Here is an 82,778-nt window from a genome sequence, read left to right on the forward strand (position 1 = left end):
ATGAATGGATATAACTATATGAATGAGAATGTTTATATCGGCGAGGTTATAGGTCCAGATTGTGAAAGTGTTAACAATAAACTCACCGTCACAAGTAAGGCCACAGTTCAGCCTGTAGCCCTGATGAGATTAAATGTTTTTGTTCCTTCAAGCAGGCCTGCAAAGGGCACTAGAACATCAATCGATGCGACCTCTGTTCTCAAGGATTTGGAATTCTCAAGGCGGGAGGGTTACGACGATATTCGTATAACCGGTGAACGGTTGAGTATGGCCATCGACTTCAAGGTATGGGTCGGTATCATAGAAGCTTTCAGTAAGTACGGTTTAAAAACCAACAGCATTAAGCTTACTTTTCATGAGTTTGCTGGAATGTGCCGCTTTGAGTCTAAGAGATTCGATTCCCGTCTTAGAAAAAGTATTTCAGAAGCTTTGACCAGGATACGTGGCAAGACTATTACCTTTACCCGTAGCGACTCAGAGGGCCTTCAAAAAGTTTCCGTAACAGGTTTGCTTAAGACAGGTGAACTGGATTTTGCAAACGACCAGGTGGAACTTGAAGCTGATCAGCGACTATGGGAACTCTACCAAACTGATTACACTGTTCTGCTACGACATAAGCCGATAAATGCTTTAACCCGAAAGGAAGCAGCTCAGGCCCTGTATACTTTCATCGAAAGTCTGCCTACGAACCCAGTCCCCATATCTTTCAAACGAATACGAGACAGGCTCTCATTGCTCTCTCCGGTAAAGGAACAGAACCGTATCATTAAACTGGCCCTCAAGCAGTTGCAGGATATTGGGTACCTTGACCACAGCATCACCAAAAAAGGTAAAGAGACTTTCATTCTGATCCACCGTCGCTCAGCAAATCTGAAACCAGGAACAGCTGTATAAGGTGTGTTGAAACGGGAGCTCTCTTCTTAAACATTTTGATAGGTGTGTTGTAAGGGGAAGCCTCGCCTTAAACGTCTTAATAGGTGTGTTGTAGCGGGATGAGAACCTGTTAAATGTGTGTTTTTATCTGTATATACTTACGCACCTTCCCACTTCAACACACCTTTTTGGATAGAAGTGAAAAGCAATCCCGCTTCTCCCCACCTTTTACCAAATTTGTCTCACCAACTCCCCACTTCGACACACCGAAGATTCAAAGGCTTCCCACTACACCCCACTTTTTGCTTCACGCGGTCATAACTGGTTGATACTACCCTCCCTAAAGGTAGCCTGGAGTTGAAAGCCGCATTATGCGGTTCTATGGGGATTTCGGATAAAGGCACCACTTTGCCATCTTGTTATCTTGTTATCTTGTTATCTTGTTATCCTAACATCTTGCCAATTTGTTAAGGTATAAAGGTAATTCAATTATAATTCATGTAGTTATTAACTTAATAAGATGTTAACTTAATAAAGATATTGCAATATTGCCGCCTGTTTGGCAATATTAAGTTGTTAACTTAACAACTTAATATGAGGCTGTGATGATAATAGTATTGGGTAGTCAAAAGGGTGGGGTTGGTAAAAGTACACTGGCGGTATCTATAGCTGCGTATCTGATGTCACTGGGCAATCGAGTGATCATTGTCGACGCAGATGACCAGAAATCTGTATTGACCTGGTACAACAATCGTCCTGAAGATCTTCCCCATATTCCGGTTACTGGCGCAACAGGCAACATCAAAGCCATGCTAAAGGAACACGAGAAATCTTATGACTTTGTCATCGCAGACTGTGCTGGCCGCGACAGTGCAGAAATGCGTAGTGGGTTGATGGCCGCTGACGTATTCATTTCTCCGTTGCGGCCTTCTCAGATGGACCTGGATGTAGTGCCTCATACATGCTCTGTTTTTACAGCAGCAAAAGATTTTAATGAGGACGTCCGGGGATATCTCGTTTTAAACATGACGCCCACGAACATGTTTGTCAATGAAGCAAATCAGGCAGCTGACGTACTCAAGGATTATCCTGAAATGCGGCTGGCTAACTCCCGAGTTTGTGATCGAAAAGCGCATCGAGATGCTTGGGCAGAATCAATGACAATATTTGAAACGCAAAATGACAAAGCACAACAAGAAATCGAATCGTTAGTTAAAGAGGTTATTCTGTGAGAAATAGAGCAAATACTCCATCTCGTGATGAGGCAGCGTTTATTAACGGTGGTACTGCTGGTATTGATAATACCAAAGTGACTTCAGAGAGACCATTGGCTGTAAGTAAAGCAAAACCAGTGAGCATTTCCTTTTTTGAAGAAAACTTAAAAGACATTGATGATCTTATAACGGGTGAAATGATTTCAGGTAAAAGCAGAGTGAATCGTTCTGACGTAGTCAGGGCAGCGGTAGAGGCACTAAAAAGTTTATCAAAAACAGAGATATCCAGATTAATCGCAGAAGCAAAACAACGATAATATCTTGTTATCTTGTTATCTTGTTATCTTGTTATCTTGTTATCTTGTTATCTTGTTCAGGATGGTAACACCTTTTATATCGAGGCAATAACTGCGCGATAGTGAAAATTTGGGGGTGGCCTCAGTCCTATACATAAGGGGATATACATGAATTCAAATACTACAATTGCCTTATATTTTTCGCTTGCATTACTATTTACGTTGCTATCAGTGGCTGGTAGCAACCATGATTTAGCAGGAGTTGTATCTCAATTATTCTTTATTTTCATGGCTGCATTTTATTTCTTTAGGGCAATGAGGGCCTTTCTGAACATCATTAATGTGATTGATAGCTGTAGAAGGTGAGGCAGGATAAGCCCCCCATTAAGCTTGGACTGTTTCCCACACAAGAACTACTTTAGGTCGAAACCTGGGGTATACCCATAGTTGACCTATGTAGATTGGTCTGGGGTTAACTTTTTTATCAACGCAACAGCTTCAGCTTCCGGCATGGCGAACTGCACACGATGGCGCGCTGCGACATCGAGCGCAAACACCTTCGTATAGACCTCCGTCGAGCTAATCGATTTGTGGCCCATCAGGCTCTGCAGCACTTTCAGCGGAATACCGGCGTACAGCATGTGCATCGCGTAGGAGTGACGGAACGTATGGGGGGTCACCGGTACTGAGAACGTCACCCCGTCGGCCGCTGCGGCCTCCACCGCTTCGCTAAGCCAGGTGCGGACGGTACGGTCTGTGATCTCCCAGATACGCGCCTTCTCAATTCTGCCGGTGTGCTTGTTTCGTCTTTCCAGCGGAATTTTCAGGGTGGCCACCATCATCTGTAGCTGGCTGACGTAGTGGTGATCGGAAAGCGGAACAAGACGATGGACCTGACTGCCTGCGGGAGCACGACCTGCCGTCCTGGCCGCTTTCTCGGCGCGCTGCTTGAGCGTGGCCAGCTGCACGAACGGATACGGCGGCGTCAGTGAAAAATCCCCCCGGGTCAGCGCGAGCGCTTCATTAATGCGCGCGCCGGTGTTCCACAGCGTCGCCAGCAGCATCTTGCGGTGAAGATCCGGCACGTAATGGAGCAGGGCGCTGACTTCCGGCGCCAGCAGGTATTTCGGCAGTTCATCCTGCACGAGCGCCATCTGGCGCAGGGCGAGGGCGGCAGGGTAATCGATGGCCACCGGAAGCAATGTTCCGGGAGATGACGGAGATCCAACTGGAACCAGGTTATTCATAATTTCTGTTAACTTTTTTCTTTGCCGAGAATTTTCTTCGTAATATTACCGGAGTCAGGATGACTAACCAGCCAGCGACGGCCAGCCAGAAAACAGACGAAGTCGCAAACAAAACTACCCCGTCAGTGATTACAGACCCGATATTTTCGGGCACTGGTTTCAGTCCTCTTCAGTGTGTGGCTATGGAACGGGAACATTCATGCCCCCAACATCCACTTGATAAAGTCCAGAAAAGTCACCACGCCCCCCCAGAACAGGATCAGGTCGCGGTATTTATCCCACAGGTTAAAAAAGGGATGTGCCTGCAGGTCAACGAGCTCCTCACTTTGTGAGGCAAGATCCCTTTCCAGCTCCAGGATTCTTTTCTGCGACTGAGCACACAGGGTAGCCAGCCGGATGACCCCGGTTGCCCGTTGCGCCACCTCCAGGTCTGAATCCCCGATCTGCGGCAGAGACAGTGTTTCTGCCCGCAGTGGCAGGGCATCACATTTCTCGTCCGGGAGCTGGCCCCCTTTTCTGTGCCACAGATGATAAAAAGGACGATTCTTATGTGAAGCAATCAACTGTTTTTGCGACCGTTTTTTGCCTTCGAGCTGCACGATTTTTTCCTGCAGCCCGCGATAACAGTCTTCCAGACGGCGTACCCCGGATGCCAGTGGCTCCACCCGGAGCGTTGAATACCTGCCCCGCGGCAACTGCAGTTCGTCTGCCCGCAGCGGCATTGAGCGGGTTTCCCCGGCCGGGAACCGGAACCCCATTGCGTGCCACAGCCTGTCCCTCCGGATCTTGTTTTCTTCTTTTTCTTCATCAACCTGGGAAATTTCAATCGGCAAAACCCGGGTTTCTGGCGGAAGGCATCTGGCCCAGAGCACAAACTGCTGCGTGATCCAGGTACCCAGGCCGTGTCCCCGCAGGCGCTCTTCCAGTCTGAATTCCTCTGTAAACAGGTGCAGGGAACTCAGTAGAGGCCAGTAGTTTGCAGTGAAAGTCTGAGTCTTCGTCTGTTCAGTATCGGCCAGATACAGTGTCATTATGCAGGAGGCCCGATACAACGCGTCGGAATTACGTTCAGAAGCCGGGTCCCACGATTCCTCCCTGCTCAGAATGACGACCAGATTTTCCTCCTGGCGGGTACTGTTATTTGTAATGATATCCGCCAGTGTCACGAGCCACATTGTTTTGTCGACATCAGCCCGGGTCACGCCGTCGGTCATCTTTTTTTCCCTCAGGGTTATACCCTGCAACTGTCAGCAGTTATCAGATAGGGCAGTGTCCCCTGTCGTCGCGAAAGACGGCAGGCCATCCGCTCCGGAGGAGCAGTTCAGTACAGTCACCGTGTGAGGGTTAATCTCTGCGTCAATGGCTTCGTTTTGACATCCTCCCCGTCCTTCAATGTCAAATTCCCCAGAACATCAGGTTTATCGCATTTTTGATGTCATTTTCCCGGTGGCGGAGATCGGCCACTTCCTCCCCGGTGACGGAGGCCGGGACGCTGGCCATGTCCGTGGTCATCAGGCGCCAGCTCTCGTCCCCGATGTGCACCACCGGATAGAGCTCACGGGAGACCTTATCCGACAGCAGCCGGGCGCTGGCCAGCGGGATCACCATCCGCCGCCCGGGGGTATCGATGATGTCACTCTGCACATCCACGAACAGACGATAGCGGCTCTCTCTTTTATAGGCATAAACCTTAAACTGCATCTCACCAGTCCCTGTTTTCGTCGGCGAATGAACCGTTCATTTCAATAAACCGGGCAACCTCGGCCATCCCTTCCTGATTTTCAGCCTGCCAGCGTTCGGCACGCAAACGGCGGGCCTCATTCTGCATGGCCGTGTTCACCAGACCGGATATATTGACGTCCGCGGATTTCAGTAGCTGATAACTGTCGCTGTCTATGGTGACGGTGATGCGCTGCTTCATAATGCACTCCTGAATACATACTAATGATATGCATATCAGTATAGCTTAATGATGCAGCTGACACACGCCCGGCTGAAGCATACTGTTATGTCGCTATTCATTTCACACCGTGAAACTCACATAAAAAATAATCAACCAGGATATAACAATCATCCATACAGTCACGACATTAAATTACCGGACAGCCGTTCCGGTCGGATCCGACTTTTCACGTTTAGCGAAGTTTCCGGAAGTGTACCACGGCCAGGGAATAAGCAAAGCGTCCTTTTAGGGTGGTGAGCGGCCGGTCACGGGGCAGGGGAGGGACACAACATATAGCGTCACTGTCAGCCAGGAACACCGCTACATCTTGTGTTTCCTGGCCGCTGCGCGCCGGGGGCAGGAACGAAGATCCGGAACAACATCTTTTCGGATCTCAGGAGAGGAAGAGAGAGATTATTGCAGGATAAGCACAAAAAAGAGTGAATTGTTGTGATGAGTGGATTATTGCTGTAAATATCGCAATTCAAATTAATTATTAACAACAAAGCAATTTAACAGCGACCCCATCCGGGGTCACCTTAATTTTGCTCAGCGATGTTCAAACCGCACCACTGGTGTATCGGTAATTTCCATCTCCATTTCCCAGAGCGTTTTCATCACACCTTCAAGTGGATCACCGTTGCTGCGGTAGAAAGTGTTAAAAAGGGTTCCATCCGGATACCTGAACAACCTGAGTTCACCAAAGGATTCAGCACTGACCATAAGTGAAAATTTCTGTTCGGAATTGAGGACAAGGTAAATAAGACAGTTATTGATCCTGAAGGGCAGAGAGCGGCTACCTCTGGCCGATACATCAACATGTATGCTAAACGCGTCATGCCTTGCCGGCTGGTAGACCAGCTCCCTCAGTTCTTCGCTGAAGCGGGAACCATAGATCATCAGAATGTAGTTATTCTGATCAGCGGACCGTTGCGCGACTTCCATTAAGAGCGTTTCGAGATTATTGACCTCAATTGTTAATTTAGCCTGTGATTTCCACAGTTCATAATGCAGTCTGTGGAGAATATTTCTCTTCACTTCTGATACCGAAGGAAAATCTCCGTAGACATTCTGATTAAGATCTCTGGCAACATAATCTTTGGAAACACCAACAGGAATGTATCTCACCAGCCAGTTGCGATCACATTCTGAATTTTGAGTAAACGTGAAGTATTTAAGCAGAACATCTTCAGACAATGCCCCAGGAAGTTCGTTTGTAAGACGAGTATCAGTATTTCTGAGTCGCTCCTGGTCTACTTCAGCAGCAACGATATCTGCCGTTTTACTACGGTTGAAGACATCTATGTATTTATCCAGAACATCATTAAAGAACACCACATTCGTTGCATAATCCGCTTCTGAAATAATATAACCTTCATAAGGAACTGAAGGGTCTCGTTTCAGTCGTTCAAGAATAGAAATTATTCTGTCTTTACTGAAATAGGAAAACAACCTTCCCGCCAGGGCTTCATTAACGCGCTGCGTAACCTGTTCAGCTGGTCGCGCGAGCTTTATGGCCAGTAAGGAGAACGCTCCGTAGAGGCTGCCAATATCCTCATTTACTCCTGTATACACCCGCCCGGGAATGTAAGGCCTTTCATTATATGAGTTCATAACCTCAATGGTTTCGGATAACCCGCTGTACCAGCTTGTATTCGTATGCAGATTACAGTGCTCAATTCTCAGTATCATGTCAATGATATCGACAGAACATCTGAATGCAGGTGTCAGCGTGTCATGTGTATCTCTATCTTCATATAATTCAGACATAATGAGATGATTTACAAGATCGGCTAAGTCTATATTTTTTTGCGGTTCAAAATGAGCAATAAGATACCCTGCCATTAACAACCGCAAATCAGATAAGGCATTTGCAAACATAATGGACAAAGCCGCATCTTTTTTATACATGCTGCCCCTGAGTAACATATCCCACTGCGGTTCTGTCTCCTTCAGGGACAGATAATCCGGAGTCAGGAAGAAACTGTGCCAGCGGTACTCTTCCTCCCAGTACCGTGTAAACCGGTTCTGATTAAACCAGAGGCAGAGAACGTCGTGAGCATATCGCACGGAAGAGGCATTATCGGCAACCACTGACGGAATAAGAAGCCTGACGGTATTATGCAGATGATACATCAGGCGGCCAGTAGAATCTTCACTCCCGGGTTTGCCAGTGATCGTGGTCATACTCCAGCCTTCCCACAGTCCGATGAACTCGCGGATAAGGGCCTGGTGAGTCAGCTCCTGGCTGGCCGAGAGGGGGCCCCCCAGTCCCGCTTTCCAGTCGTTTAACACATGCCACACCCTGAAAAGCGAAAGTAAAAACTGTCTGAAATCGGTAAAACACGTGCTCTGTGTTTTTCTGTACACATGCAATGGAATGGCCATCGATTCACGGAAATATTCGCCTGAATATTCCGTTGATTTTACGGATTCACGAAAAAACTTTCTCAATTCATAATGGAATGAATCACTGAAAGTATGGCTAAAACCTGATTCTTTTACTTCATCCAGATAATTTTTATCAACCCCGTAATTGTAACTTCTTTTGATAGAGGTATAGGTATCTGTTAATCTTTCAATTCCTGCTCTGAAGACGCTAATATTTTTATCATTAAGTGCATCGTAAGCCTCACCAAAGAAATCAAAAGTAATATCATCCAGATCCCTTTTCTTCTCAGGGCGTCCTGTTATAATACAACGGATAAATAACCACCGCCACAATCCTGAAACAGGCTTGATATTTTTCAATGACATTAAAGTCAGTTCACCGGAACGAACACCAAAGGAGGGCAGAATGATAATTTCCGCATCCTGCCCATCTACCGCCTCTAGCCTTCTCAGCAGAAATAAAAATGGCCTTATATAAATGTCTGTAACAACATCACCTTTACTGACATTAGATTTAACATGAAGCATCTCGTTTTTCTCAGAGATTGAGTAAGGCAGTATTTTAATATTACCGAGGTAATTTTCACCTACGTTAGCCCCCGGGTAGCGCAGCCACGCCAGAATATATGCTTTTTGTATGTAGTCATCCACTATCTGAGACAAAAAAAACTTATTCAATAGTCGATCGCGCTTGCTCTCATCCAGGACATTCAGACTGGAGACGAAGAACCAGATAGACAGAATAATATTGAAAAGCATCCACACAAAAGCAGTAACGGCGAAAGCTGTATTAAGATATCTGTCACCAACAGATAACATCATACCGCCCACCACAATAAATGCGGCAAGTGACAGTCCACTCAGACCAGAAAACAAATATCCGGAATGAAGTTGATATGCTGACTGAATATGCATCCTTGCTGATTTTTTTTGAAACAGAACACTTATAAGGCCCACGACAAGTGGAAAAACGATACCGATAATAGTCAACTGGCTACCCAGTAAATTAGACATCCAACCTGAAAGCGTGGTAATGCCCTTAAAATGCTGCAGAGCGAAAGGTTGTAATACAGGGCGAAAATATTCGACCACGCAAACAGCCCCGAAGGCTGCGGACCAGAGGACCAGCATAGCCCGGATGTAATGGGTGGTGCAGGCAATAAGTATTCTCTCCACCCGGTTCCAGCGAAGTTTTTTGTAATCCTGGTTCGACTTCAGGCTCCGTCGGAGTTCAGCTCTCACCTGCCATGAGACACTTTTAAGAAGTTTTCCAAACATAGATATCCTGCGTGTTCCATAAGAAATTTTATGAATAATAAGCGGTAGGGACCTTTTTTTCTCTGGAAAATGTCACCCGATGCCCTTCGTGCAAAGTTCGTCACCCTGTTATCCGATTTAGACAATTTTCGGATCTGCGCGGCGGGAATCCCTCAAGAGATATGATAATCAAACCAGACGCATAAAATCATACTGAGTGTGATATTTATCATTAACCAAATAATCATATCTGATATGATGTTTGTCACATAGGAACTAAATCATATAGAGTATGATTTTTAACATAACGGGACATCTTCAGACGGAGCGTGCAGGATGGATGAGAAAGAAGTGAATTTTTCACTCAGCTATGAACAGCTGGCCGCGACAACAACAGAGGTCATTGAAGCTATCAAAAAGCGCCAGGATCAGACGACGGCAGCGAAAATTTCCAGTGTGGAAGCTGTCATATTTCTGTGGTCTGAGCTTGCTAAAGCAGGGGCATCCGACTTCAGCCCGGTACAGGCTGACCTCCGTCGTTTTCAGGAACGTGTAGCCGGAATGAAAGAATGAATGGAACGGTAAAAAGCCGACGTCCGTCACCGCTGCAGCGGCGGGTGCTGATTGTGCTGGCCGCCCTCGATGCGAAACGTCCGGGGCCGGTGGCGACGCGGGATATCGAGCGGGTGCTGGAGCAGGGCGGGGACGCCCCGGTGTACGGGCCGAACCTGCGCGCCTCCTGCCGGCGCATGGAAGCTGCGGGCTGGCTGCGCACCCTGCGCGCCCCGAACCTGCAGCTGGCCGTCGAGCTGACGGAGGCCGGTCGCGGCATTGCAGAACCGCTCTTCCAGGCAGAACGCGAGGCTGAAACGGCACGACAACGGCTGACAGACGTCCGGCGTCTGCCGTTACGCCAGACGGCTGCCGGTGATGCGGTGGCGCTGCAGCTGGATGACGACCATTACACCATCAGGGAAGCGGCCTACGTGATCCGTCCGGACGGGTCCACCTGCCTGCAGCTGACGGATGCCGGCGGCATACGCCGGATAAAAGAGGGCGATCCCCTGCAGGTGGCCAGCTGGTATCAGACCTGTTTTGATGCAGGACTGCCGGTCACCATCCAGGTGAATGAGAGCCGGGACTGACCGACACCACATGCAAGGAATGAGAACAGAAGAATGAAATTAACAGAACCCAAACTGAATACGCTGATCGATAATCTGAATGCCCTGATTTGTGAGGACAGCCTGCTGACGCGCCAGGAGCGCGAGGATTTGGTCCGGGCCGTCGCCGCCATCGGTGCCATGAAAGCGCGCGTCAGTATGAAGAAGTCCAGCGTTCCGGCAGCGTCGAAACTAAAGGAAGAGAAACAGGAACGTGTGCCCGACCCACGTTTTCCGCATGCCGGCGAACCCTGGCGGGAAGAAGAGGGGACGATGCTGCTTGATGCCCTCGAATCCGTACCGGACGAAGAGGTGGGCGTTCATCTGTTCTGGCTGGCCGAAAAGCTGGGGCGTACCCCCTACAGTGTGGCCTGTAAAATAGCGGTTCTCCGGGACATGCCAGAAGAGTGGAAAGATCAGTACCGCAAGGTTTCGGATGATATCCGCAAGTCAGGCCTGAGCATCAGCGATTATGTTCAGCATAACGGGCTGAATTAACCGCTTTCCGTCCTGTTCTGTCGGTACACGGGGTTGTCTCATAGACAGATCTGAAGCGTACCACTTAAGATAAGCGACTTCTTCCCGGTGCTATTGCATAAATTACATGACCAGACAGGAATGGCTGTTATGCCTCAGACGCTGTACTTCCAGAGACACGCTTGAAAAAGTGATAGAAAAAAACAAATACGATCTGACCGACGACGAACTGGAACCCTTTAAGGAAGGTGCGAATAAGCAGATCATGTCTTCCCAAGCTGACTCGCTGATTAAAATTTCGCGGATCTGGGCCGATTTTTTTCCCGCAAACACATCGAATCAGCCTATTTAGGCTATTTTTTCCACCATTTCTGGCGTTATTTCCGGTTTTTACTGAGATCTCTCCCACTGACGTATCATTTGGTCCACCCGAAACAGGTTGGCCAGGGTGAATAACATCGCCAGTTGGTTATCGTTTTTCAGCAGCCCCTTGTATCTGGCTTTCACGAAGCCGAACTGCCGCTTGATGATGCGAAACGGGTGCTCCACCCTGGCATGGATGCTGGCTTTCATGTATTCGATGTTGATGGCCGTTTTGTTCTTGCGCGGATGCTGCTTCAAGGTTTTTACCTTGCCGGGACGCTCGGCGATCAGCCAGTCCACATCCACCTCGGCCAGCTCCTCGCGCTGTGGCGCTCCTTGGTAGCCGGCATCGGCTGAGACAAATTGCTCCTCTCCATGAAGCAGATTACCCAGCTGATTGAGGTCATGCTCGTTGGCCGCGGTGGTGACCAGGCTGTGGGTCAGGCCACTCTTGGCATCGACACCAATGTGGGCCTTCATGCCAAAGTGCCACTGATTGCCTTTCTTGGTCTGATGCATCTCCGGATCGCGTTGCTGCTCTTTGTTCTTGGTAGAGCTGGGTGCCTCAATGATGGTGGCATCCACCAAAGTGCCTTGGGTCATCATGACGCCTGCTTCGGCCAGCCAGCGATTGATGGTCTTGAACAATTGACGGGCCAGTTGATGCTGCTCGAGCAGGTGGCGGAAATTCATGATGGTGGTGCGATCCGGCAGGGCGCTATCCAGGGATAATCGGGCAAACAGGCGCATGGAGGCGATTTCGTACAGGGCATCTTCCATGGCACCGTCGCTCAGGTTGTACCAATGCTGCATGCAGTGAATACGCAGCATGGTCTCCAGCGGATAGGGCCGTCGGCCATTGCCCGCCTTGGGATAAAACGGCTCGATGACAGCGGTCATATTCTGCCATGGCAGAATATGCTCCATGCGGGAGAGGAAAATCTCTTTTCGGGTCTGACGGCGCTTAGTGCTGAATTCACTATCGGCGAAGGTGAGTTGATGGCTCATGATGTCCCTCTGGGATGCGCTCCGGATGAATATGATGATCTCATATCAGGAACTTGTTCGCACCTTCCTTAGGATTTTCGCCACTGAATAAATTATAATAAATTGATTTTATAAGATATTCGTCATGGGCTATATGACCAGTACGAGTTGCATGCTCTAATGTTTCAGATGCCAGTATATGTGCGGCTTCAGCAAACATCCCAGGCCAACCCTTACTCAGCATAGACAGTCCTTTAAGGACTCTTATCTGAATCTCCCTCATACTCGCACCATCACGTGCAACAGGTAAGAAAAAGTCTTCCAGTAGGTCTTTGATCTGAAGTGGCGCAACATGTACTGAAGGATATATCACTTCAGTTTCATCTATTTTATTCTGCGCGTAAGCGGAGAGTATTCGAACACCTCTGCCAATGACATCAATCGCAGTACCGGGATCGTTTACTGCGGGCGAAAGGGCCCTGCAGGCTATTTCGGCCATGACGCTGAGACAGAATCGGGGATCCTGAGCAAATGAACGCACATCCGAGACAATGATCGTTTCAAGTAAATCGGTACAGATTGATGACTCCTGACCAGAACTCAGGTACAAAACTGGCATCGATGGATGTATGAAACTGCCTGGCTGCGCCACAAGATATACATGACGAGGATCATTGCTCAGCAGACTGCCGAGCTTGACCATGTCAATATATTCAACATAGCCAATTTTCTCCGGATATACGGCAACAGTTCCTTTTGGTTGTTCATTGTTCTCAAGCCATGGATATCCGCCAAGACATGGACTTTTTGCTCTCGCAATAAATGTCTCGATCGCCGCCTGTTCTACTTTTGCTGTTGTCTCACCTACCCTGCCCAGAGAGGTCAAATGCTGTATCCAGCGAAGCAATGTGATGATTATTAAGGCAATGACAACCAGTGTTACAATGAATAAAATGACTCTACCCCTTTCTCCGTAGGCTCCCATATTGAGGGCAATAATCCCTACCAGGCTGAAGAGAAAAGAACCGATAAAAGTGGCCAGTACATTTTGTGTGGTTACGTCTTCTACAACTAAACGCGTGGCTCTGGGCGTCACATTAGTAGTGGCTGAACCGTAAGCGGTGACCATGATACTCAGTGAAAATGTGGTCACCGCCAGCATACTCGATGCCAGTATGTTCAGAATATTATCAACTGCTTCCGCACCAACCTTCACTGATACTGACTCTGGGATCATTGATCTAAAAAGAATAGATAAAAGGGCCGTTATTATTGCTACCATTGCAAATAACGTTGCCCTGAACCATAGTTTTTTAAGTGTCTGCCTGAGAATCCATTGCCAGCGTAAAATCATTCAGCATATCCTTGTATTAAGTTCGGGAAAATAAATGCCGCCCGGCAGGACGGCATTTTTGTATTAACGAACGAGGTGCAGGAAGTGCAGGTGTTTTTCGTACTGGTCCAGTATGTCATTAATCAGCTGTTCCTGATTCCAGCCCATCACATCATAGTTTTGACCGCCTTCTTTCAGATAGACCTCAGCGCGATAATATCGATGTTGCTCAACCTGCTGCTCGTCATTGTCCATTGCAGCCATGGCGAAAGCCGGTGAGTTATAGCCACGAAGTCTCACTTCATAAATAAAGTTCAGCTCATTGCCCAAATCGACTTCAAGCCGAATTCGTTCGTCATCAGTATCACTTATATGGCTTATCGTTCCCTGTTTATTCAGTTCTTCCTGAACCAGCGTCATGGCGGGCTGGATAACGTCGCCCATAAAGCGTTTCACAAGAGAGCGCTTTGGCAGATAAGCGATATTGCGCAAGCGTCTCTGCCATGGAATCGGGTTACGCGCTGCAGTCGGAGCAATAGTCGCCATGCTCAGGCTTTCACGCTTGGTCAAATCCCGACGCAGGGCTTTTAATAATCCGTATATGGATATCAGTAAAATCACTGAGAAAGGTAATGCGCTCGCTATTGTCACGGTTTGCAGCGCGCTCAGTCCCCCCGCAATCAGCAGTGCGATTGCCACAATCCCTATGAGCGAGGCCCAGAAAATTCGCTGCCATACAGGCGTGTTAGCGACGCCACCCGATGCCAGCGTACCAACAACCATTGCCCCGGAGTCAGCCGAGGTGACAAAGAAGACAATGACCATCGCCATTGCAATAAATGACAGCACGGAAGAAAACGGGAAATGCTCCAGGAAATTAAACAGGGCCAGCGCGACATCCTGCTGAACGGTATTGGCGAGATCAGCCGCCCCCTGGTGCATAATGAGATAGATTGCGCTGTTACCAAACACCGTCATCCACATGAGCGTGAAGCCGGCGGGAACAAACAGCACGCCGGTGACAAACTCGCGAATGGTTCGACCGCGCGAGACTCTTGCGATGAACATCCCCACAAACGGCGACCATGAAAGCCACCATCCCCAGTACAGTAATGTCCAGCCCCCCAGCCAGTTGCTCGACTTAGGTTCATACGCATAAAGGTTAAAAGTTTTACTCACCAGTTCAGAAAGATAACCGCCCGTATTTTCCACAAATGACTTCAGCAGAAGCACGGTTGGTCCCAGACACAGGACCAGCGCCAGCAGCAGCACTGCCAGGCCCAGGTTGAGCTCAGACAGTATACGTATTCCCTTGTCCAGGCCGGACACCACCGAAATCGTCGCTAAACCAGTGATGACAACGATTAGAATCACCTGCACCGTTTCATTAATAGGCACCCCGAAAAGATGATTCAAACCAGCATTCACCTGCAAAACACCGTACCCCAGCGATGTCGCAACGCCAAAGACGGTGCCAATAACGGCGAAAATATCAACCGCATGGCCTACAGGTCCGTATATGCGCTCGCCAATAATGGGATAAAGTGCGGAACGCAGCGTTAAAGGCAGACCGTGACGGTAACTGAAAAAGGCCAGGATCAGTGCCACAATGGCATAGATTGCCCATGCGTGCAGGCCCCAGTGGAAGAACGTCAGGCGCATTGCTTCCTTCGCTGCCGCAACGGTCTCTGGAGTGCCGACAGGAGGTGAAAGATAATGCATCACAGGTTCAGCAACGCCAAAGAACATCAGGCCGATCCCCATCCCTGCCGAGAAAAGCATCGCAAACCAGGAGTGATAGCTAAAATCAGGCTGCGCATGGTCCGGACCCAGTTTGATATCACCGTAGCGTGAGAGTCCCAGGAACGAGACACTCAGTAGAATCAGGGCCACTGCAAGGATGTAGAACCAGCTGGCATTCGTGAAGATTTGTTGCTGAAGTAGTTTAAAATTTTTGTCGGCGACATCCGGGAATACAGCGGCAAAGGCGACAAGAAGGAAAATTAACAAAGCAGATGTAAAGAATACCGCTTTGTTAATCTGGCTTTTAGACTTCTTTTGGATTGTATCATTTTCACTCATAATCATTTATTCCATTAATTAAAATCCGCACTGTATAGAGGGTACTACATCTCAAAGATTAGCAAACTTCAACTTACGATGCGGCGTCAATCGGAATGCAGAGTGCAAGAGTGGCCATACAGATATCCTGTTGATAGTCTGCCAGCCGTCTTCTGGAGCATTTGATTTGCATAAATTGCATCAGATCTGGGGATTCACTTTGATTAGAGCAATATTGAGAATGACTTACTAACGTCTGATGTTGCGTAAAGCGGGCTTTAAGGATGGTCGCAATGTCAGAGGTAAGGACAGACGTTCAGGATGCAAATAATCAGTGCCGGTTCGTCGCTGATTTTCCTTCAGGCTGACTTGTCCAAAACGAGTAACAATCGCCGGTGATGCTGCCAACTTACTGATTTAGTGTATGATGGTGTTTTTGAGGTGCTCCAGTGGCTTCTGTTTCTATCAGCTGTCCCTCCTGTTCAGCTACTGACGGGGTGGTGCGTAACGGCAAAAGCACTGCCGGACATCAGCGCTATCTCTGCTCTCACTGCCGTAAAACATGGCAACTGCAGTTCACTTAGGGGTCCGCTTGGAAAAAGGAAATTATCCTACTATAAGGGCTTCCCCGAACAGTCAACGCCGGTTTTTAATTTCTGTCTGTTCATCAATGAAAGGCAAGGGATAAGACTGCGCTACTATAAACGGTCATGCTGAATCGCTAGTGATTCGGACCCTGATGAAAGACGCTCGTGAGATCCTCCTTCGTTAATCGGATAGTGATATCCAGTAGGATATGCAGATACTTCTCACGGGGGTCTAACCCTTTACCATCAACAATTTACAGTTCAGTTACTACTCAGTTAAATTTTTCATGTTGTTGAATACAGTCTGAAGTCATCGCCGTAATGTAATGATGCCCAGCACAACCTCGCATTCTTGGCGGCGATTGCAACGACAGCACGCCAGTATCCCCGCCTACCAATCAACGAGCAGACCCAACGGCTAAACGGGTCCGTTCTATTCTCTGCCCCTACCATTACAGAACGGGCTCCCTGGACCAGTAGGGTTCGCAGATAGGCATCACCCGCTTTTGTTATCCTGCCAAGCTTTGATTTTCCGCCACTACTGTATTGTGATGGCGTTAGCCCCAACCAGGCTGCCAGTTGGCGCCCGTTCTTAAAATCATGGGCATTGCCAATACTGGCGACCAGCGCACTCGCTGTGGTGGGCCCAACACCTTTCAGTTCCATTAACTGCTGGCTGCGATGATCTGTTTTGGCCACACGAGATAATACCCTGTCATATTCGGCGATTTTCTCTTCAATATTAGTGACATGTGTCAATAGATCATCAATGCACAGCCTAACCTGTACTGGCAGAGTTTCCTTCTGGTCAGAAACAACATGACGCAGAGCATCAGTGCTTTGTGGGGCAATAACCCCGAATTCAGATATCAGGCCCCGAAGACGGTTATACGTTGCTGTTCTTTCCTGGATAAATCCCTGTCTTGTCCGATGTAAGCATTGCATTGCCTGCTGGCTTTCGTCTTTGACTGGTACAAAGCGCATATGCGGCCGCTGCACTGCCTCACAAATAGCTATTGCATCAGCTGCATCATTTTTCCCGGTCTTACCCGCCATGCGATAGGGTGAGACAAATTTCGGAGCCATCAACCGGACATCATGGCCATACTGCCTGAATAATCTTGCCCAATAGTGGGCACCCGAGCAGGCTTCCATTCCAATGACACAGGGAGGTAAACCTGCGATGAGTTCAGAAAGTGCTGCACGCGACACCTTGGGTTTAACCAGAACAGCTTTACCATTTTGGTCAATGCAGTGAACAGCAAACACATTTTTAGCAAGATCGATACCGACAGTGGTGATGGTCATAACGAATCCCTCTGGGTCAATGTTTATCCTATGATTGCACGAAAGTTAATCAGGCGCATATCTAGGGGAAGTCCCTTCCATTCGCTAAGCGCATTTTTTGCACAGATGGCTACCGACTGAACGTAACGTGTGAGTCATGATCAGAAATGTGTTAACTCTAGGAATTGACACGACTTACTGTTTGATGGGGAAATCATGTTTAGCTATCTCAAGGCTATGTATCATCAATCAAAAATTCAGGCTGAACTCAAGGTACAGATACATGAACAAACTACGGTTAATGCTATCTGTCATCACCCTGAATCAATCGAGATCATTGCGGTTTGTTCGACTGATGCGTATTACCGAAAACGTAAGGACGCTGCTTTTCTGACAACCTGTTCTGTGCTCATGCGTACTTTAAAAGATGAATCCGTACCGATGGTACTACGGAAAACAGCATGGCGATTATTGAACGAAAGATACCAACGAATTAAGTTAAATCAGGCTTATAGGATAGAAAATTTCTTGCTTGTTGCCGATTTTGAATATGCTCTCGAAGAACATGATGAACTAGCAGAGTAGTACTAGTGAGGCGATGAATACCGACAGTTAACGTGCATGTGACTTAAACGTCCGAAACCGGTCGGTTTCGTACACCACTTACAGCACATGTCCGAAACTTAGTGAAATTAATTTCGGACACACGTTATAATTCGGACATCCATTTCGTACGGAAAGTTTCCCATGTCACGTGTTTTTGCCTACTGCAGGGTCTCAACTCTGGAACAGACCACAGAAAACCAGCGTCGTGAAATTGAAGCGGCGGGTTTTGCCATCAGATCCCAACGACTTATTGAGGAGCATATCAGTGGCTCGGTTGCTGCCAGCGAACGCCCCGGATTTATCCGGTTGCTAGATCGCATGGAAAATGGGGATGTACTGATTGTCACCAAACTTGACCGTCTGGGTCGTAATGCGATGGATATCCGAAAAACAGTAGAGCAACTGGCGGCTTTAGATATTCGCGTTCATTGTCTCGCACTCGGAGGCGTTGACTTGACCAGTCCGGCCGGAAAAATGACTATGCAGGTAATTTCTGCTGTAGCGGAGTTTGAGCGGGATTTGCTGCTTGAGCGAACGTATTCAGGTATTGCGAGGGCAAAAGCGGCTGGAAAACGCTTCGGTCGCCCCCCCATCCTGAGCGAGGAACAAAAGCAAACAGTGACAGAGCGCCTAAATGCTGGCATCAGTATCAGTGCTATTGCCCGGGAATTTAATACCACCCGCCAGACTATCCTTCGGGTAAAGGCTGGATTGCTGCAAGAGTGAGCGGCTGGGAAGATTATAAAAAAAATCAAATGGTTATTATGAAATAAAACAGCCTGCTGGGTTCTTTTCCCCCTATTTTTTATAAAAGAGTAGACAAAAGAGGTTCGCGATATTAATCTACCAACTAGATGGTTGGTGCTGATTACACCAGCTATACCTTTTATCAAGAAATTACAGGAGCCATTATGTCTACTACCGTTAAACCTTCTGCAGACGCAGCTGCGATCCACAATACCCGTGAAGCAGTTCGCAGCCAGCCTGGCCTGGGTAACCTGACTTTCCAGATGAAAGCCCGTTCCAGCGGCGGATTAACCGTTCGCACAGAGACCGGCGCCACAATCCAGAACGGCGTTATCGATACCAGCCGTGTGGGGAAATTTTCTAATATCGGTGATGAACCCGCAGGTTTACTCGGCACCGATACCGGCATGAGCCCGACTGAATACATCATGCAGGCGCTGGCTGGCTGTTATACCGCCACCCTTACCATGATGGCTGCTGAAAAAGGGATCGACCTGGACGGTATCGAGCTGGATCTTAATTTCGATATCAACCTCAACGGCTTCCTTGGGCTGGACAGCAACGTGCGTAAAGGTGCGAAATCTATTCGCGTCGATGTTCACCTTACGAGCAAGACCGCCAGTCGCGAGGAGTTAGAAGCGCTGGTCAGCGAAATGCAAAAGAATTCGCCAATCCACGATACTCTGGCTAATCCGGTTGAAATGATTACACGCCTGGCGTGATGTCAGAGATGTAATGCTGCCATTCAGAATGCAGGATGGCAGTGACGTTCAGCTCTGCACGATACTGAGTCAGTGATACAACTTGCTACGGAAAAATAGCAACAATATAATCTATCAACTAGTAGATTATATGGAGTAATTATGACAACCATGACACGGGAACGGCTGCTCAGCGAAGCAGAACACCTGATGCGCGAAAAAGGGTATTCAGCATTCAGCTATGCTGATTTATCAAAAATAGTGGGTATCACCAAGGCCAGTATTCATCACCATTTCCCGACCAAAGATATTCTGGGTGAGCAGGTGGTAATACAGGCGTTCTCTGATACACAACGCGTATTTGAGCAGATAGAGGCGACTGAGAAAAGCGCGGAGAGAAGAATTGCGGCTTACATCGATATCTTCGCGCAAAGCCATAAAGCTTCGCTACTGCCACTGTGTTGTGCGTTGTCAGCAGAGACCGCCAATCTGCCTCAGGCAATTACTGTACAGACATCACTTTATTTCGATATGCAAATCGAGTGGCTCACAAAAGTCGTCAGGGCGGGCATGGAGTCAGGTGAGTTTTCATCCCATGCCGAACCATCAGATATTGCTTTGATGATCATTAATGTCTGTGAAGGCTCAAGCGTAGTGGCGCATGCAACGGCCAGACCCGAAGTCTTCGCCAACAGCCTTAAGTATATAAAACTGCTTCTTAATACCCCTCATTCAGGAGAATGACACTATGCTGGACTGGAACAACTATCGCTCAGAGTTAATGCAACGTTTAGGCGAGTTGGGCAAACTGACCCCCGAGACCATGAAAGGCGTGGTTGCCCTGGGCAACGCAGGTAACAAAACTGACCTTTTGGGCGCAAAAGTGCGTGAACTCATTGCCCTGGCGTGCGCAGTCACAACCCGCTGCGACGGCTGTATTGCTTTTCACGCCGACGCCGCTGTGAAAGCCGGTGCAACCGACGCTGAAATTGCTGAAGCGCTGGGCGTGGCGATTAACCTCAACGCTGGCGCGGCGGTCATTTATTCAGCCCGCACTCTGGATGCCGTCGGTCAGGCACGCGGTTAAGCATTAATAAATTCCACGTTAAAAGGGCATTACTGCCCTTTTTTTATGTCCGCAATAGCCTGAGCATATACCGATGCAGGTTTCACACCCGGTATGCGTTTAACTAATTGCCCTTCATGAAATATCAGCACAGACGGCAGCCCCCAGATCTCGTATTTGGTTGTCAGCACCGGCGCCTGATCTACATTGACTTTCCCCACCTGAATATCTCTATCGAGCCGGTCTGCAAACTGACTGAACATTTCTTCGCTGGCCTGACAGGGCGGACACCAGGGTGCAGAGAAACGTACCACCGATATTCCGTTGTACTGCTCTATCTGGCGGAAATTATCTTCGTTATAAGCTGTTAATGTACGCATGGTGATGACCTCGCAAAATGAGTGACAATTCAGAAATGGCTGCGTTATGACAAAAAAATACAACACAGCCATTGACCTACCTACTAGATGGTTGGTATATTGCCACCCATCAGATGTTTATGCAACTCCAGTGCGCGACGTCCAGTCGATGATACTGCCGGGCTGTGCAAATCCCTGCCGGGATACTCCTTTTTGTTTTTTGTGAGGTATACGATGAGTAAGCTTTTCACCCCCTACAATCTGTCTGGCCTGGCGTTAAAAAACCGTGTAGTCATGGCACCGATGACCCGCACCCGCACCATGAATGACGTGCCGGATGAGGTCGTGGCTTTGTACTATGCACAGCGTGCTTCTGCTGGCCTGCTCATCACCGAAGGGATGCCGGTTTCAGAAGAAGGCCGGGGTTACCTTTATACCCCTGGTATCTACAACGACGAACACGTCCAGGGCTGGCGTAAGGTGACACAAGCGGTTCACGCCAAAGGTGGCCGTATTTTCGCGCAGCTCTGGCACGTCGGCCGTATGTCTCACGTCTCTCTTCAGCCAGGCCACATAGCGCCGGTTTCAGCGGGCACCGTTCAGGCGGTCAATACCACCGTTTTTGCGCTGACCGAATCCGGAGAACCGGGCCCGGTTGTACCAAGCCAGCCACGCGCGCTGGAAACGCATGAAGTTAAACGCATCACTGCAGACTTCGTGCACTCCGCACGCCTGGCGATGGAAGCCGGCTTTGACGGCGTGGAAATCATGGCGGCAAACGGATTCATCTTTGACCAGTTCCTCAGTAGCGAACTGAACACCCGCACCGACGAATACGGCGGCTCGGTGGAAAATCGTCAGCGTTTCCTGCTGGAGACCATTGACGCCGTGGCGGAAGCCGTGGGTAACAGCCACGTTGCCGTGCGCCTGTCACCGTTCGGCCGCATTTATGACCTCGCGCCGTATGAAGGTGAAGAGCAAACCTGGTCAGCCATCACCGACGCGCTCGGTCAGCGGGAACTGGCCTACGTACACCTTTACTATCAGCCGGTGTACACCAAAGCGCCACTTCCGGAAGGCTTCCGCCGCCGTTTTCGCAACACGTTTAAAGGCACCATCATCGCTGCCGGCGGTTTTACCCGTGATATCGCAGAGCAGGCTCTGGAAGATGATGAGCTGGATCTGGTGGCATTTGGTGTGCCCTACATCGCTAACCCGGATCTGGTTGAAAGAATGCAAAACGGCTGGCCACTGGCAGAAAGTGACCGCGCCACCTACTACGGCGTCAGTGGTTCCCCGGAAAAAGGCTATACCGATTACCCGGTCTGGCAGGCGCAATAAATCCCATACGGTCGCGGTTCTCTGATAAGTGAGATCCGACCGCCCAACGTCTTTGAGGAATCATTATGCAAACGCTGAAACCCACCCTTACCATCGATATCTGGTCAGATTTGGTCTGCCCGTGGTGCTGGATTGCTAAAAAAAGATTTGAACAGGGTCTGAATCGCTTTGAATTTCGCGACCAGGTGGTGATCCGCCATCACAGCTACCGTCTGGCCGGTGGTACTCCCGCGATGCCTTTTAAGGATGCCATCGTTAAAAAGCTGGGCAGTCAGCATTCAGCGGAGCTGATGATGAATCAGGTGGGCACCGCCGGTAAATCTGAAGGTCTGATCTACAACTTCGACGGCATGATGTTTGGTGATACAGAAGATGCACACACCCTGCTGGTTGCCGCGCGTAAGGCCGGAATTGCGGACGCGGTGGAAGAACGTTTTTATCATGGCAGTATCACCGAAGGTCGCTCTCTCTTTGACCGTCAGCAGCTCGTTGCCATGGCCGTAGAAGCCGGTATGCCGAAAGCTGACGCTGAAGCCGCCCTGGAAAATGACGATTTTCGCGCCACCGTTTCCGACGATGAAGCCCACGCACAGTCTATTGGCCTCAGCGGCGTTCCGGTTTTTGTGATGAACGAAAAATATGCCATCAGCGGGGCTCAGGCAGCAGATAACTTTTTGAATGCCCTGCGTCAGGTCTGGGATGAACAGCAAACCGAATTTTCAGCCACTGCGGGTCAGACCTGCGGAACGGATGGCTGCAGTATTTAATCCGTCAACCGCCGGCAGTTTCACGCTGCCGGCAACGTCTTACCCACCAGTAATGGAGTCAGAAAATGAACACTTTTTTCAAAGGTAAAAAACTGCTCGTCGTCGGCGGTACCAGCGGCATGGGCCTGGCCGTGGCACGCATGGTACTGGAAGCGGGCGGCAGTGTCGTGCTGACCGGGAATAAAAAAGACAAAGCCGAAGCGGTGCAAAAAGAACTGAGCCCTCTGGGACCGGTTGCGGTCATCGCGGCGAACCTGATGACCGAAGAAGGTATGGAAACTATCCGTCAGGAAATTAATGCTCACCATCGCGATATCAGCCTGATGGTGAATGCCGCCGGTATCTTCATGCCCAAAGGATTTACCGAGCACAGCTTTGCCGATTATGACATGTATCTTTCGCTGAACCGAGCCACGTTCTTTATTACACAGGATGTCGTGAAGAACATGCTCGCCGCGAAGCTCGAAGGGTCTATCGTCAACGTCGGTTCGATTGGTGCTCAGGCTGCACTGGGTGACTCGCCGGCCTCGGCCTATTCAATGGCAAAAGCGGGTCTGCATGCCCTGACGCGTAATCTGGCGATTGAGCTGGCCAGCGCGGGTATTCGTGTCAACGCGGTGTCTCCCGGGATTGTTCATACGCCGATATACGAAGGCTTCATGGACAAAGCGGATATCGCAGATGCTATGAAGTCGCTGAACGATTTCCACCCGCTGGGACGCGTCGGAACTGCCGAAGATGTGGCAAACACTATTCTCTTCCTGTTGTCTGACAAAACCTCATGGGTGACGGGCGCTATCTGGGATGTCGATGCGGGCATCATGGCGGTCAGACGATAACCCCGTGACGCTGGCATAAGCCGCCCCTTAAGGGCGGCATTTTTTTGTCGCCAGACATGTCATCAGCAGGCTTCACTAAGAATATTCACGACCTGTTCATCCGTGCCTTTTGTGTTCCCGGCACAGGGTGTTATGCCGGGTTCTGACGACATCCTGACAGGACAAAACGGCCAGAGAGAAAGGAGTTATACACGATGAGGAGCCGGTAACGGAGAGTGATTCCCCTTTAAATAATCCGTGGATCACCATCGCAAACTGTACGGCACCAAAAAGTAACAGCGCACCTGCCCCGGTATCGAGATGGATATAGGCGACAGAGAAGAGCACTGCGTACACCATGAGGTAAAATTCGCTCAGCGGACGCCACAGCGATAATGTAGTTTTTGCGTGATAAAACAAGAAAGGTGACAGGACGAGTGCACCACTGGCCAGCCTGAGGCTGCTGAATGAAAGGGGATCAATGTGGCCTCCCTGCAGGGCCAGACGGCACAGAATAGAGTTTGCAGCAAACGCCAGCATTGCCAGGGATATTTTAAGAATGAGCGCGCAATTGGCCATTCAGTGAGACCTCATAAAATTCTTGTAAACTACCATCTAGTTGGTAGCATAGCGTAAGTGATCACCGAACAGGAAGCAATAATCAGCTTTCAAACTGGAAGGTGAGGACAGGCATTCGGAATGAATTCTGTTTCACATCCCCAGTAGAGGAAGGAAAACGCGTAATGCCAGATGCAGAGCAGAAGATTATTTTTCCCTGCGATCAAACATATGAAATCAGTTTAAGACCTGGAATATCCTATGAAAAAACTAAAATTTACGTTCAAAAATGCGGCTGGTGAAGAACTGGCCGGATTGCTTGAACTTCCTGAAAATCCTAAAGCGTTTGCGCTGTTAGCTCATTGTTTTACGTGTGGCAAAGACCTCAAAGGCGCGGCGCGTATTGCGCGGAAACTGAGGTAATGGTGCCAACTTACTGATTTAGTGTATGATGGTGTTTTTGAGGTGCTCCAGTGGCTTCTGTTTCTATCAGCTGTCCCTCCTGTTCAGCTACTGAAGGCGTGGTGCGTAACGGTAAAAGTACTGCCGGACATCAGCGCTATCTCTGCTCTCACTGCCGTAAAACATGGCAGCTACAGTTCACTTACACCGCTTCTCAACCCGGTACGCATCAGAAAATCATTGATATGGCCATGAATGGCGTCGGATGTCGCGCCAGTGCACGCATTATGGGCGTTGGCCTCAACACGATTTTACGTCACTTAAAAAACTCAGACCGCAGTCGGTAACCTCACGCATACAACCGGGCAGTGACGTCATTGTTTGCGCGGAAATGGACGAACAGTGGGGTTATGTCGGCGCTAAATCACGCCAGCGCTGGTTGTTTTACGCGTATGACAGGATACGGAGGACGGTTGTGGCGCACGTATTCGGTGAACGCACGTTGTCCACGCTGGAGCGTCTTCTGGGCCTGCTGTCGGCCTTTGAGGTCGTGGTATGGATGACGGATGGCTGGCCGCTTTATGAATCACGCCTGAAGGGAGAACTGCACGTTATCAGCAAGCGATATACGCAGCGCATTGAGCGGCATAACCTGAATCTGAGGCAACATCTGGCAAGGCTGGGCAGGAAGTCACTGTCGTTCTCAAAATCGGTGGAGCTGCATGACAAAGTCATCGGGCATTATCTGAACATAAAACACTATCAGTAAGTTGGAGTCATTACCGGCTTACCGTACAATAATTCTCTATATCCAAACTGACCCCTACTCGACCGGCACCGTACTTTACGGGCGGATTTGCCAGAATCAGTCAGGCAGCGCTTCGTGGCAGGTTTACAGCCGTCGCTAAACACCAGGGCGGTTTAACCGCCCTTTTCTTTACCCACAGAAAGCACACTATCACCATGTTCCCCTTCCCCACTACAGAAAACCTTATTCTATGGGCTTGCAGCGCCATCGCACTGTTTGCCGTTGTATTCTTCCGGCGTTCAGTACGCAACCGACGACACAAAAGGAAGCAGCAAAGTGCGCGGCGGGTGCTGGAGCGCATAAAGACGTTGCCGGGCTTCCCACAAAAAATTAACTACCTGAGGAAAATTGATCCTTTTGTGTTTGAAGAACTGTTGCTGGAAGGATTTGAAGCGCATGGCTTCAGAACCATCAGAAACAAACGCTATACCGGCGATGGAGGCATTGACGGCCAGGTAATAATAGGAAAATATCGCTATCTTATTCAGGCTAAACGCTATCGCGGCCATATTGCTTTACAGCACGTACAGGAGTTCGAGAAGTTGCTTAAACGTCATAACTGTCGCGGTCTGTTTTGCCATACCGGGAAAACCGGCGCAGGTTCAAAATCTGTCAGTATTGCCAGTGAACGGATGGAGATTATCAGCGGCCAGCGCCTGATAGATTTGCTCACGCCCGGCAGCTCCTTCACTATCGCAACCGCCCCGCAGACGATGATGAAGCGTACCGCAGCAACACTAGAAACGAGCACCATTGTTAAAGATGCCGGTAAAGAAAATCGATACCATGAGAGTTAATTAAATGAAGTCAGTAACTATAGAAGCAAAAACATTTGCTGAAATGTTAGGAATAACAGAAGGTGAATTAATCTTTGCCATTAAGAAAACTGGCACATTCAAAAACAAGACCATCCCACAACCTCATGAGCCACATAAATCAAATAATAGATTTTTATATTCAGACGTAATGAGGTTTATAGAATCACTAAAAGACAAAGAGAACCGGTAATGACTCCAACTTACTGATAGTGTTTTATGTTCAGATAATGCCCGATGACCTTGTCATGCAGCTCCACCGATTTTGAGAACGACAGTGACTTCCGTCCCAGCCTTGCCAGATGTTGTCTCAGATTCAGGTTATGTCGCTCAATGCGCTGAGTGTAACGCTTGCTGATAACGTGCAGCTTTCCCTTCAGGCGGGATTCATACAGCGGCCAGCCATCCGTCATCCATACCACGACCTCAAAGGCCGACAGCAGGCCCAGAAGACGCTCCAGCGTGGCCAACGTGCGTTACCTAACAATAAACCTGTTTAAATATCCAGATAAAAACATTCAATCTGGGTCAAATGAGTGATACAGTTTCACCCATAAGACCCAATGGAGGCAATATGTCTGAATTTGAATTACTGGCGCAGGATCTGCTTGAGAAAGCAGAAGCGGAAGAACAACTGCGACAGGAAAATGATAAAAAGCTGCTCGGGCAGGTGCTGGAAATCTATGACCAGAAGTACGTGGCTGAACTGCTTAGAAAAGTTGGTAAAAATGAGTGGAGTCGCGAGACTCTTAATCGCTGGATTAATGGTAAGTGCTCACCTAAGACGCTGACGTTAGCCGAAGAGGAACTTCTACGAAAAATGCTTCCGGAAGCGCCTGCACATCACCCTGACTATGCCTTCCGGTTTATTGACCTGTTTGCTGGGATTGGAGGTATACGGAAGGGCTTCGAAACCATCGGTGGCCAGTGCGTTTTTACCAGTGAATGGAATAAAGAGGCTGTGCGCACATATAAAGCTAACTGGTTTAACGATGCTCAGGAACACACTTTCAATCTCGATATTCGGGAAGTCACGCTCAGTGATAAACCTGAAGTACCTGAAAACGATGCCTATGCTTACATTAATGAGCATGTGCCGGATCATGATGTACTTCTAGCAGGTTTCCCCTGTCAACCGTTTAGCCTTGCGGGCGTAAGCAAGAAAAACTCGCTCGGGCGCGCGCATGGTTTCGAATGTGAGGCTCAGGGAACGCTTTTCTTCGATGTGGCGCGTATTATCCGCGCAAAAAAACCTGCCATCTTTGTTCTTGAAAACGTTAAAAACCTGAAGAGCCATGACAAGGGTAAAACCTTTAAAGTCATCATGGATACCCTCGACGAACTGGGCTATGAAGTTGCGGATGCAGCTGAGATGGGCAAAAACGATCCTAAAGTTATCGACGGAAAGCACTTTTTACCTCAGCACCGAGAACGTATCGTTTTGGTCGGTTTCCGCCGTGATCTGAACATTCACCAGGGCTTTACCCTGCGCGATATTAGTCGTTTTTATCCGGAACAGCGTCCGTCATTTGGCGAACTGCTGGAACCCGTGGTTGACAGCAAATATATACTGACGCCGAAACTCTGGGAGTATCTCTATAACTACGCCAAAAAGCACGCAGCTAAGGGTAACGGATTCGGTTTTGGCCTCGTTAATCCTGAAAATAAAGAAAGCATTGCCCGTACGCTTTCTGCTCGCTATCACAAAGACGGGTCTGAAATTCTGATAGACCGTGGCTGGGATATGGCCACAGGTGAAACAGACTTCGCGAACGAAGAAAATCAGGCGCATCGGCCCCGCAGGCTGACTCCGCGAGAGTGCGCGCGCCTTATGGGTTTTGAAAAAGTAGATGGCAGGCCTTTTCGCATTCCTGTGTCAGACACTCAGTCGTACAGGCAGTTCGGTAACTCCGTAGTGGTGCCCGTGTTTGAAGCCGTAGCCAAACTGCTTGAACCTTATATCCTGAAAGCGGTTAATGCCGATTCGTGCAAGGTTGAACGAATCTGATCGCTCCTCCCGGTATTTATGCCGGGAGATAATCTATGGAATATCTGCGTAAAGCCCTGTCAGCTCAGCAATAAACGCACCTAGCGTCATTAGCTCAGCTCTCACCGCCTCCGGGTATTTTTTGTGCAGAGATGATGGCACGACCAATCTGACACCCGACTCCCGCATCTCCCGATATTGAGCCAGAGAAACTCCCTCCTGGAGTGTAAACAGATGCACCTGATGAATTTTATCGGCCTCATTCAGTATCTGACGCCAGCGATCCTTACAGGTAGTCTTGACTGCCAGCATGCGCAGATTTTCTACGGGAAACTCAGTATCGTGGTAAGCCCCTGCGGAAGGGAAAAGGAAATCGGGTTTTTTATTACCTTCTGTGATGGCCTGCGTCGCAAAGTGTCGCAGGCCGTGCTCAATGAATAGATGCTCCAGGTGCAGTTCCAGCGACTTCCCGGCTCTGGATTTACGGCGATTGCTGACAGAATTGGCCAGCGCAATAAATTCATCCACAGAGCCAAATCCTTTCCGGATGATATCCAGAACATGCAGTTCCTCAACCAATAGAAATATGTCGTACTCCACGCGCCGGCGGTCAAGAAGTTGCTCATCCGGATCAAGGGAATTTTTCACATAATGGCTGGCTGCATACTGAATAATTTCACTTCCCGACGGAAAGCGCAGGTGCCAGTCTTCAGGTAGAATATATTTATGATTTACTGGCGCTTGCTGTAGAGATAGTCCGCCTAGAATCTGTCCTGCGGGGCCGGATATAAGCGCTCCGGGTATAACTTCACCAATAGCGGTCTCAATGACGTCCTCTTCATCAGTGCTGGCGCATACCCAAATATTTACTTCCTTACAGTCCCCCCCTTGCTCATCAAGCTTGAAAGCCAGGAGCGTCAGAGCCCCTGTATTTTCAGGATCCTGAAGTGGGCTGCCTCTACCCCAGCGGGTAATCCTTTTTTCATTCCGGGTTTTACCAAAATGACGGCTGTTATAATAAATTGCCCTGGCTTCGCTGTCAGGGCAATCATGCGATGACACATGTGCGGTGAGAAAAACCGAAGGGTTCAGTTCACGGGTATGGTTGATAGACGGAAAGAGTTTTTCAACGATACCTGAAGGGATATAAAGCCCTACCTGGTGACCACCTGTTGCGCCGGTATCGTTGGCGGAAAGGCGTTTGATGTAGACGAAGTAATTCTCACATGCGATCTCAAGTAGCCAGTTGTGGAAAACCGACATAAGCATCCCCTGTTACCCTGAAACTCTACTCACCATTTTTTCATGATTATATACAAACAGTGTCATTTTCAGAAGACGACTGCACCAGTTGATTGGGCGTAATGGCTGTTGTGCAGCCAGCTCCTGACAGTTCAATATCAGAAGTGATCTGCACCAATCTCGACTATGCTCAATACTCGTGTGCACCAAAGCGAGGTGAGCATGGCGACGGAGGCTCTGTTGCAAAGATTGGCGGCAGTCAGAGGTAGGCTGTCGCTCTGCGCCGATCAGGCGGCTGCTGCGAAATGGTGGTTGAGCATGCCCATGGCCTCCGTCAGCGCCGAGGGCCCAATGCCAAAAGCTCTCTCCACAAGGCGCACCTCGCCCCTGATGCCGGGCTGCAGGCACCAGGGGCGAGCCTGTCCTTTGCGCAGGGCTCGCATGACTTCGAATCCCTTGATCGTGGCATAGGCCGTGGGGATCGATTTGAAACCGCGCACCGGCTTGATCAGTATCTTGAGCTTTCCGTGATCGGCCTCGATCACGTTATTGAGATACTTCACCTGCCGGTGGGCCGTCTCCCGGTCCAGCTTTCCTTCGCGCTTCAATTCGGTGATCGCTGCACCATAGCTCGGCGCTTTGTCGGTATTGAGCGTGGCAGGCTTTTCCCAGTGCTTCAGGCCTCGCAGGGCCTTGCCCAGGAACCGCTTCGCTGCCTTGGCGCTGCGGGTCGGCGACAGGTAGAAATCGATCGTGTCGCCCCGCTTGTCGACTGCCCGGTACAGGTAGGTCCACTTGCCCCGCACCTTGAGTAGAGTAAGAGGCAGGGCGTAGTCGGACTATTTCCCTGCCTCTCCTCCCCGAACCGGACGTGCACCTTTCAGCGCATCCGGCTCTCCATTTAAATGCTGGCGAACGCCATTGCCACTTCTGTAAAGCGCGATGTATACGTGTTTCTGGTCTCCGTCCTCAGATAGGGATTACCTTCGGGTAGCCGCCAGCGGAACAGCTTCTTGCCTTGCCCCACCAACCGGTACAGTATTTCGCCGCTGAGCTTGCCGTGATTGGTTTTACCAAATAAAACCCACGTTTTGCTCTGACCCGGTTTCGGTGATTTACACCACCACCTCATCAGGGAAGCGATACCTGTACGGTATTTGCGGGCCAGCCAGTGAGCCAGCTTCCAGAACACGACACGGTCGATATAACTGAAGACTTTGGCCTTAAAATCAACGAACTGATAGAACATGGCCCAGCCTTTCAGTTTTCGGTTGAGTTGTTCAGCCATATCGACTTTGCTTTCACTGTAGTTGCCTGATAACAGTGCTGTCAGCGATGCGGCGAAGTTTCTGGCTTTCTCCTGCGGGATCGTTGAGACCACTCGCATCTCGCCATAACGACTGCGTTTGCGAATGATCCTGTGCCCCAGAAAGATAAAGCCGTCATTAACATGGGTGATTTTAGTCTTATCCATGTTCAGCCTGAGTTTCAGACTGCCTTCGAGCACACCCCGACACTCCTCCCTGATGGCTTCCGCCTGTGCTTTGGTGCCTTTGACGATGAGGACAAAATCATCGGCATAGCGGCAGTACGCCACCGCGGGTTTCCACTGCCAGTTTTCTCTGACCGCCGTACTTCGGCCCCGTTGGATACTGTTATTCCAGTACCACCGATCTTTTCTGGCTTTCCCGCTCAGGTAGCGCTCATGCAGGTATTGATCGAACTCATTCAGCATGATGTTCGATAATAGCGGCGATATAACACCGCCCTGTGGTACACCTTCACTGGCCGCCCGAAAGAGACCGACATCGATATGTCCCGCCTTGATGGTTTTCCACAGCAGAGTCATGAAACGTGCGTCACTGATCCTGCGGCGTACAGCCTTCATCAGCAGTCGATGATGTACGGTGTCGAAGTAACTGGACAGGTCGCCTTCAATCACCCAGCGTCCCCGGGTTTCACCACAGTCTGTGAGCTGTAATTTCACCGTGCGGATCGCGTGGTGGACACTGCGCTCAGGCCGGAAGCCATATGAGAGCGTATGAAAATCACTCTCCCATATCGGCTCCATCGCCATCAGCATGGCCCGCTGAACAATACGATCCCGCAACGCGGGGATACCCAGTGGTCGCAGTTTGCCGTTGCTTTTAGGGATGTAAACCCGTCTGGCGGGCAAGGGCTGGTAGTGGCCTGAGAGTAATTCATCCCTGAGGATTTGCAGCTCAACAGCCAGTCTGGCCTGTAGCATTGTTTTGTTCACGCCATCAACGCCGGGGGTATGGGCCCCCTTTGATGAAAGCGTGATCCGCGCCGCTTCAGCCAGCCATTCTGGTTGTGTTATCAGACGCAGCAGCCGTTGAATCCGTAGGGACGGATCGGTGGCTGCCCATGTGGCAAGCTTGCGTTGCATTTCGCTGATTATCAAAGGTCTTCACCTCGTTAGGTCAGTTAATTCACGTCGCAAACACATTCAAACTGCTTCCCTTCGCCATGTAATGGGCTTTCCCCATCGCGGACTACTACGGAAGCTCCGCCAGCCAGCGCGTCATCGGAGCCATGCCCCCTTAACATCCGTCGCTGACCTTCCCCGGTTTACCTGCCTGGACTCAGGCATACTGAGGAGGCTGCCCGTCGCACTCTTTATCCTTGCTTGCCGCAAGTTGGCAGAAGTCAGCATCGCAAGCGTGATAGACGCTGCTGCCCCGGTGTTTCGCATACATGTCAAAACACCTTCGACCGGCAGTGCTTACGTATCACTGCCAGTTCCTCCTGCACGGCCTGTCAGATCACGTAGGCCGTGGTGACGTTTTCAACCCACAGAGGCGGATTAACGGGTTCATGTTCTTCAGCCTTTCAGTACTTAACCTTGAGGATCATCTCGGCTTAGTGATCTCGCCTCAATCCCCGTTGTCAGCGGGTTACATCACCCTGCGGGCATGCCGCAGGTCACTGCCGCTCAGGTTCTCCACCGTCACACCCGGTGGGATTGTTGGGTTTCTCATCGTGAGTTACCGGTTCAATATTCCAGACAGACTCGCGGTTCATTTAAGCATCCATGCCCGCCCTGAACTCCGGGCACACCGTAGGTTTCATCCAGGCGCCAGCTCGGATCAAAGCCACGCCGCCAGAACCAGCGCAGCCGCTTCTCCATCTCCGGGGCGTAGCACTGGACCCAGCGATAGATCGTCGTATGGTCGACCGAAATGCCGCGTTCCGCCAGCATTTCCTCAAGGTCGCGATAGCTGATCGGATAGCGACAATACCAGCGCACCGCCCACAGGATCACATCACCCTGGAAATGGCGCCACTTGAAATCCGTCATCGTTCCGTCCGTCCAATCTCCGCCAAGCATGCTCAAGCTTCACGATTTTTGCAACAGAGCCCACACGAGTATTGAGCATAGTCGAGATTGGTGCAGATCACTTCTGATATTGAACTGTCAGGAGCTGGCTGCACAACAGCCATTACGCCCAATCAACTGGTGCAGTCGTCTTCTGAAAATGACATTTGGTATCTCTCATAAACGGATGTTTTTGAGAGAACTATCTTCGGCCTTCACACGCACGAAAGGCGGCGAAGCTCCGCCGTTAATCCGTCCGCCGGAGATCTCGCCCAGGCAGGCTGAAGGCCGAGCAAGCCTGACAGGCCCGAAAAGCCCGGCACGGGCGTCGGCGGCGATGACGGCGGCGGCATTATCCAGGGTTGATGATGGAAGTGGAGGATATCGACAACCTCTCGCGCAACCAAGACATCGCGGTCGGACTGCAAGTGATCTTGAAGCCACGGGCCCGTCCCACCCCGACATGGACCTCGATGCCCGAACGGACGTTAGATTTCGAGTTCTAGGCGTTCTGCGATGAAGGTTGGATCCCAGCCGGGATTGAAAGTGTCGACGTGGGTGAATCCGAGCCGCTCGTATAGGCCACGCAGGTTCGGGTGGCAGTCGAGCCGCAGCTTGGCGCACCCCTGCGTTCGCGCGGCATGGCGGCAAGCCTCGATCAGCGCGGAGCTGACACCCCGGCCCGCATGTGTCCGTCGCACCGCGAGCTTGTGCAGATATGCGGCCTCCCCCTTGAGGGCGTCGGGCCAGAACTCGGGATCCTCGGCCGACAAGGTGCAACAGCCGACGATGCCGTCGCTGCAACTCGCGACTAGGAGCTCGGATCTCAGGACGAAGGTCTCCGCGAATGTCCGGTCGATCCGCGCGACGTCCCAGGCGGGCGTTCCCTTGGCGGACATCCACGCCGCAGCGTCGTGCATCAGCCGCACAACCTCGTCGATATCACCCGAGCAGGCGACCCGAACGTTCGGAGGCTCCTCGCTGTCCATTCGCTCCCCTGGCGCGGTATGAACCGCCGCCTCATAGTGCAGTTTGATCCTGACGAGCCCAGCATGTCTGCGCCCACCTTCGCGGAACCTGACCAGGGTCCGCTAGCGGGCGGCCGGAAGGTGAATGCTAGGCATGATCTAACCCTCGGTCTCTGGCGTCGCGACTGCGAAATTTCGCGAGGGTTTCCGAGAAGGTGATTGCGCTTCGCAGATCTCCAGGCGCGTGGGTGCGGACGTAGTCAGCGCCATTGCCGATCGCGTGAAGTTCCGCCGCAAGGCTCGCTGGACCCAGATCCTTTACAGGAAGGCCAACGGTGGCGCCCAAGAAGGATTTCCGCGACACCGAGACCAATAGCGGAAGCCCCAACGCCGACTTCAGCTTTTGAAGGTTCGACAGCACGTGCAGCGATGTTTCCGGTGCGGGGCTCAAGAAAAATCCCATCCCCGGATCGAGGATGAGCCGGTCGGCAGCGACCCCGCTCCGTCGCAAGGCGGAAACCCGCGCCTCGAAGAACCGCACAATCTCGTCGAGCGCGTCTTCGGGTCGAAGGTGACCGGTGCGGGTGGCGATGCCATCCCGCTGCGCTGAGTGCATAACCACCAGCCTGCAGTCCGCCTCAGCAATATCGGGATAGAGCGCAGGGTCAGGAAATCCTTGGATATCGTTCAGGTAGCCCACGCCGCGCTTGAGCGCATAGCGCTGGGTTTCCGGTTGGAAGCTGTCGATTGAAACACGGTGCATCTGATCGGACAGGGCGTCTAAGAGCGGCGCAATACGTCTGATCTCATCGGCCGGCGATACAGGCCTCGCGTCCGGATGGCTGGCGGCCGGTCCGACATCCACGACGTCTGATCCGACTCGCAGCATTTCGATCGCCGCGGTGACAGCGCCGGCGGGGTCTAGCCGCCGGCTCTCATCGAAGAAGGAGTCCTCGGTGAGATTCAGAATGCCGAACACCGTCACCATGGCGTCGGCCTCCGCAGCGACTTCCACGATGGGGATCGGGCGAGCAAAAAGGCAGCAATTATGAGCCCCATACCTACAAAGCCCCACGCATCAAGCTTTTGCCCATGAAGCAACCAGGCAATGGCTGTAATTATGACGACGCCGAGTCCCGACCAGACTGCATAAGCAACACCGACAGGGATGGATTTCAGAACCAGAGAAAGAAAATAAAATGCGATGCCATAACCGATTATGACAACGGCGGAAGGGGCAAGCTTAGTAAAGCCCTCGCTAGATTTTAATGCGGATGTTGCGATTACTTCGCCAACTATTGCGATAACAAGAAAAAGCCAGCCTTTCATGATATATCTCCCAATTTGTGTAGGGCTTATTATGCACGCTTAAAAATAATAAAAGCAGACTTGACCTGATAGTTTGGCTGTGAGCAATTATGTGCTTAGTGCATCTAACGCCGTTATCAATTGCGGTAAGAAGCGTAGCAAGCGAAGCGAACGAAGCTTTTTACCGTCAATTGCATAGCTTTGTTAACCCTTTTGCCAAATTTGATAGCAATAGTTAATGTTTGAGCTAAAGTGTTGCTCAAAAACAACTTCGAAGGTATTGGGAATATTCGGAAAGAAAACATCTCCTTCCGGCTCAATATCAATCGTCGATATATGGAGCGTAGAGGCCATGGGCAATGTTTCTCTGTAAATCTCCCCGCCACCAGACACTATAACGTGATCGGTGAGTTCAGCCAGCCCGTACATGGCCTCTTCGATCGACGGGAATACTATTACGTTGTCATTATCGGCCGTCCAGGCTGAGCGAGTAACGACCGCGTATTTCCTATTAGGGAGTGCTCCCATAGATTCGAACGTCTTGCGGCCCACCAAAAGCCACTGGTTGTACGTCAAGGCTTTAAAGAGTAGCTGCTCTCCTTTCGCGGACCAGGGTATGTGTGGACCGCAACCAATCACTCCGTTTTTCGCTTTTGCAGCCATTAATGATACTTTCACAATTTTGGTTCCGGGTTAACTTTGTTTTAGGGCGACTGCCCTGCTGCGTAACATCGTTGCTGCTCCATAACATCAAACATCGACCCACGGCGTAACGCGCTTGCTGCTTGGATGCCCGAGGCATAGACTGTACAAAAAAACAGTCATAACAAGCCATGAAAACCGCCACTGCGCCGTTACCACCGCTGCGTTCGGTCAAGGTTCTGGACCAGTTGCGTGAGCGCATACGCTACTTGCATTACAGCTTACGAACCGAACAGGCTTATGTCCACTGGGTTCGTGCCTTCATCCGTTTCCACGGTGTGCGTCACCCGGCAACCTTGGGCAGCAGCGAAGTCGAGGCATTTCTGTCCTGGCTGGCGAACGAGCGCAAGGTTTCGGTCTCCACGCATCGTCAGGCATTGGCGGCCTTGCTGTTCTTCTACGGCAAGGTGCTGTGCACGGATCTGCCCTGGCTTCAGGAGATCGGAAGACCTCGGCCGTCGCGGCGCTTGCCGGTGGTGCTGACCCCGGATGAAGTGGTTCGCATCCTCGGTTTTCTGGAAGGCGAGCATCGTTTGTTCGCCCAGCTTCTGTATGGAACGGGCATGCGGATCAGGGCACTGTTGCAAAGTTAGCGATGAGGCAGCCTTTTGTCTTATTCAAAGGCCTTACATTTCAAAAACTCTGCTTACCAGGCGCATTTCGCCCAGGGGATCACCATAATAAAATGCTGAGGCCTGGCCTTTGCGTAGTGCACGCATCACCTCAATACCTTTGATGGTGGCGTAAGCCGTCTTCATGGATTTAAATCCCAGCGTGGCGCCGATTATCCGTTTCAGTTTGCCATGATCGCATTCAATCACGTTGTTCCGGTACTTAATCTGTCGGTGTTCAACGTCAGACGGGCACCGGCCTTCGCGTTTGAGCAGAGCAAGCGCGCGACCATAGGCGGGCGCTTTATCCGTGTTGATGAATCGCGGGATCTGCCACTTCTTCACGTTGTTGAGGATTTTACCCAGAAACCGGTATGCAGCTTTGCTGTTACGACGGGAGGAGAGATAAAAATCGACAGTGCGGCCCCGGCTGTCGACGGCCCGGTACAGATACGCCCAGCGGCCATTGACCTTCACGTAGGTTTCATCCATGTGCCACGGGCAAAGATCGGAAGGGTTACGCCAGTACCAGCGCAGCCGTTTTTCCATTTCAGGCGCATAACGCTGAACCCAGCGGTAAATCGTGGAGTGATCGACATTCACTCCGCGTTCAGCCAGCATCTCCTGCAGCTCACGGTAACTGATGCCGTATTTGCAGTACCAGCGTACGGCCCACAGAATGATGTCACGCTGAAAATGCCGGCCTTTGAATGGGTTCATGTGCAGCTCCATCAGCAAAAGGGGATGATAAGTTTATCACCACCGACTATTTGCAACAGTGCCGCGATCAGTATCCGCACCAGTGGCGACGGCGTTCCCTCCACGCATTCGGGCCGGGCCTCCACTCAACGGCTAACCCCTCGGCCATGAGGGTTTGCCCCACGTCCCGCCCGTCGATCAGCAGGTGAACAAGGCGGCGGTCGTACTTGTCGGCTTGGCCGGAATCGACAACCTCGATGCGCTGAGCGTTGGCAACCAGTTCGCGGAGGCGTGCGGTTGCCTCGCGGCCCTTCGTCAGCTCGGCGTCGCACCTGGGCTTGTAGGTTTCCGGGGTGTCAATCGACAGCAGGCGCAAGCGTTGACCGTTGTATCGTAACCGTCCGGTGATTCCACCTTGAGCCAAATCGCCTGCCGACCAAAAGGCTCGAAGCTTACCACCCGGTCGATTCCGGTCAGATCCAGAAACGCCTCGTCGATGGAGTAGACATCCACTCTCGATGCCAGAGCTTCCAGGGTCGTCATCACCCGCCGGCTTATATCGCCATTTGTGTGGAATAGAGAATCAATTGGAACGGGGGCTTTGCTCGCCCCCCCTTGAACTTCTCATACCCAACCTGTTTGGCTATAGCTACTGAGGAGATCGCGGTGGCCCACCAAATCTTCCGGTCATCCTGTTCAATTACACCGCTAGCCGTACCCAGGAGGTGCCGCAGCGCCTCCTGGAGGCAGAAAGGCGTCGAGCGTATAGGTTGCTGGGCATGCGCGGCGCAAGTTCATCAGAAAACTCAATCCAAGGGCAAGATCGGCCGAGCGGAGATGGCACTGACTCTTATCAACAAGCTCTACGGCATCGAGCGCGACATGGAAGAGGCGGGCGATGCCCAGCGATACCAGACGCGCCAGTCGCAAAGCCAGGCTTTCCTGGAGCAACTGAAAGCTAGGCTGGACAAAACCCCTCCCCAGGTCACGTCGTCAAAGTGCCTTGGGCAAGCAATCAATTGCCTTGCGAGCAACTGGTTAAAGCTGATCCGCTACATCGAAAGGGGGACACCTGCCCATCGACAACAACCCTGCCGAGCGGGCGAGCCACCTTCTCATGTACATATGACCAAAGCGTCGCCCGTCTCCTCCCGTTATGTCATGCCTACCCACGACGGAGTATTGACGGTCTCTGTGCGCCAGAGCATAGTTTTCCCGAAGGGCGCTTAGGTACATATCTTCATGTGCTGTCCAGGCGCAGTTGCGTTTAGAGTACGTGTCCAATCAGTTTTAAATGGGTGTGAACATGAGAGCAGAAACTGAATCGCGGATTTTTTCGGTGGATGAATATGTTCGTCCGTCTAACGGCGAACCGATTCGTTCGGTTGTTCTGGAAACCAATGACTCTGTCGTCGTTGTTTGGCACGCCCACCCTGGGCAGGAAATAGCTTCCCATGTACATCCTCACGGCCAAGATACTTGGACGGTTATCTCAGGTGAAGCCGAATATCATCAAGGTAACGGCATAGTCACTCATCTTAAAGCTGGAGATATTGCGATCGCAAAACCTGGGCAGGTACATGGTGCAATGAACTCTGGCCCCGAACCTTTTATATTTGTTTCAGTGGTTGCGCCGGGCAATGCCGGTTTTGCGTTGGCTGAGAAATAGGCGAAAGGCCTGAGAGGAAACTGATGAATACACGATTATTTACGTTCGCTGGTGGAGAAACGGGTGTTTGGCGCGTTGTTCGGATGGATGCCGTGGCGGGAGCCCCTCTCCCTGGAATCCCCCGGCTCGACGTAGCCGCTGGCTCTGTTTCGCCGCAGCCTTTGGGCACCAAATGGCTTCTTCGCGGGATAACGAGTAACGAGCGTTATGTCGTGCGTGAAGAGAAGGATCGTCTCGTGGCGAAGCAGCCAAGTTTGGGTCGAGCAGAGGCCACCTGTGCCGCCCTGATCCCTATCCGGAAAAACCCCTCATGGTGGGGACTGGCTCAAGACGAACGCCGGAAGATTTTTGAGGAGCAGTCCCGTCACATTCACATTGGGCTCCAATATCTCCCTGCTGTGGCCCGTCGTCTCCACCATTGTCGGGACCTGGGCGAGAGCGAACCCTTCGACTTCTTGACGTGGTTCGAATATTCCCCGTCTGATGAGCCGGGCTTTAACAGGCTTTTGGCCGAACTCCGGGCCTCGGTGGAGTGGAAGTATGTCGACAGAGAAATCGACATCCGGCTAGTGCATGAGCCGGCCTAGTATCAGGTTTAACTGCGATCTCCGTGCGGCATACACCTGCGACACCCGCAGCCCAGCAAAGCCCGGAAAATCTAGTGTGTCTAATAACTTAGGAGTAACACGACACGTATGCCTAGCGAGCCACCAGTCGCTTGGGAAATTTTCTACTTATGGCCTCCTCTTTCTCTCATCGATCTCCCAGGGCATATCCTGCCGTCTAGAGTTGGCACCTTGTCCAGCTTTCGAAGAAGGCTCTCCATACACGTCCGGCCTACACCTTGTTAGGTATGGCCGGTTTCCAGTTGTGAGGCAATAGCTCGTCGATGGCGTTGTTCTTCTGTGTCGGCAGGCGAGTCAGCACATCCTTCAGGTAGGCATAGGGATCATGCCGATTCAGCTTCGCTGACTGTATTAGGGTCATGACCGCAGCCGCACGTTGACCACTGCGCAGTGAACCCGCAAACAGCCAATTGCTGCGCCCCAGCGCCCAGGGTCGGATCTGGTTTTCCACCCAGTTGTTGTCGATGGGCACAGCGCCATCGTCCAGGTAGCGCGTCAGCGCTTCCCAACGTTTGAGGCTGTAATCCAGGGCTTTGGCCGTGCCGGAGCCATCCGGCACTTTCTGGCGATGGGCCAGCATCCACTGATGCAGCGCATCGGCAAGGGGTTTGGCTTTGGTTTGCCGGATTTCCCGCCGCATATCCGGTGGCAGATCTTTGGTTTCCCGCTCGATCTCGTAGAGTCCACCGATGTATTCCAAGGCCTTGGCCGCCAATTCGCTCTTGTTGGCCTCGTGCAGGTCATAGAACTTGCGCCGGGCGTGGGCTATACAGCCGATTTCGGTAATGCCGTTGCCGAACCCGGCCTTGTAGCCAGCGTAATCATCACAGACCAGCTTGCCCCGCCAGTCACCCAGGAAGGTTCGGGCGTGTTCGCCTGCACGGCTGGGTGCGAAGTCGTAAATAGCTGCCTTCAGGTCGGCAAACGGTGTGGTGCAGTAGGCCCAGACGTAGGCCTTGTGGGTTTTCTTCTTGCCCGGGGCCAGCATGCTGACCGGGGTTTCATCGGCATGCAGAACACTGTGTTCCAGCAGAGTATTTCTCAACGCATCCACCAGCGGCTGCAACTGCACACCACAGGCACCCACCCATTCGGCCAGGGTGGAGCGCGGGATTTCCAGGCCGGCACGGCCGAACAGGCACTGTTGCAAAGTTAGCGATGAGGCAGCCTTTTGTCTTATTCAAAGGCCTTACATTTCAAAAACTCTGCTTACCAGGCGCATTTCGCCCAGGGGATCACCATAATAAAATGCTGAGGCCTGGCCTTTGCGTAGTGCACGCATCACCTCAATACCTTTGATGGTGGCGTAAGCCGTCTTCATGGATTTAAATCCCAGCGTGGCGCCGATTATCCGTTTCAGTTTGCCATGATCGCATTCAATCACGTTGTTCCGGTACTTAATCTGTCGGTGTTCAACGTCAGACGGGCACCGGCCTTCGCGTTTGAGCAGAGCAAGCGCGCGACCATAGGCGGGCGCTTTATCCGTGTTGATGAATCGCGGGATCTGCCACTTCTTCACGTTGTTGAGGATTTTACCCAGAAACCGGTATGCAGCTTTGCTGTTACGACGGGAGGAGAGATAAAAATCGACAGTGCGGCCCCGGCTGTCGACGGCCCGGTACAGATACGCCCAGCGGCCATTGACCTTCACGTAGGTTTCATCCATGTGCCACGGGCAAAGATCGGAAGGGTTACGCCAGTACCAGCGCAGCCGTTTTTCCATTTCAGGCGCATAACGCTGAACCCAGCGGTAAATCGTGGAGTGATCGACATTCACTCCGCGTTCAGCCAGCATCTCCTGCAGCTCACGGTAACTGATGCCGTATTTGCAGTACCAGCGTACGGCCCACAGAATGATGTCACGCTGAAAATGCCGGCCTTTGAATGGGTTCATGTGCAGCTCCATCAGCAAAAGGGGATGATAAGTTTATCACCACCGACTATTTGCAACAGTGCCCGAAAAACCACGTTAAGAAAGCAACCTTCTGAAAAGGCGACGTTTATCAGTTTTTTTTCCGGCCATAAAGGGGGCGGAAATTATTCCCTGCACGGGTATTCGCAAGGATTTCGGTAGTGCTCTGGCTCTGCCCCCCATAACCTGGCGGACAGAGCATGATTGGGAAAGCGGTACCCTCACGGCAGAAACGATTGACGCAGGCTATATTTCTATTATTCTGGAAATATAGATAAAGGAGGTATTATGGATTTAAACACTGCTGCAAACGCACTTCGAGAACTGGGCCACCCGACACGTCTCAGCATATACCGGGAGCTGGTCAGGGCGGGTCATGAAGGCCTGCCGGTTGGCGAACTGCAGAAGCACCTTGAGATTCCTGCCTCCACGCTCAGCCATCATCTTTCAGCGCTGATATCCGCTGGACGGCACTGTTGCAAATAGTCGGTGGTGATAAACTTATCATCCCCTTTTGCTGATGGAGCTGCACATGAACCCATTCAAAGGCCGGCATTTTCAGCGTGACATCATTCTGTGGGCCGTACGCTGGTACTGCAAATACGGCATCAGTTACCGTGAGCTGCAGGAGATGCTGGCTGAACGCGGAGTGAATGTCGATCACTCCACGATTTACCGCTGGGTTCAGCGTTATGCGCCTGAAATGGAAAAACGGCTGCGCTGGTACTGGCGTAACCCTTCCGATCTTTGCCCGTGGCACATGGATGAAACCTACGTGAAGGTCAATGGCCGCTGGGCGTATCTGTACCGGGCCGTCGACAGCCGGGGCCGCACTGTCGATTTTTATCTCTCCTCCCGTCGTAACAGCAAAGCTGCATACCGGTTTCTGGGTAAAATCCTCAACAACGTGAAGAAGTGGCAGATCCCGCGATTCATCAACACGGATAAAGCGCCCGCCTATGGTCGCGCGCTTGCTCTGCTCAAACGCGAAGGCCGGTGCCCGTCTGACGTTGAACACCGACAGATTAAGTACCGGAACAACGTGATTGAATGCGATCATGGCAAACTGAAACGGATAATCGGCGCCACGCTGGGATTTAAATCCATGAAGACGGCTTACGCCACCATCAAAGGTATTGAGGTGATGCGTGCACTACGCAAAGGCCAGGCCTCAGCATTTTATTATGGTGATCCCCTGGGCGAAATGCGCCTGGTAAGCAGAGTTTTTGAAATGTAAGGCCTTTGAATAAGACAAAAGGCTGCCTCATCGCTAACTTTGCAACAGTGCCTCAATATCGGCATATTGGCGCTTATTCCACACTTTTAATGCCGCTGATCCTATACCGCGATAGTCTCCTCCCGCTTCGGCGCCTGCTTGCATAGCCAAGAGCAGTCTGTCAGCCAGTTCACACCCGCTATGTTGCCGATAGCGGTGGCGCATCGCTTGAATCACCTGTTCGCCGGCTAACATATTACCGGCGATAGCCAGGTTTTCCTCCGATAAACTGCCGCACCAAGGCAAACAGCAGCCGCCAGTCCAATCAACACTCTGCCCTTGGCTATCGATAACGATCCATTGCCTTAGATCTCGCCCCTCATCCTCATCGAGCATCATTTGCAAACAGGCCCGCGCATTGATCCCCTGCTGCAGCCATTGCGTCGCCTTCAAGCCAGCCACCGGATTGGTCATGGCTTGTGTCGCAATAGCCCCAGCTAAGCTCGCGCCGTGAAGAACCAATGCCCCGACTGCAGGGCCTGCGGTTGCCGTTGCTGCGCCAATCGCTCCTGTAGTTGTGCAGCGCGCTACGATTGAAAATGTCATTTACACCTCTAAAAATAGACATCGTTCAAATTTATCATTATAAATTATTGCATGGATTTTAATTTATCATCATAAATAAATAAAAAAGACTCATTAATTAACAAAATTGCCACAAATAGAGTTTCAAAAATCATCGATATGCTCAGCTCTGGGAGGTTTTATGAAAATACGTTTAGGGCGGTGGATTGCAGGCATGATACTGCTCTCTCTGTTTTCACAGCCCACCTTAGCCACAAAGTTCCCTGATGTTCTGCTGTTAGGCCAAGTTGCCGAACCGCAATCACTTGACCCACAGGTTGCTACGGCAGCAAACGATTCACGGATTCTGGTTAATATTTATGAGGGGCTCGTGCGTAATGCCGATGGCTCCTTGACGCTTGAGCCGGGGCTGGCAACCTCATGGCAGGTCAGCGACGATGGGCTGACTTATACCTTTCAATTGCGCGACCATATTCAGTTCCACGATGGCACATCGTTTAATGCGCAAGCGGTGAAATTCACTTTTGAAAGAATGCTCGATAAGCATCACCCCTACTATTCCACCGGCCCCTTTCCGCTCTCTTTTTTCTTCTCCGCTATCGATACGATTGATACACCCGACGATTTAACCGTGGTGTTTAAATTAAATAAACCTTTTGCCCCCTTTTTATCTAATTTGGCTACCCCCGCCGGGCTCATTGTGTCCCCTGCTGCGGTGAAGCGATATGGCAAAGATTTTAGTCGACATCCGAACGGTACCGGCCCCTTTAAGTTTGATGAGTGGACCGCCAATCAGCGGGTGGTGGTCTCGGCCAATGACAATTATTGGAATGGCAAGCCGAGCTTAAAGCATGTGGTATTTCGCCCCATAACCGATGCCAATACCCGGGTGGCAGAAATGCTCTCCGGGGGCATTGATGCCATTGTGGAAGTGCCTGCCGATAATGTTCCGCTGTTTGCCAAAGATAATCGCTTTAAGCTCTATGAAGCCACCGGGCCACATGTCTGGTACGGCATGTTGAATGCCTCCCTCCCCCCCTTCGATGATCTGCGGGTGAGACAAGCGGTGAACTACGCGGTTAATAAGCAAAATATCGTTAAATATATTCTTCAGGGGTCTGCCGATGTTGCAGAAGGCCCGATCCCTTCGGCATTTGATTGGGCGTATGATCAACAAACCACCCCCTATCCTTATGATCCTAAAAAAGCGCGGGAGTTGATTAAACAGGCGGGAGCGGAAGGGAAAAAAATCATTTTTTATGTCACTGAAGGAGGGTCGGGAATGTTAGACCCGATCCCGATGGCAACCGCTATTCAAGCTGATTTAAAGGCGGTGGGGCTGTCAGTCGATATTCAGACTTTTGAATGGAATACCTATTTATCTAAAGTGAATGCGGGCCTAAAACAAGCGCATATGGCGGAAATGGCATGGATGACCAACGATCCTGATACCTTGCCATTTCTTACCTTGCATTCAGCATCTTGGCCAGATAAAGGCGGGTTTAATTCAGGTTATTACAGTAATAAACAACTTGATGCCCTGCTCGATAAGGCGCGGATCACCAATGATCTTGCGCAGCGTGCCGCGCTGTATCAACAAGTGCAAAGAATCGTTCATCAAGATGCGCCTTGGTTATTTGTCGCCAATTGGAAGCAAAATGCCGTCGCCAGTGAACATGTCGAAAACTTTAAATTACAGCCGAACTTTAATCTGTTACTGAAAGACGTTCGCAAGCATTAATTTAATGGGGAAAAAATGATGTGGATTTACTGTTTAAAACGCATTTTAGCGACGATTCCCATACTGCTTGGTTTGACGCTGATCGTTTTTTTAATCATGGCGATGATCCCCGGCGACCCGGCTCAAGCCTTACTGGGCCCTTGGGCCACCCCCGAGAACGTGACACGGGTTAAAGCCGAACTGGGTTTAGATAAGCCACTCTATCAACAATACTTTATTTGGATGCACAACCTAATATCGGGAGACTTTGGCCGGTCATTTGTGCTGAATCGTCCGGTTGTCGATGAAGTGCTCGAACGTTTTTCCGCTACTCTGATCCTCGGCGGCTGCGCCTTATTATTAAGCTCGCTACTGGGGCTACTCGCGGGGATCTTTTCTGCCATTCGCCAGTTTAGCTGGAGCGACAGAACCCTCACCCTTGCGGTTTTATTGGGGATCTCAATGCCCTCTTTTTGGATTGGGCTATTGATGATTATGGTGTTCTCCGTTCAGCTCCAGTGGTTTCCTGCCTCTGGGATGTACGACATTTGGCAAGGCGGTGGTTTCAGCGACCTATTGCATCACCTTGTTTTACCTGTGATCACTTTATCCCTGGTGGCCACCGGCGTCATCGCCCGTTTAACCCGCACCGCAATGTTAGAGGTTTTACGCCTCGATTTTATTCGTACTGCAAGGGCCAAAGGGGTGAGTGAGCGGCAGGTTATTTTCCGTCATGCCTTTCGCATGGCGTTGGTGTCGGTGATCCCCGTTATTGGCATTCAAGCTGGCTTTGTCTTCGGCGGGGCTGTCTACATTGAAACCGTCTTTCAGTGGCCGGGGCTGGGTGCGATGCTGGTCAAGGCCGTCGCCACACGCGATTTATTCCTTGTCCAAGGCGGCGTGTTGATCGCTGCTGCCTCTTACGTGTTTATTAATCTGTTTGCCGATGTGCTGCAAGCCATGCTAGACCCGAGGTTGAAATCATGAACCAGACGACAACACCGATTATTCAACACCGCCAACGACAGTCGATAGGCGCTCTGCTGCTCGCTAACCGACTGGCCACCCTGGGCTTAGTGATTATTTCGCTAATCATGATACTTGCACTGTTAGCCCCTTGGTTACCGCTGGACAATCCCGATCAAACCGATCTGGTCAATCGTTTATTACCGGCTTTTTCGTCCGGCCATTTATTAGGAACCGACCATTTAGGCCGTGATATCTTATCTCGCCTATTATGGGGTACCCGGGTATCGCTGATAGTCGGAATATCCGCGACCCTGATTGCGGCTTTTTTTGGCACCCTGATTGGATTAGTCGCCGGCTATGTGGGGCAGCGTACCGATACGGTATTAATGCGCTGTATCGATATGCTAATGGCCTTCCCCTATATTTTATTAGCGCTGGCGATTGTCGCGGTATTGGGTCCTGGACTGTTGAATGCGCTGTATGCCATTGCCTTAGTGAATATCCCGTTCTTTGCGCGAAATATTCGCGGACTCACCGTCGGGTTACGCGACAGAGATTTTGTCCAGGCCGCGCACCTGTCAGGCAAAAATCATTTCCAAGTCTTATTGACCGAAGTTTTACCCAATGTATTACCGATTATTGTCGTCACCATGTCGACCACCATTGGTTGGATGATTTTAGAAACTGCGGGGCTCTCATTCTTGGGCCTTGGTACTCAGCCACCCAATGCCGATCTCGGTTCCATGTTAGGGCAAGGCCGCGCGCAAATGTTTGTTGCCCCTCACGTAGCCTTAGTGCCGGGCGTGATGATTTTCTTGATAGTCATCAGCTTTAACCTATTGGGCGATGGGGTTCGCGATATTCTCGACCCGCGTCTAAAATCAGGTGCCTTACAGCGCTCACAGCCGGTAACTGAAACCGATCGCGTCGATATTCCTGACAAAGCGCTTGGCGAGCAGGCGGTATTAGAAGTCAACGATCTTCGGGTGGCTTTTCGTCAAGGCCAGCATCTGCGCCCCACGGTCAAAGGCATTAGCTTTAGCGTTGCCCGCGGTGAGTGTCTTGGTCTGATCGGGGAAAGCGGCTCGGGTAAGAGCGTAACGGCGTTATCGATCATGGGCCTGCTGGCCTCTCCCCCGGCGGTGATCACCGGCGGTGGAATTTATGTCGAACACGAAGAGATGCTCTCGTTGCCGCTAGCTATTTTACAACGTCGACGCGGAGCCCGTGTGTCGTATATTTTCCAAGATCCGCTCACCACGCTACATCCCCAGTTCTCGATAGGTGCCCAGCTGCAAGAGGCCATTACCGCCCACCAAGCTTTAAGCCATCAAGCGGCAAAAAACCGGGCTATTGAATTACTTGATAGCGTGGGTATTCATCATGCGGCGGAGCAATTTAGCGCTTATCCCCATGAGCTCTCGGGAGGACAACGCCAAAGGGTCGGTATTGCCATGGCATTGGCTAACGATCCTATCTTGATCATCGCCGATGAGCCCACCACCGCTCTTGATGTTACCGTACAGGCGAAGATCCTCGAGTTGCTCAATAAATTGCGCCGGGAGCGTGGGGTTGCATTGCTGTTTATCACCCATGACTTTGCCGTGATCAATCAAATCTGTGACCGGGTCGCGGTCATGCAGCATGGCGAGATTGTCGAGACAGGCGTCACCCAAGCGGTATTGCAAAACCCTCAGCACCCCTATACCCAACGACTGATCGCCAGCGTACCAAAACTGGGTGAAGGTCGTCAGTTTCTTAGCCAAGTTGCTGCCCTTTACCGCCATCAAGCTGATGACAAAGAGCTTAAAATAGCCCAGGAGACATCATGAATCGCGTCATTGAAGTGGATCACGTGGTGAAAACATTTGGTCAACCTCGCGGCCTCTTTCGGCCGAAAAGTCGACAAGTGCATGCTCTGAAAAATATCTCATTATCACTTTATGAAGGGGAAACTTTAGCCATTGTTGGCGAGAGTGGCTCAGGAAAGAGTACGCTAGCGCGAATTTTAGTCGGATTGGAAAATGAAACCTCTGGCAATATTCGGGTTCTAGGTCAAACCAAGGCACAGTGGAAGAAGCAAGGGGCTAAAGCCTTTGGTCAGAAAATTCAATATGTTTTTCAAGATCCTGTAGCATCGCTTAATCCACGAAAAATCATTGGCGAAACCTTATCGGTTCCGCTGAAATATTTAAAACAGATGACCTCGCCCCAGCGCAACCGACGTTTGGCAGAGTTGCTCGAAGCCGTCAATATGCCGCTGGACTCGCTGGCTTGCTACCCCCATGAGTTTTCGGGAGGACAAGCTCAACGTTTGGCCATTGCCAGAGCGCTGGCTGCCGATGCAAGAATATTGGTGCTTGATGAACCGGTAAGCGCCTTGGATGTATCGGTTCAAGCCCAAGTGCTATTGCTGCTAGATGAGTTAAAAACGCAGTTCGCCCTGTCGTACTTATTTATTAGTCACGATTTAGCGGTGGTAGAATCCATTGCCGACAGAGTCGCGGTACTCTATCTCGGCGAGTTGCTTGAATGCCGAGAAACTCGCCAACTCTTTGAATCACCTCAACATGAGTATACTCAGAACTTAATGTCTAGTGCGCCGCGTATACATATTGAGCCATCTAATGAAACCTGTTAAGAGCAACTATGAGTATCGATAAGCCATCAGCCATTGATCTGGTTCGTGTCAAACGAACCGATGAAATTGTCAATGCCATTAAAGAATCGATTGTGGCGGATAATCTCACCCCGGGCGACCGATTGCCGCAAGAAAAAGAATTGATTGAGCGCTATAGCGCCAGTAAAAGCACGGTGAGAGAAGCGCTGAAATCGCTTGAGGTTCAAGGGTTGATCAGGACCAAAACCGGGCCCGGCGGTGGGGCTTTTATTGACGCGATGACCGAATCACGCGCCATGAGCCTGCTATCTAACTTTCTCTTTACCCGTGATATTTCCATCAAAGATATCTACACCCTGCGTAAATTGCTCGAACCGGTGGTGGCGGTCAGCGCGATGGAAAATATCGATAATGCCGGTATTCAAAAACTGTATGAGATCATCGCTATCTATGACCATGAGCCGGCGGATGAAGATGAACGCTGGCGGCAACGCATGGCAGAGCTCGATTTCCATGCGGTTGTTGCCAGCTATTCCGACAATGTGCTGTTGGTATTTATCTGCCATTTTCTGCAAAAATTACTGAAGGATCTAGCGGTTTGTAAGGACATTTACTTAAAGCCAGAGCCGGTTGATCGATGCCAAGGTATTGAATATCAATATCAATTAATTGAAGCCTTACGCCGAAAGAACGCACAAAAAGTCCATGCCGTCATGGAGGCACATATGAATTATGCCGAACAAGCCATGTTGGCATTACAAGCCACCTTACAAGAACGTTTTTTAAGCGAAGATAGGTAACCACTATGATCGATACAGCATATCTGACCAAGGTATTACGCACGCTGCTACTGACGCCCAGCCCGGTAGGTATGACCGAAAAAGCAGTTGCCCAGACCCACCAGTGGTTAACAGAGCTGGGTTTTATCCCTCAATATACCCGACGTGGCGTGTTGTACATCACCTTGGGGTCGCAACAGCCCCGGCGCGCGCTTGCCGCCCATTTAGATACCTTGGGAGCGATGGTGACGCAATTAAAAGGCAACGGTCGCTTAGCCCTGCGCAATACCGGCACATGGGCGGCCCGCTTTGCTGAAGGCGCCAGAGTGACGGTGTTTAGTGATAATCACCAATATCGCGGCACAATTTTGCCGCTGAAGGCCTCTGGCCATCGTTTTAATACCGAAGTAGATAGCCAGATTGCCGACTGGGACAATCTGGAAATTCGCCTAGATGCCCCTTGTTACAGTGAGCAGGACTTAACCGCGCAGGGTTTAAATGTCGGGGATATGGTTGCCGTCGATGCGCAACCTGAATTTCTCGACAACGGCTTTATCGTCTCACGTCATTTGGATGACAAAGCGGGCTGCGCCGTGATGCTCGCCGCCCTGAAATCGCTGGTCGATGATCGGGTGCTTCCGGCGATCCCATGCCAAATTATGTTCACCATTTCTGAAGAAGTCGGGATCGGCGGAACCCATGGCTTTGGCCCTCAGGTTCAAGAGCTCTTAGCCATAGATAACTCGGTATCAGGACCCGATCAAACAACCCGAGATGACGCCCTGACATTAGCCTTTCGCGATAGAACCGGGCCGTTTGATTTGGCTATAACGCGTCATTTGCTTCAGTTATGCCAGCAGTATGATATTCCTCATGTCCGGGATACCTTCAAACATTATCGCTCGGACAGCGCCGCGGCGATTGATGCCGGATGGGATATCCGCGCGGCGTTAGCCTGTTTTGCCCTCGATAGCTCCCACGGTTGGGAAAGAACCCATCTGGACTCCTTGGTGGCATTAGCGACATTGGTGAGACGTTATATAGAAAGCGATTTAGTGCCCTTGCCGGGACAATGAGCAGCAGCGCTGCTTTAACCCCCTCCAGCACGCTTGCACCTGAAAGCGTTAAGGCTTAACCCGCTGCCAAATCAGCGGGTTAGTGCTTAATACCTGTTTATCACGAGCGCATTGCAGCAAGATCCCTTCGGCTTTGATAACCGACCCTTCGCTGTAGCTTTGATTGGCATAAAGACAGCATTGTAAGCAGGGTGCCGGTTGCCCGGTCCCTCGCTGAGTTAACAGTTCTGAGGGCACGATAATCCCAAGTTCAGCGTTATTATTCGCCATCGCCAGTAGCGGCAGACTGAGTAGTGCGGCGGCGGCGAGCAGGCGTTTTGTGAGCAGCATTGTTATTTCCCTGTTTTTTGGCACCATATTTACCGCGTCCTGCATCCGGAGCAGTGATCCCCTTAAAAGCATGTCTTACGGGGGTGGTACGGGCCTGATGGATAAGCTCATACAAGGTTTCAACCAGCGGTTGCATAAAGTCCTGATAACGACAGTTCTTCTCGCTGATTTGCGTCAGGGTGGCTTCCCAATGGGCGGTCATATCGGGCCGTGCGGCCAACTCCGGCAGCGAGTGAATTAATGCCCGTCCCGCTGGCGTCGAGTGAATAGCCCGTCCTTTCTTTTCTAGAAAAGCGCGCTTAAACAGTAATTCGATAATGCCCGCTCGGGTCGCCTCTGTTCCTAAACCATCGGTCGCACGCAGCACTTTCTTTAATTCTTTATCTTGCACAAAACGCGCAATGCCGGTCATCGCCGACAGTAACGTGGCATCGGTGAAATGCCGCGGCGGCTGGGTTTGCCTATCCACCACCTCGCCCTGCTCACATAACAGTTCATCCCCTTTCGCGACCACCGGTAACGGGGTGCCGTCGTTGTCTTCATCGCGCTCTTTATTGCCTAATAGCGTGCGCCAGCCGGCTTCTGCTAGAAAACGCGCTTTAGCCATAAATTTGCCGCCGGCTATCTCCAGCTCAATAGTGCATTTTCGGAATATCGCATCGCTACAAAACTGCATCAGATATTGCCGGGCTATCAGGTTGTATACCTTAGCTTCATTGTCGTTGAGCGACACTTTACTGCTACGCGCCGTCGGAATGATGGCGTGGTGGGCGTCAACTTTTTTATCATCCCAGCAACGGTTGCGCTGATCGCTATTGATATCGGGAAATGGCTCAAAATCCCCTTGGATAGCAATGGCGTTGAGTACCGCTTGGCGTCCGGCAAAATGTTCTTCCGGCAGATAGCGGCTGTCAGAGCGCGGATAGGTGATAACTTTATGGGTTTCATAGAGTTTTTGACAGATATCGAGGACATTTTGCGCGCTAAGGCCAAAACGCTTTGCTGCTTCGATCTGTAAACTGGAGAGCGAAAACGGCAGCGGGGCAATTTCCGACTCGCGTTTATCTTGGTACCCCGTCACAATGGCTGGCTGACCGGTAATTCTCGCCACCACATGTTCCGCCAGCTTGCGATTTAATAAGCGCCCTTCTTCATCCTGATGAGGCTCACAGGAATCACTCGGCTGCCAGAGCGCGACAAAACGCTCCTCTGCCGGGGTGATAATATGGGCTTTGACTTCAAAAAAGTCGCGCGGGACAAAATTTTCGATCTCTTCATCTCGGCGTACCACCAGCCCGAGCACCGGCGTTTGTACCCGCCCGACGGATAGCACCCCCTGATAACCGGCATTACGGCCGAGAATGGTATAAGCGCGCGTCATATTAATACCGTACAGCCAGTCGGCTCGGGCCCGCGCCAGCGCCGAAACGCAAAGCGGAATAAATTCACTGTTGGCGCGCAGCCGAGAAATCGCCCGATCCACCGCTTGCGGATTAAGATCGTTAATCAGGCAACGCTGAACCTGCTGACGTTTTTCAGGGGCTAACTGCAAATAGTCAAGCACCTCATCCACCAGCAGTTGTCCCTCACGATCCGGGTCTCCCGCATGGATCACTTCAACCGCCTGATTAAGCAGCCCCTTGATAACATTGAGCTGTTTAGTCACCGAGGGACGCGGCTGTAACTGCCACTTTTGCGGCACAATCGGTAAGTCAGCCAAGTTCCAGCGGGCATAGCGTTCATCATAAGCATCGGGCTGAGCCTGTTCGAGCAAATGACCAATACACCAAGTCACCACTTGGCCGTTGCCACATTCAATAAAACCATCACCACGGCGATGGGGTTTCGGTAATACATCGGCAATCGCCCGGGCCAAGCTCGGTTTTTCGGCAATAAACAACCGCATACAATCAACGAACCTCAATCATCGGTTGGCCCGCTTGCTGCGGGTAGAGTTCACCGATAGCATTCAGTGAGATCCCATGACGTTCCGCAATGGCTTGCACGGCGGATTGTGCTTCACCACGCACGGCCAATAACAGCCCACCCGAGGTTTGCGGATCGCAAAGCAGATCGCGCCATGCCGCTGACATCTCCCCCACTAAATGACCGTAGCTGGCAAAGTTACGGCCGGTACCACCGGGAACACAGCCTTCGGCGATATAGTGCTCGACTCCCGGCAATTTAGGCACCGCTTGGTAATCGATAACCGCCCGCAAGTCTGCCCCTTGGCACATCTCACTAAGATGTCCAAGTAAGCCGAAGCCGGTAACATCGGTCATCGCCGTCACGCCCTCAATATCAGAAAACTCGTTACCGGCAAGATTAAGCTGACACATTACTTCTGCCGCTAGGCCTCGATGTTCAGGTTGCAGGAGCGATTTTTTTTCCGCTGTGGTCAACACGCCAATGCCCAGCGGCTTGGTGAGATACAGTTTACAGCCCGCTTGCGCCGAACTGTTTTTCTTCACTTTGCTGGTCGGCACGATCCCGGTCACCGCGAGGCCAAAAATCGGTTCAGGGGTATCAATAGAGTGACCACCCGCCAGCGAGATCCCGGCTTGCTGACAAACAAATCGTCCACCCTCAATCACTTCTCTGGCGATGGTAGGATCAAGGACATTCACCGGCCAGCCGAGGATCGCAATCGCCATAATGGGTTTACCGCCCATGGCATAAATGTCACTGATAGCATTGGTGGCCGCAATACGACCAAAATCAAAAGGAGAATCAACAATCGGCATGAAGAAGTCGGTAGTACTGATAATGCAGGTGCCATTCCCGAGATCGTAAACGGCGGCATCATCCCGCGTTTCATTTCCTACCAGCAAATGAGGGTCAATAAATTTCGCCTGTTCGCTATGGAGAATAGTCTCTAATACTTGAGGGGAAATTTTGCAGCCGCAGCCAGCTCCGTGGCTATACTGCGTCAGGCGAATAGTTTGCTCACTCATCAGTCGCTCCTGTCATTGATGAAAATTCATCTCCGTATGGTAGCGCTCAAAAGCCTTTCTGATAAGTGCAGTTATCTGGATCATGACGCAGCTGCGCGTGATCCAGACAAATAATGACTAAAAATAGCGAACGAAGGGTGCCGTATCGGGAGGGGTAATGGTACTCGATGCTTTCAGCTGCGGCGTACCAAGATAGAGGAAACCCACCACTTTATCTTGTTCCCGACCGCCTAAGGCTTGACGTACCGAGGCATCTTCGGTCCAAGGACCGCTACGCCAGATCCCGTTGAACCCTTGTGCTAAGGCAGCCATTTGCATCGCCATGACCGCGCAGCTGGCGGAAGCGATTTGTTCCCAAACCGGGACTTTATGCTGGGGATCGCAGTGAGCAATCACCGCAATAATTTGTGGAGCTCGTAAGGGTCCGGTACGGGCTTTTTCCAGCGCCTTGTCATCAAAGCCTGCCGCCGTCGCCGCAGCCACTAACACCTCAGCAAAGCGCTCACGCCCTTCTCCTTCGATAATCACAAAGCGCCATGGCTGCAACGTGCCGTTGATGTAGCCCCCTGAAACACCAGACAGTAGCTGTATCTCCAGATAAGAGATAGGCTTGAATATATGTCTAACACTAACACCAATTTTGAGATGACCGGGATCCTGTTAGGGCAAGAAGTCCGTAAACGTAAAACTCCTCAGGAGAAGATCGCCATTATCCAGCAGACGATGGAGCCGGGTATGAATGTCTCCCATGTCGCCCGCCTGCATGGTATCCAGCCCAGCCTGCTGTTTAAGTGGAAGAAGCAATATCAGGAAGGCAGCCTCACCGCCGTTGCGGCTGGAGAGGAAGTCGTTCCTGCTTGTTGAGCTTACTGCTGCTCTGAAGCAGGTCCGGGAGCTTCAGCGCCTTCTGGGCAAGAAGACGATGGAAGTTGAGATCCTGAAAGAAGCCGTGGAGTACGGTCAGTCGCGAAAATGGATAGCGCACGCGCCCTTGTTGCCAAAGGACGGGGAATAGCCATGGTCAGCCGGACCATGGGCGTGTCGCGTGCGCAACTGTCACTGCGGATTAACCGTTCTGCCGACTGGCAGGACAGGCGCTGTAACCGGCGTAATGAAGAAGCAGACGCAGAAATACTGTCGGCTATCCTCAACATTATCAGCGATATGCCGAGTTATGGTTATCGACGCGTGTGGGGCATCCTGCGCAAGCAACGTCGCACAGAGGGACAGCCACCTGTGAATGCCAAACGGCTTTACAGGATAATGAGCGAGCATAACCTGTTGTTGTTGCATCACAAACCAGAGCGACCGAAGCGTGAACATAAGGGCAAGATAGCGGTGGCAGAAAGCGATATGCGCTGGTGTTCAGATGGCTTCGAGTTCGGCTGCGACAACGGCGAAAAACTGCGGGTAACGTTCGCGCTGGACTGCTGCGACCGTGAGGCCATAGACTGGGCAGCAAGCACGGGAGGCTATGACAGTTCGACCGTGCAGGATGTGATGCTGAGGTCGGTGGAAAAGCGCTTCGGCGACAGGCTGCCCGACACAGCGGTGCAGTGACGGACAACGGTTCAGCATATACCGCGCATGAAGACGCGGAGGTTCGCCAAAGAGCTGAATCTGGAGCCATGTACAACAGCGGTGAGCAGCCCGCAGAGCAATGGCATGGCCGAACGGTTCGTGAAGACGATGAAGGAAGACTATATCGCGTTCATGCCGAAACCGGATGTGAGAACAGCCCTGCGAAACCTTGCAGCGGCGTTCACGCATTACAATGAAAATCACCCGCATAGTGCGCTGGGATATCGCTCTTGAGAGAATACCGGCGGCAGCGGGCATCGTTAACTTAAGATACAAAAGCTGTCCGGAAATGGCGGGTCAAGATCAGCTGCAACGTGCCGTGATCCGGGGCGCGCATACAGGCACGGAGAATATTTTCCAATACTTCTCCTGACGGAGCCGGTTCGCTTAAACGCGACGCACTACGGCGATTAATAAGTAGTTCAAGAGCATCCATAACCTATCTCCTTAAATGATTTTCATTCACAAAACTATCACAGCCACTATTTTTGTTACAGTGTTATGCCGATCGGTTACTGACTTTTTATTCACTGGATCTTTCGGATAGCCGTCAGCTTCACATTTTTATGCTGGAATAATTTATCGACGTGCGGGCATCCCAGTGGAAGTTATGGAGAAAATATGCGCATTATTGGGCGATTCATTATGGGTATTTTTAAGTGGACATGGCGTCTACTCAATTTTATCGGCACTGTTGCAAAGTTAGCGATGAGGCAGCCTTTTGTCTTATTCAAAGGCCTTACATTTCAAAAACTCTGCTTACCAGGCGCATTTCGCCCAGGGGATCACCATAATAAAATGCTGAGGCCTGGCCTTTGCGTAGTGCACGCATCACCTCAATACCTTTGATGGTGGCGTAAGCCGTCTTCATGGATTTAAATCCCAGCGTGGCGCCGATTATCCGTTTCAGTTTGCCATGATCGCATTCAATCACGTTGTTCCGGTACTTAATCTGTCGGTGTTCAACGTCAGACGGGCACCGGCCTTCGCGTTTGAGCAGAGCAAGCGCGCGACCATAGGCGGGCGCTTTATCCGTGTTGATGAATCGCGGGATCTGCCACTTCTTCACGTTGTTGAGGATTTTACCCAGAAACCGGTATGCAGCTTTGCTGTTACGACGGGAGGAGAGATAAAAATCGACAGTGCGGCCCCGGCTGTCGACGGCCCGGTACAGATACGCCCAGCGGCCATTGACCTTCACGTAGGTTTCATCCATGTGCCACGGGCAAAGATCGGAAGGGTTACGCCAGTACCAGCGCAGCCGTTTTTCCATTTCAGGCGCATAACGCTGAACCCAGCGGTAAATCGTGGAGTGATCGACATTCACTCCGCGTTCAGCCAGCATCTCCTGCACTTCACGGTAACTGATGCCGTATTTGCAGTACCAGCGTACGGCCCACAGAATGATGTCACGCTGAAAATGCCGGCCTTTGAATGGGTTCATGTGCAGCTCCATCAGCAAAAGGGGATGATAAGTTTATCACCACCGACTATTTGCAACAGTGCCCCTGAAACTGCCTTACTGCTGACTGGGACAGGAGCGATTCCACACCCAATGCCTCAACCGGGTCCGGCTGTCACTCAGCACAAGGTCAAGGGCCAGCAGAATCGTGCTTTTCCCGGACTCATTGTCCCCGACCAGAATGTTACGGTCATGAGTGAAGCGCAGGTCCAGTTCCGGAAACTTTTTAAAGTTTTGCAGCATAAGCCGCGTGATCAGAGGCATCTTTTATTCCTTTATATACCGCTGACTGAAAGAGTGTCCGGCTGCGCCAGACCGCCTGTTTTGTTTTACAGCGTTATCTTACCCAGTCTTCCAGCACAAGACCCGGTACCCGCTCAAATTCCCGCGTATTATTCGTCACCAGCACGGCACCGGCGGCGATGGCGTGCCCGGCAATGGCCGTGTCGTTCGGGCCGATCGGCGTCCCGGCCATTCGCAGCGCCACCTTAATCTCCGTGGTGGCGTCCACCGCAGCGCGATCCCAGGGCAGGATGGCATCGAGGCGGGCGCAGAACGCGTCGACCAGCTCGACGTGGCGCGGGGAGGCCTTCGGGCCGGTGGCCCCGAAGCGCATTTCAGAATAAGTGATGGCCGAGACAACGATGCGCTGGCCGCGCAGCACCGCCTGCTCCAGGCGCTTCAGGACGGCTTCCGGCTGCTCGCGCATGATGAACGAGCAGATACAGGTGTCGAGCATATAGGTCTTGTTCACAGGTTCATCGTTCCTCGTCGCTGACAACGTCCTCGCGCTCCGCCATAAAGTCCGGGCCTGCCTTCTCGAACTGCGCGAACAAGCAGGTCGGCCGGACGGGACGCAAAATAATGCTGTCCCCTTCCCGGACGATCTCCAGCTCGCTCACTCCCTCAAAATCCAGATCGCGGGGCAGACGAATGGCGCGGTTATTGCCGTTTTTAAAAATGGATACAGTTCTCATCATTTCCTCCTGGCCGACCGGCCTGTGTGGCTCTGTTCAGTATATGCAGATGCAAAGCATATGTATAGTCATAGCATATGCAGATGGTAAGTATATGCGTATGCCACACCTATGCAGATGCCAGGCATATGGATATGTTGAACCTATGTTGTATTCTCTCTTTTCCCCCGGTCAGATCCGAAAAAAGCTAGTTCCGGATCTCCGCGAACCCCACCGGCGCGCAGCGGCACCAGAACACAAGATGTGCCACTCTATTATCTGCTGTTTATTCTATATATAGTGTTTACCCCCTGCCCCGCCACCGCCCGCTCACCCCCATAAAAGGGCGGTGTGGTTATTCCCTGACCGTGGTACACTTCCGGAAACTGCGCAATAGCGTAAAAATCGGATCTCACCGGAACGGCTATCCGGTAATTTAATGACGTGGTTATATGGCTGCTTATTATCAGCCAGAGAATAATGACAATAGATAAAATCCCGATTTGTGACTGTCAGGTGTGTCATTAGGTAATGATTTAGTGGTGGGATTATTTAACAGGGTATTAAATGGATATTGATCAAGTTATTCGGGGCCTTATTAGCCAGGGCATGAATTCTGTCTGGGTATATCAAACTGCGAATAGTTACGGCAAAGAACTGGTTCAGTTGCTGGACGTGCAAGGAAACGAGCTGGCTTGGCGTTGGCTCTCTGATGGCTGCGCATCATGGCAGGCTCCCTCTTCAGTGATTGGGGGATATTTGAGCTTACCAGTAGGAGCAAGTGAATATGACCTCTCACAGGGCTTCGATCATGCGTCGTTCATTCTAGGCACTGAGGATTGTTCAAATTATTCAGAACTACCGCCCAGACCAGACTGGTGCCGCTAGGTCGCAAAAAGAATATGAATGGCGGGATTTTTAAGCAATTTAAGGAAGCAAAATTATGGGAATGTTTGATACGGTCAGATTCCGGTACCGGATGCCTGACGGAGTCACCGGGACGGACTTTCAGACCGACGACCTAGACTGCGATTGTGAATTTTACGAGATTTCCGCTGAAGGCCGCCTGCTTCGCTGGATGGGTGACGGTACGCGAACCGATACCTGTTTTGACGGGATGCTGACCCTCAGTGCCGATGACGGTTATCAACTGTATTTTGAGCACGGGACACTGGCGTGGATCGAGGTGTACTCGCAGGGCGACAGGCGCTGGCCGTTTGAGCCAGGCCGTTTTATGCCGGACCCGGCCTGACGGGATTTCTCGATACAAGGAACGCGAATGTGTGATTTATGCAGGGCGGACGGGAATTATTTCCATACGCCGGAATGTGTGTATGACCAGCTGGTCAGTGAGTACCCCGTGATGTGGCTGCGGGATTCGACCCGGATTGGCGCCTGCTACACCCTCCGTGAACTGCTGTCGCCGGAAGGGATGGTGCTGGCCATACAGAACGCGCCTCCCGTGACGGGATGGCGGCTGCGCATGCGGTATAACGAGGCCATTGATGAAGAGATTAACCCGCAGTGCGGGGACTGTATCGAGCTGGCCTCCAGGGCGGACGCCCTGCTGGCTTTTGAACCGTTCCGTGGAGACGATGCGGCAGTATGACCGGCTGGATTTTTCATTTACAGAACCATACAGAAGGGTACTGGCATTATGGGAAGCATGAAAGACCAGATGATGGATATTGAATCTGAACGATTTGATAAATGGCTTGCTGAAAATTATCCGGATGTTGTCCCCGGCTCAGAAGAATGGGAACAGGCCGCTAACCTGTACTACTGGGAACAGGAGTATCTCGCCGATCAGGCTCAGTGGGATCATGAACACGGGCTGTTTGTGGCTTCCCTGAACAATGTTCATCAGCGTTACCTGCACGCCAGCCAGGAGCTGAAGAAGCTCCATGCCCTGCTTGATGAAAAGCAGCCTGAACTGGTGTACAGAATGTCTTTCGTCCATGCCGTGACGGTCATGGAGGCGTACCTGATGTACTGCGCCAGAGCTCTGCTGGAAGAGGACAGGCCGCTCGAGAGATACTTTGAAGAGTATTACTTACCTTTTGCTAAGGTAGGCAAGAAAGAGAAGCAGGCGGCCCGCGAGATGGAGCTTACCAAGTTCCGCCCTGTGGCAAAGAATGTTGTTGCGAGTATGACGTTTCATAACGTGAAAACCATTGAGCGCTATTTCGGGACTGTGCTTCATATACCGCCCGTCTGGCCAATTGAGCCGCTGGGTATCATCGCAGACTGGCGAAACGATCTGGTACACCGCAACGGTGTGGATGAGCATGATGTGCCACGCGTGATATCAGCGCAGCAGCTGCATAGCGCCCTGCAGAAAGTGTCGGATCTGATAGAGGCTGCAGATCATTCCCTGCGTCTGGAAGTGGACTATTTTGGTAACTGGCGTAATGAAGAGAACCGGGAAATCATTGCGGGAGCACTGCGCATATCCCCTGGCGGAGAATCATCCTGATGACCGGACTTGTAACCCTGGGAGGGTATTCGACAACAGGTGCTCAGTTACCTGTTTCTATCGACTATCCAGCGGCGCTGGCCCTGCGTCAGATGGCGCTCGTTCAGGACGAACTGCCGAAATACCTGCTGGCGCCGGAAGTAAGTGCCCTGCTCCACTATGTACCCGATCTCCACCGCAAGATGTTGCTGGCAACCCTCTGGAATACCGGCGCGCGCATTAACGAGGCGCTGGCGCTGACCCGGAGTGATTTTTCCCTGACACCGCCCTACCCGTTCGTGCAGCTGGCCACGCTCAAACAGCGGACCGAAAAAGCCACCAGAACGGCCGGCCGTGCTCCGGCCGGTAGCCTGCCTCATCGTATCGTTCCGCTTTCCGATGCGAACTATGTCAGCCAGCTGGAGATGATGGTGGCCACGCTTAAAATTCCGCTGGAGCGCCGTAATAAACGCACAGACAGAACCGAGAAAGCACGCATCTGGGAAATTACCGACAGAACGGTCCGGACCTGGATAAGTGAAGCCGTTGATGCGGCTGCCGCCGACGGGGTGACGTTTTCGGTACCGGTTACCCCGCACACGTTCCGTCACAGCTACGGGATGCATATGCTGTATGCCGGCATCCCGCTGAAGGTGCTGCAGAGCCTGATGGGACACAAGTCGATCAGCTCGACGGAGGTCTACACGAAAGTGTTTGCGCTCGATGTCGCGGCACGGCACCGGGTGCAGTTCCAGATGCCAGGCGATGAGGCGGTGGCGCTGCTGAAGGGAAATGGCAGGTAACTAGACAGAACTATCTATGCCCAGAGGATGTATTGATTGCTCTTTTTTGAGTAATTTCCGTTGACGTGTTTGTCAAATGGAGTAGTATTAGTATTAATGATGCCTGCAACAACCCTTTGGGGAAGTTAGTGGGCTTTTTTTTTGCCTATTCAGGGATGATGCTGCGATGCCGACAACCCTTTACAGCAAGCCTTACCGTACACCTGCCGATCTGATTAACGACCTCAAGAGCAAAAAGCTTGAGTTTTTGGACGAGGCTGAAGCAGAAAATACGCTCAGCCAGATAAGCTATTACCATTTTAAAATTTATCTCCATCCTCTGTTAGATCCGGCAAGTCCGGGCGGAAAACATTACAGAAAAGATGAGTATTTTGAATATGGGGTTGAGCTATACCGCTTCGACGAAAAACTTCGTGTACTGTTGTTTGGCGTAATTGCGCGGCTTGAAGTTAAGCTCAGAAGCAGGCTTGACCATACACTTTCCGCATTCTCAAATGACCCTTTCTGGTATCTTGATAATACTTTTTTCTATACAGCGAAAGGCACTAAAATTATTGATGACATTCGAAGTAGAATACAAGGTGACTTTAATAAGGAAGGGGAGCTTTACGCGAGAAATTACAGGAAAAAATACCACAATAATTCGCATCCGCAATTCTCTAATCTACCCCCTTTCTGGATTGCCAGTGAGGTAATTACTATCGGTTGTCTTTTCAAGATATTCAGTGCGACTGATTTCTCATATTTTAAGGGATTGCCAGCACCTCATAACACTCTGCTGGATACACTCGCAAATGAGTTTGGTGCAAATGATTTCAATTCGCTGACGAACTGGGTTCAGCGTCTGCGTGACGTAAGAAATCGTGCCGCGCATCATAGCCGACTGTGGAACGCCAAACTTGCGATTCCAAGCCAGATAGCCAGTGAGTTGACCATACCCGCAGTTCACCAGTATCGACCATACTTGACGGTCTGCGTGATACACAAAATGATTAAGACACTAGACCTGGCGGGCATTGACTTAAAGGGTGATCTTCTTCGTCTTTTTGCTGGTAGCCATGCGGCGCAGCTGTATATGGCTGATACCGGCTTCCCGCAAGGTTGGGAAAACGATCCTTTCTGGAATTAAAAAGCGTTGTCAGCAAACAATTGATTCACTAAAAAGGCCGCGATGCGGCCTTTTTGGATAAAATCAAAACTGTGACATATCATAGCCGGAGCCAGTGGAACAGCGCGCAAAACACGCACTGTCAGCGGAACTGGACTGAAATATTTCCATGCCTGGCTATTTTATTCCTTTATGATTCCCAAAGAAGAATCTTATATCACTCTTCTTCCTCTTCCCATTTAGTTGGTCAATATAGTTTCGGAACTGATAAATTATATTTATGTCTTGACCACCTAAACTCCCATATGTCCTATGAGGTTCGTTTGGTGTTTCGCAGTACTTAGGGTTATCTACTGTGAAAAAGGTTCTACAATTGAAAGGTCGATATTCATATATGGAGCAGATTCCATCAGTTAAAAATGGGCAATCTGTATTGGTTTTTAATTTTCTTTGCTTGTTAGATACAATTCTGTGGGATGTATTTTTTTCTATAAAACTTGCTTCTAATGCCGTCATTTCGACACCTATTTTGCAACAGGCGCTGCAACCTTTCTGACATACTGTAAAGGTTGATGCAAACTCGCCAAAAGTATCAAGAAATCCATAAATCAAACTAATTTCCAAAAATGGATTATTCTTAACAGAATCCAGCTTCACCTGAAGAGTCTGACAGGCAGCTATGACGTTTTCAGGGATGTCTGGTAATACTCTTGTTTCATCCCTTTCAATGTATTTCACTTCAATTATTTCATTTTTTTTGGGGAAAAAACGTTGTAGAAGACGTTGTAAAAAATTAATCCATTTCAAAATAACTCCTTAGGCATGACATGAAGCAGCTGCACATTGCAAAAGCAGATTAAACGACACGGATCCAGTAGGCTGGTTCAACAACCCAAACTCCGCAATCATATGCGATAGCCCTACGATGACGGTTCATCAGCCAGAACGTCCAGGCGACAAACCGACTATTTCCACTATAGACGGTTTTATCCCCATCCAGCATGACAGCATAGCGAGGCTTTTTGTTCATATTATGATTCCTTATGTTGTTTACCTGGAATTATCGGAGCGTCCAGGTGGCAAGGCAACTCTGTATCAGAGGATATTTTACCCCGCGCAACCAGCCATGCGCGACGTTGTTCCAGCCATGTTTTGAAAGCGGGTGTCGCTTCGACTTTTTTCACTTCCTTCTGTTTCCAGGCTTTTACCGGGCCTGCACTGAGCGGCGCACCGAGAAATTCACTGATCGCTTTGTCAGTCCAAAGGCGAGCTTTCAAGCCACGTTTGGCTTTGTTGAATAAATCGAACTTTTGCTGAGTTGAAGGATCAGATCACGCATCTTCCCGACAACGCAGACCGTTCCGTGGCAAAGCAAAAGTTCAAAATCACCAACTGGCCCACCTACAATAAAGCCCTCATCAACCGTGGCTCCATAACTTTCTGGCTGGATGATGAAGCTATTCAGGCCTGGTATGAGTCAGCAACACCTTCTTCACGAGGCAGACCTCAGCGCTATTCTGACCTTGCCATCACGACTGTGCTGGTCATTAAACGCGTATTCAGGCTGACCCTGCGCGCTGCGCAGGGTTTTATTGATTCCATTTTTACACTGATGAATGTTCCGTTGCGCTGCCCGGATTACACCAGTGTCAGCAAGCGCGCAAAGTCGGTTAATGTCAGTTTCAAAACGTTCACCCGAGGTGAAATCGCGCATCTGGTGATTGATTCCACCGGGCTGAAGGTCTTTGGTGAAGGCGAATGGAAAGTCAAAAAACATGGCCAGGAACGCCGTCGTATATGGCGAAAGTTGCATCTGGCAGTTGACAGCAACACACATGAAATCATCTGTGCAGACCTGTCGCTGAACAATGTGACGGACTCAGAAGCCTTCCCGGGTCTTATCCGGCAGACTCACAGAAAAATCAGGGCAGCATCGGCAGACGGCGCTTACGACACCCGGCTCTGTCACGATGAACTGCGGCGTAAGAAAATCAGCGCGCTTATCCCGCCCCGAAAAGGTGCGGGTTACTGGCCCGGTGAATATGCAGACCGTAACCGTGCAGTGGCTAATCAGCGGCTGACCGGGAGTAATGCGCGGTGGAAATGGACAACAGATTACAACCGTCGCTCGATAGCGGAAACGGCGATGTACCGGGTAAAACAGCTGTTCGGGGGTTCACTGACGCTGCGTGACTACGATGGTCAGGTTGCGGAGGCTATGGCCCTGGTACGAGCGCTGAACAAAATGACGAAAGCAGGTATGCCTGAAAGCGTGCGTATTGCCTGAAAACACAACCCGCTACGGGGGAGACTTACCCGAAATCTGATTTATTCAACAAAGCCGCCACGTTTACTTATCCACTCAGCATGCCATTCATTGCTCGCTTGGGCTCGTCTATCTGCTGCATTGTAATAAAGCCTCACGGTCATGGCACATCTCCTTGTACTTCTACATCATGAATGGGTTTGGCATAGAGGGACCAAAGAAAAATACAATGATTGAGGTAAGGATAAAACAGGTTAACCAGAGCCATTCAAGTTTCCAAGGTCTGAATAATTGCCAGATAAATCCGGCCGCGATAGTGCCGCAAACAACACCACCAATTAGAGCCTCAGAAATTGTCGAGTGTTCCATTGATTTTGTTTCTCCAAAAATTACGCCATTGTGCTTTATAAAACTTCAAGCGATGCGACAGGGAATTTCATACTGAAAGAAATCACAAAAAACCTAGTTTTTTAGATAGTTAGGACTGAAAATGTAGTGGGAACTTTTTAGTGGAGTCACACATTAAATTCCCACTTTTTTTATTTTTCGAAGGACTGCATGTTGCCCATAACCAGCCTGATGGCCTCATCTAACTCAGCCTGAACTGAAGCAGGAAGACGGGCAAATTCATAGGTCACTAAGCGTTTAGACGGATCGGTTTTCTTCCGGGCAAACTGCTTTTTGTCTTCAAACTCACGTAGTTTTTCAGTTTGTACAGTTTTCACTGGCGCTGGCTTCAGCTGCTTCGAATGGCGTTTAAAAGAGTCCATAATTAGCGACTTACTTATGCTTTCAACTTTTGCTGCACTGATGTCTGCCTGAACTTTTCCGAGCAAATCAGACAGAGGCACACCTTTGCTATCTAAGTCCTCTGAAATTTTTAACAGCAGCTGGTAATCAGCAAGGGAGAGTTCATTGATAACCGGGAATAACTCGACCATTTCAGCTGGCACAGAAGCAGCTTGAAACGCGCGGGAAACGCTGGCCGGTGAGACGTCCTCTACGCGCGCAATTTCATCCTTAGACATGCCATTTGCGTACATAAATTGATATCTTTGACCTATCTCACGAAGCGTATGCTCACGCGCGGTCTGAATGTCTTTGGCAAGCTGACGAGCATCTTCAAGACTTATCTCATCTTCTGTAACCAGAATTTCGAATTTCGCGCCACTGAAGATACATGCCGCCCGGCGCCGGGAACCATCTAACACTTCAATACAACCGTCAATAACTCGGCCGATTGCTGGGAAAAATTGCTGCAGGTTGATAGTTCGCGTTATGTCGCTCACTGACTCAGGGGTTACATACCTTTGGTCGCGACCGTTAACAGCTGGATCGACAAATGTCTTCTCTTCAATATCACCATTCAAAATGGTTGAGAGGGTGAACTTGGCCTGATTACCGGACTTAAGGGTGAATACCTTCTCTGCTTCTTTGGTTTCGAGGCTACGGATAAAATCCGAGCTATCACTACCTAAAATGTTTCGCCCGCGAGCTACTATTTTTTTCTTCACGCTGATTGGCTCCTCAGGAATTCAATACGGTCAAACACAGCCTTCGTAAAATGCTCTGCTTCTGTACGCGCTTTTTTTAACGCGTCGTTGCTACCGGGATAAGATGCTGGGTTAGCACTAATAATCGTATCAAACGTTTCTCCGCAACGTTCAAAGCCATCCAGGCGTGGCAGGGAAGAGTCCAGTATGCTACTTGTGTAGACTTCACGAGCAAGGCTATGTGAAACCAGGTGATCGGGCTTGCCAGTCATTTTCGACATAAAACCAATACTGGCAGCCAGACGCGGTTCAATGCCTTCTTCTTCCAGCGTTTCCAGCATTTCAGGCAAGCGGGTAAGGTATTTCAACGTGGAATGGAAATCGACTTGCGCCGGCGGAGTAGGGGTGAGAATAAGGTCACTTGCCGCCAAACCGTTTAGTAAAAATGGATCGAGGTGCGGACCTGTATCAATCAGGATGAAATCGTAGTCATCAGCCACACGATCGATAATGATTTTGCGAAGCACTTCGTACTGGTTTACGCCCGGCAGGTGCTCGCTAACCAGCTCCTTCCATGCGCTGGCTACAAAACCATCATCGATAGAAGCCGGAATAACATCAACACCTGGAATGATGGTTGGCCGTATCACTTCGTTACGCAGGGTTTCAGCATCGACATCGTTTAGCATCGCTTGCGCGGCGGTTTCAAGAATGGAACCAATACTGTGCGTGTGATCGAGGAACATGGTGCTGGATGCCTGCGGATCAAGGTCAATAACCAGAATACGCAGATCGTGACGCAATAAATCCTGATGCACTCGCAACGCGTGCGCCAGCGTTACAGTTGATACGGTTTTGGATACGCCGCCTTTCAAGTTAACGACGAAAATAACGTAAGGCGATTGATGGATTTCACGATACTTCGGGATCTTGCGGTGGGCGTAAATATCAATAACATTCTGTACTGTAAGAGCATATTGCTCAACATTTCCGACGCGTTTCTTGTTGAAATCGTAGCCTGCATCTTCCATTTCTTTAATGGCCTGCTCCACGATGCGACGGCTTAGCTTGGGTAATTTGGCTACTGCGTTCCGGGTAAAGGTCTGGAAGTATTCTGTAAGGTTAAACTCTTTGCGTTGATCTTCAATGTCCCGGCTCATTGACTCAAGTAATATGCCAGCTCGTCGCGCTATCGAGCCTACTCCACCGTAATCTCGTTTCATTCTGTTCTCCATGATGTTTTCAATGTAGAGGACATTGATTGTACAACTCGGAGTGTACAACAAATACCATGACGTGCAAGAAATTATTGATATTGGTGTTTTTGTTGCACGTTCAGCGAGTGACTCAAAGGCTGAACGCTGATACATGTGTTTATAAATCGGTTCGGAAGTGAGCAAACAGGTGTGTTTACAAAGCGGAAACAATATGAGAGGGAATAGATGTGTTTATAAAACGGATGCTGATGCTGTGTTACCGGGAAAACAGCAAACACTCGCAGTCACTGCGGCACATATCCGCTTTACAAACACAGTCAGGCGCTTTTACTCTCCATCTTTTAAGGCTTCAGACATAGCCTTAATGTCTGGCCTAGGCGTGCGACGGGTTATGATTAAGTGCCATTCACCATCCTTTTTAACGACATCGCCATCTAAATAACCGACCGCTTTAAGCTCGTCTATAGCCTTGTTAATCACTCGATTCTGCTGGTTATTGGGTGAGGTAAGCATTAGGCGACGTTTAATACGCGCGAACGATAGTGGTATTGGTCGCTCAGGAAGGCTCTCAATGAAAGTGTATAGGGCCTGTGCTGTCCCTTTGTTCGCAAGTTGCCGGATTATAAACATCTGCAGAAGCACCTGACGGTCGAATTGATAAAGCTCCCAAAGAGACTCATCGGCGGTAAGTTCCATGATGTCGTCTTTTTCGTCCCACTTACCACGACTTAACAGACCAGATACAACACCATTCCGATCCTTTTCTGAGGCAAGCTTGATAGTTGTGCTGCGAAGACGAATAAGAGAGTCGGCCAAGCGCGTTCTGAGTCCTTTATCTTTGTCCTTTGAGCTAAACCCGCATAATGTAGCAAACTCGCTGAATGGAAGTTCAATGGTGCTGCTGTTTAAGCCATATTTCGAAAACGCGAGAATGATGCCAACCCACACCTTGAAGTCAGTCTCCATCGAAAGTCGTGGGCCGGTAATACGGATGTCTGTATAACCTTCGGCTCTTGCCAACTCTAAGCTTTGAAGTTCGTTACTCGCATCAATACTGATATTTTCTGTATCCTTTCCTTTTCGTTTTAAGGAAGGTAGAAACAGACCTAAGCGCATCAAAGCTACAGGCTGGACAGTAGCGTTTCTGGAAGGCATGAGCTTCTTATTTTCATCGATTTCTACGAGAACCGATTCAAGTGATAGATCTACACTTTTCTTATACATAAGGACTTATCCACAGTTAAAGGATCATCCACAGACACAGCATGCGTAATCCCATTTATAAACACGCGCAATCCGTTTTATAAACACATAAATCCGCTTTGTAAACACAGAATACCGATTTACAAACACAAATATCCGACTTATAAACACATGAAATGGCTGTTAGCCTATGCATGGCGCGGTTTTCAACGTACCGGGATCTGTTTGGATCATTATATGGATCTTTGCTGGATCAGATACTTGGATCTACCCGGTGGATAACTGGATAAGTTGTCCATTTAACTTCGAGCGTAAGCAGAATTTGTCCGTACAGTTCCCTGGTGCTTCCTCGCTCACTCGCGGGCTTAGCCCTGTCGTTCGGCTGCGGCGAGCACTACTGGCTCTCTCTGAAATGCAAAATTTAGCCGATCCTCACTATGGGGATATCTTTCCAGCGGGTGGTGTACGCAGGGGAGAGCATATCGCGTTTCATTTGCCACGCAGGCGCAATCCCTCGTCCGGCAAACCAGACCTGTCCCAGTCCGGAATGATTAATGCCATCGAGAACCTTCATCAGCTCAGCACTGTGAGGGCGTGGAGGGCGTTCGTCGAACAGCTGCAGCTGCGAAACGCCGGAGCCGGTGAAGTCATTCAGCATCACACCGGCTTTGGCATACCGGTGCCCGTCCTTCCAGATACGCTCCAGAGCCGTTGTGGCGGCCGCAATGATGTCCCGGGTGTCCTGGGTGGGAGTAAGCAGTTTCTCCGTGGCCACGTTGCCGTAATAAGGCTCTTTAACGGCGAACGGAGACGTTTTGATGAAAACGGAAATATGCCGGCAATACTGGCGCTCCTTGCGCAGCTTTTCTGAGGCCCGCTCTGCGTACTGACAGACAGCCTGCCGCAGCGAATCGTATTCAGTGACCTTCTCACCAAAGCTGCGGCTGCAGACTATCTGCTGCTTTGTTGGCGGTGCTTCCTCAAGCGACATGCAGCTTTCCCCGTTCAGTTCGCGCACTGTTCGCTCGAGAACGACGGAGAAATTTTTCCGGATGAAGGCCGGGTTCGTCAGGGCCAGATCGAGCGCGGTCTTAATGCCCAGAACATTGAGCTTGCGTGCAATACGGTTTCCCACGCCCCAGATCTCTTCGACCGGCTGCAGTGAAAGCAGTTTCCGCGTTCGCTGTGGATTCCCCCGGGTGAGTGCGAGCACACCACGAAACTGTTTCCACTCCTTTGAGGCCCACTGGGCTGATTTTGCGAGGGTTTTCGTTGGTCCGGCACCCACGCCAATGGTCAGACGGGTACAGTCATACACGTGCTGTCGCAGCTGCCGGCCGAAGTCCTCCAGGTCCATGCAGTGCTCCACGCCGGTCAGATCGAGGAACATCTCGTCAATCGAATACTGTTCCACCCCCGGAGCCAGTTCCTCCAGGCAGCTCATCACGCGTGCCGACATGGATGCATAAAGTTCATAGTTGCTAGAGAACGCGTATATTTTTTCCGGGTATCTTTCGTTTTTCATCTGAAACCACGGCGTACCCATTTTGATCCAGGGCTTTGCCTCGGCACTTCTCGCGATTACGCAGCCATCGTTATTGCTGAGCACCACAACCGGCTTTCCTTTCAAATCCGGGCGGAAAACACGTTCGCAGCTGGCATAAAAGCTGTTCACATCGGCCAGGGCAAACATCAGTACATCTCCCTCGGGCGGTGGATGATGTGCGTGACGACGCCAAAGATATCCAGATCGTCCGGGTCGGGATAAATCGGCGACCAGGCGGCGTTCATGGGCTGCAGCGTCAGTCGTGGCGTCAGCAGCAGCCGTTTGACCGTAAACTCCCCCTGCACGCTGGCCACAACAATATCGCCATGCCGGGGCTTCTCGGCACAGTCCACAACCAGCAGATCGCCATTGTAAAGGCTGCCGTCGGCCATGCTGTCTCCGCTGGCGCGAAGGTAGTAAGTCGCGCTCGGATGCCGTATGCAGTAATCATGGAGATCCAGATCAGATTCGACATAGTCAGCTGCAGGGCTGGGAAAACCGCAGCTGGCCAGGTCTGCAAACAACGGATGGGCCTGTGGCGGGAGTTCTTTCCCGGTGCTGAAAAACTGTAGCTTCATCTTTCCTCCTGACACTCTAATTTTACTGGTTATATATACAGTGTGCGCCGGGAGACCGGTAAAGATCAAGGGGTGAAAGTCCCCGACCATTGAAGGACCAGCAATCCACAGGGTCCCCGAGTCATGCGTTGTATACCGTGAGGTATGGGGCGAAGCGTTGACAGGGGTGTTGACAGGCCAGCCATTGAGCCACGAAATGTATATTAAATTCCCGGGTGCCGACGTTGTACTGTTTACGGAAGGCAACATCATAGGGTGCGTTACTGCGAGTGCCATATGGACCCGGCGGGGTCTGAGACCCTGGCATGTCAATACGATCTTTACGCGGGAACCGGGAGATCTCCCCTCTGACCATCTGCCAGTGCCGGAGATGGCCCGCACCGGGAAGGCGAGGAGCCGAAGCCGGTGATGTACGGAGAGGAGAAGTCGGACTCGCTCATAGTAGCTGCGAATCTGGCGAACAATCCGCAAGGAGCGGAGTCAGTGGAGCGAAGGAGCGGGGCCAAGGGAAACGCGGAACAGCCACACATGCGCCGGACGCAGAGCCGGGAAAGTATGTCACAGAGGCTGTCACGCGTGCGGGAAGCTGCGAAGCAGCGGAAGAAAGAACGGTTTACCGCATTGTTCCACCTCCTGACAGCAGAGGCACTGGAGAACGCATTCCTCTCCCTGAGCAGGAAAGCGGCTGCCGGAGTTGATGGTGTCAGGTGGAAGGACTACGCCGAAAACCTGAAGGTCAACATAGCAGATCTGCACCGGAGGCTTCATCAGGGTAGTTACAGGGCTCAGCCCGGCAGGCGGCACTACATCCCGAAAGCGGATGGAAAACAGCGCCCGCTCGGCATCGCCTCACTGGAGGACAAAATCGTCCAGTATGCGCTGGTTAAGATCCTGAATGCAGTCTACGAAAATGACTTTATGGGGTTTTCATAGGGGTCGGTTCCGGCTGAGGGCGAAATGACACCCTAAGCTTTCGGTTCCTTGGGCCAAAGATATTCGCCAGTCAGTAGAATGTGCGCCCAGCCCAATGGGGATATGTGGGGAAGAAATTCAGGGGGAACATCCAACCCTTCGTTCCGCCGCTCCGTGACGGCATGACCAAGATGGACGGTATTCCAGTAAATGATCACCGCAGTCAATAAATTGAGCCCAGCGATTCGGTAGTGCTGCCCCTCTGTCGTGCGATCGCGAATTTCCCCCTGCCTCCCGATACGGAGCGCATTTTTGAGCGCATGGTGGGCCTCTCCCTTGTTAAGACCGATCTGAGCACGCCGCTGCATGTCCGTATCCAGGATCCACTCAATAATGAAAAGGGTCCGTTCAATACGACCAACTTCACGAAGCGCAACTGCAAGGTTGTTTTGTCGTGGGTAAGAAGCGAGCTTGCGCAGGAGTTGGCTGGGCCTGATTTTGCCAGCGGTCATCGTCGCGGCACAACGGAAAATATCAGGCCAGTTCGCAACGATAAGATCCTCCCGGGCTTTTCCACCTACCAACTTGCGTAACTCCCTGGGGGTCGTATCGGGATTAAATACGTACAACCGCTTCGATGGCAGATCCCTGATTCGCAGAACGAGATTGTAGCCGAGCAGGCTACTGGCTCCGAACAAATGGTCGGTGAATCCTGCTGTATCGGCATACTGTTCGCGAACATGGCGACCGACCTCGTTCATCAGTAGTCCATCGAGAATATACGGTGCCTCGCTCACGGTCGCCGGGATCGACTGACAAGCGAATGGCGCGAACTGGTCGCTTACGTGAGTATACGCTTTGAGGCCGGGAACAGAACCATATTTGGCATTGACCATGTTCATGGCTTCGCCATGCCGCGCTGTCGGGAAAAACTGACCATCGCTCGATGCTGACGTGCCCATCCCCCAGACGCGTGACATCGGCAGTTTACCCTGCGCGGCCACCACAATTGCCAATGCCTGGTTCATGGCTTCGCTTTCAACATGCCAGCGGGCAAGGCGTGAGAGCTGCCAGTAATCATGCGTGTTTGTAGCTTCCGCCATCTTACGCAGGCCCAGATTGAGCCCTTCAGCGAGCAGGACGTTGAGCAGACCGATCCGGTCGCGACATGGAGCCCCGGTTCTCAGATGGGTAAACGCATCTGTGAAACCAAGGGCTGCATCAACTTCAAGCAGCATGTCGGTAATCCGAACGGACGGCATTCGGCGATACAGATCCAGTATGAGTGCCTCGGCACCATCCGGCACGTCTGCTGTCAACCTGTCGATCCGCAACGTTCCATCTTCTATGCTACCGTGCGGAATAGTGCCGTTACGGGCAGCCCGGGCCAGCCGCTTAAGAGCGATCGTGAGTCGCGCCTTTCTGTCTGCCAGCCAATCCTGTGGGTTGGAAGGCACGGCCAGTTTTGCATTTTCCTGCGCCGCGATCATCGGCACCAGTACCTGCTTGAGGTCACCATAGCGGCGCGAATGAGCGAGCCAGACATCTCCGGAACGAAAAGCATCCCGGAGGTGAAAGAGTACCGCCACTTCCCAAAGACGGGTATCTCCTTTTTCCTGAGCTCGTAAATGACGGTTCCATTTGGAGCTGGGCCGCAGGAAACGCCTTTCTGGCGATGCAACACCTTTCATCTCTCCGATCGACAAAGCTGCTGCTACCAATGGTCCGGCGACCGGCGCGGCTTCGAGCTTCAGACAGCGCAACATGCGGGGCGCATAACGACGAAAGCGATGGTATCCCTGCCCGACATATGCAAGAGGCTCATCGGCTAGCGTGTTGCTGAGTTGAGTCCCTGTCGCTACCAGTTGAGCGAGCCGGTCCCATGCAACCGAACTGGCGACAGCCATCTCCAGCGGGGTTCCGTCACTGCGGGCCTCAAGCAACGAAGCTCCCAGCGCGGTGAAGGTACGGATCGTATCCGTGAGTGTGGCTTTAGAGCCGGAAATTGTTTCGTCATGCTGGCGCTTCGCTTCCCGCCAGGTTTTTCCTACGATCCTGTCATGGGTTTCGACTATGGCATCAGCAATCGCCGCTTCCCACTCCACAACACAGACGGCAAGGATCGCCCAGCGGCGGTCCGAAGTGATGTCACGCAAACCGTCGGTGAAGTAGCGTTCACCCTGCCGACGCAGCCGGGCAATGCGATGGGCAGGTATGCTGGCCAAAGCACTATGATTGATATTCAGGGTACGCAGAAATTCGAGCCTGTCGAGCAAACGGTTAGCAGCAGCCGAGTTGTTACCAACCTCGAAGTTGCGAAGCCAGATGAAACGACTGATATTGCCGGCGAGCATTTCACTCAGAAGTTTGTCCAGGTGATCGCGAACATCCGCTGTTAAATTTTCCGCAATCCGCGTTTCAATCCGCCGCTCAGCGGCGACCAGAGCATCCGCGCACAAGCGCTCGATTGTCGATACTGCGGGCAGAATGGTGGAAGTTTCCCGACACCGCACAATAAAACGATGAGCAAGATCCTCGTTTGATCTGGCATCTTCGGCCTGGCCGAAAGTCCACTCCCGCAGATCACGGGCACCACGGCCCGTGAAGGTCTTGTAGCCGTAAATTTCGCGCAGCGTGTCCATGTGCTGCTGACGGGTTTGGCGCCGTGTGGCATAAGTGAGAAGCGCATCAGCCGGAACTCCAAGCTGAGCACCGACGAAGGAAAGGACTTCACGCGGGATCATCTCACCAGGAGCCAGTGCACGGCCCGGATATCGTAAGGCACAAAGTTGCAGGGCAAAGCCAATCCTGTTTTCCGGTCTGCGGCGCTGCCTAATGTTTTCCAGGTCATCATCGCCCAGCGTGTAGAACTTCAGTAGCGACAGTTCGTCCGTGGGCAGATCGAACAGCGCTGCTCGCTGCCGTTCGGTGAAAATATGGCGTCGTGACATACAAATTCGTCCCTTTTGAAGTATAGTCTGTTTTGGACAACAGCCAGCCCATATAAATCAGGGCGTTCCGATACAAAAATCCAGGAGGGTTCAATTGGGACATCGTGCCGCCATTTACTGCCGGGTTTCAACAGCGGATCAGTCGGCACTGTTGCAAAGTTAGCGATGAGGCAGCCTTTTGTCTTATTCAAAGGCCTTACATTTCAAAAAATCTGCTTACCAGGCGCATTTCGCCCAGGGGATCACCATAATAAAATGCTGAGGCCTGGCCTTTGCGTAGTGCACGCATCACCTCAATACCTTTGATGGTGGCGTAAGCCGTCTTCATGGATTTAAATCCCAGCGTGGCGCCGATTATCCGTTTCAGTTTGCCATGATCGCATTCAATCACGTTGTTCCGGTACTTAATCTGTCGGTGTTCAACGTCAGACGGGCACCGGCCTTCGCGTTTGAGCAGAGCAAGCGCGCGACCATAGGCGGGCGCTTTATCCGTGTTGATGAATCGCGGGATCTGCCACTTCTTCACGTTGTTGAGGATTTTACCCAGAAACCGGTATGCAGCTTTGCTGTTACGACGGGAGGAGAGATAAAAATCGACAGTGCGGCCCCGGCTGTCGACGGCCCGGTACAGATACGCCCAGCGGCCATTGACCTTCACGTAGGTTTCATCCATGTGCCACGGGCAAAGATCGGAAGGGTTACGCCAGTACCAGCGCAGCCGTTTTTCCATTTCAGGCGCATAACGCTGAACCCAGCGGTAAATCGTGGAGTGATCGACATTCACTCCGCGTTCAGCCAGCATCTCCTGCAGCTCACGGTAACTGATGCCGTATTTGCAGTACCAGCGTACGGCCCACAGAATGATGTCACGCTGAAAATGCCGGCCTTTGAATGGGTTCATGTGCAGCTCCATCAGCAAAAGGGGATGATAAGTTTATCACCACCGACTATTTGCAACAGTGCCCGCACGCCTGTTACCGGCCATTGCTGATCTTATGAGCAGTGAGGTCTTCCCACTTACCTGAATCACCGCCTTTCTGGCACTGTACTGGCCAGAAATGTTATCGCCGGCGTCACTTTTGACGGCCGATTTTTGTTATTCACAAATAACTGCAAGGGATTATTTCATATGGCGCTAACCGATGGTTTTGCAAAGCGCTAACCGTCAGTCTTTCAGGGTGCGTGGTTCCTTTTAAACATCAGCTCTGTATCTCTTTTAAAAATCCTTTAATAAATCCTGTAAACACATAACCTGTTCATCGCCTGCCCTGTGGACAGGCTCCTGATAATGCCCGCCCTTGCAGCGACCTGACGGTCGCGCCGGTTCGGCAACACCAAAGAGAGCTCCCATCGCTTCGCGTCGGGCCCCAGCGGAAGAACTGCATTAGTTACAGCATTCAAAAGAAAATTCATCATAAAACCGGCGCCGGTTTGCCGGCCAGGAGCCCCTCCCCACCACTGAAAAGCGCCGCCGCCCCCGGCCGAAGGCCGGGAGTAGTGTCGCTTTTAATGATGGGTGTTGTAACTACTCTTCGTCATCTCTGTGAGTAGTGTCGCGGTAAGTTCTGGGATACACGCTCGTAAGCGGCCCTAACGGCCCGCTAACGCGGAGATACGCCCCGACTGCGGCTGTCGCCTTGCCGGGACCACTCCGACCGCGTACAGAGGCATCTGAGCCGTTTTTAGCGGGTATAGCTTTGCAGGGAAGGGGGTGGGTGAGGCAGAACCTGTCAAAACAGCAGCCGGCTGCGCCGGGCGACGGCGCCATTTACCCGCAGTACTCCATTCAACTTCAGCTGGCGCCTCCATGCCGCTGACGCGGCATTATCTATACTTTAAGTCTGGCCACTGGAGGTAACCATGTGCGGACGTTTTTCTCAGTCTATGACGCGGGAAGAGTATCTTTCTCTCCTCGCCAATGAAGCCGATCGAAATATTGCCTACGGGCTTTGTTGAATAAATCAGATTTCGGGTAAGTCTCCCCCGTAGCGGGTTGTGTTTTCAGGCAATACGCACGCTTTCAGGCATACCTGCTTTCGTCATTTTGTTCAGCGCTCGTACCAGGGCCATAGCCTCCGCAACCTGACCATCGTAGTCACGCAGCGTCAGTGAACCCCCGAACAGCTGTTTTACCCGGTACATCGCCGTTTCCGCTATCGAGCGACGGTTGTAATCTGTTGTCCATTTCCACCGCGCATTACTCCCGGTCATTCGCTGATTAGCCACTGCACGGTTACGGTCTGCATATTCACCGGGCCAGTAACCCGCGCCTTTTCGGGGTGGGATAAGCGCGCTGATTTTCTTACGCCGCAGTTCATCGTGACAGAGCCGGGTGTCGTAAGCGCCGTCTGCCGATGCTGCCCTGATTTTTCTGTGAGTCTGCCGGATAAGACCCGGGAAGGCTTCTGAGTCCGTCACATTGTTCAGCGACAGGTCTGCACAGATGATTTCATGTGTGTTGCTGTCAACTGCCAGATGCAGCTTACGCCAGATACGGCGGCGTTCCTGACCATGCTTTTTGACTTTCCACTCGCCTTCACCGAAGACCTTCAGCCCGGTGGAATCAATTACCAGGTGTGCGATTTCACCCCGGGTGGGCGTTTTGAAACTGATATTAACCGACTTTGCCCGCCTGCTGACACAGCTGTAATCCGGGCAGCGTAGCGGAACGTTCATCAGAGAAAAAATGGAATCAATAAAGCCCTGCGCAGCGCGCAGGGTCAGCCTGAATACGCGTTTAATGACCAGCACAGTCGTGATGGCAAGGTCAGAATAGCGCTGAGGTCTGCCTCGTGAAGAAGGTGTTGCTGACTCATACCAGGCCTGAATAGCTTCATCATCCAGCCAGAAAGTTATGGAGCCACGGTTGATGAGGGCTTTATTGTAGGTGGGCCAGTTGGTTATTTTGAACTTTTGCTTTGCCACGGAACGGTCTGCGTTGTCGGGAAGATGCGTGATCTGATCCTTCAACTCAGCAAAAGTTCGATTTATTCAACAAAGCCCATTCAGTCCTCAATTTGTGCATTTTTTAAACGAAAAAAGGGTGTCTAATACGGTGAAATCATAGTATTACCAAAGTAATAAATAAAAAGTTATTTAAATCAGTAATTTAGATTTGATTTGTAATACCTGGGTAATACCGCAGCATGGCTAAATTTTGTTTTTTTTCTTTTAAATCAGTGCGATAGCGTGATTTATCACGCTGCGTTAGGTGTATAGCAGGTTAAGGGATAAAAAATCATCTTTTTTTGGTAGGGCGATCTCCGTAGGTTAAGGGGCATTTGGCTAAAAAGCGTCCTATTCTTTGATGGTCATGCTTGCATGACCATCTGAGCAACCAAAAACTACAGATAAACTACAGATAAACTACAAAAAACGTTTTGCCTTAGTGTTGTAAGACTACAATAAAACTACAAATAAACTACAAAAAACGTGACAGACTACAAATAGACTACAATAAAACTACAGATAAACTACAAAACTCGATTGACCCCTTCTTACGAGTGTTGTAGAGTCATTTTCATACAACGGAGGGGGTTATGAATAAACCAGCAGATCTGAAACCCCGCAACTTATCGGCTGCTGTCAGATTGCGCCTAAATGAAATCGAGAACTGGCTGGACAGAGGGCTAACGCGGCATGAAATTGCTGAAATCCTCGACAGCGAATACAGCTTTTCGGTAACAGCCAAAGGGCTTGAGATGGCACTGTATAGAACGCGGCAAAACCGAAAAAATGTATTGCACAATACGCATGATAAGAGTAGCGCGAAGGGTGCAGCGGAAAGTGTATTGCACAATACACAACCGTCTGAGCCTGAAGTGCAGGAAAGTAAAAAAGCAGAGAGTCCCGGCATTATTGATAAAGAATTCTTCAAGAAAATCGGTGAGAATTTCGACCCTAAGAAGTTCAACAAAAAATTCTGAGGTGATTTATGAAAGTAGCGGTAATTAATTACAGTGGCAGTGTTCGTAAAACCTTAATTTCATCTTACCTGTTAGCCCCGCGCGGCTTTGTTGAATAAATCAGATTTCGGGTAAGTCTCCCCCGTAGCGGGTTGTGTTTTCAGGCAATACGCACGCTTTCAGGCATACCTGCTTTCGTCATTTTGTTCAGCGCTCGTACCAGGGCCATAGCCTCTGCAACCTGACCATCGTAGTCACGCAGTGTCAGTGAACCTCCGAACAGCTGTTTTACCCGGTACATCGCCGTTTCCGCTATCGAGCGACGGTTATAATCTGTTGTCCATTTCCACCGCGCATTACTCCCGGTCAGCCGCTGATTCGCAACAGCACGGTTACGGTCTGCATATTCACCGGGCCAGTAACCCGCGCCTTTTCGGGGCGGGATAAGCGCGCTGATTTTCTTACGCCGCAGTTCATCGTGACAGAGCCGGGTGTCGTAAGCGCCGTCTGCCGATGCTGCCCTGATTTTTCTGTGAGTCTGCCGGATAAGACCCGGGAAGGCTTCTGAGTCCGTCACATTGTTCAGCGACAGGTCTGCACAGATGATTTCATGTGTGTTGCTGTCAACTGCCAGATGCAACTTTCGCCATATACGACGGCGTTCTTTGCCGTGTTTTTTGACTTTCCATTCGCCTTCACCAAAGACCTTCAGCCCGGTGGAATCAATCACCATATGCGCGATTTCACCTCGGTGAACGTTTTGAAACTGACATTAACCGACTTTGCGCGCTTGCTGACACTGGTGTAATCCGGGCAGCGCAACGGAACATTCATCAGTGTAAAAATGGAATCAATAAAACCCTGTGCAGCCCGCAGGGTCAACCTGAACACGCGTTTAATGACCAGAACGGTGGTGATGGCGAGATCAGAATAGCGCTGAGGTCTTCCCCGTGATGAAGGCGTTGCCGACTCATACCAGGCCTGAATAGCTTCATCATCCAGCCAGAAAGTTATGGAGCCACGGTTGATGAGGGCTTTATTGTAGGTGGGCCAGTTGGTGATTTTGAACTTTTGCTTTGCCACGGAACGGTCTGCGTTGTCGGGAAGATGCGTGATCTGATCCTTCAACTCAGCAAAAGTTCGATTTATTCAACAAAGCCTCGTTCGCGTTTCAGTAGCTAGAAAAAGCGTTTTGCAACCGGGTTATCGTGACAGTCACCATGACGGCTCATACTCCCCTCTAGACCGTGTGATTTCAGGAACGACTGCCACTCATAGCTTGTGTCCTGACTGGTGTGATCTGATTGAACAAGCACCTGTTTTTGGGATTACGCCGCCATGCAGCCATCAGAAGCGCGCTCAGGACAATAGCCTTTGTCATCCGGTATACTTACACTAACACGAAGCAGTCAGAAATAGGCATTCGAACTTCCTTATATTAGAAACCAGTCACACGGCTTAATCATCCCTGAGAATTTTTCCTGCAATCTGGGCAGTCTCAACCCTGTCTTCGAGATGGCCAAGTGATCCAGGGTCATAGACAAGTGAAATAAAAATGTTTAGTCAAATCAGATATAAATGCGCAACCGAGATCGAGCCTTTATCGTAGGAGGTTAACTCGTTTTGACCTGCCCCCACGATTAGATACAACACTCAGTTAGTAACGTCGGAATCTTCATTCTCAGAATGACCCTTTCTCCAGCCCGCTGCAAATTCAGACGGTGTCTGATAATTCAGCGTGGAGTGCGGGCGGCATTCGTTATAATCCTGCCGCCAGTCATTAATAATTTTCCTGGCATGAACGATATCGCTGAACCAGTGCTCATTCAAACATTCATCGCGAAATCGTCCGTTAAAGCTCTCAATAAATCCGTTCTGCGTTGGCTTGCCCGGCTGGATTAAGCGCAACTCAACACCATGCTCAAAGGCCCATTGATCCAGTGCACGGCAAGTGAACTCCGGCCCCTGGTCAGTTCTTATCGTCGCCGGATAGCCTCGAAACAGTGCAATGCTGTCCAGAATACGCGTGACCTGAACGCCTGAAATCCCAAAGGCAACAGTGACCGTCAGGCATTCCTTTGTGAAATCATCGACGCAGGTAAGACACTTGATCCTGCGACCGGTGGAAAGTGCGTCCATGACGAAATCCATCGACCAGGTCAGATTGGGCGCCGCCGGACGGAGCAGCGGCAGACGTTCTGTTGCCAGCCCTTTACGACGTCTTCTGCGTTTTACGCCCAGGCCACTGAGGTGATAAAGCCGGTACACGCGCTTATGATTAACATGAAGCCCTTCACGGCGCAGCAACTGCCAAATACGACGGTAGCCAAAACGCCTGCGCTCCAGTGCCAGCTCAGTGATGCGCCCTGATAAATGCGCATCAGCAGCCGGACGGTGAGCCTCATAGCGGCAGGTCGACAGGGATAAACCTGTAAGCCTGCAGGCACGACGTTGCGACAGACCGGTCGCATCACACATCAACATCACGGCTTCCCGCTTCTGGTCTGTCGTCAGTACTTTCGCCCAAGAGCCACCTGAAGCGCCTCTTTATCCAGCATGGCTTCGGCAAGCAGCTTCTTGAGTCTGGCGTTCTCTTCCTCAAGCGACTTCAGGCGCTTAACTTCAGGCACCTCCATACCGCCATACTTCTTACGCCAGATGTAAAACGTGGCATCGGAAATGGCATGCTTGCGGCAGAGTTCACGGGCGGGTACCCCAGCTTCGGCTTCGCGGAGAATACTGATGATCTGTTCGTCGGAAAAACGCTTCTTCATGGGGATGTCCTCATGTGGCTTATGAAGACATTACTAACATCGGGGTGTACTAATCAACGGGGAGCAGGTCAGTTTGAAGCCACTTCTCACTGTATTTACCTATAGAGCCCGTTAACTTGACCATAACACCAAAGCTAAAAACTTAGAAAAAAGTTAGTAATTAAATATTAATAAAAATCATTAAGTTACTTAAAACTAACTGTTAGTATCATTCAGATACAACGACGGGAACGTAATCGCTCGCAGTGCCGAGGCGAAGCGCTGGATCAAAATGGGAACTCCGTGGTTTCAGATAAAAAACGAAAGATACCCGGAAAAAATATATGCGTTTTCAAGTAACTATGAACTTTATGCCTCGATGTCGGCGCGCGTGATGAACAGCCTGGAGGAACTGGCCCCCAGAGTGGAACAGTATTCAATTGATGAGATGTTCCTCGACCTGACCGGCGTGGAGCACTGTATGGAGCTTGAGGACTTCGGCCGGCAGCTGCGTCAGCACGTGTATGACTGTACCCGCCTTACCATTGGCTTGGGCGCCGGGCCAACGAAGACCCTCGCAAAATCAGCCCAGTGGGCCTCAAAAGAGTGGAAACAGTTTCGTGGCGTACTTGCTCTGACCAGGGGAAATCCGCAGAGAACGCGGAAACTGCTTTCACTGCAGCCGGTTGAAGAAATCTGGGGGGTGGGTAACCGTATTGCACGCAAGCTGAATGTACTGGGCATTAAGACCGCGCTCGATCTGGCTCTGACGAACCCGGCCTTCATCCGCAAAAATTTTTCTGTCGTCCTTGAGCGAACGGTACGGGAACTGAACGGGGAAAGCTGCCTTTCGCTTGAGGAAGCCCCTCCGACGAAACAGCAAATTGTCTGCAGCCGCAGTTTTGGCGTGAAGATCACGGAGTACGAGTCACTCCGTCAGGCTATCTGTCAGCACGCAGAGCGGGCCTCTGAAAAGCTGCGTAAAGAGCACCAGTATTGCCGGCATATTTCCGTTTTCATCAAAACGTCTCCGTTCGCCGTTAAAGAGCCTTACTACGGCAACGTGGCTACGGAAAAACTTCTTACACCCACTCAGGACACCAGGGACATCATTGCAGCCGCCACAACGGCTCTGGAGCGTATCTGGAGGGATGGGCACAGGTATGCCAAAGCCGGAGTTATGCTGAATGACTTCACCGGCTCCGGCGTTTCGCAGCTGCAGCTGTTCGACGAACGCCCGCCACGCCCTCACAGTGCTGAGCTGATGAGGGTTCTGGACGGGATCAACAACTCAGGGCTGGGTAAAGTATGGTTTGCCGGTAGAGGAATTGTGCCATCCTGGCAAATGAAACGCGATATGCTCTCCCCTGCGTACACCACTCGCTGGAGAGATATCCCCGTTGCGAGGATCGGTTAAATTTTGCCTTTCAGAGAGAGCCAGCAGTGCTCGCCGCAGCCGAACGACAGGGCGAAGCCCGCGAGTGAGCGAGGAAGCACCAGGGGAGCTGAAGCCTTTTAAAACACCTTACGCACTTAAGTTCTATAGATTCCATAATGAGTTATCCACATATCCTTTGAGTAGATCCAATAATTTACCCTTAGTTATCCAAATAGATCCAAACTGATCCCTTTAGCGGCAAAACCTTTGTTTACGGGCCTCGTAGCGATTTCAGGTGTGTCGTAGTGGGAGAAAGGTGTTCTGAAGCGGGAAAAAGGTGTGTCAAAACGGGGTAAGGGTGGGTAGAATCGGGAAGAAAGGTGTGTCGAAACGGGAAAGAGTTAATATTTAGGCACATATCGATCATATGCT

General features: G+C 50.9%; 72 protein-coding genes and 22 pseudogenes. 46 read left to right on the top strand and 48 right to left on the bottom strand.

All coding sequences use genetic code 11. The features are described from left to right. Positions 1 to 18 precede the first annotated feature (18 nt). The 3 genes from ACQG0T_RS23285 to ACQG0T_RS23295 all read left to right on the top strand — a co-directional run bounded on the left by ACQG0T_RS23285 (position 19) and on the right by ACQG0T_RS23295 (position 2,404). A complete protein-coding gene (locus ACQG0T_RS23285; protein ID WP_004098982.1) occupies positions 19 to 894 on the top strand; it encodes a RepB family plasmid replication initiator protein in 876 nt (291 codons plus the stop codon). Between the two features lie 584 nt (positions 895 to 1,478). Next, on the top strand, positions 1,479 to 2,105 hold the full coding sequence (locus tag ACQG0T_RS23290; protein WP_016946792.1) for a ParA family plasmid-partitioning AAA ATPase: 627 nt from the start codon (positions 1,479 to 1,481) through the stop codon (positions 2,103 to 2,105). Then, the gene (locus ACQG0T_RS23295; protein WP_004197636.1) at positions 2,102 to 2,404 is read left to right on the top strand and encodes a hypothetical protein; all 303 of its coding nucleotides are present in this window, start codon (positions 2,102 to 2,104) and stop codon (positions 2,402 to 2,404) included. Before ACQG0T_RS23290 ends, ACQG0T_RS23295 begins: the two co-directional genes overlap by 4 nt. 431 nt (positions 2,405 to 2,835) lie before the next feature. Here ACQG0T_RS23295 and ACQG0T_RS23300 read toward each other — a convergent pair whose 3' ends face one another. The 6 genes and pseudogenes from ACQG0T_RS23300 to ACQG0T_RS23325 all read right to left on the bottom strand — a co-directional run bounded on the left by ACQG0T_RS23300 (position 2,836) and on the right by ACQG0T_RS23325 (position 9,241). Next, entirely contained in the window at positions 2,836 to 3,630 is a 795-nt protein-coding gene (locus ACQG0T_RS23300) for a site-specific integrase (protein WP_016240356.1), read from the bottom strand. A gap of 197 nt (positions 3,631 to 3,827) precedes the next feature. Further along, the gene (locus ACQG0T_RS23305) at positions 3,828 to 4,844 is read right to left on the bottom strand and encodes a hypothetical protein (RefSeq protein ID WP_016946794.1); all 1,017 of its coding nucleotides are present in this window, start codon (positions 4,842 to 4,844) and stop codon (positions 3,828 to 3,830) included. A 181-nt stretch (positions 4,845 to 5,025) separates the two neighbouring features. After that, on the bottom strand, positions 5,026 to 5,331 hold the full coding sequence (gene ccdB / locus ACQG0T_RS23310) for a type II toxin-antitoxin system toxin CcdB (RefSeq protein ID WP_006788214.1): 306 nt from the start codon (positions 5,329 to 5,331) through the stop codon (positions 5,026 to 5,028). A gap of 1 nt (position 5,332) precedes the next feature. Further along, on the bottom strand, positions 5,333 to 5,551 hold the full coding sequence (ccdA, locus tag ACQG0T_RS23315) for a type II toxin-antitoxin system antitoxin CcdA (RefSeq protein WP_063445614.1): 219 nt from the start codon (positions 5,549 to 5,551) through the stop codon (positions 5,333 to 5,335). 214 nt (positions 5,552 to 5,765) lie between these two features. Further along, positions 5,766 to 5,966, bottom strand: a pseudogene (locus ACQG0T_RS23320) (hypothetical protein); the annotation flags it as partial. Between the two features lie 155 nt (positions 5,967 to 6,121). After that, positions 6,122 to 9,241, bottom strand: coding sequence for a hypothetical protein (locus ACQG0T_RS23325; RefSeq protein WP_060415433.1), 3,120 nt, complete (start codon positions 9,239 to 9,241; stop codon positions 6,122 to 6,124). A 315-nt stretch (positions 9,242 to 9,556) separates the two neighbouring features. On the opposite strand from ACQG0T_RS23325, the gene ACQG0T_RS23330 reads away from it, so the two are divergent. The 4 genes from ACQG0T_RS23330 to ACQG0T_RS23345 all read left to right on the top strand — a co-directional run bounded on the left by ACQG0T_RS23330 (position 9,557) and on the right by ACQG0T_RS23345 (position 11,212). Then, complete coding sequence (locus tag ACQG0T_RS23330) at positions 9,557 to 9,793, top strand: hypothetical protein (protein ID WP_060415434.1); 237 nt, start codon at positions 9,557 to 9,559, stop codon at positions 9,791 to 9,793. Then, positions 9,790 to 10,365 (top strand): hypothetical protein, encoded by a 576-nt coding sequence (locus ACQG0T_RS23335; protein WP_060415435.1) that lies wholly within the window; start codon positions 9,790 to 9,792, stop codon positions 10,363 to 10,365. The genes ACQG0T_RS23330 and ACQG0T_RS23335 overlap by 4 nt, the downstream gene beginning before the upstream one ends. Before the next feature lie 33 nt (positions 10,366 to 10,398). Next, positions 10,399 to 10,881, top strand: coding sequence for a hypothetical protein (locus ACQG0T_RS23340; protein WP_045899846.1), 483 nt, complete (start codon positions 10,399 to 10,401; stop codon positions 10,879 to 10,881). A gap of 106 nt (positions 10,882 to 10,987) precedes the next feature. After that, on the top strand, positions 10,988 to 11,212 hold the full coding sequence (locus tag ACQG0T_RS23345; RefSeq protein WP_077271630.1) for an Hha/YmoA family nucleoid-associated regulatory protein: 225 nt from the start codon (positions 10,988 to 10,990) through the stop codon (positions 11,210 to 11,212). A gap of 38 nt (positions 11,213 to 11,250) precedes the next feature. Here ACQG0T_RS23345 and ACQG0T_RS23350 read toward each other — a convergent pair whose 3' ends face one another. The 3 genes from ACQG0T_RS23350 to ACQG0T_RS23360 all read right to left on the bottom strand — a co-directional run bounded on the left by ACQG0T_RS23350 (position 11,251) and on the right by ACQG0T_RS23360 (position 15,625). Continuing rightward, positions 11,251 to 12,231 carry an IS5-like element ISKpn26 family transposase gene (locus ACQG0T_RS23350; protein WP_060415436.1) on the bottom strand — a complete coding sequence of 327 codons (981 nt, stop codon included), beginning with the start codon at positions 12,229 to 12,231 and terminating at the stop codon, positions 11,251 to 11,253. Between the two features lie 40 nt (positions 12,232 to 12,271). After that, positions 12,272 to 13,564, bottom strand: coding sequence for a DUF2254 domain-containing protein (locus ACQG0T_RS23355; RefSeq protein ID WP_023304011.1), 1,293 nt, complete (start codon positions 13,562 to 13,564; stop codon positions 12,272 to 12,274). Positions 13,565 to 13,627: 63 nt separating this feature from the next. Further along, positions 13,628 to 15,625 carry a BCCT family transporter gene (locus tag ACQG0T_RS23360; RefSeq protein ID WP_426723884.1) on the bottom strand — a complete coding sequence of 666 codons (1,998 nt, stop codon included), beginning with the start codon at positions 15,623 to 15,625 and terminating at the stop codon, positions 13,628 to 13,630. Between the two features lie 428 nt (positions 15,626 to 16,053). Here ACQG0T_RS23360 and ACQG0T_RS23365 point away from each other — a divergent pair. Beyond that, positions 16,054 to 16,185, top strand: a pseudogene (locus ACQG0T_RS23365) (IS1 family transposase); the annotation flags it as partial. 291 nt (positions 16,186 to 16,476) lie between these two features. Here the strand turns inward: ACQG0T_RS23365 and ACQG0T_RS23370 are convergent. Then, positions 16,477 to 17,499, bottom strand: coding sequence for an IS110-like element IS5708 family transposase (locus tag ACQG0T_RS23370; protein ID WP_000156884.1), 1,023 nt, complete (start codon positions 17,497 to 17,499; stop codon positions 16,477 to 16,479). A 195-nt stretch (positions 17,500 to 17,694) separates the two neighbouring features. On the opposite strand from ACQG0T_RS23370, the gene ACQG0T_RS23375 reads away from it, so the two are divergent. The 5 genes from ACQG0T_RS23375 (at position 17,695) to ACQG0T_RS23395 (ending at position 20,619) form a co-directional block, all read left to right on the top strand. Further along, a complete protein-coding gene (locus ACQG0T_RS23375) occupies positions 17,695 to 18,063 on the top strand; it encodes a hypothetical protein (protein WP_032677090.1) in 369 nt (122 codons plus the stop codon). Positions 18,064 to 18,225: 162 nt separating this feature from the next. Further along, the gene (locus tag ACQG0T_RS23380) at positions 18,226 to 18,810 is read left to right on the top strand and encodes a recombinase family protein (RefSeq protein ID WP_012695450.1); all 585 of its coding nucleotides are present in this window, start codon (positions 18,226 to 18,228) and stop codon (positions 18,808 to 18,810) included. Positions 18,811 to 18,995: 185 nt separating this feature from the next. After that, positions 18,996 to 19,553 (top strand): OsmC family protein, encoded by a 558-nt coding sequence (locus ACQG0T_RS23385; RefSeq protein ID WP_000108589.1) that lies wholly within the window; start codon positions 18,996 to 18,998, stop codon positions 19,551 to 19,553. A gap of 141 nt (positions 19,554 to 19,694) precedes the next feature. Next, complete coding sequence (locus ACQG0T_RS23390) at positions 19,695 to 20,276, top strand: TetR/AcrR family transcriptional regulator (protein ID WP_000210409.1); 582 nt, start codon at positions 19,695 to 19,697, stop codon at positions 20,274 to 20,276. A gap of 4 nt (positions 20,277 to 20,280) precedes the next feature. Then, complete coding sequence (locus ACQG0T_RS23395) at positions 20,281 to 20,619, top strand: carboxymuconolactone decarboxylase family protein (protein ID WP_000888080.1); 339 nt, start codon at positions 20,281 to 20,283, stop codon at positions 20,617 to 20,619. 29 nt (positions 20,620 to 20,648) lie between these two features. Here the strand turns inward: ACQG0T_RS23395 and ACQG0T_RS23400 are convergent, their stop codons facing one another. Then, a complete protein-coding gene (locus tag ACQG0T_RS23400) occupies positions 20,649 to 20,978 on the bottom strand; it encodes a thioredoxin family protein (RefSeq protein ID WP_021242987.1) in 330 nt (109 codons plus the stop codon). Positions 20,979 to 21,191: 213 nt separating this feature from the next. Here ACQG0T_RS23400 and ACQG0T_RS23405 point away from each other — a divergent pair, with 213 nt between their 5' ends. The 3 genes from ACQG0T_RS23405 (at position 21,192) to ACQG0T_RS23415 (ending at position 23,904) form a co-directional block, all read left to right on the top strand. Next, the gene (locus tag ACQG0T_RS23405; RefSeq protein WP_006687059.1) at positions 21,192 to 22,298 is read left to right on the top strand and encodes an alkene reductase; all 1,107 of its coding nucleotides are present in this window, start codon (positions 21,192 to 21,194) and stop codon (positions 22,296 to 22,298) included. Positions 22,299 to 22,363: 65 nt separating this feature from the next. Further along, the gene (locus tag ACQG0T_RS23410) at positions 22,364 to 23,065 is read left to right on the top strand and encodes a DsbA family oxidoreductase (RefSeq protein WP_001194072.1); all 702 of its coding nucleotides are present in this window, start codon (positions 22,364 to 22,366) and stop codon (positions 23,063 to 23,065) included. A 65-nt stretch (positions 23,066 to 23,130) separates the two neighbouring features. After that, positions 23,131 to 23,904 (top strand): SDR family NAD(P)-dependent oxidoreductase, encoded by a 774-nt coding sequence (locus ACQG0T_RS23415; protein ID WP_004729618.1) that lies wholly within the window; start codon positions 23,131 to 23,133, stop codon positions 23,902 to 23,904. A gap of 210 nt (positions 23,905 to 24,114) precedes the next feature. On the opposite strand, the pseudogene ACQG0T_RS23420 reads toward ACQG0T_RS23415, so the two are convergent. Continuing rightward, positions 24,115 to 24,462: pseudogene (locus ACQG0T_RS23420) on the bottom strand (EamA family transporter); the annotation flags it as partial. A gap of 240 nt (positions 24,463 to 24,702) precedes the next feature. Here ACQG0T_RS23420 and ACQG0T_RS23425 point away from each other — a divergent pair. From ACQG0T_RS23425 to ACQG0T_RS23440, 4 genes and pseudogenes are all read left to right on the top strand, one after another. Beyond that, a pseudogene (locus ACQG0T_RS23425) lies at positions 24,703 to 24,858 on the top strand (alpha/beta hydrolase); the annotation flags it as partial. Positions 24,859 to 24,914: 56 nt separating this feature from the next. Beyond that, positions 24,915 to 25,612 (top strand): IS1 family transposase gene (locus ACQG0T_RS23430; protein ID WP_223433957.1). Its coding sequence is split into 2 segments (ribosomal slippage): positions 24,915 to 25,164 and positions 25,164 to 25,612, totalling 699 coding nucleotides; the frame shifts between segments, so codons are not numbered across the junction. Positions 25,613 to 25,806: 194 nt separating this feature from the next. Beyond that, positions 25,807 to 26,448: a restriction endonuclease gene (locus ACQG0T_RS23435; RefSeq protein ID WP_012561158.1), complete on the top strand. Its 642-nt coding sequence runs from the start codon at positions 25,807 to 25,809 to the stop codon at positions 26,446 to 26,448. A 4-nt stretch (positions 26,449 to 26,452) separates the two neighbouring features. Then, on the top strand, positions 26,453 to 26,659 hold the full coding sequence (locus ACQG0T_RS23440) for a hypothetical protein (RefSeq protein ID WP_001749967.1): 207 nt from the start codon (positions 26,453 to 26,455) through the stop codon (positions 26,657 to 26,659). Between the two features lie 10 nt (positions 26,660 to 26,669). Here ACQG0T_RS23440 and ACQG0T_RS23445 read toward each other — a convergent pair. Beyond that, positions 26,670 to 26,942 (bottom strand): annotated as a pseudogene (locus ACQG0T_RS23445) (IS1 family transposase); the annotation flags it as partial. Between the two features lie 98 nt (positions 26,943 to 27,040). Here ACQG0T_RS23445 and ACQG0T_RS23450 point away from each other — a divergent pair. Beyond that, the gene (locus ACQG0T_RS23450; protein ID WP_001288432.1) at positions 27,041 to 28,474 is read left to right on the top strand and encodes a DNA cytosine methyltransferase; all 1,434 of its coding nucleotides are present in this window, start codon (positions 27,041 to 27,043) and stop codon (positions 28,472 to 28,474) included. Positions 28,475 to 28,507: 33 nt separating this feature from the next. Here ACQG0T_RS23450 and ACQG0T_RS23455 read toward each other — a convergent pair whose 3' ends face one another. The 8 genes and pseudogenes from ACQG0T_RS23455 to dfrA5 form a co-directional block, all read right to left on the bottom strand. Then, positions 28,508 to 29,716 carry a type II site-specific deoxyribonuclease gene (locus ACQG0T_RS23455; protein WP_001749969.1) on the bottom strand — a complete coding sequence of 403 codons (1,209 nt, stop codon included), beginning with the start codon at positions 29,714 to 29,716 and terminating at the stop codon, positions 28,508 to 28,510. 266 nt (positions 29,717 to 29,982) lie between these two features. After that, a pseudogene (locus tag ACQG0T_RS23460) lies at positions 29,983 to 30,513 on the bottom strand (IS6-like element IS6100 family transposase); the annotation flags it as partial. Between the two features lie 83 nt (positions 30,514 to 30,596). After that, positions 30,597 to 32,105: a group II intron reverse transcriptase/maturase gene (gene ltrA / locus ACQG0T_RS23465; protein ID WP_001189111.1), complete on the bottom strand. Its 1,509-nt coding sequence runs from the start codon at positions 32,103 to 32,105 to the stop codon at positions 30,597 to 30,599. Between the two features lie 672 nt (positions 32,106 to 32,777). Beyond that, positions 32,778 to 33,017, bottom strand: a pseudogene (locus ACQG0T_RS23470) (IS6 family transposase); the annotation flags it as partial. Between the two features lie 506 nt (positions 33,018 to 33,523). Further along, complete coding sequence (locus ACQG0T_RS23475; protein WP_000376623.1) at positions 33,524 to 34,024, bottom strand: GNAT family N-acetyltransferase; 501 nt, start codon at positions 34,022 to 34,024, stop codon at positions 33,524 to 33,526. 127 nt (positions 34,025 to 34,151) lie between these two features. Further along, positions 34,152 to 34,991 carry a sulfonamide-resistant dihydropteroate synthase Sul1 gene (sul1, locus tag ACQG0T_RS23480; protein ID WP_000259031.1) on the bottom strand — a complete coding sequence of 280 codons (840 nt, stop codon included), beginning with the start codon at positions 34,989 to 34,991 and terminating at the stop codon, positions 34,152 to 34,154. Then, positions 34,985 to 35,332, bottom strand: coding sequence for a quaternary ammonium compound efflux SMR transporter QacE delta 1 (locus tag ACQG0T_RS23485; protein WP_000679427.1), 348 nt, complete (start codon positions 35,330 to 35,332; stop codon positions 34,985 to 34,987). The genes sul1 and ACQG0T_RS23485 overlap by 7 nt, the downstream gene beginning before the upstream one ends. Positions 35,333 to 35,515: 183 nt before the next feature. Next, positions 35,516 to 35,989 carry a trimethoprim-resistant dihydrofolate reductase DfrA5 gene (gene dfrA5 / locus ACQG0T_RS23490; protein ID WP_001317507.1) on the bottom strand — a complete coding sequence of 158 codons (474 nt, stop codon included), beginning with the start codon at positions 35,987 to 35,989 and terminating at the stop codon, positions 35,516 to 35,518. Between the two features lie 155 nt (positions 35,990 to 36,144). Between dfrA5 and intI1 the strand changes: the two are divergent. Next, positions 36,145 to 36,600: pseudogene (intI1, locus tag ACQG0T_RS23495) on the top strand (class 1 integron integrase IntI1); the annotation flags it as partial. 39 nt (positions 36,601 to 36,639) lie between these two features. Here the strand turns inward: intI1 and ACQG0T_RS23500 are convergent. Beyond that, positions 36,640 to 37,344 (bottom strand): IS6-like element IS26 family transposase, encoded by a 705-nt coding sequence (locus tag ACQG0T_RS23500; RefSeq protein WP_001067855.1) that lies wholly within the window; start codon positions 37,342 to 37,344, stop codon positions 36,640 to 36,642. A 67-nt stretch (positions 37,345 to 37,411) separates the two neighbouring features. Then, positions 37,412 to 37,699, bottom strand: a complete 288-nt coding sequence (locus tag ACQG0T_RS23505; protein ID WP_009486461.1) for a thermonuclease family protein — start codon at positions 37,697 to 37,699, stop codon at positions 37,412 to 37,414. Positions 37,700 to 37,991: 292 nt separating this feature from the next. Between ACQG0T_RS23505 and ACQG0T_RS23510 the strand changes: the two are divergent. The 3 genes and pseudogenes from ACQG0T_RS23510 to ACQG0T_RS23520 all read left to right on the top strand — a co-directional run. Continuing rightward, positions 37,992 to 38,428 (top strand): annotated as a pseudogene (locus ACQG0T_RS23510) (IS66 family transposase); the annotation flags it as partial. A 189-nt stretch (positions 38,429 to 38,617) separates the two neighbouring features. Next, a complete protein-coding gene (locus ACQG0T_RS23515) occupies positions 38,618 to 38,992 on the top strand; it encodes a cupin domain-containing protein (protein ID WP_001348195.1) in 375 nt (124 codons plus the stop codon). 23 nt (positions 38,993 to 39,015) lie between these two features. Continuing rightward, on the top strand, positions 39,016 to 39,579 hold the full coding sequence (locus tag ACQG0T_RS23520) for a chlorite dismutase family protein (RefSeq protein WP_001097412.1): 564 nt from the start codon (positions 39,016 to 39,018) through the stop codon (positions 39,577 to 39,579). A gap of 250 nt (positions 39,580 to 39,829) precedes the next feature. Here the strand turns inward: ACQG0T_RS23520 and tnpC are convergent. Continuing rightward, positions 39,830 to 40,765, bottom strand: a pseudogene (gene tnpC, locus ACQG0T_RS23525) (IS66 family transposase); the annotation flags it as partial. 42 nt (positions 40,766 to 40,807) lie between these two features. Then, positions 40,808 to 41,512, bottom strand: a complete 705-nt coding sequence (locus ACQG0T_RS23530) for an IS6-like element IS26 family transposase (protein ID WP_001067855.1) — start codon at positions 41,510 to 41,512, stop codon at positions 40,808 to 40,810. Positions 41,513 to 41,818: 306 nt separating this feature from the next. On the opposite strand from ACQG0T_RS23530, the pseudogene ACQG0T_RS23535 reads away from it, so the two are divergent. Further along, a pseudogene (locus ACQG0T_RS23535) lies at positions 41,819 to 41,998 on the top strand (ArsR/SmtB family transcription factor); the annotation flags it as partial. Positions 41,999 to 42,062: 64 nt separating this feature from the next. After that, a complete protein-coding gene (locus tag ACQG0T_RS23540) occupies positions 42,063 to 42,767 on the top strand; it encodes an IS6-like element IS26 family transposase (protein WP_001067855.1) in 705 nt (234 codons plus the stop codon). 33 nt (positions 42,768 to 42,800) lie between these two features. Here ACQG0T_RS23540 and ACQG0T_RS23545 read toward each other — a convergent pair whose 3' ends face one another. Further along, positions 42,801 to 43,352 carry a DUF1028 domain-containing protein gene (locus tag ACQG0T_RS23545; protein WP_193136948.1) on the bottom strand — a complete coding sequence of 184 codons (552 nt, stop codon included), beginning with the start codon at positions 43,350 to 43,352 and terminating at the stop codon, positions 42,801 to 42,803. 160 nt (positions 43,353 to 43,512) lie between these two features. On the opposite strand from ACQG0T_RS23545, the gene ACQG0T_RS23550 reads away from it, so the two are divergent. Genes ACQG0T_RS23550 through ACQG0T_RS23575 form a run of 6 tightly spaced genes read left to right on the top strand, consistent with a single transcriptional unit; the run spans position 43,513 to position 50,495 of the window. Beyond that, positions 43,513 to 45,072, top strand: coding sequence for an ABC transporter substrate-binding protein (locus ACQG0T_RS23550; RefSeq protein ID WP_040118519.1), 1,560 nt, complete (start codon positions 43,513 to 43,515; stop codon positions 45,070 to 45,072). 18 nt (positions 45,073 to 45,090) lie between these two features. Then, positions 45,091 to 46,038 (top strand): ABC transporter permease, encoded by a 948-nt coding sequence (locus tag ACQG0T_RS23555; protein ID WP_040118537.1) that lies wholly within the window; start codon positions 45,091 to 45,093, stop codon positions 46,036 to 46,038. Beyond that, a complete protein-coding gene (locus ACQG0T_RS23560; RefSeq protein WP_040118518.1) occupies positions 46,035 to 47,852 on the top strand; it encodes a dipeptide/oligopeptide/nickel ABC transporter permease/ATP-binding protein in 1,818 nt (605 codons plus the stop codon). The genes ACQG0T_RS23555 and ACQG0T_RS23560 overlap by 4 nt, the downstream gene beginning before the upstream one ends. After that, positions 47,849 to 48,661: an ATP-binding cassette domain-containing protein gene (locus ACQG0T_RS23565; protein ID WP_040118517.1), complete on the top strand. Its 813-nt coding sequence runs from the start codon at positions 47,849 to 47,851 to the stop codon at positions 48,659 to 48,661. Before ACQG0T_RS23560 ends, ACQG0T_RS23565 begins: the two co-directional genes overlap by 4 nt. Before the next feature lie 8 nt (positions 48,662 to 48,669). Beyond that, a complete protein-coding gene (locus tag ACQG0T_RS23570; protein WP_040118516.1) occupies positions 48,670 to 49,440 on the top strand; it encodes a FadR/GntR family transcriptional regulator in 771 nt (256 codons plus the stop codon). Positions 49,441 to 49,445: 5 nt separating this feature from the next. After that, positions 49,446 to 50,495 carry an osmoprotectant NAGGN system M42 family peptidase gene (locus tag ACQG0T_RS23575; RefSeq protein WP_040118515.1) on the top strand — a complete coding sequence of 350 codons (1,050 nt, stop codon included), beginning with the start codon at positions 49,446 to 49,448 and terminating at the stop codon, positions 50,493 to 50,495. A 48-nt stretch (positions 50,496 to 50,543) separates the two neighbouring features. Here the strand turns inward: ACQG0T_RS23575 and ACQG0T_RS23580 are convergent, their stop codons facing one another. The 4 genes and pseudogenes from ACQG0T_RS23580 to ACQG0T_RS23595 all read right to left on the bottom strand — a co-directional run. Next, the gene (locus ACQG0T_RS23580) at positions 50,544 to 50,870 is read right to left on the bottom strand and encodes a DUF1496 domain-containing protein (protein WP_370519047.1); all 327 of its coding nucleotides are present in this window, start codon (positions 50,868 to 50,870) and stop codon (positions 50,544 to 50,546) included. Further along, on the bottom strand, positions 50,755 to 52,731 hold the full coding sequence (locus tag ACQG0T_RS23585) for a DNA topoisomerase III (protein ID WP_193136950.1): 1,977 nt from the start codon (positions 52,729 to 52,731) through the stop codon (positions 50,755 to 50,757). Before ACQG0T_RS23585 ends, ACQG0T_RS23580 begins: the two co-directional genes overlap by 116 nt. Before the next feature lie 4 nt (positions 52,732 to 52,735). After that, positions 52,736 to 53,779 (bottom strand): selenide, water dikinase SelD, encoded by a 1,044-nt coding sequence (gene selD / locus ACQG0T_RS23590; RefSeq protein ID WP_193136951.1) that lies wholly within the window; start codon positions 53,777 to 53,779, stop codon positions 52,736 to 52,738. Positions 53,780 to 53,896: 117 nt separating this feature from the next. After that, a pseudogene (locus ACQG0T_RS23595) lies at positions 53,897 to 54,334 on the bottom strand (NAD(P)H nitroreductase); the annotation flags it as partial. A 90-nt stretch (positions 54,335 to 54,424) separates the two neighbouring features. Here ACQG0T_RS23595 and ACQG0T_RS23600 point away from each other — a divergent pair. Continuing rightward, positions 54,425 to 55,629: pseudogene (locus ACQG0T_RS23600) on the top strand (IS3 family transposase). Positions 55,630 to 55,667: 38 nt separating this feature from the next. Here ACQG0T_RS23600 and ACQG0T_RS23605 read toward each other — a convergent pair. From ACQG0T_RS23605 to vapB, 5 genes and pseudogenes are all read right to left on the bottom strand, one after another. Beyond that, positions 55,668 to 55,796, bottom strand: a pseudogene (locus ACQG0T_RS23605) (NAD(P)H nitroreductase); the annotation flags it as partial. A gap of 303 nt (positions 55,797 to 56,099) precedes the next feature. Next, positions 56,100 to 56,804 (bottom strand): IS6-like element IS26 family transposase, encoded by a 705-nt coding sequence (locus ACQG0T_RS23610; RefSeq protein ID WP_426723885.1) that lies wholly within the window; start codon positions 56,802 to 56,804, stop codon positions 56,100 to 56,102. A 64-nt stretch (positions 56,805 to 56,868) separates the two neighbouring features. Beyond that, positions 56,869 to 57,086, bottom strand: a pseudogene (locus ACQG0T_RS23615) (AAA family ATPase); the annotation flags it as partial. A 73-nt stretch (positions 57,087 to 57,159) separates the two neighbouring features. Next, complete coding sequence (locus ACQG0T_RS23620) at positions 57,160 to 57,576, bottom strand: type II toxin-antitoxin system VapC family toxin (protein ID WP_001044770.1); 417 nt, start codon at positions 57,574 to 57,576, stop codon at positions 57,160 to 57,162. A gap of 4 nt (positions 57,577 to 57,580) precedes the next feature. Continuing rightward, positions 57,581 to 57,799, bottom strand: a complete 219-nt coding sequence (gene vapB, locus ACQG0T_RS23625; RefSeq protein WP_426723886.1) for a type II toxin-antitoxin system VapB family antitoxin — start codon at positions 57,797 to 57,799, stop codon at positions 57,581 to 57,583. On the opposite strand from vapB, the pseudogene ACQG0T_RS23630 reads away from it, so the two are divergent. The 7 genes and pseudogenes from ACQG0T_RS23630 (at position 57,756) to ACQG0T_RS23660 (ending at position 62,165) form a co-directional block, all read left to right on the top strand. Further along, positions 57,756 to 58,218 (top strand): annotated as a pseudogene (locus tag ACQG0T_RS23630) (hypothetical protein). The gene vapB and the pseudogene ACQG0T_RS23630 overlap by 44 nt on opposite strands. Positions 58,219 to 58,345: 127 nt before the next feature. Beyond that, positions 58,346 to 58,666: a hypothetical protein gene (locus ACQG0T_RS23635; protein ID WP_004197770.1), complete on the top strand. Its 321-nt coding sequence runs from the start codon at positions 58,346 to 58,348 to the stop codon at positions 58,664 to 58,666. Positions 58,667 to 58,721: 55 nt separating this feature from the next. Then, the gene (locus tag ACQG0T_RS23640) at positions 58,722 to 59,030 is read left to right on the top strand and encodes a hypothetical protein (protein WP_047353182.1); all 309 of its coding nucleotides are present in this window, start codon (positions 58,722 to 58,724) and stop codon (positions 59,028 to 59,030) included. Between the two features lie 27 nt (positions 59,031 to 59,057). After that, positions 59,058 to 59,387, top strand: a complete 330-nt coding sequence (locus ACQG0T_RS23645) for a hypothetical protein (protein ID WP_004197773.1) — start codon at positions 59,058 to 59,060, stop codon at positions 59,385 to 59,387. A 48-nt stretch (positions 59,388 to 59,435) separates the two neighbouring features. Then, entirely contained in the window at positions 59,436 to 60,254 is an 819-nt protein-coding gene (locus tag ACQG0T_RS23650) for a hypothetical protein (protein ID WP_004197776.1), read from the top strand. Further along, positions 60,254 to 61,036: a site-specific integrase gene (locus ACQG0T_RS23655; protein ID WP_004197768.1), complete on the top strand. Its 783-nt coding sequence runs from the start codon at positions 60,254 to 60,256 to the stop codon at positions 61,034 to 61,036. The genes ACQG0T_RS23650 and ACQG0T_RS23655 overlap by 1 nt, the downstream gene beginning before the upstream one ends. Positions 61,037 to 61,202: 166 nt before the next feature. After that, on the top strand, positions 61,203 to 62,165 hold the full coding sequence (locus ACQG0T_RS23660; RefSeq protein ID WP_004197772.1) for an Abi family protein: 963 nt from the start codon (positions 61,203 to 61,205) through the stop codon (positions 62,163 to 62,165). A 156-nt stretch (positions 62,166 to 62,321) separates the two neighbouring features. Here the strand turns inward: ACQG0T_RS23660 and ACQG0T_RS23665 are convergent, their stop codons facing one another. Both ACQG0T_RS23665 and ACQG0T_RS23670 read right to left on the bottom strand, forming a co-directional pair. Further along, complete coding sequence (locus tag ACQG0T_RS23665) at positions 62,322 to 62,951, bottom strand: YkgJ family cysteine cluster protein (RefSeq protein ID WP_004197775.1); 630 nt, start codon at positions 62,949 to 62,951, stop codon at positions 62,322 to 62,324. Positions 62,952 to 63,175: 224 nt separating this feature from the next. Continuing rightward, positions 63,176 to 63,433, bottom strand: a pseudogene (locus ACQG0T_RS23670) (hypothetical protein); the annotation flags it as partial. Between the two features lie 29 nt (positions 63,434 to 63,462). Between ACQG0T_RS23670 and ACQG0T_RS23675 the strand changes: the two are divergent. Next, positions 63,463 to 64,431 (top strand): IS5 family transposase, encoded by a 969-nt coding sequence (locus ACQG0T_RS23675; protein ID WP_072269220.1) that lies wholly within the window; start codon positions 63,463 to 63,465, stop codon positions 64,429 to 64,431. 518 nt (positions 64,432 to 64,949) lie between these two features. Here the strand turns inward: ACQG0T_RS23675 and ACQG0T_RS23680 are convergent. The 5 genes from ACQG0T_RS23680 to umuD all read right to left on the bottom strand — a co-directional run bounded on the left by ACQG0T_RS23680 (position 64,950) and on the right by umuD (position 70,447). After that, complete coding sequence (locus ACQG0T_RS23680) at positions 64,950 to 65,924, bottom strand: ParB family protein (protein WP_004197750.1); 975 nt, start codon at positions 65,922 to 65,924, stop codon at positions 64,950 to 64,952. Then, positions 65,921 to 67,126: an AAA family ATPase gene (locus ACQG0T_RS23685; RefSeq protein ID WP_004152349.1), complete on the bottom strand. Its 1,206-nt coding sequence runs from the start codon at positions 67,124 to 67,126 to the stop codon at positions 65,921 to 65,923. Before ACQG0T_RS23685 ends, ACQG0T_RS23680 begins: the two co-directional genes overlap by 4 nt. Positions 67,127 to 67,447: 321 nt before the next feature. Next, positions 67,448 to 68,344, bottom strand: coding sequence for a RepB family plasmid replication initiator protein (locus tag ACQG0T_RS23690; RefSeq protein ID WP_004197749.1), 897 nt, complete (start codon positions 68,342 to 68,344; stop codon positions 67,448 to 67,450). Between the two features lie 400 nt (positions 68,345 to 68,744). Then, a complete protein-coding gene (locus ACQG0T_RS23695; protein ID WP_004197744.1) occupies positions 68,745 to 70,016 on the bottom strand; it encodes a Y-family DNA polymerase in 1,272 nt (423 codons plus the stop codon). Beyond that, a complete protein-coding gene (umuD, locus tag ACQG0T_RS23700) occupies positions 70,016 to 70,447 on the bottom strand; it encodes a translesion error-prone DNA polymerase V autoproteolytic subunit (RefSeq protein ID WP_004197746.1) in 432 nt (143 codons plus the stop codon). The genes ACQG0T_RS23695 and umuD overlap by 1 nt, the downstream gene beginning before the upstream one ends. Before the next feature lie 405 nt (positions 70,448 to 70,852). On the opposite strand from umuD, the pseudogene ACQG0T_RS23705 reads away from it, so the two are divergent. Further along, positions 70,853 to 71,377: pseudogene (locus ACQG0T_RS23705) on the top strand (group II intron reverse transcriptase/maturase); the annotation flags it as partial. Between the two features lie 35 nt (positions 71,378 to 71,412). On the opposite strand, the gene ACQG0T_RS23710 reads toward ACQG0T_RS23705, so the two are convergent. Together ACQG0T_RS23710 and ACQG0T_RS23715 are read right to left on the bottom strand one after the other, a co-directional pair. Further along, entirely contained in the window at positions 71,413 to 74,310 is a 2,898-nt protein-coding gene (locus ACQG0T_RS23710) for a Tn3-like element Tn5403 family transposase (protein WP_001553819.1), read from the bottom strand. A 196-nt stretch (positions 74,311 to 74,506) separates the two neighbouring features. Continuing rightward, a complete protein-coding gene (locus ACQG0T_RS23715; RefSeq protein WP_033545665.1) occupies positions 74,507 to 75,211 on the bottom strand; it encodes an IS6-like element IS26 family transposase in 705 nt (234 codons plus the stop codon). Positions 75,212 to 76,170: 959 nt separating this feature from the next. On the opposite strand from ACQG0T_RS23715, the pseudogene ACQG0T_RS23720 reads away from it, so the two are divergent. Further along, positions 76,171 to 76,254 (top strand): annotated as a pseudogene (locus ACQG0T_RS23720) (SOS response-associated peptidase); the annotation flags it as partial. A gap of 57 nt (positions 76,255 to 76,311) precedes the next feature. On the opposite strand, the gene ACQG0T_RS23725 reads toward ACQG0T_RS23720, so the two are convergent. Beyond that, positions 76,312 to 77,280, bottom strand: coding sequence for an IS5-like element IS903B family transposase (locus tag ACQG0T_RS23725; protein WP_000654802.1), 969 nt, complete (start codon positions 77,278 to 77,280; stop codon positions 76,312 to 76,314). A 569-nt stretch (positions 77,281 to 77,849) separates the two neighbouring features. Here ACQG0T_RS23725 and stbA point away from each other — a divergent pair. Next, positions 77,850 to 78,236: a plasmid stabilization protein StbA gene (gene stbA, locus ACQG0T_RS23730; protein ID WP_001039464.1), complete on the top strand. Its 387-nt coding sequence runs from the start codon at positions 77,850 to 77,852 to the stop codon at positions 78,234 to 78,236. A 139-nt stretch (positions 78,237 to 78,375) separates the two neighbouring features. Here stbA and ACQG0T_RS23735 read toward each other — a convergent pair. The 3 genes and pseudogenes from ACQG0T_RS23735 to ACQG0T_RS23745 all read right to left on the bottom strand — a co-directional run bounded on the left by ACQG0T_RS23735 (position 78,376) and on the right by ACQG0T_RS23745 (position 80,989). Next, positions 78,376 to 79,343: pseudogene (locus ACQG0T_RS23735) on the bottom strand (IS5 family transposase). Between the two features lie 53 nt (positions 79,344 to 79,396). Beyond that, positions 79,397 to 79,599 (bottom strand): annotated as a pseudogene (locus tag ACQG0T_RS23740) (DDE-type integrase/transposase/recombinase); the annotation flags it as partial. 269 nt (positions 79,600 to 79,868) lie between these two features. After that, positions 79,869 to 80,989, bottom strand: a protein-coding gene (locus ACQG0T_RS23745) for an IS3-like element ISSen4 family transposase (protein ID WP_096147877.1) whose coding sequence is annotated in 2 segments (ribosomal slippage) — positions 79,869 to 80,731 and positions 80,731 to 80,989 — 1,122 coding nt in all. Because the reading frame shifts where the segments join, the coding sequence is not laid out codon by codon here. Positions 80,990 to 81,203: 214 nt separating this feature from the next. On the opposite strand from ACQG0T_RS23745, the pseudogene umuC reads away from it, so the two are divergent. Beyond that, positions 81,204 to 82,385: pseudogene (gene umuC / locus ACQG0T_RS23750) on the top strand (translesion error-prone DNA polymerase V subunit UmuC); the annotation flags it as partial. Between the last annotated feature and the right edge of the window lie 393 nt (positions 82,386 to 82,778).

Origin of the sequence: Enterobacter cloacae complex sp. 302F9 (assembly GCF_050030335.1) — a bacterium.
In the GTDB taxonomy this organism is placed as follows: domain Bacteria; phylum Pseudomonadota; class Gammaproteobacteria; order Enterobacterales; family Enterobacteriaceae; genus Enterobacter; species Enterobacter hormaechei_C.

What these genes read in the sequence shown, in the direction of transcription:
- ACQG0T_RS23285 (WP_004098982.1), top strand. Translation starts at nt 19, where the DNA reads ATGAATGAGAATGTTTATATCGGCGAGGTTATAGGTCCAGATTGTGAA.
- ACQG0T_RS23290 (WP_016946792.1), top strand. Translation starts at nt 1,479, where the DNA reads ATGATAATAGTATTGGGTAGTCAAAAGGGTGGGGTTGGTAAAAGTACA.
- ACQG0T_RS23300 (WP_016240356.1), bottom strand. Translation starts at nt 3,630, where the DNA reads ATGAATAACCTGGTTCCAGTTGGATCTCCGTCATCTCCCGGAACATTG.
- ACQG0T_RS23305 (WP_016946794.1), bottom strand. Translation starts at nt 4,844, where the DNA reads ATGACCGACGGCGTGACCCGGGCTGATGTCGACAAAACAATGTGGCTC.
- ccdB (WP_006788214.1), bottom strand. Translation starts at nt 5,331, where the DNA reads ATGCAGTTTAAGGTTTATGCCTATAAAAGAGAGAGCCGCTATCGTCTG.
- ccdA (WP_063445614.1), bottom strand. Translation starts at nt 5,551, where the DNA reads ATGAAGCAGCGCATCACCGTCACCATAGACAGCGACAGTTATCAGCTA.
- ACQG0T_RS23325 (WP_060415433.1), bottom strand. Translation starts at nt 9,241, where the DNA reads ATGTTTGGAAAACTTCTTAAAAGTGTCTCATGGCAGGTGAGAGCTGAA.
- ACQG0T_RS23330 (WP_060415434.1), top strand. Translation starts at nt 9,557, where the DNA reads ATGGATGAGAAAGAAGTGAATTTTTCACTCAGCTATGAACAGCTGGCC.
- ACQG0T_RS23335 (WP_060415435.1), top strand. Translation starts at nt 9,790, where the DNA reads ATGAATGGAACGGTAAAAAGCCGACGTCCGTCACCGCTGCAGCGGCGG.
- ACQG0T_RS23340 (WP_045899846.1), top strand. Translation starts at nt 10,399, where the DNA reads ATGAAATTAACAGAACCCAAACTGAATACGCTGATCGATAATCTGAAT.
- ACQG0T_RS23345 (WP_077271630.1), top strand. Translation starts at nt 10,988, where the DNA reads ATGACCAGACAGGAATGGCTGTTATGCCTCAGACGCTGTACTTCCAGA.
- ACQG0T_RS23350 (WP_060415436.1), bottom strand. Translation starts at nt 12,231, where the DNA reads ATGAGCCATCAACTCACCTTCGCCGATAGTGAATTCAGCACTAAGCGC.
- ACQG0T_RS23355 (WP_023304011.1), bottom strand. Translation starts at nt 13,564, where the DNA reads ATGATTTTACGCTGGCAATGGATTCTCAGGCAGACACTTAAAAAACTA.
- ACQG0T_RS23360 (WP_426723884.1), bottom strand. Translation starts at nt 15,625, where the DNA reads ATGAGTGAAAATGATACAATCCAAAAGAAGTCTAAAAGCCAGATTAAC.
- ACQG0T_RS23370 (WP_000156884.1), bottom strand. Translation starts at nt 17,499, where the DNA reads ATGACCATCACCACTGTCGGTATCGATCTTGCTAAAAATGTGTTTGCT.
- ACQG0T_RS23375 (WP_032677090.1), top strand. Translation starts at nt 17,695, where the DNA reads ATGTTTAGCTATCTCAAGGCTATGTATCATCAATCAAAAATTCAGGCT.
- ACQG0T_RS23380 (WP_012695450.1), top strand. Translation starts at nt 18,226, where the DNA reads ATGTCACGTGTTTTTGCCTACTGCAGGGTCTCAACTCTGGAACAGACC.
- ACQG0T_RS23385 (WP_000108589.1), top strand. Translation starts at nt 18,996, where the DNA reads ATGTCTACTACCGTTAAACCTTCTGCAGACGCAGCTGCGATCCACAAT.
- ACQG0T_RS23390 (WP_000210409.1), top strand. Translation starts at nt 19,695, where the DNA reads ATGACAACCATGACACGGGAACGGCTGCTCAGCGAAGCAGAACACCTG.
- ACQG0T_RS23395 (WP_000888080.1), top strand. Translation starts at nt 20,281, where the DNA reads ATGCTGGACTGGAACAACTATCGCTCAGAGTTAATGCAACGTTTAGGC.
- ACQG0T_RS23400 (WP_021242987.1), bottom strand. Translation starts at nt 20,978, where the DNA reads ATGCGTACATTAACAGCTTATAACGAAGATAATTTCCGCCAGATAGAG.
- ACQG0T_RS23405 (WP_006687059.1), top strand. Translation starts at nt 21,192, where the DNA reads ATGAGTAAGCTTTTCACCCCCTACAATCTGTCTGGCCTGGCGTTAAAA.
- ACQG0T_RS23410 (WP_001194072.1), top strand. Translation starts at nt 22,364, where the DNA reads ATGCAAACGCTGAAACCCACCCTTACCATCGATATCTGGTCAGATTTG.
- ACQG0T_RS23415 (WP_004729618.1), top strand. Translation starts at nt 23,131, where the DNA reads ATGAACACTTTTTTCAAAGGTAAAAAACTGCTCGTCGTCGGCGGTACC.
- ACQG0T_RS23435 (WP_012561158.1), top strand. Translation starts at nt 25,807, where the DNA reads ATGTTCCCCTTCCCCACTACAGAAAACCTTATTCTATGGGCTTGCAGC.
- ACQG0T_RS23440 (WP_001749967.1), top strand. Translation starts at nt 26,453, where the DNA reads ATGAAGTCAGTAACTATAGAAGCAAAAACATTTGCTGAAATGTTAGGA.
- ACQG0T_RS23450 (WP_001288432.1), top strand. Translation starts at nt 27,041, where the DNA reads ATGTCTGAATTTGAATTACTGGCGCAGGATCTGCTTGAGAAAGCAGAA.
- ACQG0T_RS23455 (WP_001749969.1), bottom strand. Translation starts at nt 29,716, where the DNA reads ATGTCGGTTTTCCACAACTGGCTACTTGAGATCGCATGTGAGAATTAC.
- ltrA (WP_001189111.1), bottom strand. Translation starts at nt 32,105, where the DNA reads ATGCAACGCAAGCTTGCCACATGGGCAGCCACCGATCCGTCCCTACGG.
- ACQG0T_RS23475 (WP_000376623.1), bottom strand. Translation starts at nt 34,024, where the DNA reads ATGGACAGCGAGGAGCCTCCGAACGTTCGGGTCGCCTGCTCGGGTGAT.
- sul1 (WP_000259031.1), bottom strand. Translation starts at nt 34,991, where the DNA reads ATGGTGACGGTGTTCGGCATTCTGAATCTCACCGAGGACTCCTTCTTC.
- ACQG0T_RS23485 (WP_000679427.1), bottom strand. Translation starts at nt 35,332, where the DNA reads ATGAAAGGCTGGCTTTTTCTTGTTATCGCAATAGTTGGCGAAGTAATC.
- ACQG0T_RS23500 (WP_001067855.1), bottom strand. Translation starts at nt 37,344, where the DNA reads ATGAACCCATTCAAAGGCCGGCATTTTCAGCGTGACATCATTCTGTGG.
- ACQG0T_RS23515 (WP_001348195.1), top strand. Translation starts at nt 38,618, where the DNA reads ATGGGTGTGAACATGAGAGCAGAAACTGAATCGCGGATTTTTTCGGTG.
- ACQG0T_RS23520 (WP_001097412.1), top strand. Translation starts at nt 39,016, where the DNA reads ATGAATACACGATTATTTACGTTCGCTGGTGGAGAAACGGGTGTTTGG.
- ACQG0T_RS23530 (WP_001067855.1), bottom strand. Translation starts at nt 41,512, where the DNA reads ATGAACCCATTCAAAGGCCGGCATTTTCAGCGTGACATCATTCTGTGG.
- ACQG0T_RS23540 (WP_001067855.1), top strand. Translation starts at nt 42,063, where the DNA reads ATGAACCCATTCAAAGGCCGGCATTTTCAGCGTGACATCATTCTGTGG.
- ACQG0T_RS23545 (WP_193136948.1), bottom strand. Translation starts at nt 43,352, where the DNA reads ATGACATTTTCAATCGTAGCGCGCTGCACAACTACAGGAGCGATTGGC.
- ACQG0T_RS23550 (WP_040118519.1), top strand. Translation starts at nt 43,513, where the DNA reads ATGAAAATACGTTTAGGGCGGTGGATTGCAGGCATGATACTGCTCTCT.
- ACQG0T_RS23555 (WP_040118537.1), top strand. Translation starts at nt 45,091, where the DNA reads ATGTGGATTTACTGTTTAAAACGCATTTTAGCGACGATTCCCATACTG.
- ACQG0T_RS23560 (WP_040118518.1), top strand. Translation starts at nt 46,035, where the DNA reads ATGAACCAGACGACAACACCGATTATTCAACACCGCCAACGACAGTCG.
- ACQG0T_RS23565 (WP_040118517.1), top strand. Translation starts at nt 47,849, where the DNA reads ATGAATCGCGTCATTGAAGTGGATCACGTGGTGAAAACATTTGGTCAA.
- ACQG0T_RS23570 (WP_040118516.1), top strand. Translation starts at nt 48,670, where the DNA reads ATGAGTATCGATAAGCCATCAGCCATTGATCTGGTTCGTGTCAAACGA.
- ACQG0T_RS23575 (WP_040118515.1), top strand. Translation starts at nt 49,446, where the DNA reads ATGATCGATACAGCATATCTGACCAAGGTATTACGCACGCTGCTACTG.
- ACQG0T_RS23580 (WP_370519047.1), bottom strand. Translation starts at nt 50,870, where the DNA reads ATGCAGGACGCGGTAAATATGGTGCCAAAAAACAGGGAAATAACAATG.
- ACQG0T_RS23585 (WP_193136950.1), bottom strand. Translation starts at nt 52,731, where the DNA reads ATGCGGTTGTTTATTGCCGAAAAACCGAGCTTGGCCCGGGCGATTGCC.
- selD (WP_193136951.1), bottom strand. Translation starts at nt 53,779, where the DNA reads ATGAGTGAGCAAACTATTCGCCTGACGCAGTATAGCCACGGAGCTGGC.
- ACQG0T_RS23610 (WP_426723885.1), bottom strand. Translation starts at nt 56,804, where the DNA reads ATGAACCCATTCAAAGGCCGGCATTTTCAGCGTGACATCATTCTGTGG.
- vapB (WP_426723886.1), bottom strand. Translation starts at nt 57,799, where the DNA reads ATGAGAACTGTATCCATTTTTAAAAACGGCAATAACCGCGCCATTCGT.
- ACQG0T_RS23635 (WP_004197770.1), top strand. Translation starts at nt 58,346, where the DNA reads ATGGATATTGATCAAGTTATTCGGGGCCTTATTAGCCAGGGCATGAAT.
- ACQG0T_RS23640 (WP_047353182.1), top strand. Translation starts at nt 58,722, where the DNA reads ATGGGAATGTTTGATACGGTCAGATTCCGGTACCGGATGCCTGACGGA.
- ACQG0T_RS23645 (WP_004197773.1), top strand. Translation starts at nt 59,058, where the DNA reads ATGTGTGATTTATGCAGGGCGGACGGGAATTATTTCCATACGCCGGAA.
- ACQG0T_RS23650 (WP_004197776.1), top strand. Translation starts at nt 59,436, where the DNA reads ATGGGAAGCATGAAAGACCAGATGATGGATATTGAATCTGAACGATTT.
- ACQG0T_RS23655 (WP_004197768.1), top strand. Translation starts at nt 60,254, where the DNA reads ATGACCGGACTTGTAACCCTGGGAGGGTATTCGACAACAGGTGCTCAG.
- ACQG0T_RS23660 (WP_004197772.1), top strand. Translation starts at nt 61,203, where the DNA reads ATGCCGACAACCCTTTACAGCAAGCCTTACCGTACACCTGCCGATCTG.
- ACQG0T_RS23685 (WP_004152349.1), bottom strand. Translation starts at nt 67,126, where the DNA reads ATGAAACGAGATTACGGTGGAGTAGGCTCGATAGCGCGACGAGCTGGC.
- ACQG0T_RS23690 (WP_004197749.1), bottom strand. Translation starts at nt 68,344, where the DNA reads ATGTATAAGAAAAGTGTAGATCTATCACTTGAATCGGTTCTCGTAGAA.
- ACQG0T_RS23695 (WP_004197744.1), bottom strand. Translation starts at nt 70,016, where the DNA reads ATGTTTGCCCTGGCCGATGTGAACAGCTTTTATGCCAGCTGCGAACGT.
- umuD (WP_004197746.1), bottom strand. Translation starts at nt 70,447, where the DNA reads ATGAAGCTACAGTTTTTCAGCACCGGGAAAGAACTCCCGCCACAGGCC.
- ACQG0T_RS23710 (WP_001553819.1), bottom strand. Translation starts at nt 74,310, where the DNA reads ATGTCACGACGCCATATTTTCACCGAACGGCAGCGAGCAGCGCTGTTC.
- ACQG0T_RS23715 (WP_033545665.1), bottom strand. Translation starts at nt 75,211, where the DNA reads ATGAACCCATTCAAAGGCCGGCATTTTCAGCGTGACATCATTCTGTGG.
- stbA (WP_001039464.1), top strand. Translation starts at nt 77,850, where the DNA reads ATGAATAAACCAGCAGATCTGAAACCCCGCAACTTATCGGCTGCTGTC.